A 94,566-nucleotide genomic window follows, 5' to 3' on the forward strand; every position below is an offset into this window, starting at 1 on the left:
CCAGCCGCGTCTCGGCGACCAGGCGGCGCAGCGCGGGTGTGCGCCGCAGCCGCCGCATCCGAACGTCCGGAAATCCCATGACGGGCCTCCAACAATCAGCGGAAACGCAGAGCCGTGGGCCCCTGGACCTTCGAGCCGCGCCGCTGCTTCGCCGGCATGGCGGCGAGCTTCTCACGCAGTTCGACCGCATAGGCCGCCAGCGCCTCGACCAGGTCGGGGACGGAGGCGTGCGGCGGCTGGACGTCCACGCGCAGGCCGAACTCGGCGGCGGTCTCGGCGGTCTTGGGACCGATCACCGCGACGACCGTGCGGGCGTGCGGCTTGCCGGCGATGCCGACGAGGTTACGCACCGTGGAGGACGACGTGAAGAGAACGGCGTCGAAGCCACCCGACTTGATGGAATCGCGGATCTCGGCCGGCGGCGGCGCGGCGCGCACCGTGCGGTACGCGGTGACGTCGTCGACCTCCCAGCCCATCTCGACCAGGCCGGCGGCCAGGGTCTCGGTGGCGATGTCCGCGCGCGGCAGGAGGATCCGCCCCACCGGGTCGAGGATCTCGTCGTGCGGGGAGAACTCGGCCAGCAGCCCGTCGCTGGACTGGTCGTTGGCGGGCACCAGCTCCGGCTGGATGCCGAACGCCCGCACCGCGTCGGCGGTCGCCTGACCCACGCACGCGATCTTCACGCCGCCGAAGTGCCGCGCGTCGAGCCCGTGCTCGGCGAACTTCTCCCACACGGCGCGCACCGCGTTGACGCTGGTGAAGATGGTCCACGCGTAGCGGCCGTCGACGAGGCCCTTGATGGCGCGTTCCATCTGGGCCGGGGTGCGCGGCGGCTCGACCGCGATGGTCGGCACCTCGCACGGGATGGCGCCGTAGGCGCGCAGGCGTTCGCTCATCGCGCCGGCCTGCTCCTTGGTGCGCGGCACCAGGACCTTCCAGCCGTACAGCGGGCGGTTCTCCCACCAGGAGAGCTTGTCCCGGCTGCTGACACCGGTACCGATCAGCACGACGATGCGGCCGGCGAACCCGAGGGCCGCGGCGACCATGCTGTCGACGGCCGAGGTGGCCGTGTACTGGGTGTCGCCGGTGCCGTCGCCGGTGACCGTGACCGGGGTGGACGGCTCGACGCCGGCCGCCATCAGCCCGTCGCGCAGCGCAGCCAGGTCGCCGGCGTCCACGGAGAGCGCCACCGAACCGCGCGCGATGGCCGGCGCGAGGGCCTCGTAGTCGAGGGTGTGCACGTCGTCGACGTCGGCCGTCACGCGCACGCCCGACAGCGGAACGCCGGCGTACGTGGAGACCCCGGCCGCCCGGCTCACGCCCGGCACCACCTCGAAGGGGACGTTGGTGCGGGCGACGGCCTGCACCTCCTTGACGACCGGCTCGACCGCGAACGGGTCCCCGCCGACCAGCCGCACCGCGGACAGTCCGGAGCGGGCCGCGGAGATCAGCACCTTGGCCACGTCGCCCGAGCCGCCCTCGGCGGGGCTGAACTGGGTGTCCTCTTCCGCTTCCGCCCGCACGAGATCGAGGAGCGCGTCAGGTACGTCCCGGTCGTAGACGATGTGGTCGGCCGACCGGAGCGCGTCGAAGGCGCGTCGGGTGAGCAGGCTCGGGTCCCCCGGCCCGGCGCCCACGAACGAGACGTGGCCCACGGTCTTACGAGTGCGGGTCATTGCGATTCTCCCATTACCTGATCGGCGCCTTCGTCGCGCAGGTCGCGGGCCAGCGCGCGGCCCACCTCCGCGGGGTCGGCGAGCGTACCGGTGCGCGACAGCCGGATCGTCTGTGATCCGTCGGGGCTGAACACCGCACCGCGCAGATAAATCTCGGGCCCGTCGTCGCCCTCGGCCACCTCGGCGAGCGCGCCCACGGGGGCGGAGCAGCCGGCTTCGAGCTCGGCGAGCAGGGTCCGCTCGGCCGTGACGGCCGCGCGGGTGAAGGGGTCGTCCAGGGCGGCGAGCAGCTCGAGCAGCTCGACGTCGTCGGCGCGACACTCCACGGCGAGGGCCCCCTGGGCGGGGGCCGGCAGCATGAGCAGCGGGTCGAGCGTTTCGGTGATCTCGTCCGCGCGGCCGAGCCGGGCGATGCCGGCCCGCGCCAGCACGACCGCGTCGAGTTCGCCGTCGGCGACCTTCCGCAGTCGCGTGTCCACATTTCCTCTGATGGGAACGGCGATGAGCCCGCGCCCGAGTGCGTTGAGCTGTGCGATCCGCCGCACCGCGCCGGTACCGATGCGGGCACCGGGGCCCAGCTCGGCGAGGCTGAGCGAGTCCCGCGACACGAGCGCGTCCCGGGGGTCGGCCCGACCGGGAACGGCCACCACGCTCAGCCCGTCGGCGGGTGCCGTCGGCAGGTCCTTGAACGAGTGCACCGCGAAGTCGATCTCCTTCGCGAGCAGCGCATCGCGCAGCGCGGAGACGAACACGCCCACGCCGAGCTGCGCCACCGGCGCCGACGAACGGTCGCCCGCGGTGGAGATCTCGACGAGTTCGACCTGGTGGCCGAGCTGTCGGACGGCGTCGGCGACGGTGCCGGACTGGGCGAGCGCGAGCGCGCTGCCCCGGGTCCCGAGTCGGATCACAGCGCCTCCCGCGCAAGTGTCGAAACGGCGCATGAGGCACCGTCTTCCCTCGTCGCTGCGCTCCTCAGTCCAGACGGCGCCGCACCGCCCCGCCACGCGCTCACAGCTCACCTCGGTGATCGAAGTCCAGGGCACCGGGCACGTCGACCGGCGTCGGTGCGGGAAGGTCGAACAATTCCCGCAGAACGCTCGCGTATGCCTCGCCGCCGGGCTCACTTGCGCGCTGGCGCACCCGCACGGTCGGCTCGTGCAGCAGCCGCTGCACCACCCGGTGCAGGGTGCGCGCGATCTCGGCCCGCTGGTCGTCGTCGAACTCGGGGCGCTTGCCGGCCAGCCGGCGCAGTTCCGTCGAGACGACGTCCTCGGCGCGGGCCCGCAGGGCGGCCACGGTCGGGGCCACGTCGGAGCCCCGGTGCCAGGCGGTAAACGCGTCCACCTCGGCGGCGACGATGTCCTCGGCCGCGGTGACGTCGTCGACGGAGACGTGGCTGCCGGCGGCGCGCAGCCGCTCGATGGTGACCAGGGTGACGGCCGGGTGGTCGGCCACGCCCGGGTGCACGTCGTGCGGCACGGCCAGGTCGAGCACGAGCAGCGGCGCCGTCCGCCCCGGAACGGCCTCCAGCACGGTGCCGGGCGACGCCGTCGCGCACACCACCACGTCGACGGTGCGCAGCAGGTCGGGGATGTCGGCCATCGGCGCGGCGATGGCGTTGTACGCGCCGGCCAGCGCAACGGCCTTGGCCGCGCTGCGGTTGGTGACCAGCAGCCCACCCGCGCCCGAACGGTGCAGCGTGGCCAGCGACAGCGCACCCATCGCGCCGGCGCCGATCACCAGCGCCTGGCGGCCGCTGACGGATTCCAGCCCCGATTCGGTCAGCCCGAGTTCGAGGGCGGCGCTGACGACGCTCTGCCCGGCCCGGTCGATCCCGGTCTCGGCGTGCACCCGCTTGCCGACCCGCAGCGCCTGCTGGGCCAGCTCGTGCAGCAGCCGTCCGGTGGCGCTGAGCTCGGCGGCCGTGCTGTACGAGTCACGGAACTGCCCGAGGATCTGGCTCTCGCCGACGACCATCGAGTCGAGGCCGGCCGCGACCCGGTAGGCGTGGCGCACGGCCTCGACGCCGTAGTGGGCGTAGAGGCGTCCGGCGAGGTCGGTGACGCTGACGCCGGCGCGTTCGGCCAGCACGGTGCCGACGTCCGAGAGCCCGCCGTGGAACGACCCCACGACGGCGTAGACCTCGACGCGGTTGCAGGTCGAGACGACCAGCGCCTCCCGCACGTACGGCTGGGCGAGCAGCTTGGCGAGCACGTCGGGCAGCTCGCCGGCCCGCAGTGCCAACTTCTCCAGGAGCGCGACGTCGGCCGTCCGGTGGGAGATGCCCACCACGAGGAGATTCACTGCCCCACCACCTTCGCCGGCAACGCGGTCAGCGTCGACTTACGGTGCTCGTGGAACGAGAGGATCTGCAACTCGATGGCGAGGTCGACCTTGCGCACGTCGACCCCGTCGGGCACCGCGAGGACGCAGGGTGCGAAGTTTAGGATGCTGGTGACCCCCGCGGCGACCAGATCGTCGGCCACCACCTGTGCGGCGTCGGCCGGGGTGGCGATCACACCGATCGAAATTCCCTCATCGGCGACCACCGCGGCGATGTCGGACATGTGACGGACGGCCATGCCGTTGACCAGTTCGCCCACGCGGTCGCGGTCGGCGTCGAAAAGCGCGGCGATGTGAAAACCGCGGGATGCGAACCCGGCGTAACGGGCCAGTGCGTGACCGAGATTACCGATGCCGACGAGCGCGACGGCGCGGGTCTCGTGGAGTCCGAGCACCTGCTCGATCTGCTCGATGAGGAGCGTCACGTCGTAACCGACGCCGCGGGTGCCGTACGAACCGAGGTGCGAGAGGTCCTTGCGCAGCTTCGCCGAGTTGACCCCGGCGGCCGTGGCGAGCCCTTCGCTGGAGACGGTGTCGTGGCCCGCGTCGGCGAGGTTGTGCAGGGCCCGCAGGTACTCAGGCAGCCGGGCGACGGTAGCCTCGGGCAGGTCCGGGAACCCCGGACCACCTCCGGACGCGACGCCGGACGATTGAGCACGCTGCTGACTCATATGACTCCGTGTGTACGGGCGGTAGTGAGCCCATATGCGATAGAGATTGACAACTATCGCTCGGCCGGTGCGGTCCGACAGGCCCTCAGGCTCGACGCACTGCAAGCCTAGGCATTTGTGAAGACTTGCACAAATCGCGATCTTGAAAGAGAAGCCGTCGCGACGAGTAGACGCCCACCCGCAACCCGGCGTGGTCGAGAGATGCCCCCGCGGCACTGAGTGCCCTTCATTCTCGACCCCGTCGGTGCGGATGGGCGCCGTTCATCATTATGGGCATACGAGGGTATTTTAGGCATGAAAACTCCCGAAACGGACGGCCCGGTAGTGCTGGCACTACCACCAAGACGCACGACATCCGGATAGGCCCTCGGCCCCGCGCTGCCTACGGTCAATGGCATGACCACGCTCGCACCGCCCGCCGCCGCAGCCGACTGGCGTCGCCGGGTACTCCCGGACTCCGTATACGCCCTCGCCGGCCTGCCGTACGGGCTGGTCAGCTTCGCCGTTCTGATCGCCGGCACCGCCATCGGGATCGCCTCGCTGGTGACCGTTGTCGGCGTGCCGATCCTGGCCGGCACACTGCTGCTGGCGCGCGCCTTCGCCGAGGGCGAACGCCGTGCGCTCGCCGCCGTCAGCGGCCTGCCGTACGAGCCGGTCGAGTACAAGCGGGTGCCACCGGGCGCCGGAGTGTGGCGGCGCATCATCACCCCGCTCACCGACGGCCAGTGCTGGCTCGACCTGGCGCACGGGCTGATCGCGTTCCCGGCCGGGCTGAGCGCGTTCTTCCTGGCGGTGCTGTGGTGGGTGTTGACGCTCGGCGGCTGCACCTATGCCCTGTGGTCGTGGAGCGTTCCCGACAGCGACGAGGACATCCGCCTCCCCGAACTGCTCGGCCTGCCCGACACGTGGTTCTCCGACGTGACCGTGCACACCGGGCTCGGGCTGGTCGCCGCCGCGTCGCTGCCCCTCGTGCTGCGCGCCGCCGTGATCCTGCGCGCCGCCTCGGCGTCGTGGCTGCTGTTCGCCGTCGGCGGGTTGCGCGGACGGATCAACGACCTGGAGGAGGAGAAGGCCACCGCGCAGGCACAGACCGTCGCGGCCGTGACCGCGGAGGCCAACGCGCTGCGCCGGCTCGAACGCGACATCCACGACGGCCCGCAGCAGCGCCTCGTGCGCCTCGCCATGGATCTCGGCCGGGTCCAGCACCAGCTGGAGAACGACCCCGAGGCGGCGCGGGCCACGGTGGCCGAGGCCCTCGCCCAGACCCGCGAGACCCTCGACGAACTGCGTGCGCTCTCCCGCGGTATCGCCCCGCCGATCCTCGCCGACCGGGGCCTGACCGCCGCCATCGCCGCGCTCGCCGGTCGCAGCCTGGTGCCGGTGGACGTCGACGCGCCGGACCTCGGCCGCCTCGACCCCGCCCTGGAGAACGCCGCCTACTTCGTGATCGCCGAGTCGCTGACGAACGTCGCCAAGCACAGCCTCGCCACCGAGTGCGGCGTGTCGCTGCGCAGTGAGTTCGCCTCGATGATCATCGAGATCACGGACAACGGCGTCGGCGGCGCGCACACCGCCAAGGGGCACGGCCTGTCGGGCCTGAGCGACCGCGTACACGCGATTGGTGGCATCCTGACCGTCGACAGTCCCGTCGGCGGGCCGACCACGGTTACCGCGGAGCTACCTCTCGGGGGTTTCCTTGCGAATCGTGATCGCGGATGACGCCGTACTTCTCCGGGAGGGTCTGATCCGGCTGGTCGCAGAGAACGGGCATGAGGTCGTCGCCGCTGTGGGCGACGGCCCTTCGCTCGTTTCCGCCGTGGTGGAGCACGAGCCGGACGTGTCCATTGTGGACGTTCGGATGCCGCCGAGCCATACGGACGAAGGGCTGCGGGCCGCCGTCGAGGCGCGTACGCGGGTGCCCGGGTCGCCGATTCTCGTGCTGTCGCAATACGTCGAGGTCTCCTACGCCGACGACCTGCTCGCCGACGGGCGGGGCGCGATCGGCTACCTGTTGAAGGACCGGGTCTCCGAGGTGTCGGCGTTCCTCGACGGGCTCCAGCGGGTGGCCGTCGGCGGCACCGTGCTCGACCCCGAGGTGGTGGCGCAGCTGTTCGCCCGGCGGCGCCGGCACGACCCGCTCGCCACGCTCACGCCGCGCGAACGCGAGGTGCTCGCGCTGATGGCGGAGGGGCGTTCCAACACGAACATCGCGCGGCACCTCGTGGTGACCGAGGGCGCGGTGGAGAAGCACGTGCGCAACATCTTCACGAAGCTCGACCTGCCGCCCGACGACGAGCAGCACCGGCGGGTGCTGGCGGTGCTGGCCTATCTGCGGCCCTCCGGCTAGCCCTACCACGCACCCGCACGCTCGCCGGATCGATCGAGGACGCTGCGAAAAATAGCGTTCTCCCCATGGGAATCAAGGGGATCGCGGCCCGGACGGCCGCCTGGAGCGCCCGGCACCGGGTGCTCGCCGTACTGGGGTGGCTCGTGTTCGTGGTGGCCACCGTTGTCCTCAGTGGACAGTTGGGCGTGATCGAGGACGAGACCGGCGGCGGTCACGGTGAATCCGCCCGCGCCGAGAAGCTCATCGACGACGCCGGCTTCCCGGAGCGCAGCGGCGAGATGGTGCTCGTGCGGGCCGCCGGCCGTTCCGTCGACGATCCCGAGATCACCGCGGCGCTGGGTGAGCTGGCCGCGGCCCTGGACAAGACGGGCGTCGTCCTCGAACGCTCGGAACCGATCCCCTCGCCCGACGGCACCGCCGCGCTGGTCACCTTCGCGATGGCCGATGAGGACGACCTCGACAAGACGCTCGACGCGGTCGCCGGCGTGCAGAAGGCGCACCCCACCCTCAGCGTCCGGCAGACCGGCGACGCCAGCGGCGACCGGTTCGTCGGCGAGGAACTCGACAAGAGCCTCAACACGCTCGCCCTGCTCTCCCTCCCGCTGACCCTGGGCATCCTGCTGATCGCCTTCGGCGCGCTCGTCGCCGCGCTGCTGCCGGTGGTGCTCGCGGTGACCGCCGTGATCGCCGCCGCCGGGCTGCTGGCGGTCGTCAGCCGGGCGGCGCCCACCGTCGACGCGACCATGCACGTCATGCTGCTGATCGGCCTCGCCGTCGGCGTCGACTACTGCCTCTTCTACATCCGCCGCGAACGCGAGGAGCGGGCCCGCGGGGTCGACCCCGAGCGTGCGCTCATGATCGCCGCGCAGACCTCCGGGCGTTCGGTGTGGATCTCCGGGCTGACCGTCATCGTGGCCATGGCCGGCATGCTGCTCACCGGTGACGTGACGTTCATGAGCTTCGGCGCCGCCACCATCCTCGTGGTCGCCACGGCCGTCATCGGCTCGCTGACCGTGCTGCCGGCGATGCTCTCCCTGCTCGGCGACAAGATCGACCTGGGACGGATCCGCCGCCGCCGCAAGCACACGGGCGACGGCCGCGCCTGGCGGGCCGTGCTGGGCGTCGTCACCCGGCACCCGCTCGTCTCCGGTGTCCTGGCGGCCGCGCTTCTCGGGGCGCTCGCGTTCCCGGCGCTGCGCCTCAACCCCCAGTCCGAGAGCCTGAACGACTTCACCGCCGGCGTGATCCCCACCGTCGACACCATGCAGGACATCCAGCGCACCTACCCGGGCGCCGGCGAACCCGCCGAGGTCGTCATCAAGGCCGACGACGTGACGGCCGAACCGATGACCGAGGCGCTGGAGAAGTTCCGGGAGACCGCACTGGCCACCGGGCAGCTGCACGAGCCGATCTCGGTGCAGGTCAACCCCGATCACACCCTCGCGATCGTCACCGTCGGCCTCTCCGGCTCCGGCACCGACGAGACCTCCGAGAAGGCGCTCCTGCTCCTGCGTGACGACGTGCTGCCGAAGATCTTCGACCCGGTCGCCGGCGTCAAGGACGTGGCCGTCGCCGGCAACACCGCCGGGTCGTACGACTTCAACCAGGCCCTGGAGAAGAGCCTGCCGCTGGTCTTCGCGTTCGTGCTCGGGCTGACGTTCCTGCTGGTGCTGCTCTCGTTCCGGTCGATCGTGGTGGCGTTCACGACGATCGTGCTGAACCTGCTGTCGGTCGCCGCCGCCTACGGGGTGCTGGTGCTGGTCTTCCAGGACGGGCACGGCGAGGACCTGCTGAAGTTCACGTCGTCGGGCGGCATCACCGACTGGCTGCCGCTGCTGCTGTTCGTCATCCTCTTCGGGCTGTCGATGGACTACCACGTGTTCGTGCTCTCGCGGATCCGGGAGGGCTACGACCGGGGGCTGCGCACCCGTTCGGCCGTCGCCGAGGGGATCGCCGGGACCGCCGGCACCATCACCAGCGCGGCCGTCGTGATGGTGATCGTGTTCGGGTTGTTCGCGACGATGCCGCTGGCGTCGATGAAGCAGGTCGGTGTGGGGCTGTCGGTGGCCGTTCTGCTGGACGCGACGATCGTGCGGGCGGTGCTGCTGCCGGCGGTCATGTCCCTGCTCGGCGAGGCGAACTGGTACCTGCCCCGCTGGCTGCGGTGGCTGCCGAAGATCGAGCACGGGGCGTCGGGCACCGCGCCGGTTCAGGTCCCGCCGGTCGAGCGGCCCGTCCCGGTGGGCGCCACCGCGAGCTGAACGGCTTCGAGCAGGCTGGAGGCGACGGGGAGACCGGTCGCCTCCAGCAGCGGTGGGTCGGTGAACCCGCCCGCGTAGAGCACGACCGCCGCCCCCACCTGGTGGGCGGCGTTCGCGTCGTCCACGGAGTCGCCGATCAGCACCGCGTCCGGCCCGTCGACGCCCAGCTCCGCCAGGTGCGTGGCGAGATGCTCGGCCTTGTGGCCGCCACCGACCGCGGCACGCAGGCCGTCCACCCGGGCCAGCCGGTGCACCAGCCCGCGCCGGGTCACCTCCGGCACCAGTTCGTCGTGGAACCACATGGACAGCAGCGACTGGGTGCCCTCCCAGGCGTGGATCGCGTCCAGCGCGTCGTCGGCGAGCGCGCAGTCGACCAGCTTCTCCCGGTAGGCCCGGTGGAACACGTCGTCGAGCCGCACGAACTCGTCCTCGGCGACCGGCCGGCCGAGCACGTAGGCGTAGTAGTCGACGATCGGGCGGCGGTAGTCACGCCGGTGCTCCTCAGCGGTCACGACCGGGCCGCCGACCGACGCGAACGCCGCGTTGGTGGCGGCGACGACGAGATCGAGGTCGTTGAGGAGCGTGCCGTTCCAGTCCCAGACGAGGTGCTTTGCCACGGCGAAAATCTAGCGCGGCGCGCCACCCAATTCCTTGATCAGGCGGGCCTCGTCCACCCGCCAGTACCCGTGCTCCTTGCCGTCGACCGTGATCACCGGGACGAGGTCCCCGTACTCGGCCGTCAGCTCCGGATCCGTGTCGACGTCCACTTCCGTGTACGCGACGCCCAGCCGCTCCAGCGACGCCTTCGCGTCGTCACAGAGGTGGCAGCCGGTGCGCCCGTAGACGACGACCCGTTCAGTCACGCAACGCCGCCTTCCTGACCTTGCCGGTGGCCGAGTGCGGCAGTTCGTCGACGAACTCCACCGCCGTCGGGCACTTGAAGCGCGCCAGGTTGCGCTCGGCGTAGGCGGTCAACTCGTCCGCGTCCACCGAGGTGCCCGGTTCGCGCACCACGAACGCCTTCACCGCCTGGCCGGTGTACGGGTGCGCCACGCCGAGCACCGCCGCCTCCCGGACGGCCGGGTGCCCGTCGAGCACCTGCTCCACCTCGTGCGGGTACACGTTGAAGCCGCTCACCAGGATCAGCTCGCCGAGCCGGTCGACCAGGAACAGGTCGCCGTCGGCGTCGGCGTACGCCACGTCACCGGTGGCCCACCAGCCGTCCTCCCCCGGGCCTTCCCGCCCGTCCGGCCAGTAGCCGGTGAAGAGGTTGGCGCCGCGCACGACGATCTCGCCGGGGTCGGTGCCGGGCGTGTTGGGCGCGTACTCGTCCTCGTCCGGCTCCTCCAGCGGGCCGTCGATCGTGATCGGTTCGCCATCGGACTGGATCAGGCGCAGCCCAACGCCGGGGATGGGCCGGCCGATCGAGCCGACCTTGGCCGTCTCGCTCGCGAGCGTGCTGGTCAGCACCGGCGCCGTCTCGGTCAGCCCGTATCCGACGTGGACCTGACGCCCGGCGCCCTCCGCGAAGCGGCGCGCGGTCGACGCGTCCAGGGGCGCCGCGCCGCAGACCGCGGTGCGGACCGCCGCGAAGGCGGGCGCGAGCCGTTCCCCCATGAGGGACCAGGCGACGTACATGGTCGGCACGCCCGCGACCACGGTGACCCGGTGCCGCTCGATCAGATCGAGGGACTCGCCCGGGTCGAAGCGCTCGACCAGCACCCCGGTCGCGGCGTGGTACGCCACGGCGATCAGTCCGGAGTTGAGGCCGTAGGCGTGGAAGAGCGGCACGGCGAGCAGGACCGTGTCGTCGCCGGTCACCGGCGGCGGGTCGATGCCGGCGAGCTGCGCGTGGTTGGCCAGCAGAGCGCGGTGGGTGAGCATCGCGCCCTTCGGGGCACCTGCCGATCCGGATGTATATAGAAGGACCGCGAGGTCTGCCGGACTCACCGACACGTCGGCGGTCCATTCACCGCGCGGCATGTCTTTCAGGGGGAACGTCCGAAGCTCGGCACCCGTTTCGGTGGCGGACGTGACCGTATGTCCGGTTCCGATCAGCGCGGCGGCACCGGAGTCTCGCAGTATGTGTCCGACCTCTCGCGTCGTGTATCCGGGATTGACCGGAACGGCGACCAGCCCCGCCCGCAGGACGGCGAAGAGGGCGACGGCGAACTCGGCGACGTTGGGCAGGGCAACGGCCACCCGCGCGGGATGCGCGTCGGCGGGCAGCTCGAGCGCGCGCAGGCCCGCCGCGACGGCGTCCACCTCACGGTCGAGTTCCGCCCAGGTCAGTTGCCGTTCGTGCCAGCGCAGTGCGGGGTGCTCCGGACGGGCGGCCGCCGCGCGCCGCACGAGGTCGGCGACGGTGCCGCCGGTGCTGTCGTGTGGTTCGTTCACCTGCTGCACGGTGACCGAGTCTGGCACAGAGTGCACCGTTCGGGGACCCATGCCGTTATGCCCGATTTGTAACTTCTGTGCCATTATGTGCACGCCCGGGGCGGGAGGACACGCCGGAGGGTCGGGCGGTTCACTCACACGAGGTACATCCGTGCCATTCTGCCGCAACCTGCACATTGGGAACGCTTCCACCGGCGTGTCCCGCGGGAATAGCGGCGTGTCGCGGCGTCATGACGCACTCACAGTGCGACACCTGCGTCCCCCGAACCGGAAATACTGTGCGTCCCTGCATCGGACTTCGCACACGGGGGTGATGTCGGTCCTACTATCAGCGGGGTCGGCTCGCCCCTTTTGCTGTGACTCGTACCCCCTCTACCTGAGGAGGCCCACAGTGCCCCGTTATGAATTAAAAACCTCCTCTTTAGCGGTATTGAGGGACCAGAACCCTTCCGCGAACGGCCCCCGCGATCGGAAGGTTTATCCGTGACGGCGTTCCCCATCCAGGCAGTCAGCCCCGAGGTGCTGGCCGCCCGCATGGCCCTGACGGCAGGACTCGACCTCCTGCGCCGCAGCATCAGCTTCAGCGACCCCCTCCGTAACTGGATGGAGATGTCGATCCAGGTGCGCGGCGACGGGCAGGTGCCCCGCACCCGCAACAAGCCCGCCGTCGACCCCGCGCCGACGTACGGCCCCGGCACCAACTCGAAGATCATCGAGGAGCAGCTCGGCAAGCCCGCCCCGGTGGCCGAACCCGACGCGGAGCCCGAGACCGCCACCGCCGACACGGTCGTCGAGGAGAAGCCCGCCACGACCGGCGGCCCCGCGCCGGCGCCCCGCCAGCGCCCCGATCCCAGCGACGCCGCCGCCGAGGTGTGGGGGCTGGTCGAACGGGCCCAGGCCGGCGACGCCGAGGCCTTCGGCAAGATCTACGACCGGTACCTGGACACGGTGTTCCGGTTCATCTACTTCCGGGTCGGCAACCGGCAGCTCGCCGAGGACCTCACCGCCGACACGTTCCTGCGGGCGCTCAAGCGCATCGGCAGCTTCACCTGGCAGGGGCGCGACCCCGGCGCCTGGCTCGTCACGATCGCGCGCAACCTCGTCGCCGACCACTTCAAGTCCGGCCGTTACCGGCTGGAGGTCACCACCGGCGACGTTCTGGACGCCGACCGGGAGGACCGCGGCCCCGAGGGCAGCCCCGAAGCGGCGGTCGTCGACCACATCACCAACGTCGCCCTGCTCACCGCCGTCAAGCAGCTGAACCCGGAGCAGCAGGAGTGCATCGTGCTGCGCTTCCTGCACGGGTTCTCGGTCGCGGAGACCGCGCAGGCCATGGGCAAGAACGAGGGCGCCATCAAGGCCCTGCAGTATCGTGCGGTGCGCGCCCTCGCCCGGCTGCTGCCGGAGGGCTTCAAGTCATGACCCGTCGGCGCCGGGCCGTTGTCACGCATCGGCACCGACGGGTGACTTGTAGCAATCACCGTTCCATGTGTCCGATTGGCACCGTAACCACCGGCTCCCGTGCTCCGTTGGACGGGATACGACCGGCGGCCTGGCGCCCTCCGGTCCCGGCAGCACGGCGACGGGTTGTCTTGACGCGCCGTACCGTCCAAACGAGCGAAGGGGGGTGCTCCCGGTGATCACGCCCGTCTTTTCCCGTCGGCGCGCCGAGCGCTTTGCCCAGTTGCTCGACGAAGCGGCCGGCGCCCGCCGGCACCACGTCCGGTCGGACGCCGACGGCGATCTGACCGACCTGGTTGCTGTGAGCCAGCGGGTTACGACGTTGCCGCTGGTCGTCGAGGTCGATCCCGAATTCCGAAGCGGCCTGCGCGCCAGCCTCATGGCCCGGATCGAACGTGAGGGCATCGGCTCCACGATGGTCGAGCCGGAGCCGGAGGCGAAGCCGCGGCGCAGCCTGGCGGCGTTCCTGCCGAGCAGTCGCACCCGCGGCGCCATCATCGGCACCGCCATCGCCGGCACCCTCGCGGTGTCCGGGGTGTCGTTCGCCAGCGGTGACGCCGTTCCGGGTGACGTGCTGTACGGGGTCAAGCGCTCCAACGAACGCGCGCAGCTGGCCTTCGCCGGTTCCGACGTGTCCAAGGGGCAGCTGCACCTGGAGTTCGCCAAGGTGCGCATGGCCGAGGCGGGGACGCTGACCAGCGAGTCGAAGCTGCGGCCGGTCCTCGGCGACCTCGACGGCGAGATGAAGCAGGGCAGCCGACTGCTCACCACCACCGCCGTGGAACGCGGCGAGGAGGCCGGGCTGACCGCCGTCGAGCAGTTCGTCGTCACGCAGCGGCCGGTGCTGGCGCACCTCGTCGACCGCCTGAACGGCCCCGCCAAGACGCGCGCCATGGAGTCCCTCGCGCTGATGGACGAGATCGGCAAGCGCGCCGAAGGGCTCAAGGGCATGTCCGACTGCTCGGACGCCGAATTCCAGGTCGACGAGCTCGGTGCCGTGCCCACGCTGTGCGGCCGTCCCGATGCCCGTTCGACCGGAGAACAGCACACCGGCCCCGCGCCGGAAGCGACCCACGCACCGGACGCGACGGCCACGCCGCCGGCGCCCACGGGCGAGGCACCGGCCGCCACGGAGGTCCGGTCGCCGTCGCCGACGCCGAGCACGACGGGCGCCACCACCAAGAAGAAGCAGAACAAGAAGCCCGAGGAGGGCGGCCTCGGCGAGAGCGTCGAGGACCTCTTCGAGAGCATCTTCGGCTGAGCCGTCACACCTCCCCATCGGGGCGCCGGACCTGGTCCGGCGCCCCGAGTCGTCGTGGCGGCGTCTACGCTCTCGGGGGAAGGGAGAGGTGATGGCCGAGCAGTCGCGCGCGCAGACCGAGCGTCGCCGCAAGCGCCCCGCCCGGGTGATCGCCTCGGCCGCGGGCTGGGCCGCCGCCGAGGTCGAAGCGGCGCTCACCGTCCCCACCGACCCCACATCGGCCGCGTTCTTCGACGTCGACAACACGATGATGCAGGGCGCGTCCATCTACTACTTCGCCCGCGGGCTGGCCCGACGCGACTACTTCACCTCCCGGGACCTGGCCGGCTTCGCGTGGAAGCAGCTGCGGTTCCGGCTCCTCGCCTCCGAGCACGGCGGCGACATGGCCACCGCCCGCACGGCCGCGCTGGCGTTCGTCGCCGGCTGGCCGGTCGGCGAGCTGGAGCAGCTCGCCGAGGAGATCTTCGACGAGCTGATGGCCGAACGGATCTGGTCCGGCACGCACGCGCTCGCCCGCCTGCACCTCGACGCCGGCCAGCGGGTCTGGCTCGTGACCGCCGCCCCGATCGAGCTCGGGCGGGTCATCGCGCAGCGGCTCGGCCTCACCGGCGCGCTCGGCACCGTCGCCGAGGTCGAGGACGGCAAGTACACCGGGCGGCTCGCCGGCGACATGCTGCACGGCCCCGCGAAAGCGACCGCGATCTCCAGCCTGGCGGCGGCCGAGGGCCTCGACCTCGAACGGTGCTCCGCCTACAGCGACTCGTTCAACGACACACCGATGCTCTCCCTCGTCGGGCACGCCGTCGCGGTCAACCCCGACCCGGCGCTGCGCCGCGAGGCCCGCAAGCGCGGGTGGGAGATCCGCGACTTCCGCACCGGCCGCAAGGCGGCGAAGATCGCCCTGCCCGCCGCGCTCGGCACCGGAGCGGCCGTCGGGGCCGCGTTCGTCGGGCTGGCCCTGCGCCGGCGCCGCCTCACCGCCAGGACCGCCACCAGGTGAAACCTCGTATCGCCGGCGTCGCCGGACTCGTCGTCGCCCTGCTCGCCGGTGGCTGGCTCGTCGCCCGGCCGCAGCCCGACGCCGCCGCCGACAAAGGAAAGGCCGTCGCCGAGGAGTCCGTCCGGGACCGCTGGCCGGACGCGCGGATCGTCGACACCCCCGGCCGCCTGCCCGACGGCCGCGCCTACACGCCCTGGTACCACCTCGACGCCGAGACCTCGGTCGGCACCGCCCTCACCGACGACGGCGCACAGCTGCGCCTCCTCGTGCGGCCGCCGACCGGCGACCCGCGCGAGCTGATGCGGGTGCCCGTCTCGACCAACCCGCAGTTCAACGGGTTCACCGCCGACGGCGACAACCTGTATTGGATGGTCTCCACCGGCGACGTCGCCACCGCGCCCACCCTGCACACCGCGAACTGGCGCACCGGCGCCCCGGCCACGCTGCTCACCGCCGACACCGGCGACGTGATCTTCTACAACTCGCAGTACGACCTGCTGGTCGCCGAGGGGCGGGTGCGCTGGGCCGCGTCGCGCCCCGAGGCCAGGGCGACGGAGCTGCGTTCGATCCCGGTCGCGGGTGGGGCCGTGCAGATCGAGCCGCTCGACGGCACCTACGCGCCGTCCGCGTGGCCCTGGGTCACCAGCGCCGGCAGCGGCCAGTCCGGCAACGTCGAGCTGCGCAACGTCCGCGACGGCCGACGGGTCGCCGTTCCCGGCAGTCCCAGCGAACTCGTCACCTGCGCACCGGCGTGGTGCCGGGTGCTGGTGCTCGGTTCGGCCGGACAGCCCGCGCGCACCGACCTCATGCGGCCGGACGGCACCGGCCGCCTGCGGATGGCCGGCGGTGGGACGGCCGCGGCGGTGCTCGACGTGGCGCTGCTGGACCGCTGGGAGATCCTCTCCATGACGGCGCCGCTGACCGGAAACGCCCCCGCAGCCGCCGGCAACCTCAAGGTGCTGCTCTTCGACGCCGGCGCCGACCGCTCCGTCGTCCTCGCGAGCGGCGCCGCCACGGTGCAGGCCCGCGGGCCGGTGGTGTGGTGGTCGACCGGCGACAACGAGGCGACCACGCTGCACGCCCTGGACCTGCGCACGCTCACCTGACGGGCGGTGAACATGACGGGCCGGTGGACCTGCCCCGCCTGCGAACGGGAGTTCGGCCGGGCCCGTCAGGCCCACGTCTGCGTGCCCGGGTGCACGGTCGACGACTCGTTCGCGGGGCGGCCGGCGGAGTATCGGAGAATCTACGACGCGATCATCGGCTTCGTCCGCACGCTCGGCCCGGTGCACGAGGACGCGGTCTCCGTCGGCGTGTTCCTCAAGGCGTCGCGCTCCTTCGCCGAGGTGCGGCCGGTGGCGCGTTCGGTGAATCTGTGGATCGTGCTGGGGCGGCCGCTGTCCGGGGCCCGGATCGGCCGGGCGGAACGTGCCTCGGCGGGCCGCCATGCGCACCTGGTGAAGCTGACGAGCGTGGACCAGGTCGACGACGAACTGCGCGGCTGGCTCGAAGAGGCGTACCTCGACGGCTGAGTTCAGCGTTCATGCAGTCGCGCTGCGAAGCTCCGTGGCCGGCGTGGCCATCATCGGCAGTAGCCGACCGAGTAGCGCGTGCAGTTCCCGAACCGTCCGCCGATCCAACAGATGTCCCTCGACAACGGCCGGCTGGCCGCCGAGGAAGTGCGAATGCACGAGCGTCAGTTCGACCACCACCTCGGCGGAATCCGTCGGATCGGTGGAGGTCGACGTCAGGCGAGCGATTACTGCCACTCCGCCAGGTGCACTCTTGTCGATTCGGAACGGTGCGCTTCGGTGCCGCGACCACGGATCGAACGCGACGCACTCACTCACGTCGCACCAAACGGGATGATCGATTACTTCGGACACTCGCTTTCCCTTTCTGCCGGTGTGCGAGCGGCGCCGAGGCGGGCGGATCAGCGAATCGGCGCTGCTCCGATGGGCGGCACCCGCCTCGGCGCCGTGTCGTCTACTCTCGACCGCACGGCGCCCGACGCCTATTCCGCTGCGCTATCCCGAGACGGGATGGACGGCGCTCCACGAATCATCGAGATACATGACAGGGGCACTCGTGGCTTCCAATGGGCTCGCACCGATTCAGGTTTCCGATGAGTTCTGGAAGCGCGTCGATGTAATTGCAGCACTCAACAACCGCGCGATGGGCTCGCTGCTCGCTCTTGTCCGCCGCCACACCGGAGCCAGTCAAAGTCGGATCGGTGCGGCGATCGGCATGAGCCAAAGCGCGGTCAGCGAGATCATCTGTGGCAAACGATCCATTACATCGCTGGACGTGTTGCACCGAATAGCCGACGGCCTGCACCTGCCGAGCGACGCTCGACGACGACTCGGCCTCGCTGCCGACGGCTCCGGCCAAGGAGCGGCGCCCCGGTCCGACTCCGGCGTCGATGCCGACGAGTTGGCCCGGGTGCTCAGTCAGTCATCGGTCGACGACCGCGACCTGGACTTCATCGAGCAGGCTGTGAACCTGCTCGCCAGGCGATACCCGGTCTCCGGGCCGACCTCGATCTGGCCGATGACGGCGGCGCATCTGGGCCGACTTCACCTAATCGCCGCCCGGCCGCAGCGGCTGTCGATTCACCGTCGGGCAATCTCGCTGATCGGCCTGACTTCAGGGATCGCCGGCAATGTCTGGATCGACCAGGGGCATGGCGATCGCGCCGCAGGCTATTTCGCCGTCGGTCGACTGGCAGGCCACGAGTCCGAAGACGGCAGTCTTACCGCCTGGGTCCTCGCGTTGGAGAGCATCGCGCCGTTCTACAGCGGGAACGCGCATCACGCCGCGAGCCTGCTCGACCAGGCGTCCCACCTGGCCTGTCGGCGTGCCGGTCGGCGCCGCCGCGCATGGATCAGCGCGCTACGTGCCCGCGCGTATGCCGGTATCGACAACGAAACGGCCAACGATGCCCTCAGCGAGGCGTACGCCGACCTCGATCGTGCCGAACCTCCTGACGGGACCGACTTCTTCGACAAGGCACGCCTAGACGGGCTCGCCGGCACGGTCCACCTGCTCGTCGGTGATACCGCTACCGCGAACACGCTCATGAACACCGCTCTGGCCGAACGCCCCTCCCATGACATCAAAGGGCGGGCACTTCTGACCCTCGATCTCGCCGCTGTAAGGGTCCGTGATGACGAACCGGAAGCAGCCTGCGACCTGATCACCGATGCGCTCGCCATGGCTGACACGCAGCTCGTGCATCCGATCGTCGGACGCGCGCGCGAGGTCCTGAGCGGCATGGGACGCTGGCGGTCGACCGATGCTGTCCGCACAATCCAGGAGCACCTCCGATCCCTGCACCGACAACCCGCGATTTAGGGGCGAGATGACACGCTGGAAGGTCCACGGCACCCGACCGGCGTATCAAAGCCCGTGGGTCGAAGTGTGGCGAGACGATGTCGAGCTACCCGACGGCGATCGCATCGATCACCACGTGATCAAATTTCCGCGAGCATCCGTCGGTGCCGTCGCAGTCGACGGAGACCGTACGCTGCTCATCTGGCGTCATCGGTACATCACCGACACCTGGGGTTGGGAAATACCAGCCGGCTGGGTGGACCCCGGCGAGGACCCAGCGGTCGCCGCCGGCCGTGAGATCGAAGAGGAAACCGGATACCGAGCCGGCTCCGTCGAGCACATGTTCACCTACCATCCGCTGGCCGGTATCAGCACCATGCGCTACACGGTCTTCCTCGCCACGGGGCTCATCCACATCGGAGAACCCACCGATCGGGCGGAAACCGTGGAGGTAGCCTGGCTCCCACTCGCCGAGCTGCCGCGCCTTGCCGCCGACCGGCAGATCACTGATGGGCCGTCCCTCTCCGCGCTTTCCTACTATCGCGGCATGCACCTCGCCTAGCCTCAGACGGCTGAGTTTCGGGCGGGTTCTGCCGGGCATGCGGGCGGCATGTTCCCAGCGGAGAACCTGCGTGACTGGCGCGGCGAGAAGGTCATCGACCCGGACGACTCCAAGATCGGCGAACTGGAGGCGGTGTACGTCGACACGGCCACCGACGAACCGTCGTTCATCACGGTCCGCGTCGGCTTCATCGGCCGGCACCGGCTCGTCTTCGTGCCGCTCCTCGGCGCGACCGTCAAGCCCGACGCGGTGCGGGTGCGCTACGACAAGAAGCTCGTCGACGCCGCGCCGTCGATCGACCTCGACGGCGAACTGACCGCCACCGAGGAGCCCGGCCTCTTCGCCCACTACAACCTCCAGTACACGACCGGGGCACCCGGCGTGCGGCGGCTCGCGCGTCGCTGACCAGGGCTGGAGCGCGGCGGGTACGCTCGGCGGCCGCTGGTCGAGCCGGGAGGTCGCACGTGAACATCTGGGTCCTCGCGAGCGTCGTCGGCGGGGCGCTCCTCGCCGGTGGCGTCGTCGTGGCGCTCGTTCTGCACGCCGTGCGCGAGAACTACATGGCCGACCTCGCAGCCGAATGGGAGACGGAACGCGCCGCCATGGCCGCCGTGCTGCGCGAGGACCTGCGGGTGTTGCACGCCCGGCTGGCCCAGCTGCCCGCCGGATCGGCCGCCGACGCCGCCTTGCAAGAGCACGACGCCGCCGGGCAAAAGCGTGACACGGCCGCCGCGCACCTTCGGGAGGCGGAGCGGGCCGCCGAGCTGTTCGCGGCCAACGAGCGCTGGGCCGACAACCTGCGCGCCGCCACCACGGCGGCCGGCCGCGCCGGTCGTGCGATGGCCGGCCGCGAAGAGCCGCCGTGCCTGTTCAGCCCGGTGCACGGGCCCGCCGCCGCGGAGGTCGAGTGGGCGCCGGGCGGCGGCGCGCGCAGGCGGGTGCCGGTGTGTGCCGAGGACGCGGCCCGGCTGCGCGCCGGCGAGGCCCCGCGGGTGCGCACCGTTCAGTCCGACGAGGGCGTCGTGCCGTACTTCGCCGCGCACGGGCGTTACGTCGACTGGCTGCTGGGCTGGTACGACGGGTTCGACCCGTACCTGACCGCGCGGCTGCTCGCCGGCACCCCGATCGGGGGTCACCTGCCGGGGCGGATCCGGGCGATCCACGGTGCCGGCAGCGACCCGATGGGTGAGTTCGGCCGGGTCCACGACTGAGCCAAACCCTGGAAAAGGCGGCCGGAGCTCGTCGCCGCCACCCCGGGCGGCCATCATGAGATCATGATCGACTGGGTCGGATTCCTGCCCGCCGCGCTGTTCGTCTCGCTGATCCCCGGGGCCAACCAGCTGCTCGGGCTCAGCAACGCCGTCCGGTACGGCTCCCTGCGGGCGCTGGCCGGCGTGGGTGGGCGGCTGGCGGCGTTCGTGGTGCTGATCGGGCTCGTCGTCGCCGGGCTCGGCGCGGTGCTGGCCGCCTCCGCCACCGCCCTGGAAGCGATCAAATGGGTGGGCGTCGTCTATCTCGTCTGGCTCGGCGTCACCAGCCTGCGCAGCGCCGCGCGCGAACCGCTCGCCGGCCGGGACCCCGCGGCGACCGAGGGCGCGGTGCGTTCGATCGTGACGCGCGAGTTCGTGGTGGCGATGAGCAACCCGAAGGCGCTGCTGCTCTTCGCGGCGCTGCTGCCGCAGTTCACCGGCGGGCAGGCGGCCGACGCGGGTGGGCAGCTCGCCCTCCTCGGGATCGCGTACCTCGGCGTGGAACTCCTCGTCGGGCTCGGCTACATCGCGATCGGCAGCCGGATCGGGGCGACCGGCGTGCGGGCGCGCACCCAGCGGAAGGTCGACTTCGGCGCGGGCGTCGTCTTTCTCGGCCTCGGCGCCGCCCTGGCCGTAGACGACCTCGCCTGAGGCTCAGCGCCGGTACTGATAGGTGCGCGACCTCGCGCTGATCGGAAGCGTCTCGATCGGCTTCAGATAGCCGACTCCGACGTACTGCTCCATGTATTCGTGCTCGGGTACCTGGACCGCCACGAGATCCCAGGGCCCGTGCTGCTGCAGGTTCCGGCCGAAGCGGACGCGGTCGCAGGTGAAGCGGTCCGGCGCGGCGTTCTTCGGGTAGCACCGGGTGGTGTACCAGTCGTCCGTGCCCGGGCGTTCCGGGTGTACTCCCACGAGGACCCAGAGCGTCTGGCCGGGGATCGGTCGCCAGAAGACCAGTACCGACACCTCCAGCGGAACGTCCACGGCCTCGGACGGTTCGAGCACGGTCAGCGTGGCCGGGGCGACGAATCGGACGGGCCGGCGGTCGGCGTCGCGACGGCCGAATGCGACGGGGCGGCGGTGGCCCGATCGCCGTCCCGCGTCATCACCTTGAGCGCCGCCGCCACCCCGACGGCGAGCAGGGCGGTCACCGCGACGGCGAGACCGATCCGCCCCGCCCTCCGTCGCGGCGGCGGTATCGACGGCTCGGCGTGACGCCAGGGCCGGAGCCGGTCGCCGAGGTCGGTCCGATCGATCCGGTCGAGCAGGCCGGGGAGTTCGGGCAGCCGGTCGCGCCGCTCCAACCAGTCCCAGACGGCGCGTGGCTCGTCGCCGGCCGGAAAGCGGGCCCGCTCGTATGCCGGAATGTCGATCAGATCCGCGAGATCCCGCCAGTCGCCGCCGAGCCGCCGGCAGAAGTCGAGCTTCCGGGCTCCGGGCGGCGGGGCGGGCAACGGCTCGCGCACGGCGACAGCATGCCAGAAACCGGACGCGGACGTGGCAACGGAGCGAAGCGGAGAGGTGCGACGGGAGGAACGGTCGCGCCCCCGGCGGACGCGCGAAATAGAAACCCTAGGAAAAGGGATCCGGGCGCCGCTCCAACAGCTCGTACAGCGTCTGCTGGATCGTCTCCCGCACCTGATCCGCGAGATTGAAGATCACCATCGGATCGTCGGCGTCGCCCTCGATCGACGCAGTCTCGATCGGCTTGCCGAACTCGATGAGCCACTTCGACGGCAGCGGCACCAATCCGAGCGGCCCCAACCACGGGAACGTCGGCGTGATCGGGAAGTACGGCAGCCCGAGCAGCCGCGCGAGCGACGGCACGTTGCCGATCATCGGGTAGGCCTCCTCGGCGCCCACGATCGACACCGGGATGATCGGCACACCGGTGCGCAGGGCGGCCGACACGAAGCCGCCGCGCCCGAAGCGCTGCAGGCGGTACCGCTCGCTGAACGGCTTCCCGACGCCCTTGAACCCCTCCGGGAAGACGCCGATGAGGTGGCCGGTGCGCATCAGCCGCTCGGCGTCGGGCGCGCAGGCCAGGGTGGCCCCGCTCTTGCGCGCCAACTCGGACAGGCCGGGCATGCGGAAGACCAGGTCGGCACCGAGCAGGCGCAGGTAACGTTCGGTCTCCTCACGAACGGCCACCGCGAGCATGACGGCGTCGATGGCGACCGTGCCGGAGTGGTTGGCGACGACGAGCGCCCCGCCCTCGGTGGGGAGGTTCTCCACGCCGGTGACCTCGGTGCGGAACCACGTCTTGTACAGCGGCTTCAGCGCCGGCAGGAACACGTTGTCGGTGAGGTGCTTGTCGAACCCGAACTCGTCGACCTCGTAGTCGCCGGTGAGCCGCTGGCGCACGGCGGAAAGGAAGCCCGCGACCCGCTCGTCCCACACGTCCGGCTTACGGGGCTCCGGAACCTCAGTCATCGTCGCCCCCGAGAGACGCCCGGGCCTGCCGGATCCGTTCGAGGATCAGCTTCTCGGCGAACCGCAGCCGCGAACCGCTCATCGGCCCGGCGTCGTGCGCGCGCACGAACTCGTCGAACGCCTCGGCGGTGCTGCGCGGCTCGAAGCCGAACTCCTTCACCAGCGCCTCCGTGTCGACGACCCGCCCGTGGACGAACAGGTCCAACTGGTCGAGCGAGAAGTCCAGCACCCGCCACTGCTTGGCGACGGCCGCGACACCGGAGAGCCCCGGCTCGAGAACCGGCACCGCCAGCCGGCCGGCACGCCGGATCGCCTGGTTGAGCGTGAGCACGCCGCGCCCGGCGACGTTGTAGGTCCCCGGGTGGTCCTCGACGACCGAGCGGTGCAGCACCTCGAGCGCGTCGTCGGCGTGCACGAACTGCAGCCGCGGATCGCGCCCGAGCACGGTCGGCACCAGGGGCATGGTGAAGTACCGCGACAGCCTGGTGTCGGTCTGCTGCCCGATGAACGGCGCGAACCGCAGCACCGTGGCCCGCACGTCCTTGCGCCGCCGGCCGAACCCGCGCACATAGTCCTCGACGTCGAGAACGTCGCGCGCGAAACCACCGCGCGGCAGGTCCCGCGGCTCGGTGCCCTCGGTGAAGACGGCCGGGTCGCGGAAGGACGCGCCGTACGCGGCCGTCGACGAGCGCACCACCAGCTTGCGCAGCCGGGGCACCTGCTGGCACGCGGCGAGCAGGCGCATGGTGCCGATGACGTTCGCTTCCTTCATCGCCGCGCGCCCGCCCCGGTTGGGGTCGGGGGCGGTGGAGATGGCCAGGTGAGCGACGACGTCGACCTCGTTGCGCGCGAACAGCCGGATCAGGTCGGCCGTGCGCAGCTCGGACTCGTACAGCTCCACGCCCGTGAGGTACGGCTCGACCTCGGCCGACGGCGCGGCGGGGTCGAGTCCGATGACACGCTCAACGGCCGGGTCGGCGACGAGTCGGGCCGCCAGACGGGCGGCGAGGTACCGGCTGACGCCGGTCACCAGCACCGTGATTCCGTCGGGGGTCGACTCGCTCACCTAGCCCTAGCTCACTTCGCTGAAGGTGCGAACTACTTGCCGAGACGACGACGCTGGACGCGGGTCTTGCGCAGCAGCTTCCGGTGCTTCTTCTTGGCCATACGCTTGCGGCGCTTCTTGACGACCGAGCCCATTAGTTCCCCTCAAAACACGTACGCACGCGGTGCCCGGCGGGAATGCGCCGGGGCACATCGGTGTATTGGCGGGCTCCAGGGTAGCCCCCCGCCCGCGTGATCGGAAAACCAGCGCCCGGCCTGTCAGCCGGAAAGCCCGGCGAAGCGGCCCTAAAGGCCTCTCCTGCCGATCATCAGCGGCCTGCGCCGGCTCCAGACGCCGCCTCGCGGCGCCGGCGAGCCACCCGGATACAACACCGGTATCCGGGCACCTCGCCGTCTGGCGACGCGACGTCTGGACCTCGCCGCAGACTCGCCATGATCGACAGGACAGGCCTGGGCGGCGGTCAGGCCGATTCGCGGAAGGCGCCGCGGAGGTAGGCGTGGACCGCGTGCTCCGGGACCCGGAACGAGCGACCGACGCGAACCGCCGTCAAGTCGTTGGAGTGCACCAGCCGATACACCGTCATCTTGGACACCCGCATCAGCGAAGCGACCTCGGCGACCGTCAGGAAGCGCACGTCACCGAGCCGTTCATCAGCGCGCCGGGCGTCGCCCTGAGGGATTGCCGTCATGATTCCTCCGATACCGACCGTGAGAATACTAGTACGGTAGCGGGACAGATGTTACGGCGCGTGCGACTTCGACTACTTTGGATCACTCCGAGCGCAACGCCACCACGGGATCCAGCCGCCCGGCGCGCTGCGCGGGCACCACTCCGAACACGATCCCGACCGCCGCGGAGACCCCGAACGCCAGCACGAGCGACCACCACGTGATGGCCGCCGGCACCGGCGAGACGGCGGCGACGAGCAGGGCCGAGCCGACTCCGATCGCCATCCCGAGGGTCCCGCCGAGCGACGTGAGCAGCACCGCCTCCAGCAGGAACTGCACCCCGATGTCGCGCGGCCGCGCCCCGACGGCCTTGCGCAGACCGATCTCGCGGGTCCGTTCGCGCACGGAGACGAGCATGATGTTGGAGACGCCCACCCCGCCGACGAGCAACGAGATGCCGGCGATCGCGGCCAGCACACCGGTGAGCACCCCCAGGATGTCGCCCAGCACGCCGAGGATCTGCTCCTGCGTCACGGCGCTGAACTCGGTCTCCGGATGCCGCTTGGACAGTTCCGCCACGATGCGGGTGGCGAGCGCGTCGATCGAGGTGCGGTCGGGCGCCTTGACGGCGATGGCGTCGATGCGGTTCGTGGCGAAGAGCCGGTGCGCCGTCGTGACGGGGATGTGCACCTCGTTGTCCCGGTCGACGCCGAGGCTCTGCCCCAGCGGCGCGAAGACGCCGACGACGCGGAACCGCACGCCGGCGATGTTCGCCTGCTGGCCCACGGGATCCCGGTCGCCGAAGAGGGCCCGCGCGACGGAGGCACCGAGCACGGCCACCCGCCGCTGAGTGTCCACATCGGACTTGTTGAAGTAGGTGCCGCGACCGACCTGACGGACGAAGACGTTCGGGGTGGTGTCGAGGACGCCCAACACACTCGTGAAGGTGCTCTTGGAAAACGCACGCACCGTCTCCCCCGACGTCACCGTCACCGCCACCCGGCTGCGATCGCCGACGATGCGCGTGACAGCGTCCACATCGGACAGTTGCAGCCGCGAAGCCGTTGGGGCGGCACCGAAATCCACCCGACCGGGCACCACGACGAGCAGGTTCGAGCCGAGCCCCTCGACCTGTTCCTCGACCTCGTTCTTGGTGCCGGTGCCGATGGCGACGAGCACCACGACCGCCGCCACGCCGATGATGACGCCGAGCATCGTGAGCCCGCTGCGCAACCTGTTGGCACGCAGGGCGGTCAGCGCGACGCGCCACGCTTCGACAAACCTCACACGATCACGCCGTCGCGCATCGTGATGCGGCGCCGCGCCCGGGCCGCCACCTCCAGGTCGTGGGTCACCATGATGAGCGCCACCCCGCGCTCCGCGTTGATCTCCTCCAGCAGCGTCAGGACGGACTGCCCGGTCGCCGTGTCGAGGTTGCCGGTCGGCTCGTCGGCCAGCAGCACCACCGGATCCGTGACGAGGGCGCGGGCGATCGCCACCCGCTGCTGTTCGCCGCCGGAGAGCTGATTGGGGCGGTGGTCGAGGCGGTGCCCCAACCCGACGCGGGCGAGCATCGCGGTGGCGCGGCGACGGCGTTCGGCGGCGCGGATCCCGCCGCGATAGACGAGCGGCAGCGCGACGTTGTCCACCGCCGTCGTGCGCGGCAGCAGATGGAACGCCTGAAAGACGAAACCGATGGTCTCGTTGCGCAGCGTCGCCATGGCCGCCGGGTCGAGGCGGTTGACGTCGCGGCCGCCGATGAGGAGTTCGCCGGCGGTGGGCCGGTCGAGGCCGCCGAGCAGGTGCATCAGCGTGGACTTGCCCGAACCGGACGGACCGACCAGCGCCACGTAGTCGCCGGCGGCCACCTCCAGGCTGACGCCGCGCAGCGCCGGGACGCTGACGCCGTCGAGTTCGTAGGTGCGGCTCAGGTCGCGGGCGACGACCGCCGGCATCATTTGAGCTCCTGGCCCGCGCTGACCTTGTCGGCGCCGCGCACCACCACCCGGTCCCCCTCGGCGACGCCGTCGACCACCTGCACCAGGTCGGTGCCGGCGACCCCGAGCGTGACCGGCACCCGCTGCGCCCTGCCGCCGCGCACCACCCACACCGCGTCGCGGCCGTCCGCGCTGAGCACCGCCGCCGCCGGCACCACCACCGCCCCGGCCGCCGAGCGGACCGACAGGTGCGCGACCGCGCTCATCCCCGGCCTCGGCGCCGGCGCGGCCCGCCCGTCGGCGAAGGTGCCGGCGCGCAGGGCCAGCCGCACCCGGTAGGAGACGCCGCCGCGCGCCGACGTGGTCGGCAGCACGTCGACCGCGCGGACCGTGGCGGCGTAGCGGGCGCCGGGGGCCGCGTCGAGTTCGACCTCGGCCGCCTGCCCGGCGGAGACCAGCAGCACGTCGGTCTCGTCCACCTCGGCGAGCAGGCCGGGCTCGCTGGTGTCGACGACGGTCAGGATGACGGTGCCCGCGCTGACCCGCGCGCCCTCGACCGGCGCCGGATCCACTCCCGGCCCGTTCGCGGGCGCGGCGTTCGGGACCGGTGCTCCCATGCCCAAAAGCTCTTCGATGGAACCGGCACCGCCGCCGGCTGCGCCGGGACCGCCCATCTGGAGCACCCCGCCGACGGGAGCCCTGAGCGTGAGCGCGTCGACGGTGGTGCGCGCCAGTTCGTAGGCGGACTTCGCCTGGGCCCGCTGCGCGGCGGTCAGCGCGTTCATGGCCTGGCTGACACTGGCGATGCCGTTCTGCACCGAGGCGATCAGGGCCCGCGAGGACGCGCTGGCCTCCCGGTAGGCCGCCTCGGCGGCGCCGACCTGGGCCAGCAGCGCGTCGCGCACCCCCGGGTCGGCGATCTTCGCGGCGGCCTCCCGCGCCACGGCGAACGCCTGCGCCGCCGCCTCGTCGGTCTTGCGCTGCGTGCCGGAGAGGTCCCGCACGCCGACCGCGCCGGTGCCCGAAAGCGCCCGCAGCGCCTCCTCCGCGTCGGCGAGCCGCTTCTGCGCACCCGGCGAGTCGATCACCGCGAGGACCTGCCCGGCGCTGACCGTGCTGCCCGGCGGTGCCTGCAACGACCGCAGCGTGCCGTCGGCCGGCGCGGTCAGGGTGGCGACGGCGCGTGCGGTCACGGCCGCCGGAGCGTCGACGAGTTCGGTGACGTCGGCGCGGGACGCGGTGCCCACGCCGATGCCGTCGTCGTCCGAGGAACAGGAGGCCGCGCCGAGCGCCAGCACACAGAGCACACCGACGGCCAGGATCAACGGCCGTGCTATCCGGCGAGGGGGTTGCCGCACCTCGCCCATGCTATGCCGGGTGTCGACGGCCCTCAGTTAACGAGCGAACGGATCGACGCATCGCAGTCGGCCGCCACGTCGGACCACTCCGCGCCCAGCACCCGGGGCGCCGCCCGCTCCGGCGACTCGGCCGAGCGCACGACCGCCTCGAAGAAGCTCCACATGCGGTCCTCGCCGAACCGGTCGGCGATCCGGCGCACCGCGAGGTAGGCCACGCCGTACCGGCCCGTGGCGTCGCCGACCGACGCGGACTCGGCCGGTGCCGACAGCGCCGCCGTGCCCGGCCACTGTCCACTTCGGACATACGTGCGGGTGCCGTCGAGCCAGCGGTACTTGCGCGGGTCCTCACCGGCGTGCGCGGCGAACTCGGCGACGCCCTCGACCAGCACCCACGTGTCGGAGTAGTTGCGCGACACCCCGGCCAACGTCGTCACGTGCGCGAACTCGTGGGTCAGCGTGTCCAGGCTCTCGGCGGCGTCGACGCGCGTCGCGTTGAGCACGATCTCGGTGTAGTCCGGCGCGAGCGGCATGGCGAACCCGGCCACCCACGCGGCCTGCTTGCCGCCGTACCACTTCGCCCAGTCCTCCGGGTCGGCCAGGTACACCATGTAGCGCGTCGGGGCCGGGCGCCAGCGGGCGTACCGGTCGGCGATCTTCGCCGCCTTCTCGGCCGTCTCCAGGACGGCCGGCAGCCGCGCCGACGTGTGGCTCGTGCCGGCCACGACGACCCGTTCGCCGACGGCGGCGCGCAGGTCGCTCGCCTCCCAGGGGCGCGGGCCCCGGTCGGTGGAGTCCGGGTAGGCGACGAGCTTGGCGACGGTGCCGGTGACGGTCCACTCCGACTGCACCTTCGTCGGTGCGCGCACGCAGCCGTCGGCCGCGGCGCAGAAGCTCAGCTCGACCGTGGCGCGCCAGCGGCCGTCCGGCGGTCCGTTGTCGCCGCCGCGCCGCCCGCCGAACGGCTGCCCGCCCGCGATCGGCGCCCCCTGGCCCTCGGTGACGCGCTGCGGCGAACCCGAGACGGTCATCGTGACGGCCACGGCCTTCATGGCGCGCAGCGAACCGTAGATGCGCAGCATCCGGTCGTGCAGGGCCGGATCGGCCGGCCGCAGGTAGGCCCGCACGTCGCCGGTGGTGATGGCGGTGGCCTGCTTCGCCAGTTCGACCTCGAAGAGATCCCGGACGGAGACGGGCGCGGAAGACGCCGACGGGGACGGACCGGCAACGGCGGCCCGCGCTCCCACCGGCGCCGAACGCACCGGCGTGGCACCGGCGGCCGAGACCGATCCACCGACGAGGGCGAGCAGAACGACGACCCCCACCCCGCGACGCATTGATCGGAGAGCGAGGGCCATGGCGCAAAGGTACCTAGTCGCGGGAGCGCAGCGCCCGTAGGAAAAAGCCCAGATTGGCGGGACGCTCGCCCAGCCGCCGCATCAGGTATCCGTACCACTGCGTGCCGTAGGGCAGGTAGACGCGCATGGTGTAGCCGAGGTCGACGAGGCGCAGCTGCTCGTCCGGCCGCACCCCGAAGAGCATCTGGAACTCGAACTCGTCGGCGCTGCGGTCGAACCAGCGCGCCCGGTCCTCCGCGATCGCGATGAGGCGCGGGTCGTGCGTGGCGACCATCGGGTAGCCCGGGCCGGACATCAGCGCGTTGAGGCAGCGAACGTAGGACTTGTCCACGTCCAGCCGGCTCTGGAACGCCACCGACTCCGGCTCCTTGTACGCCCCCTTGCACAGCCGCACCCGCAGCCCCTCGACGGCCAGCTCCCGGCAGTCCGCCTCGGAACGCCGCAGGTACGCCTGGATCGCGACGCCGACCGTGGGGAAGTCGACCCGCAGCCGGTGCAGGATCTCCAGGGTGGAGTCGGTGGTGGTGTGGTCCTCCATGTCGAGGGTGACCGTCGTGCCGGCCTCGCTCGCCTTGGCGCAGATGGCGCGGGCGTGCTCGTAGGCCTGCTTGTCGTCGAAGACCTGCCCGAGCGCGGAGAGCTTGAGGCTCACCTCGGCGGCGGGGGTCAGCTCGGCGGCGTGCAGCGCGTCGAGGACCCGCAGGTACTCGCCGGCCGTCGCCTCCGCCTGCTCGGGCGAGACGGTGTCCTCGCCGAGGAAGTCCAGGGTGACGGCGAGGCCCTGATCGGAGAGGCTCCGGGTGCAGCGCAACGCATCGTCACTGGAGTTGCCCGCGACGAACCGGCGCACCAGGTTGCGGCTGACGGGAGCACCTTCCACGAGCCGCTCCACCCGCTGGGAGCCGGCTGCGGCGAGAATTACCTTGCGCAGCATGCCGGGAGCGTACCGCGCGATCATTACGGCCGTCGGCACAAGGCGATGGGTAAGGCACACACAGTTGCCTATCGCTTACTCCAGGACTATTGGCTACGGTGGGCTCCGTGGATTTCGAGGCGTACGCCCGGACAGCCGTCGACGTGGTGAATTCCCCCCTTGCCGACATGTCCGATCTAGAAAACCTCTTCGGCTCGGAGAGCTGGCAGGTGTCCGAGATGACGGAGCGGGATCTGGTCATTCTCAAGCGGGCCCAGAAGAAGCTGCGCGAGGTGTTCGCGCACGGCTCCGCCGGACACGACAACGAGGCCGTCGAGGGACTCAACGCATTACTCGTGGCATACCCGGTGCAGCCGCGCATCTCCGGGCACGACCGCAACGACTGGCACATGCACGTCACCGGCCGGGGCGCGTCGGTCAGCGCCGAGTACATCGCCGGCGCCGTCTGGGGCCTCGCCGTGTGGCTCTGCCAGTACGGCAGCCCGCGCTTCGGGCTCTGCGCCGACGAGCGCTGCGGCAACGTCTACCTGGACACGTCGTCGAACTGCTGCCGCCGGTTCTGCTCGGAGCGGTGCGCCACGCGCTCGCACGTCGCCGCGCACCGCGCGCGGAAAAAAGCCGCGGTGATGGCCTGACTCAAACGTCCACTGTGGACTCGAGGTGATGGCGGGCGAACTTCAACGCCTCGGCCAGGTCGGCCTCCCGCTCGGCGCGGCTCGCCGCCCGGCGGGTGGCCACCTCCATCGCCACCGCACCGGTGAACCCGCGCGACGCGAGCGATGCCAGCAGCTGAGCGCACGGCTGCGTGCCCCGGCCCGGCACCAGGTGCTCGTCGCGCCCCTCGCCGGTGCCGTCGCCCAGGTGCACGTGCTTGAGCCCGGCGCCCATCGCGTCGGCCATCGCCATCGCGTCGTTGCGCGCCGCCGCGCAGTGCGACAGGTCGAGCGTGTAGGCGTCGAAACCGGCGACCGTCGGGTCCCAGCCCGGGGCGTAGGGCACGATCTGCCGGCGGCCGACCCGCACCGGGTACATGTTCTCGATGGCGAACGCGATGTCCGGGTGCGACTGCTGCACCTTGGCCAGCCCGCCGGCGAAGTCCTTCGCGTAGTCCCGCTGCCAGGCGAACGGCGGATGCACCACGACCGTCGGCGCTTCCAGCTCCTCGGCCAGCCGCGCGGCCCGGCGCAGCCGCTCCCACGGGTTGGGGCTCCAGACCCGCTGCGTCACCAGCAGGCACGGCGCGTGGACCGAACGCACCGGCACCCCGTAGTGCTCGGTGAGTCCCTTGAGCGCACCCGCGTCCTGGCTGACCGCGTCGGTCCACACCATCACCTCGACGCCGTCGTAGCCGAGCGTCGCGGCCACCTCGAACGCGGCGGCCGTCGGCTCGGGAAACACCGAGGACGTGGACAGGAGAACCGGGACGCGGGACTTCACCCTTCCGAGCCTACCGCTCAGGAGACTCCTAAAATTTCACGCCGTTGGCTGACACGAACAGATACGCCTCAGGCGGACTCGAGGACATCCAGCCGCCGCAGAATGACCCCTTCGCGCAGCGCCCACGGGCAGATGTCCAACTCGTCCACTCCGAGCTGGCGCATGGCGGCCTCCGCCACGACCGCCCCGGCGAGCACCTGGTGCGCCCGGCCCCCGCTGACCCCGTCCATCTGGGCCAGCTTCACCGGCGGGATGTGCCGGATGAACGCCAGCACCTGCCGCACGCCCGTCGCCGTCAGGGTGCGCCGCACCCGCGGACCCACCCCCGACGGCGCCGCACCGGCCACCCGCGCCAGCGTCCGGAACGTCTTCGATGTAGCCACCGGCCGGTCCCAACCCGCGTCGACGATCCGGCGCACGATCGGTTCGATCGCCCCGTCGACGTACTCCATCAGCTCCTTGACGGACTGCTCGCCGTAGCAGTCGGGGTACAGCGGTTCGCCGCCGAGCCACTGGCGGGTGAGCCGGCCGGCCCCGAGCGGCAGCGACAGCGCGAGGTCGGGTTCCTCGTCGATCCCGCCGGCGATCTCCAGCGAACCGCCGCCGATGTCGAGCACCAACAGGCGCCCCGCCGACCATCCGAACCACCGCCGCACGGCGAGGAACGTCATGATCGCCTCGGCCTCGCCGGAGAGCACCCGCAGCTCGACCCCGGTCTCCTTGCGCACCCGCTTGAGCACGTCGGCCGAGTTCTTCGCGTCGCGCACCGCCGACGTGGCGAACGCCAGCAGGTCCTCGGTCTCGCGCGTGGCGGCCGAGTCCCGCGCCTTCGCGACGGTCGCCACCAAGGCGTCCGCACCGGCCGGTGTCAGTTCGCCCGAGGCGTCGAGCTTCTCCGCGAGCCGCAGTTCGGTCTTCTCCGAGTACGCCGGCCACGGGTGGGCGCCTTGGTGCGCGTCGACCACCAACAGGTGCACGGTGTTGGAGCCGACGTCGAGAACGCCAAGTCTCATGGCGCCTAACCTAACCGCGTCACGTTCAGGCCGTACGCTGGCCGGATGGAAATCGCCGTGACGGTGGAGGATCCCGACGAGCCCCGTAGCCGTGAGGTGCCGTTGGACTTTCCCCGCGAGTGGCTGGAGTTCGTCGATCCGGCCGACGACACGCACGTGATCCGGGCCGACCTGACCTGGTTGCTGTCCCGCTGGACGTGCATCTTCGCGCGTGGCTGCCACGGCATCGTGCCCGGCCGCGCCGAGAACGGCTGCTGTTCACACGGCGCGTTCTTCACCGACTCCGACGACGAGAAGCGGGTGAAGGCCGCCGTCAAGAGGCTGACGCCGCTGACCTGGCAGCACCATCGCAAGGGGTTCAACAACTGGACCGAGATGGACACCATCGACGGCGACTCCCCGGCGCGGCGCACCGCCACGCGGGAGGACGGCCCGTGCGTCTTCCACAACGACATCGACTTCGTCGGCGGGGGCGGCTGCGCCCTGCACGCCCAGGCGTTGCGGGACGGCGTCCATCCCCTTGAGTACAAGCCGGACGTGTGCTGGCAGCTGCCGATCCGGCGGGACCAGGACTGGACCAACCGGGCGGACGGGTCGCGGATCCTGCTGACGACGCTGTCCGAGTTCGACCGCCGGGGGTGGGGCGAGGGCGGTCACGACCTGCACTGGTGGTGCACCTCGTCGCCCGAGGCGCACGTCGGCTCGAAACACCTCTACCTGGAGTACGAGCCGGAGCTGACCGCCCTCATCGGCAAAAAGGCGTTCACGCGACTGGCCGAGCTGTGCGCCGCGCGGGCGAAGCTGGGTCTGGTGGCCCCGCACCCGGCGAGCCCACCGCAGGAGGGTTAGCGGTCGGTCGCGGGCTTGAGGCGACGGTAGATCTTCTCCGCCGACATGACCGCCACCGCTGCTCCGGCTGAGATCAGCGCCGAAACGGTGTCGGCCATGGTCCAGTAGAAGTTGACGTCGAGGTCCAAGTCCATGCCCTTCCATCGTGCGATCGGGTGCCCCTCATTAGGACACGAGGGGTACCTTCACCCGGATCGCAACCTGCGGACAATCGGACTTTTGGTCACGGTTCGAACTTGTAGCCAAGACCACGCACCGTGATGATGTATCGCGGCGCCGACGGCTCCGGCTCGATCTTCGAACGCAGCCGCTTGACGTGCACGTCAAGCGTCTTGGTGTCCCCGACGTAGTCGGCGCCCCACACACGGTCAATAAGCTGACCGCGGGTGAGCACCCGGCCGGCGTTGCGCAGCAGCAGCTCCAACAGCTCGAACTCCTTGAGCGGAAGCTGCACCGCACCGCCACCCACCGTCACCACGTGGCGGTCGACGTCCATCCGGACGGGGCCGGCGGCGAGGGTCGGCGCGCCCGGGTCGATCGCGTCGGTGGTCTGCCGGCGCAGCACCGCGCGGATGCGCGCGACCAGCTCCCGGGGCGAGTACGGCTTGGTGACGTAGTCGTCGGCGCCGATCTCCAGACCGACGACCTTGTCGATCTCGCTGTCCCGCGCCGTCACCATGATGATCGGCACGTGCGACTTCTGCCGCAGCTGCCGGCACACCTCGGTACCGGACATCTCCGGCAACATCAGGTCGAGCAGCACGATGTCGGCACCCGAGCGGTCGAACTCGGTCAGCGCACCGGTGCCGGTCTCCGCGACCGAGACCTCGAAACCCTCTTTGCGCAGCATGTACGACAGCGCATCGGAGAACGACTCCTCGTCCTCCACCACAAGAACACGGGCCACGGGGGGTCCTTTCTACGCTCCGGTATCCCCCGGATCGGGGTCGATCCCAACCGACGCGGGTGGCCTGCCACCCATGTCGAGGGAACGCGCAGGCAACCGCAAGGTGAACGTCGAACCTTCTCCGACGGTACTGACCACCTCTACGCGGCCGCCATGGTTGGTCAGGATGTGCTTGACGATCGCCAGGCCGAGCCCGGTGCCGCCGGTGGCGCGCGAGCGCGCCCTGTCCGCCCGGTAGAACCGTTCGAAGATCCGGTCGAGGTCGCGCGGCTCGATGCCGATCCCCTCGTCCCGGACGGCGATCTGCACGGTGTCGGCGCCGTTGCCGGCCGTGATCTCCACCCGCGTCCCGTCGGAGGAGTACGCGACGGCGTTCTCCACGAGGCTCGCGACGGCCGTCACGAGCTGGCTCTCGTTGCCGTAGACGGTCAGCCCGCGGGTGCCGGTGACGGCCACCTCGATGTTCTTGGCCGCGGCGGGTGTGCGGGTGCGGTCGACCGCCTCCGCGATGATCCGGTCCACCGGGCACGGCTCCGGCTCGGGCAGCGGCTCGGCCCCCTGCAGGCGGGACAGCTCCAGCAGTTCGCTGATCAGGCGGGCCAACCGGCCGGACTCGTGCAGGATCCGGGCGGCGAACCGGCGTCCCGCGTCGACGTCCGTCGCGTCCTCGTCCAGCGCCTCGTGCAGCGCCTCGCCGAGCAGCTGTAAGGCGCCGACGGGCGTCTTGAGCTCGTGCGAGACGTTCGCCACGAAGTCGCGGCGGACCCGGTTGACGCGGTGCGCCTCGGTCACGTCGGCGGCCTCCACGGCCACGTATCCCCCGCCGATGTCCACCGCCCGCACGTGCACGCCCAGCGGTTCGCCCTCGCCGCCCGGCCGCGGCACGTCCAGTTCGACCTCGCGGCTCACCCCGCTGCGGCGGACCTGGCCGGCGAGCGTACGCACGATGGTGTGCGCGACCGCGCCGGACTGCCCGCCGGCGCGCGCCCGCAGCAGGCCCATGGCCCGCGCCGCGGGGTTGGCCAGCGCCGGCACGTCGTCGTTGTCGAGCACGAGCACGCCCACGTTCAGCGCGTTCAGGCTGGATTGGGCGAAGTTGAGCGGCATCGGCTCCCCTGCTGAGGGCTGGTCGACGGGCGGGTCGACGACGGTGCGTCGAGCGTCGTGCACCCGGTCCGGCCACCACCACCGCAGTGCCACCCCGGCTGCGACACCCACGGCGAGCGCGGCCACGTAACCCCAGTTCACGTCGATGATCGTAGGCCTGGTCCGGTCACCGAAATACTGACCGCAAATGAACGAAACGGGCGGCTCGTACCCGGTTGTTCATCCACCGGAGGCTCAATGTTCAAAAGGGGCGGTGAGCAGAGCACTTACGGTGACGTCATGCGTGAGGAGTTCCGGTCCGAACTGTCGATGATCAGCCGCACCCTGGTGACGATGTCGCAGGTGACGCGCGATCAGATGCGTCGTGCGACGTCCGCCCTGCTGGAGGCGGATCAGACCGATGCGGAGCAGGTGCTCGCCGCCGACGCGGAGGTCGACGCCTACTACCGCATCATCGAGGACCGGGTGTACGACACGATGGCCCGGCAGGCGCCCGTCGCCTCCGACCTGCGCCTGGTGATCACGACCCTGCACATGGCGGCCGACCTCGAACGCATGGGCAAGCTGGCCGCGCACATCGCCCGTTCCGCGCTGCGCCGGCACCCCGGTTCGGCGGTCGCCGAGCCGCTGCACGGCATCTTCAAGGAGATGGGGGTCGTCGCCGACACGCTCGCCACGAAGATCACGAAGGCGATGTCGGAGCGGGACATCGTCGCCGCGGGCCAGTTGGACCGCGACGACGACGCCATGGACGACCTGCACAGCCGGCTCTTCGGCGTGATGTTCCAGAAGGAGTGGCCGGCCGGCGTGGAGGCGGCGGTCGACGCCGCGCTCCTCGGCCGTTACTTCGAGCGCTACGCCGACCACGCCGTCAACGTCGGCAAGCACGTCGTCTTCCTGGTCACCGGCGAGAACCTCGACCGCGAGTAGGCGCTAGCGCCCCTGGTTGGCGACCGCGGCGGCGGCGTCCTTCGCGGCCTCCGGGTCCAGGTAGGCGCCGCCGGCCACGGTCGGACGCAGGTCGGCGCCCAGGTCGTAGCGCAGCGGGATCCCGGTCGGGATGTTGAGCTTGGCGATCGCCTCGTCGGAGATGCCGTCGAGGTGCTTCACCAGCGCGCGCAGCGAGTTGCCGTGCGCGGCCACCAGCACGGTGCGGCCGGTCAGCAGGTCCGGTACGACCGCGTCGTACCAGTACGGCAGCATCCGGTGCACCACGTCCTTGAGGCACTCCGTGCGCGGCTTCAGCTCCGGCGGCAGCGCCGCGTACCGGGCGTCGCCGAACTGCGAGTACTCGTCGTCGTCCGCGATCGGCGGCGGCGGGGTGTCGTACGAACGCCGCCAGAGCATGAACTGCTCCTCGCCGTACTGCTCCAGCGTCTGCTTCTTGTCCTTGCCCTGCAGCGCGCCGTAGTGCCGCTCGTTGAGCCGCCAGTGCCGGCGCACCGGGATCCAGTGGCGGTCGGCGGTGTGCAGGGACAGCTCGGCGGTGCGGATGGCGCGGCGCATCACGCTGGTGTGCACGACGTCGGGCAGGAGCCCGTGCTCGCGCAGGAGTTCCCCGCCGCGCCGGGCCTCGGCCTCGCCCTTGGCGGTCAGGTCGACGTCGACCCAGCCGGTGAACAGGTTCTTGGCATTCCATTCGCTCTCGCCGTGCCGCAGCAGGACGAGGGTGCCCACGGTACCTCCGGTCATGTGGCCATCCTGCCGCAGCGCGTTCGGCGCGGCGGCGGCGACCCGGATATCCGGAAGGTTGCCATTGCGCGAAGGATTGGTGTGTGTCGGCCACCACATTTAAGTAATGCGGAAACAGAGTGGAAACAATTAATGCAAAAAGAAACGGCGGCCCCGGATGGCGCACACCCCCAGCACGCACCACCCGTTGCCGCCGTACAACGGTGGGAGCGCCCCGCCCGGCCGCGCCCACCGCATCTGGGCCGGTCGACTCCCCACCCCCTGGTCGGTCTCGGGCCCGGAACAAACCCTATTAGCCCGACCGCACTAACCACAATCCACTGTCAGCTCATTCACACCTCATACTTATTACTAGTTATAGATCTATGGCGCATGTCCGTCGTGCGCACTACCGCAGTTCCCAGCCGCACCGCTCCGGGTCGATCCGCTTCGCAGGATCGACCACTCCGCTGCCGCGTCCGCGTTCCGCAGCGGTCGCGCTGATCACCGGCGGCGACGCATCGACTACTGCAAGATTTTCTCGCGTTCGACGCAGCACGCCTCGCGGCCCGGCGCATTCCAGAGGTGAGAGTCCCCCGACCTCTGGAGATCAACCGTGAAGGTTCGCAGTCCCCGGACAGTCGCCGTCGTGGCCGCGGTGGCCGTGGTGGCCACCGTGGCGCTCATCGGCGTCGGCACGGCCAACGCCAGCGACCGCCGCAAGCGCTGGCCCTGGCCGACCCGCCCCAAGCCGAGCGCCTCCGCCTCGGCCAAGCCGACCGGCACCGCCACGCAGCCCGCCCCGTCCCAGTCCGCGTCGGCCTCGCCCACCCGGTCGAACGGCACCGGCACCAGCCCGTCCCCGACGTCGACCACGCCCGCCGGCGCGATCAAGCCGCTGCCGGTGAACCAGCAGTTCGACTACCAGATCGGCGGGGCCTACACCCCGCCGTCCGGTACCAAGATCGTCAGTCGCGATCACACGGCCCAACCCGCCGCGGGCCTCTACAACATCTGCTACGTCAACGCCTACCAGACGCAGGACTTCGACGCCGCGGACTGGCTGAAGAACCGCAAGGACCTGGTCCTGCACAAGAACGGCAACCCGGTCGGCGACACGAAGTGGAAGGAGTACGTCCTCGACATCACCACCGACGCCAAGCGCCAGCAGCTCGCCGCGATCTTCAACGCGCAGATCGACGACTGCAAGACGAAGAAGTTCGACGCGATCGAGATCGACAACCTGGACACGTACAGCCGCTCCCAGGGCCTGATCACCGCCGACCACGCGATCGCCTACGCGAAGCTGCTGATCGACCACGCGCACGGCAAGGGTCTCGCCATCGGCCAGAAGAACAGCCTCGAACTGGGCACCCGCGGCAAGCAGGCCGGGTTCGACTTCGCCATCGCCGAGCAGTGCGGCGAGTTCAACGAGTGCGGCGAGTTCACCGCGATCTACGGCGACAGCGTCATCATGATCGAGTACGCGCGCGGGAACTTCGACAAGACGTGCAAGGGCTTCGGTGCGAAGGTGTCCGTCGTGCTGCGTGACGAGGACGTCACGCCGGGCGGCGTATACGCGGCCTGCTGATCCACGCTATGGTGCGCCCGGCAACTGGTACCGCTCCCAGACCCCTGGAGGCGTCCCCCGACATGCGCCGTCCCGGCCGGCATGCCGCACGGGCGGGCGACGGATTCGATGAGTTCGTCCTCGCGCGCGGGCAGGCGCTGCTGAGATTCGCACACGTTCTGTGCGGGGATGCTCACCTGGCGGAGGATCTGGTGCAGGAGGTACTGGCCCGGGCGCACCGCAAGTGGGAACGCATCGAGGTCATGGACGCGCCCGAGGCGTACGTCCGCAAGGCGATCGTGCGGGAGTTCCTGTCGTGGCGCCGGCGCCGGTCGAGCACGGAACGCGTCCTCGCGGACCTGCCCGACCGGGCCGGCGCACCCGACCCGGCCGGCGCCGTGGCCGCCCGCGACGAGATGTGGGCGCTGCTGGGCGTTCTGCCGCGATCGCAGCGGGCGGTGCTGGTGCTGCGTTACTACAACGACATGAGCGACGAGGAGATCGCGTCGACGCTCGGATGCGCGCACGCGACCGTTCGGGCGCATGCGTCACGTGCCCTGACCCGACTCCGGGCGGCGATGGGCCGGCCGTGGGTGGAGGTGGAGCATGGCTGACCTCGACCGGATCCTGCGCGGTTCGATGCACGAGAACGCCGAGCGCGCCCCGCAGGCGGTGGACCTGCTCGGCAAGGTGCACCAGCGGTCCGACCGGCTGGTCCGCCGGCGCCGCCGCCTCACCACCGTCGCCGCCGCCGTCGCGGTGCTCGTGAGCGGGGGGATCGCCGCTCCGGTGCTGATGAACACCGGCCGGCAGGACGGCCCCCCGCCGGCCGCCCGCCAGACCGAAACGACCGCCGCCGCCTCCCCTGAGCCGACGACCACCCGCGCCGTCACGATCATCCCGCCGCCGCCGTCGGCCGAAAGCGGCCCGCCGATCGGGACCGGCACGCAGGTCACCTTCGCCGACGGCGCGGTGACGCCGCCGCAGTTCCCGTACCGGCCCGGGTTCGCGCCGGTCGGCGGCGGCTTCCAGACCCCGCTCATCACGATGGAGAACGGCGACCTCGTCGGCTTCTTCGAGGCCGTCGACGGGGACCGGGGCGCCGACGTGACGATCCGGGTGGGTTCGCGCAAGCCGACGTTCGACGGCGGCGGGGCGGTCTCCGAGTCGAGCGAACGGGTCCGGGGCAAGACGGCCGTGCTGCGCACCGTCGACAAGGCGCAGACCGACCTGCACATCCTGTACTGGCAGGAGTCGGCGACCCAGTGGATCCGGATCGACACCGACGACACGTACACCACCACGCAGGTGCTGGAGATCGGCGAGTCGCTGCGCGCGGCCGGCCTGCCGGCGGTGCTGACGCTGCGGCCCGACCGGATCCCGAACGGCCTGCCGGTGCGCACGACGACGCCGTCGACGCTGGCGTTCGGGCCGGCCGAGAAGTCGGCGATCAGCGTGGTGCTGCGCAAGCCGCGCGCCCTCACCGGGCCCACCGTCGCCGTCGGCGAGCACCGGGGCGTCGTCAACGGCAGCACGCTCAGCGTGGCGATCGACGGGTTCACGCTGGAGGTGACCGTCGGCGACGGCTACCGGGTGGACAACGCGGAGTTGATCCGGTTCGCCGCCGGGATCAAGGTCAGCGACTCGGCCGAGCCCGCTCAGTCCTGACGCTGGGCGCGTTCCACGAACGACTTGAAGGCCGCGAGGTTGGCCAGCGACTCGCCCCGGGAGACCCGCCACTCCCACTCCCGGCGGATGGCGCTGCCGAAGCCGATCTCCAGCATCGGGTTGAAGCTCTCGTCGGCGTACGTCACGACCGATCCGAGCACGCGGTCCAGCTCGTCGGCGGTGACGGCGTGCAGCGGCAGCCGGCCGGTGAGGTACACGTCGCCGGAGGCGTCGATCGCGAACGCCACCCCGTACATGCGGGCGTTGCGCTGGAGCAGCCAGGCCCACAGCTCCTCGCGGTTCTCGTCCGGCTGGCGCATCACGAACGCCTCCACGCGCAGCGCGTGCTCGCCGACGATCAGGTTGCACACCGTCTTCAGCTTCGCCGCCCCGGGCAGCGTCACCGCGAACGAGTGCTCGCCGGTGCTCTCGCAGGGCAGTTCCTGCTCCGCGCAGACGCTCTCGATGAGCTTCGACACCTGATCTCTCATCGCTTCCCGCCCAGTGCCGTAGCGGCGCTCACGGCACCGCCTTCCCTCGTCGCTCCGCCACGACACGGGCTCATGACGCACCCGCCGTCAGGACGGCCGCGGCACGGCGGTCCCAGTGCTCCACCATCGCCCGGCGGTAGACGGCGAGGAGGCCGCTCGCGGTGGCGTTCCACGAGAATCGACGGGCATGCTCGGCCGCACCGCGCGCGAGGACTCCGCGGCGCGCGGGGGCCGCGAGAAGATCGCCGATGACGCCGGCCCACCGGGTCGGGTCGTGGTCGTCGACCAGCACCCCCGAGACGCCGTGCGCGACGGCCGTGACCAGCCCGCCCACGGCGGCGGCGACCACCGGCGTGCCGCACGCCTGCGCCTCCAGCGCCACCAGCCCGAACGACTCGTTGTGGCTCGGCACCGCCACCAGGTCGGCGGCCCGGTACACGGCGGCCAGCTCGGACGGCGGCCGCGGCGGCAGGAACCGCACCCGGTCGGTGATCCCGAGCGCGGCGGCCAGCTCGATCAGCGCGGTCGGCCGCTCCAGCCCGCTGCCGCTCGGCCCGCCGCAGATGGCGACCGTGGTCTGATCGGCCAGCGCGGGATCGGTGCGGCGCAGCTCGGCCAGCGCCGCCAGCAGCACGTCCGGCGCCTTCAACGGCTGGATCCGCCCCACGAACGCCACCACGTAGCCGTCCTCCGGCAACCCCACCCAGCGCCGCGCCGAACGCCGCACCAGGTCCCCGCTGCCCGCCGCCGGCGGGGTGAAGCGCTCCAGGTCGACGCCGGGCGGCACCACGGCCACCCGTTCGGGGTCGGCGTCGTACAGCTCGACGAGTTCGTGCCGCTCGGTCGGCGTGTTGGCGACCAGCCGGTCGGACTCGGTGACCACCTGCTCCTCGCCGATCACCCGGGACATCGGCTCCGGCTTGTCCCCGGCGGCAAGCGAACGGTTCTTGACCTTGGCGAGCGTGTGCGCACTGTGGATCAGCGGCACGCCCCAGCGGTCCTTGGCGAGCCAGCCGACCTGCCCGGAGAGCCAGTAGTGCGAGTGCACCAGGTCGTACCAGCCGGGCGGCCGGGCCGCCTCCGCGCGCAGCACCCCGGTGGTGAACGCGCACAGCTGCGCCGGCAGGTCCTCCTTGGCCAGCCCCTCGTAGGGACCGGCGGTGACGTGCCGAACGGTCACCCCGGGCAGCATCTCGACGACCCGCGGCAGGTCGGAGGAGGTGGCGCGGGTGAAGATGTCGACCGCGACGCCGGCCTCGGCCAGCCGCCGGGAGACCTCCGTGATGTACACGTTCATGCCGCCGGCGTCGCCGGTGCCGGGTTGGTCCAGCGGCGACGTGTGCACCGACAGGGTCGCCACCCGGTGTGGAAGTGTGGTGCGCCGGCTCGACCCTGACCCGTACAGCGAGTCGACCCGCGCCACGATGACTCCCCTCGAAAGACTGGCAAACGCCCTATTGTCCCCGACACCCCAACGCCTTTAGCCAGCGGTCGTGTTCCCGCTCACGTTCTTCGCACACATCGGCTGGCAGGATGTGATCCATGGGTCGTAGAGGGATCGCGGTCGTTACGGGAGCGTCGAGCGGGATCGGGGCGGCCTCGGTGCGCCGGCTCGCGGCCGAGGGGTTCACGGTGGTGGCGGCCGCCCGGCGGGTCGATCGGCTGCTGGAGCTCTCGCACGAGACCGGTGCCGTGCCGGTGCGTTGCGACATCACCTCCGACGCCGACGTCGCGGCCCTTGCCGAGGCCGTCACGCTCCTTCCCGGCGCGCTGACGCTGCTGGTCAACAACGCCGGCGGGGCGCTCGGCACCGACTTCGTGGAGTCCGCGGACCTGGCCGGCTGGCAGTGGATGTTCGACGTGAACGTCCTGGGCACCGTGCGGGTGACCAAGGCCCTGCTGCCGCAACTGGAGGCCTCCGGGGCGGGCACGATCGTGGTGCTGAGTTCGACGGCGGGGCTCGGCGTGTACGAGGGCGGCGGCGGCTACACGGCGGCGAAGCACGCGGAGACGGCCGTCGCAGAAACGCTCCGCCTCGAACTGTGCGGCCGCCCGGTCCGCGTCATCGAGATCGACCCGGGCATGGTGCGCACGGAGGAGTTCGCGCTGGTGCGCTTCGGCGGCGACGCCGAGCGGGCCGCCAAGGTCTACGAGGGCGTGGCCGAACCGCTCGTCGCCGACGACATCGCCGACATCGTCGCCTGGACAGCCACCCGGCCGCACCACGTCAACGTCGACCGGCTCGTCGTGCGGCCGCTCGCCCAGGCCGCCCAGCACAAGGTGCACCGGGTGACGTGATCGTCGGACGGCTGACCCGGGGCACCACCAACCCCAACCGGCTGCGCCGGGTGGACCGGTGGATCGCGTCCCGGTTCGGCCGCACGGTCGGCACCGGCACGGTCGTGGACCTCGGCTACGGCGCCACCCCGGTCACGACGGTGGAACTGCACCGCTGCCTGCCGCACGCCCGCGTGGTGGGCCTGGAGATCGACCCTGTGCGGGTGGCGGACGCGCAGCCGTTCGCGCGACCGCCGGGGCTGACCTTCGCCCGGGGCGGCTTCGAGCTGGCCGGCCTGCGCCCCGTCCTGGTGCGGACGATGAACGTCCTGCGCCAGTACGACGAGTCCGAAGTGGACAGTGCGTGGGCGTTGCTGCGCAAGGGATTGGCGCCCGGCGGCGTCCTCGTCGAGGGCACCTGCGACGAGTTGGGCCGGGTAGCCTCGTGGGTCACGCTCTCCTCCGGCGGGCCGCTGACGCTCACGCTCGCCGGCCGACTGTCCACATTGGACGATCCGGCGATCTTCGCCGAGCGGCTGCCGAAGGCGCTCATCCACCGCAACGTGCCGGGCGAGCGGGTGCACGACCTCTTCCTCGCCCTGGACCGGCACTGGGCGAGGGCCGCGCCGTATGCCGCGTTCGGCGCGCGGCAGCGCTGGGTGCACACCGTCGCGGGGCTGCGCGCCGACGGCTGGCCCGTACTGGACCGGCCGGCCCGCTGGCGCCACGGCGAACTGACCCTCGCGTGGGCGGCGGTGCAACCGCGCGACGACCACGGAACGTCCTGAGAGTGTGTCCCCCTCGCTAGAGCGCGCAGTTGATCAGCACCGGCTCCGGGTGCAGGTCGACGCCGAAGCGTTCGGCCACGCCGGCGCGGATCTCGCGGGCCAGGTCGAGCAGCTGCGTCGTGGTGCCCGCGCCGCGGTTGGTCAGCGCCAGCGTGTGCCGCGTCGAGATGCCCACGCCGGTCCCCTCCCGGGTGAACCCCTTCGGGAAACCGGCCCGTTCGATCAGCCACGCCGCGCTCAGCTTCACCGCGTCGTCGGGTGCCGGCCAGTGCGGCACGTCGCCGAGGCGTTCGCTCAGCCCCGCGAAGACGGCCGAGGAGACGATCGGGTTGGTGAAGAACGACCCCACCGAGTACGTGTCCGGGTCGGCCGGGTCCAGCACCATCGCCTTGCCGGTCCGCAATTTGAGGACGGTGTCGCGCACCGCCCCGAGGGGTACCCGATCTCCGGGGGAGACGCCGAGGGCGCGCGCCAGTTCGGCGTACCGGATCGGGGTGGACAGTGGAGACACCGTGAGTGAGAAGTCGACGGCGAGCACGACGAACCGGTCGTTGTGCTTGAAAACGCTCGTGCGGTACGAGAAGGCACACTCGTCCGGTGCCAACGTCACGACGGCGTCGGCCACCCGGTCGAACGCCCGCACCGACACGATGGTCTCCGCGACCTCCTGCCCGTACGCGCCGACATTTTGGATCGGCGTGGCGCCCGCCGAGCCCGGCACGCCCGAGAGGCACTCGATGCCGGCGAGCCCGTCGGCGACGGCACGCGCGACGACCTCGTCCCACGGCTCGCCCGCGGCGACCGTCAGGCGCACCCGGTCGGCGCCGTCCGCAACGGCCCGCACGCCACGCGTGCGCAGCAGCAGCACCGTGCCGGGGAAGCCCTCGTCGGCCACCACGACATTGCTGCCGCCGGCCAGCACGAACAGCCCTTCGGGGTGGGGTGCCCGCAGCACCTCGAGCAGGGTCGCCTCGTCGTCGGCCACCACAAGGTGTCCGGCCGGTCCCCCGAGGCGTAGCGTTGTGTACCCGCCGATGGGTCCGCCCGCCGGGCGATCCGGAGCGGCTGGGCGATCTCGGGTACTGTCGCGCACGGCCTCCACCCTAGGCTTGGAGGCTACGGGGCAGCCCGTCGGGATGGCGGAGGACGCACGATGAGCAAACCGCACGGCACCAAAGAGTTCTGGCTCGCGGCGTTGCGTGCCGACGGGGCGGCGTTCCGCGCCGCGGTCGCCGACGTCGACCCGGGCGCGCCGGTTCCGCCCTGCCCCGACTGGACAGTGCTCGACCTCGTGCACCACCTGGGCAACGTGTACGGGTTCGTGCTCAACCACGTCACGCGCGGGGTCACCGACCGGCCGGAGCGGCCCGCGCCGCAGACGCCGCCGGCCGGCGAGGCGGTCGCCTGGTGGGAGTCGCGGTTCGGCGAGCTGCTGACGACCCTCGACGGGCTCGACCCCGACTTCCCCGCGTGGAACTGGGCCCCCCAGCCGAAGAAGGCCATCTTCTGGCCCCGCCGGATGGCGCAGGAGACGGCCGTTCACCGGTGGGACGCGCAGACCTCGCACGGCCTGTCGGAGCCGATCGAGACGAAGCTCGCCGTCGACGGCATCACCGAGGTGCTCGACACGTGGCTCGCCGCGGGCCGGCGCAAGGGTTCGACGGAGGGCGTGCGCGGTGTCGTGGCGCTGCACGCGTCGGACATCGCCGAGGTCTGGTACGTGCGGCTGCGCGGCGAAGGGCTGGCGCTGCTCGACACCGACACGGTGCTCGACAACGACCCGACGCACGAGCGCGCGCAGGCCACCGGTTCGGCCAGTGACCTGCTGCTCGCGCTGTGGGGCCGGGTGCCGTACGACGTGCTGGAGACGGCCGGCGACATGCGGCTGCTCGAGGCGCTACGGACCGGCTGAGCGCACTTCCTCCGCGACCCGTCGGGTCTTCTCGTCGAAGAGGACCAGGCGGGTCGTCTGTACCCGGGTGTCGGCGCCGCGCAGGGCCGTGAGCGCCTGCCGCACGGCGTCGTCGACCGGCCAGCGGTACACGCCCGAGGAGATCAGCGGGAAGGCGACCGTCTCCGCGCCCAGTTCGTCGGCGACCGCGAGCGAGTTGACGTAGCAGTCGCGCAGGAGCGGCGAACGGTCCTCGGTGGCGCTGTACACCGGGCCGACGGTGTGGATCACCCAGCGGGCGGCGAGCCTGCCGGCCGTCGTCGCGACGGCCTTACCCGTGGGGAGGCCGCGGCCGTAATGGCCGGCGCGCAGGGCTCTGCACTCGGCCAGGATCTCGGGGCCGCCCCTGCGGTGGATCGCGCCGTCCACTCCCCCGCCGCCGAGCAGGGAGGAGTTGGCGGCGTTCACGATCGCGTCGGTCGTCTCGGCGGTGATGTCGCCCTGCGCGAGTTCAATCAGCAAGGCGGACCCGGACCCGGCGGTTGGCGCGGCCCTTGCTCTCCACCTTGACCACCTGGACCCGACCGATCTGCTTGGTCGACGCGACGTGGGTCCCGCCGTCGGCCTGCACGTCCAGCCCCACGATGTCGACGATGCGGATCTCCTGCTCGTCGGCGGGGATCAGGTTGGACTGGGTGCGGATGATGTCCGGGATGCCCAGCGCCTCCTCCCGCCCGAGAACCCGCACGTCGACCCGGCGGTCGGCGACCACCTCGGCGTTGACCAGCTCCTCCAGCCGGGCCTTGAAGTCGCTCGGCACCTCGGGGAGGTTGAAGTCCATGCGCGCCTCGCCGGGCTCCATGTTGCCGCCGGTGACCAGCGCGCCGAAGTCGCGGAACACCACGCCGCACAGCACGTGCAGCCCCGAGTGGGTGCGCATCAGGCGGGTGCGGCGCTCGTCCTCGACGGCACCGGTGACCGTGGTGCCGGGCGGCGGCAGCGGATCCCCCTCGGCCGGCAGCAGGTAGAGGTCGTCGCCCTTGCGGGTACCGACGATGCGCGTCTGCACGCCCTGCCACAGCAGCACCCCGTGGTCCGGCGGCTGGCCTCCGCCACCGGGGTAGAACGCCGACCGGTCCAGCACGATCCCCTGCTCGGCGGCGGCGGCGAGGACCGTGCACTCCCACTCGCGCAGCGACGGGTCGAGCAGGTCGAGGCGGCTGGTGCGCCCATGCGATGTGACACCCACGCGGGAAGCCTACGCGTTCAGGAAGGACGCGACGCGTTCGCGGAGGTCGGCGCGTTCGGTCCAGAGCACGCCGGGGCGGTCGTAGATGTGCAGCTCCGCCTGCGGAAGCGCGTCGGCCAGCGCGCGGGCGACCTCGTGCGGGTGCAGGTCGTCGCCGCGCGCACCGATCACCAGCGCCGGCACCGTCACCGCCGACAGCACCGCCGGGTCGGGTACCGGCACCTCGTCCGGCAACGACGCGAGCCCCGCGCCGAGGCCGAAGTGCATCAGGTGGTCGACCCGCTGGCGCAGGTAGGCCCAGCTCGCCGACGAACCCCGCATCGGCGCCGGGATCTCCGGCGTGACCGCCTCGGCGATGGCGCTCGGATCCTGCTCCTCGACGGCGGCGAGCAGCGCCTCCAGCCGCGCCCGCGAGGCGGCCGGCCGCGGCTTGTCCAGCACGGCCGGCAGGAAGAAGACGAGCCGTTCGAACCGGGTCGGGTTGTCGGCGACGAGCCGGGCCAGCGCGGCGGCGCCGAGGCTGATCCCGAGCGCCCGCGTCGCACCGGTCAGGTCGGCGACGGCGCGCAGGTCCCGGGCCAGGTCGGCGTAGGTCCACGTGCCGCCCGGCGCCCCGGAACGCCCGTGCCCCCGCAGATGCGGAAAGATCTTGCGGCCGATGACCCCGCTGCCGAGCGGCCGCGTCTCGGTGATCCCCTGCCCGAGCCCGTGGGCGAACACCGTGACCGGCGCCCCGGAGCCGCTGTCGAGCACCTCCAGCTCCACCCCGTGCGGGGTGGCGACCAGTTCGGTGGGCGGCGTGGGCATCGTGGGCCGGCCGCTGCGCGGGCCGCGGCTCACCGGCGGCTGCTCGGGGCGCCCGTCAGGCGGTGGTGGCCAGCGAAAATCCATTACAGATAGTTCGGGCCTTCACCCGCGTCACGCAGGGCGGGCCGCACATCGAGCAGGTAGATCGCCGCGATCGTGATGGCGATCATGCCGAGTATGCCGAGCGCTACCTGCACGAGCAGCGTGACCAGCAGGGCGCCGCCGGTCAGCGCGAGCCACACCCCCTTGGAGAGGGTGCCGATGACGCCGAACGCGTCGGCCCGCTGGGTCAGGCAGTTGACGAACGCGAACGCCTCGATCGCGAGGGCCACCACCAACAGCGCGAGTTCGATCGCGATCCGCACGTCGAGGTAGAACAGCATGCAACGATCCTAGGCCGCGAACCCGGCACCGTCCCACGGCACCGGATCCGCGCCCCACTTACTACTTGACCGCGGTCGGCGTGGTCTTCTTGGCGGCCTTGGCCGGGCTCTTGCCGGTGCCCGGGCCGCTCTTGGCGGCGGCGCTGGGCGTCTCGGCGCTCGGCGCGTCCTGCCGCTCGACGGTCGCCTGCACGACGTCGCCGGCCGGCTTCATCGGCTTGTAGTCCCCGCCGACGACCTTCTCACCGCGCGCCACCAGCTCGGCGTACACGGCGACGGCCTTCTCCTGGGCGGTCTTGGCCTGCTCCTTGAGCAGGTCGGCGTTGCGGATCGCGATCGCGCGCAGCTTGTCGACGTCGACCTTGCGGCCCTGCTCCTTGACCGTCTCGGTCACGACGGGGCGCAGCACGGCGCCCAGCTCGAGCGCGCGGGCCGGCAGCTTGCGCAGCTGTTCGTAGGCGAGGTCACCGGCACCCGCGGCCGCGTAGAGCGGGTTGGGGATGCGCTTGGCGTCAGCGGTCTTCGTCTTCAGGCTCGTGTCCGTGGACATCCTGGTCCTCCTTCGTCCGGGCGTTTTCCCGGCGGAATGTCTCGTAGATCTGGGTCAGCGACTGTTTCTGGGCCAGCGTCAGGTCGGCGTCTGCCGCGATGGCGGCCAGCACGCCCGGGTTGTCCTTCGCGTCGAGCAGTCCGGCCCGCAGGTACATGACCGGGGTCGACACGCGCAGGGCGCTCGCGAGTTGGGCTAGCACCTCCGCGCTGGGCTTACGCAGGCCCCGCTCGATCTGACTGAGGTACGGGTTGGAGACCCCGGCCTGCTCCGCGAGCTGCCGCAAGGAGATGCGGGCACCACGCCTCAGGTCTCGGATGAACCCACCGATGTCGCGTGGCGGATCCTTGGGCTCCTCGGTCACGTCAACGACGCTACCCGCGCCTGCTAACTCCTGCAAGCATAACGCTAGCTCCAGTTAGCACAGTCACACCACCGGACGCACGACCCCCACCTGCCGGCCGCCGCCGAGCACCGGCTCCGACGGCACCTCCAGCGTCGTCCCCACCCTTTTCAGGGCTTCCTGGAGAACGGGCATGAGCGCCCGCTTCTGCCCGTCATCGATCTTGATGGCCACGGCCCCCACCCCGGGAACGGCGACCGCCTGCACACCCTCGGCGCCGCCCTTCGCCAGCAGCCCCGGCAGGGCGCGCATCAGCCGCGTGTCGTGCGCCCCCTCGTCGATCCCGGACACCATCTCCGGATGCGCCCGCATGGCGTCGGCGACGGTGCGTTCGTGGCTCCCCTCGGCGGCGTGCACCAGCGCCAGGAACCCCCGCGCCAGCGCGTGCAGCGAGAACGCGAACACCGGCGCCCCGCACCCGTCCACCCCGGTGGCCGCGATCGGTTCGCGCACGACGTCGACGACGGCCTCGGCGACGGCGCGCTGGAGCGGATGTTCCGGGTCGGTGTAGCCCTCGATCGGCCAGCCGGCGTCGCGACAGGTCAGCAGCATCGCGGAGTGCTTGCCGGAGCAGTTGTGCCGGTCCCGCGAACGGGGCCCGCCCGGCTCCGCGATCGGGCTGTCCACCGGGCAGAGCAGGTCGTCGACGGTGCACCCGGCCTGGGCCAGCAGCCGGCCGACGCCCGCCAGATGGATCTCCTGCCCGCGATGGCTCGCACAGGCCAGCGCGAGGTCGGCGCCCCGCGCCGGGAGGCCCGCCCGCAGCATGCCCACGGCCTGGAACGGCTTGTTGGACGAGCGGGGGAAGACCGGCGCGGTCGTGTCGCCGGCCGCGTGCACCACCGCACCGGCGGCGTCCAGCACCACCACCGACCCGCGGTGCCAACTCTCGACGAAGCCCGAACGCACCACCTCGGCGAGCAGCACCCCACCCGAATAAAGATCGCTCACGCGGCGATCCCCAACAGGGTGCGGGCGTCGGCGACGGACATCGGCGGGCGTTGGGCCAGCCGCGCCAGCCCCGCCGCGCGGGCCACCAGCTGCGCGTTGCTCTCGACCGGCTGGCCCTTGGCGTAGGTGACCGTGTCCTCCATCCCCACCCGCACGTGCCCGCCGGCGGCCAGCGTCGACAGCAGCACCGGCAGCGTCGAGCGGCCGATCCCGGTCGCCGCGAACGTCGTGCCCGCCGGCAGGTCGCGCATCGCCTGGCGGGCCGCGACCAGCGTCTCCGTGGTGCCCGGCATGCCGCCCGGCACGCCCATGACGAAGTCGACGTGCACGTGCCCGCCGGCCGGCAGCCCGTGCTTGTCCAGCAGCCGGGCGAGGCTCGCCAGGTGGCCGACGTCGAAGATCTCGTACTCCGGCACGATGCCCCGGTCCCGCATGCGCGTGTGCAGCTCGACGATGAACTCCCAGCGGTTCAGGAAGACGTCGTCGCCGAAGTTGACCGTGCCCATCGTGCAGGAGGCCATGTCCGGCGCGGCGTCGAGCACGGCCAGCCGGGCGTCCTCCGGGTCGGTGACCGCGCCACCGGTCGAGAGCTGCACGATGAGGCCGGTCTCCTGCCGCAGCGCCTGAACGGTCGCGCGCAGCCGCCCCTGGTCCAGCGTCGGCTTCGCCGCGTCGTCCCGGATGTGCACGTGGATCACGGCCGCGCCGACGGACTCGCACTCCTTGGCGGTCGCGACCAGTTCGTCCAGGGTCACCGGCAGCGCGGGCACGGCGGCCTTGTCGACCTCCGCCCCGGTCGGCGCGACGGTGATCAGCGTGCTCACAGGTGCTCCCCGCTCAGCGTCCGGGCCGCGCCCGTGGTGCCGCCTTCCCTCGTCGCTCCGCTCCTCAGTCCAGGCGGCACCGCGCGCCCCTCCCGCTCGCTCACAGGTCCACCTGCGCGGTCGACGGGCCGACGTGCAGCACGGTGCCGGCGGCGACGTTCTGCTTGACCAGGGCGAGCGCGACCTGGCCCAGCTCGTGGTGGCGCACCGCCGTCCCGACGAACCCGACCGTGCGGCCGTCCGCGTTCAGCACCGGCGTCTGCGGGGCCGGTAGGTCGTCGGTCGTCACGCCGTCGAGGTGCAGCAGGACGAGCTTGCGCGGCGGGCGGCCCAGGTGGTGCACCCGCGCCACCGTCTCCTGCCCCCGGTAGCAGCCCTTCTCCAGGTGAACTCCGGGCGCCGTCCAACCGGCCTCGGCCGGCAGCGTCCGGTGGTCGGTCTCGAAGCCGAGCCGCGGCCGCCGAGCCTCCACGCGCATCGCCTCGAACGCCCAGATTCCCGCCCACGGCACGCCGAGCGCGGCGGCCACCTCGTCCACGGAGGCGCGCGGCACCAGCAGATCCGCGCCGCCCGGCACCCGCCGCACCCAGCCGCCGAAGGCGGGAGCCGCCGCGTACATCGCCGTCGGCCGGGCACCCACGGTCCCCGTCGCGAACTTCGCGTCCGGCACCGGCAGCACGTCCGGCGCGGCGAGCGGCGGCACCCCGGCGGCGGCCAGCACCGCGTCGGTGTCCGGACCGACCAGCGAGAGCAGCGCCCACTCGGCCGTCACGTCGGCGGGCTCGACCCGCATCATGAAGACCATCCGCTGCAGGTATCCCAGCAGGTCGGAACCCGGCTCGACGTCGAGCCACGTGGTCGTCCCGTCGTCCAGCACGCCGGCGTGGTGCTCGACGTGCCCGTGCGGGGAGAGCACGAGCAGCTCGGTGCCGGTCATCGGGGCGAGGCGTTCGAGGTGCTGCGTAGTAAGACTGTGCAGCCAGCTGAGCCGGTCCGCGCCCGGCACGGCGAGCACGCCCCGGTGCGAACGGTCGACCAGCCCGGCCGCGTCGGTCAGCAGCCGCTGCTCCCGGACGGGGTCGCCGTAGTGCGCCGTCGCACCCGCGTCGACGCTGGCGGGATCCAAAGCCGAGACGGCTACGGTCATGATGAGCACGCTCCACACGTTCCGAAAAATGAGACGTGGCCGACGTCGACCCGGAACCCCCGGTCGAGCCGCAACCGCTCCGCGACGCCGTCCATGATCGACGGAGTGATCTCGTCGACCCCGCCGCAGACCCGGCACACCAGGTGGACATGCGCCTCGCCGGTCGCCGCGTGATACGTCGGCGCGCCGTGCGACAGGTGCGTGTGCAACACCAGCCCCAGCTCCTCCAGCAGCTCCAGCGTCCGGTAGACGGTGGAGATGTTGACCCCGGCGGCGGTCTTGGAGACCGCGGCGTGGATCTGGTCCGGGGTGGCGTGCCCCAGGTCATAGACCGCTTCGAGCACCAACTGGCGCTGGGCGGTCAGCCGGAGGCCGCGTTCGCGCAGCACCTGCGCCAGGGATTCGGAGGCCACGGTCCGATCCTATGCCGCACAGGGAGAGCCGCTAGGCTGCGCGATTGTGATCGTCGCTCTGCTCGGGGCCGGGGTCGTTCCGGCCGAAACACCCATCCTCCGCGCCGACGATCTGGGGGCGGTGCGCGGCGACGGCGTCTTCGAGACCATGCACGTGCGCGGCGGCGAGCCCTGGCTCCTGGACGAACATCTGGCCCGGATGGGGCGTTCGGCCGCACGACTGGCGATTTCCCTACCCTCGACCGAGGAACTGACCGCCCTCGCCGCGCAGGCCTGCGCCGCGTGGGACCCGGCCGTCGAGGGCGCGCTGCGGCTGATCTGCACGCGCGGGCCGGACTCCGGCGGCGACCCCACGGTCTACGCCACGCTCGGGCCGGTCGGCGAGGCGATCCTGCGCGGCCGGCGCGACGGCATCGCGGTGCGCACGCTGCCGCTCGGTGTGGACGCCGAGGCGCGGGTCTCCTCGCCGTGGCTGCTGGCCGGCGCCAAGACCCTCTCGTACGCGGTCAACATGGCCTCCCTGCGCGCCGCCGGTGCGGCCGGCGCCGACGACGCGCTGTGGGTCTCCGCCGACGGCTACGCCCTGGAAGGGCCGACGGCCACGCTCGTGTGGCTGACCGACGGGACGCTGTGCACCGTGCCGGCCGAGCGCACCGGCATCCTGGCCGGGACGACCGCCCGCCACCTGCTCGACCGGGCCGGCGAGCTGGGCTACCGCACCGACGAACGGCTGATCCGCCCCGAGGAACTGGCGGCGACGGACGGCGTGTGGCTGACCTCGTCGGTGCGCGGCGCGGTCGAGATCCGTTCGCTGGACGAGAAGCCGCTCGGCCCGTCCGCGGAGACCGCACGGATCCAGAAGCTTTTGGGCTTTACGGCGTAACGAGCCGGTACCCGATCCCCCGCACGGTCTCGATACCGAGACCACCGTCCACGGCCTTCAACTTGCGGCGCAGCCGCTTCACGGCCGAATGCAGGATCGAGTTGTCACCGAGATAGGCACCGCCCCACACGGCGGCGAAGAGCTTCTCGTAGGTCCACAGGCGCACCGGCTCGCTCCCCAGCCGGGCGACGAGCTCGCACTCCAGCCGGGTCAACGGCAGCGGCTCGCCGCGCCAGCGCACCAGGTGATCGGTGACGTCGATGGTGAGCTCGGGTGCCCGCTCGGCCGAGGTGACGACCCCCGGGATCACCTCCGCCTTGGCGGGCGCGGCGGACAGGAGTGACGTGTTGCCGCCGCTCAGCAGCGCGCGCAGGGCCGGCAGGTCGGGACACATGACGACGACCCCACGGCCGTCGAGCTGGCGGGCCAGGCGCTCGCGGACCATCGGGTCGGGCGAGACGCAGACGACGATTGGCAGGCTCGTGTTGGTTGTGACCTCATCGACGCTGACGATCGTCAAACTTCACCACCCCACGTGACTCCGAGCTGTGAGTTTTGCGACAGCTACGGCGTTTTGACGATGACAAATGACAGCCAACCGCCCGCGAACAGGCCGGTCAACCCTTGACGTCCGTCTATGCCCGCGAGGGTGCCCGACGGCTGACAGAAATCGGCCCGCAACCGGACCGACAACTGCTCGCCGCACGCCATTGATCCAAATCAACACCACAAAGAGCATGGCTCACAGGACTCCGCGTGACGCGTCCGACCACGCGCACGCGTCGTCCCGGGGTTTCCCCGCGGTCGGAAATCCCGGCCGGGGGAGAACTAGGGGAGGAAGCTATGCAGCACTCACGGGGTGGGCCGTCCGGCTCACCTGGTGTCCGGGGGCCGTCGCCGCTGCGACGGGCGTTCACCGCGGGCGCCGCGCTCATGATGGGCGTACTGACGGCCGCCACCGTCGCCACGCCCGCCAACGCGGCACCCAGCGGCGCTGACAAGATCGAGAAGGACGTCACCGACGCGCTCGCCAAGTCCGGCAGCGCGAAGGTCTTCGTCTACCTCAACGCCAAGGCCGACCTCAGCGCTGCCGCCAAGCAGCCGGGCAAGGCCGCCCAGGGCCAGTACGTCATGGACCAGCTCGCGTCCACGGCCTCCGAGAGCCAGCGCGCTCTCGCCGAGTCCCTCAAGGCGAACGGCACCAGCTTCAAGCAGTTCTGGATCTCGAACGTCATGGTCGTCGAGGCGAACAAGGCGCTGGTCGACAGCATCGCCGCCCGTTCCGACGTGAAGAGCGTCGAACTGGTCGGCACCCAGTACATCGTCCAGCCCACCGCCAAGACCGACGGCGATGTCGCACCGCTCGCCACCGAGTGGGGCCTCCAGAACATCCAGGCCCCCCGGGTCTGGAACGAACTGGGTGTGCGCGGCGAGGGTGTCGTCGTCGGCTCGGTCGACTCCGGCGTCCAGTGGGACCACCCCGCCCTGGTCAACAAGTACCGGGGCAAGCTGGCCGACGGCACGGTCAACCACAACTACAACTGGGGCGACACGGTCAACCGCTGCGGCAACCCGTCGGTGGCCCCGTGCGACTTCAACGACCACGGCACCCACACCATGGGCACCATGGTCGGCGACGACGGCGCGGGCAACCAGATCGGCGTGGCGCCCGGCGCCAAGTGGATCGCGGCCATGGGCTGTGAGTCGTTCACCGCGCTCGGCGACTGCTCGGAGGAGGCCCTCCTGGGCGCCGGCGAGTGGCTGCTGGCGCCGAAGGACCTCAACGGCCAGAACCCCCGTCCCGACCTGCGCCCCGACCTGGTGAACAACTCGTGGGGCGGCGGCGGGAACAACCCCTGGTACAACGAGACCATCGCCGCCTGGAAGGCCGCGGGCATCGTCCCGATCTTCTCGGCCGGCAACGCCGGTCCGTCCTGTGGCACGGTGGGTTCCCCGGGTCAGCAGCCCGGCGTCTACGCGGTCGGTGCGTACGACGTCAACAACAACATCGCCAGCTTCTCCAGCCGCGGCCCGGCCGCGAACGGCGAGGTCAAGCCGAACATCTCGGCGCCGGGCGCGAACGTGCGCTCCAGCGTCGTCGGCAACACCTATGCCAACTTCAGCGGCACCTCGATGGCGGCACCGCACATCTCCGGCGTCATCGCGCTGCTGATCTCGGCGGCACCGGCACTGCGCGGCAACGAGTCGGCGATCCGCCAGTTGATCGACGACACCGCCACCGACACACCGAACAGCCAGTGCGGCGGCACCGACGACTTCAACAACGTCTTCGGTGAGGGCCGGGTCAACGCGTACGAGGCGGTTCTCGCTTCGCCACGCGGCCCGACCGGCAAGGTGCAGGGCACCGTGACGAACTCGGCCACCGGTGCGCCCGTCGCGGGTGCCACGGTCACGTCGGGTGCGGTCAGCGCCACCACCACGGCGGCGGGCACCTACTCGCTGACCCTGCCGTCCGGCGAGAACACCGTGACGGTGTCGGCGTTCGGCTACGCGACGAAGACGGCGACGGTGGACCTCCCGCAGGGCGGCACCGTGACCCTCAACTTCGCGCTCGAGCCGCAGGCCCAGGCCACGCTCAGCGGCACGGTGAAGGACGGTTCCGGCCACGGCTGGCCGCTCTACGCGAAGATCGAGATCTCCGGTCGGCCCGGTGGCCCGCTGTACACCAACCCGTTCACGGGCGCGTACTCGGTCAGCCTGCCGGCCAACACCACGTACACGCTGACGGTCACGCCGATCTACCCCGGTTACCAGACCAAGACGGAGACCGTGGTTCTCGGCGGCGCCAACGCCACCCGGGACATCTCGGTGCCGGTCTCCACGGACTGCACGGCCAAGGGCTACCAGCTCCAGCTGCCGTCGCTGGCCACGGAGACGTTCGACGCCACGACGGCTCCGGCCGGGTGGACCGTGGTCAACCGGGGTGTGCTCGGGTGGCAGTTCAACGACCCGAAGGCGACCGGCAACCTCACCGGCGGCAGCGGCAACTTCGCCGACGCCGACAGTGACGCGGCCGGCAGCGGCACCACGTTCGACTCGGACCTGATCTCGCCGGTGTACGACCTCAGCTCGGCGGCGGCGCCGCTCCTGCGGTTCAACAGCGACTTCCGGGACCTCGGTGAAGAGGACTTCGCGGACATCTCGCTGAGCACCGACAGCGGCGCGACGTGGACCCGGGTCTACCACGAGACGGCCTCCAAGCGCGGTCCCCGCGTCGAGGAGGTGCCGCTCACCGCGGCCGCCAACAAGAGCGGCGTGCAGCTGAAGTTCAGCTACGGCGGCACGTACGACTGGTGGTGGCAGGTCGACAACGTGTCGATCGTCCAGAAGTTCTGCACCCCGGTCGCCGGTGGCATCGTCGCCGGCTTCACGAAGGACTTCAACACCGGCGCGGCGCTCAACGGCGTGACGGTCACCAGCGTCGACAAGCCGGCCGACAAGACCGTTTCGATCGCGACGCCGGACGACCCGAACATCGGTGACGGCTTCTACTGGATGTTCTCGAGCCTGACCGGGGACCACCCGTTCACGGCGTCGAAGAGCCCGTACGCCAGCGAGACGAAGACGGTCGGCGTGGGCGCGGACACGACCACCCAGGCCGACTTCAGCCTCAAGTCGGCGAAGCTGACCGTGGCCCCGACGTCGATCGAGGCCTACGTGACGCTGGGCGGAAGCCGCAAGACCAACGTCACCGTGACCAACTCCGGTACCGCACCGGCCGAGGTCGAGGTCGTCGAGCGGGGCGGCACGTTCACCGCGCTCGGCAAGCCGGGTGTGGCGCGCCACGACGTGGCCATCTCCGGTGACGACGCCAAGAACGCCGCCAAGCAGGCGACCCCGGCCAACTCCAAGGCCCGGGCCGGTGTGACGGCGTTCGACCCGACGTCGGTCGACGCGACGTGGTCCAACATCGCCAATGTGCCGACGACCCTGTTCGACAACGCCGTGGTGAACCTCGACGGCAAGCTCTACTCGGTCGGCGGCAGCGGTGTCCCGAGCGGCAGCGAGAAGCAGCTGTTCATCTACGACATCGCCAGCAACACCTGGACCGCCGGCCCGGCGGCTCCGACGAGTCACGCCAAGGGCGCCGCGGTGGCGTTCGACGGCAAGATCTACGCCATCGGCGGCTGGACGACCAGCGGGGCACCCAACCCCGCCGTGGACGTCTACGACCCGGCGACCAACGCCTGGACGACGCTGGCGGCGCAGAACCCGGCTCCGCGTTCGGCGGCCGGTGTGGGCGTCGTGGACGGCAAGCTCTACCTGGTGGGTGGCTGCACCGACGGCAACTGCACCGCGTCGAGCAACGTCGTGGTCTTCGACCCGGCGGCCGGCACGTTCAGCCAGGTGGCGCCGTACCCGTCGGCGATCTCCTGGATCTCCTGCGGCGGCATCGGCAGCTCGGTCTACTGCGCCGGTGGCTTCGACGGCCAGAACTCGCCGAAGAAGGGCTACGCCTACAGCCCGGCGGCGAACGCCTGGACGCCGATCGCGGACCTGCCGACCGACCAGTGGGCGGCCGCTGACGCCGTCTCCGGCGGGAAGTTGATCCTCTCGGCGGGCATCGCCGACGACGCCACTGTCGTCACCAACCGGACCCAGGCCTACGACCCCGCGTCGGACAGCTGGGCCCAGCTCCCGAACGCCAACCAGACGCGCTACCGCGCCGGCGGTGCGTGTGCGTTCTACAAGGTCGGTGGCCGGGACGGCGGCAACCAGCCGACCGCCCAGGCCGAGTTCCTGAGCGAGGTCGGCGACTGCTCGGCGGCTGACGGCGACGTGCCGTGGCTGTCCGAGCGTCCGGCGACGTTCACGCTGGCCCCGGGCGCGAGCCAGGTGGTCCAGGTGACGCTGACGGCGACGCCGGAGGCGGGCATCGACCAGCCGGGTGACTACACCGCGCAGCTCGGTTTCCGCGCCCAGCAGACGGGTGCGGCGCCGACGGTGGACGTCAAGCTGCACGTCCTGCCCCCGGACAACTACGGGAAGGTCACCGGCAAGGTGACCGGCCTGCAGTGCTCGGGTTCGACGGTGCCGCTGCCGGCACAGCTGCAGTTCACCCTGGTCAACGACTCGGGTACCGGCTACTCCGTCAAGGCCAAGGCCGACGGCACGTACCAGTTGTGGCTGCCGCGTGGCCGCTACGACCTGATCGTGTCGAAGGACGGCTGGGTCGCCCAGGTCAAGCGCGTCAAGGTGGAGCCCGGCATCGTGCTCACCCAGGACTTCGCGCTGAAGCCGTTCGGTGGCTGCAACACCCGGGCCGGCGGGGTCTGATCAACCGGTAGGTGAGCGCCCGGCCCCGGAAACGGGGCCGGGCGTTTCGCTTTCCGCTCCCCGGTTAAACCCAGGGCCATGGATGACGCCCTCGTCGTGGGAGGCGGGCCGGCCGGCATGTCGGCGGCCCTCTACCTGGCCCGCTACAACCGCAGCGTGGTGCTGTTCGACACGGCGCGGGGGCGCTCGTCGCACCACCAGACCAACCACAACTACCTCGGCTTCCCGGAGGGCGTGCCGATCCAGCGCCTGCGCGAGTTGGGCCGCGCCCAGCTGTCGCACTATCCGCACGTGCGGCTCCTCCAGGTGCCGGTGGAGCGCCTGACGGGCGACGCGGAGCGGGGCTTCGCGGCCGTCACGCCGCAGGGCACGTACCGGGGCCGGACCGTCGTGCTGGCGACCGGGGTCGTCGACCACTACCCGCGCTTCGAGGGCTGGGAACCGTGCGTCGGCATCAGCCTGTTCTGGTGCATCACCTGCGACGGCTGGGAGAACCGCGGCCGCACCGTCCTGGTGGTGGGGCACACCGACGCGGCGGCGGGCGAGGCGCTGCAGCTGCAGTCGCTGACCGGCCGCATCACGCTGCTGACGAACCACGAGAAGCCGGAGATCGGCACCACGAGCCGGCGCCGCCTGGCGGGTGCGGGGATCCCGGTCGTGGAGGACCTGATCGCGAGCGTCTCCTGCGCCGACGGCGGCCTGATCCAGATCGTGCACACCACGGGCGGGGTGGACCTGCCGTGCGAGTCGGTCTTCAGCATCCAGGGCGCGACGCCGCAGTCCGACCTGGCCGCGCAGCTCGGGGTGGAGCTGGAGCCGACGGGCTGGATCGCGGTGGACACCGAGCAGAAGACCTCGCTGCCGGGTGTCTTCGCGGCGGGCGACGTGACGGCGCTGCACTCGCACCAGGTGACGACGGCGGTGCACGAGGGCGCGCAGGCGGCGTCGGCCGCCAACCACTTCCTCTACCCCGAGGAACTCAAAGGCTAGCGATCTCCAGGGCCTCGTCGACGATCTCGTCGAGGTCGGTGGAGCGGCCGGTGGCCAGGGCGAGCGACAGCCCGTCCCCGCCGAGCCCGACGGCGAGCCGGTCCAGAAGATCGTCGCGAGTCGTCCCGGCGACCTCGTCGGGCGCGGGCAGGTTGTAGCGGGCGCGCAGCGCCTCGGCCGCCCCGAGCAGGCGCCCGGCCGCCGCGGGATGGCTGGTCGCGAGCAGTGCGGCCAGCGTGTCCAGGGAGACGGCGAGGTCGTCCCGGTCGCCCGCGTCGCGCCGCATCCGCGCCCCGGTGGCCACGTGCGTCAGAGCCTCGGTGGAACGCCCGGAGCCCAGCGCCACCAGCCCGAGTTGGTGGTGTGCCATGGCCTCGCCCGGCACCTCACGCAGCGATCGGGCCAGGTCGAGGGCCTCGCGCAGCGCCTCGGCGGCCGCCCGGGTGTCCCCGCGCAGCAGCCGGATCTCGCCGAGGCACAGCAGCCCGAGCATGACCCCGCGGGTGTTGCCGGCGGCGCGGTCGAGTTCGAGCGACCGGTCGGCGTGCCCGCTGGCCGTGTCGACGTCGGCGCTGCGCAGCGCCAGTTTGGTGAGGTTGCCGTGCGCGGTCGCCATCCCGAACGGCTCCGCCAGCCCGGTCCACCGGTCGAGGCTGTCGGCGAAGTGGTTGTGCGCGCCGGTGAGGTCGCCGGTGCCGAGCGCGGCCGCCCCGAGCGCATCCGAGGCGTGGGCCACCGTGCGCGCGTCGCCCTCGGACATGGCCAGCTCCCGGCTGCGCCGGGCGTACCGTTCGGCGGTCTCGTGGTCGTTGACCGCACCGGCCAGAACGGCGGCCGCGTGCAGCACCTGCGCCCGCTGCGCCCCGCGCAGGTGGCTGACGGACAGGAGCCGTTCGAGCTTGCGGCGGCCGTCGTCGAGGTACGTGCCGCCCCGCCAGAACCGCCACAGCCCGAGCGCGAGGGCGGCGGCCCGTTCGGGATCACCGGTGTCGAGCAGGTACTCGAACGCCGCGCCGAGGTTGGCGTACTCCCGGTCGAGTCGGGCGATCCACTCGGACTGCGCGGGCCCGGCCAGTTCGCGCCCGGCCTCCTCGGCGAGGGCGGTGAAGTGCTCGGCGTGCCGGGAGCGCGCGTCGACGGGCAGCTTCTCGAGAGCGAACGCCTTCAGCGGCTCCAGCAGCACGTAACGCACCTCGTCGTGCGGGTCGGGTTCGGCGCGCACGAGGTTGCGGTCGACCACGGCGCCGAGCCGCTTCGGCAGGTCCTCGACGGCCGGGCAGACCGCCGCGACGGCCGCCCGGGTGGCGCCGCCACGGAAGACGCCGAGGCGCAGGAAGAGTTCGCGCTCCTCCGGCGCGAGCCGGTCGAACGCCCACTCGATCACGCGGCGCAGCGTGAGCTGACGGCCGGTGGCGCCGCGCCGCCCGCGCCCGCCCTCGGGGCCGGCGAGCCGTTCGGAGACCTTGTTGAGCAGCTCCGTCGGCGACAGGTCGTCCAGGTGGGCGGCGACCAGTTCGATGGCGAGCGGGAGCCCGTCGATGCGGCGGCACATCTCCATGACGGTGCCGAGGTTGGCGCCGGTGAGCATGAAGTCGGAGGCGACCACGCGGGCGCGCGCCGCGAAGAGTCCGAGCGCCGGCGAACCGGCGAGCGCCACGGAGACCCCGGCCGGTCCCGGGGGCAGGGTGCCCCGGTCGGGCAGGCCCAGCGGCGGCACCCGGTAGACCTGTTCCGCCTCGATGCCCAGCCGGTCGGGCGTGGTGCACAGCACGGAGACGCCGGGTGCCTGGGCGAGCAGGTCGGAGATGACCCGCGCGGCGCCGGGTGCCTGTTCGACGTTGTCGAGAACGAGCAGCAGCGCGTGGTCGGCCGGTTCGTCGACGGCGTGCGCGAGGGTGGCGAGGATGTCGTCGTCCGTTCGGGCGGCGGCCAGCGGCACGAAGGCCACCCCGTCGGCGAACGCGTCGGTGACGGCCGCCGCGACGGCGAGCGCGAGGCGGGTCTTGCCGACGCCGGCCGGCCCGACGAGGGTCACCAGCCGGTGCGCGCCGACGAGCCGGGTGACCTGCGCGGTCTCGTTCTGGCGGCCGACCAGCTCGGTCAGCGGGACGGGCAGCGGCCGGCGGGCGGGCGCGCTCTTGGCGAGGAACGCCGGCGCCACGGTCCAGCCGCCCTCGGGTTCGCGCACCAGGCCGCCGCCGGCCATGAGCCGGTCGACCTCCCGTTCGACCCGGGCGGGGAGGCCGCCGGTGCGCGCCGCGAGCCACTCGACCAGCACCCGGCTCGGTTCGCTCTGCAGCGTGGTGCGCAGCCAGATCCGGATGGCCGCGGCGGACCAGGGCAGCAGTTCGACGGTGTCCAGAACGGGCAGGTCGGGCACGCCGCGGCTGCCGTGGTGCACCGCGCCGAGCGCACCCGGGACGGCCCGGGCCAGCGCGTTGAGCCGGTCGTCGGGCGTTCCGTCGATGACGACCAGAACCGGTCGGCTGCCGGCCGGCACGGGATACTTGGCCGACTCGGGCGACTCGATGACGTCGTACCCGCGCAGCCGCCCGGCCCGGGCCACCTCGGCCATGAACCGGCTGTGGCCGGCGCCCCGTTCGCCGGTGACGGCGAGGGTGCCGCGTTGGCCGCCCGCGAGCCGGGTGAGGAAGTCGCGGGCGGCGGTCATGGGCACGTCCCGTTCGAGGAGACGTGCGGAGGCGGGGCGGGGAACGGCCTCGCTCCCGGCCGAGTCGTCCGTGACGGCCCCGCCGCGGTTGTGGTGCCGGGCGGCGGCGACCCGGCGCAGGGCCACCTCGACGAGGCCCGCCGGTTCCTCGGCGTCCTCGGGGAAGACGGCCGCGCCGAGCGACACCGATATCGACAGCGGCGGCTCGCCGGGGAACTCCACGAGCTTCACGGCCTCGGTGAGCCGGTGCGCGACCCGGGCCGCCTCCGCCTTGCCGGTCTCCGGCAGGAGCAGCGCGAACTCGTCGGGGCCGGTGCGGAAGACGACGTCGTAGCCGCGGCTGAGCCCGTTGATGCGTTCGGTGAGGTGGCGCAGCACCTGGTCGCCGCGTTCGGTGCCGTAGGCGTCGTTGACGCTGCGGAAGTAGTCCACGTCGAACATCAGCAGCGCACAGCCGGTGTGCGAGCGACCCGACCGGGCGAGTTCCTCGGCGAGGCGGGGCGTCAGCAGGCCGCGCGCGTACGCTCCGGTCAGCTCGTCGGTGAACGACTCCACTCGGTCATCATCTGACACCTGTCGGTCACACGTGCCGCTCTCTCCGCCTTTCGGCCGAAGTTCGCCCCGACTTCCTACAACGGTCGGGTTCGGTGCCGTTACAGCCGGTGGCGGAACGGTTCGACGAAGGGAGGCGGTCATGATCGCTTGGATCAGGCGCGGGTGCCACGCCGTCGCGGTCGGGCTACGCGTGTCCAGCCGCACCTGGAGCCTGCAGGCGCTCTAGCCAGCGGTCGAGCAGCGCGGTCTCGACGGGTTCGAGCGCCGCGGTCCCCGAGACGGCGAGCTGGGCGCGCAGGCGCAGCGCCGCGGTGCCCACCGGGTCGGCTTCGGCGTCGCCGGCCGGCTCGGTGAGCACCGCGGCGAACACGGCGTCCCGCATGCGATGCGAGAGGCCGGCGTCGGCGAAGAGTTCGGGCTGCGCGATGAGGCTCAACGCCAGGCCGACGTTGGCCGGCAGGATCAGCTGCGCGGCGACCTGCGGCGCGACGCGCAGCGCCCCGACGGCCGCGCAGCGCAGCAGGGTCGCCTCGAGCAGGTCCATGATCTTCCGCCGGGCCTGCGCGTGCGACCTCGGCCGCGGCGCGAACATCAGCTGGTACAGCGCCGGATTCTCCCGCGCGAACGCCATGTGGTCGTCCCAGCCGGCACGCAGATCCGCGACCGGGTCCGCGGTCCTCGGCTGGGCGGCCTTCTGCTCGGCATAGCGGCGCAGCCCGTCGTCGGCCAACGCGTCCAGCAGTCCGTTCTTGTCGCCGAACAGCCGGTAGAGCACGGGCTGGGTGACGCCGACCGCCTCGCACACGGCCCGGGTGGCGATGTCGCGGTCCGGCGACGCCGCGAGCTGGCGTTCGGCGGCGGCGATCATCGCGGCCCGCACGTCGGGGCTGATGGTGGTCATGGAATCAATGATACGCGACACCACTAGCGCCGCTACAGATCTGTGCTACGGTCGAACTATCGCCGCTACGAAATGGCGATAACAACGATTCGATCCGGAGGTAGAACCATGAGCGGGCAACGGGTAGCGATCGTCACGGGCGCCTCGCGGGGCATCGGCCGCGCGGTCGCCGTCAGACTTGCCGCGTCGGGCACCGCCGTCGTCGTCGGCTACGCCGGTAGGGCCGAGGCCGCCGCCCGGGTGGTCGACGAGATCACCGCGGCCGGCGGCACAGCGGTCGCGGCCCAGGCCGACGTCGGCGACGAGCACGCGGTCGCCGCGACGTTCGACCTCGCGGAGAAGACCTACGGCGGCGTGGACGTGGTGGTCAACGCGGCCGGCCTGATGGTCCTCTCCCCGATCGCCGAACTGGACCTCGACGACCTCGACCGGATGTACCGCACCAACATCCGCGGCACCTTCGTGGTGGCCCGCGAGGCCGCGCGCCGCCTGCGCGACGGCGGCTCCGTGGTCACCTTCTCCACCTCGGTCGTGGCCCTGCAGTTCCCCACGTACGCCGGCTACGTGGCCGGCAAGAGCGCGGTCGAGGGCATCACGATGATCCTCGCCCGGGAGCTGCGCGGCCGGCAGATCACCGTCAACGCCGTGGCGCCCGGCCCCACCGCCACCGACCTCTTCCTCGACGGCAAGGACGAGGCCACCATCGAACGCCTCGCCAAGCAGCCCCCGCTCGAACGCCTCGGCCAGCCGGACGACATCGCCGGCGTCGTCGACTTCCTGACCGGCCCCCAGGGCCACTGGGTCAACGGCCAGGTCATCCGCGCCAACGGCGGCATCGCCTGACGACGGCACCGATCTTGCAGTTGTGGCGCGGACATAGCAGCACCCAATGAGGCACACCGGGCACCACAACTGCAAGATCGGCGCAAGTGGGCTACACGCGGACCTGGCAGCGGAGTGGTCGATCACGCGGAGCGGATCGACCCGGAGCGGTGCGGCGGGAGCGACGGTCGTGCCCCCGACGGACCGTCGCAATAAAGCTCATCGCAGATATAAAACTAGCCGGCGACCCGTTCCAGGCGGGCGGACATGTGCGACTGGAGCGGGTGGCCCATGGCCGCCATGTCGTAGGCGTACAGCAGGGCGCGATCGACGATCCCGTACAGCCGCTGCCCCGCCGCGACCTCCTTGGCCGTCGGCGAACGCAGCACCGCGTCGGTCGCCACTTCGACCTTGGTGCCCTCGACCTTCCCGTAGTACAGCTCCTGGATCCCGGTCGGGTGCGACAGCAGCAGCTCCACCTCGTCGGTCTCCCCGACCGGCCGCCACCAACCGACCTCGCGGCCGGCGGGGCGCACCGGCTTGTCGTCGTCGCCGAGGATCCAGGCCCGCGCCTCGTAGAAGAGGAACGGCCGCCCGTCGTGGCTGAACCGGATCTCCTGCGCGTAGGTGAAGTCCTCGATGTCGGGATAGCCGCCGCGGCCCCGGCCCCGCCACACCCCCACGAACGGCAGCAGCCCGAGCAGCCGGGGGTGCAGGTCGGGGCCGCTGCGCAGGTCGTGCGTCTCCTCGTACGGGTACGGATCGACGGGGGCCAGCCCCTCCCACGGGGCACGATCGATGCTCACCAGTTCCCTCTCGACAGCCGGACGGCCAGGTAGACAAGGCCACCGGCCAGCGCCCCGAAGCCTGCGACGAGCAGGCCCACGAACCCGACCACGGTGACCATCACCGACGATCCTATGCTGCGCCGATGAGCCGTTCTCTGGTCGTCAAAGTTACCGCTGGTGCGGATGCGCCGGAACGCTGTGCGCAGGCGTTCACCGTCGCGGCGACGGCGGCCGCCTCGGGTGTGCCGGTGTCGCTCTGGCTGACCGGCGAATCGGCCTGGTTCGCGCTGCCGGGCCGGGCGGCGGAGTTCGACCTGCCGCACTCCGCGCCGCTGACGGACCTGCTCGCGAGCGTGTTGGCCGCCGGCACGGTGACGCTGTGCACACAGTGCGCGGCCCGGCGGGAGATCGGCCCCGCGGACGTGATCGACGGGGTGCGGATCGCCGGGGCGGCCGTGTTCGTCGAGGAGGCCATGGCCGAGGGCGCCCAGGCGCTCGTCTACTAGGCGCAGCCGGTGCCGGCGGTGGCGACCACCCGGTCGTCGCGCAGTCGCAGCGCGACGCCCGTGCCGCCGTCGCGGTAGGCGGCCACCTTCTCGCGCCCGATCACCTCGGTCGCCGCGTCGGGTCGAGCCCCGTCCAGCACCGTCGCCCCGCCGCCGGAGACCTCGACCGTCCAGGCCGTCCCCCCGTCCGGGCATTTCAGGTGGAACGCCTTACGCTCCGCCGGCACGGCACCGACCCGCCCCACGGCGGCTTCCGCGGCGGTGCGCAGGGCGGCCGGCGCGTCGTCGACCGCGGGATCGCCCGGCACGTCGCCGCCCGGCACCCGGCAGCCCGTGTCGGCGCTGAACCGCAGTTCGCCGGCGCCGACCGTGGTGCCCGCGAGCTTCACGTAGAACCCGGCGTCGCCGTGCAGCGAGTGCAGGTCGCCGGCGTGGCGCACCCCGACGTCGTACGACCCGGGCAGCGCCTTGGCGATCCGCTCCACCAGTGCGCCCTCGGTGCCGGGCCGGGTGTAGAGCATCGCGACGCGGCTGTACGACTCGCCGTCCCGATTGCCGGCCGCGCACCTGGCCCGAGTTCGACCGAAGCCGGTGACGCTCACGACGACCTCGTCGCCGGACGCGGCGGTGACCACGGCGGCGATCGCCCGGTCCACGACGGGCAGCGCCTGGACGATCGTGGTCTGCTCCCGGACGGTCGGCCGCCCGTGCTGCGCGGACCAGACGGCCAGCACGAGCAGCAGCACGGCCCACACCGCGACGGCGGAACCGAGCCACACGCGACGGGACGGGCGGCGGATCACCGCGCCATGATGCCAGAGGCGGCCCTGGATCCCTCCAGGGCCGCCTCCGTGGGAACGCTGTTACGCGACGGCGAGCGCCACCGTGTTGATGCCGCGGTCGGCCGCGACGGTGGTGCCGCCGTTGCCCTGCCGGGACAGCGCCCGCAGGGTCCAGGTGCCGGGTGCCGCGAAGAAGCGGAAGTGCCCGGCCGGCGAGGTGACGACCTCGGCCGTGAACTCGCCGGTGGCGTCGAGCAGCCGCACGTAGGCGCCGGCGACCGGAGCCTCGCCGGCCTGCACGACGCCGGTGATCACGGTCTCCTTCTCGACGTCCACACTCGCCGGCAGCGGTGCCGCCTGGTCGGGCGCGCCGCACCCGTCAACGTTGGTCGTGCTCATCTCTCAGGCCTCCCCGGGCTCGTCGCCGAGCGCCACCGGCACGCCGACCAGCGAGCCGTACTCGGTCCAGGAACCGTCGTAGTTGCGGACGTTACGGTGTCCCAGAAGCTCCTTCAGGACGAACCACGAGTGCGAGGAACGCTCGCCGATCCGGCAGTAGGCGATGGTGTCCTTGCTCTCGTCGAGCCCGGCGTCGGCGTAGATCTTGCGCAGCTCGTCGTCGCTCTTGAACGTGCCGTCCTCGTTGGCGGTCTTGCTCCACGGCACCGACAGGGCGGTCGGGATGTGACCGGCGCGCTGCGCCTGCTCCTGCGGGAGGTGCGCCGGGGCGAGCAGCCGGCCGGCGTACTCGTCGGGCGAGCGCACGTCGATCAGGTTCTGCACGCCGATGGCCTTGACGGCGTCGTCGCGGAACGCCCGGATGCTGAGGTCCTGCGGCTGCGCGGTGTAGGTGGTGGCCGCCCGCTCCGGAACGTCCGTGTTGTAGGGCCGGTTGTCCAGCTCCCACTTCTTGCGGCCACCGTCGAGCAGCTTCACGTTGCGGTGCCCGTACAGCTTGAAGTACCAGTACGCGTAGGCGGCGAACCAGTTGTTGTTGCCGCCGTACAGGATGACCGTGTCGTCGTTGCCGATGCCCTTCTGGCTCAGCAGCGCCTCGAACTGCTCCTTGTTGACGAAGTCCCGACGGACGGCGTCCTGCAGTTCGGTCTTCCAGTTGATCTTGACTGCTCCGGGGATGTGTCCACCGTCGTAGGCGGTCGTGTCCTCGTCCACCTCGACGAAGACGAGCCCGTCGGCGCCGATGTTCTTCTCGGCCCAATCGGCGGAGACCAAGACATCTTCGCGACTCATCGTGCGGGTCCTTTCCTGTGTGGCCACTGGCGGGTTCGGGTCTTGAGGGCTCCCGCGACGGCTCGTGTCGCCGGCCGCACGCGTGGGAGCGCGTAAGCGGTGGGATGAGCGGCGACGGCGTCGATGCCGAAAGAATGGGCACGCTGACACGCCACCGGACGGGAGGCGGCGGTACCCGATCTGCTCACAAGGAGCGCGGGCGGCCTACCGCACCGTCAGGCGGCGCAACACAGGCAGGTGGCCACGCGACACAGGTCGATCGCGCGCCGTTTGGTGAGCAGCATGCTCATGGTGAGCGAGCCTAGCACCGGCGGTGGTCGCTGACCCAGGGTCGCGAGACGCCGGTCACCCGTGAGTTTGGGACGGCGTTCCCACCAAATGGAACTTACTGAACAAGTGCGACGTCGGTGGCGGTGGCCGTCACCGTGACGCCCTGGGCCGAACTGGTCACGTTGTTGATCACCAGCTTGTACGGCATCTGCGGGGTCCGGATGGTCGCCTTGAGCTTGTCCTTGTTGGCGTCGAACACCGTCTTCGCCACCCCGGTCAGCTGCCCACCCTCGGTGGCCACGTCGGAGAGCGCCAGCAGCACCTTGCCGTCGGCGATGCTGATCGTGCCCTTGGCCGTCAGCACGGCCTTGTAGCCCTGGATGTCGATCGGCAGCTTCAGGTCGATCCGGTTGTCGACGACCGTGATCGTCAGCTTCGACAGGTCAATCGGCACCGGCAGCCCGGACAGCTGCACCAGCGACTTGACCGTCTCCCACGTCATGAACGCGTTGCCGGTGACCCGGTGGGCCGTGACCGGGCCGCGCCCGTTCATCAGGTCGCTGGTGGCCGCCTCGACGTCGTTGGCCACCACCGTCATGTTCTCCAGCTTGACGCCGTTGGTCTGCGGCTTGTTGGCCTTGATGGTGATCTCGTCGTAGTTGCCGCCGAGCACCTGGGTGAGGAAGGGGAAGCCGCCGATGGAGACGTCGGGCCGGCCCTCGACCGTGCCGCCCTCGTTCTTGATGGTCGTCTCCGCCTGCTCGGCGATGCGGTCCTCGGCGATGCCCACGGCGACGCGGTCCGCGATCGCGACCAGCCCGAGGAGAAGCACCAGCAGCACCAGCAGACCGATGCCCACCTTGCGGCCACGACTCATGACAGCCCCTCCCGAACGCCTCGTACGCCGCGTGTCTTATCCCCGAAGCTTCGGGTTTACAACCCTCGCGCCAGTACGGTGCTCGCCGCGTAGGCCACCGGCGCCGCGAGCGTGAACGCCGACAGCGGCCCGGCCATGTGCCTGACCAGCCACAACGCGGGTGCGATCCCGGCGAGCTGACGGCTCGATTCGGAGTAGTCGGCGGACAGGTCGACCATGAGCGCGATGACCGCCGCCGCCAGTCCGGCGATCGCGGTGGGCAGCGGCTCCAGCCCTTCGAGGAAGTAGCCGGCCGCACCGGCCGCGGCCGTGCCGAGCATCCCGCCGACCACGATCCCGAGGCCGCCGCGCGGCACCGTGGGCGCCACCCGGGGCACCGGCAGACCCGCGTCGAACAGGTGCGCGGCGACCAGCGCCACGCCGGCGCCGATCACGATCGCGTTGATCACCTGGGTGCCGAGCGGCTCGCGCTTCAGCACCACCAGCGACGCGATGGAGACCACGCCCAGCACCAGCACCAGGCTCGACCCGAGCGACTCGGTCACCCGGACCCGCCCGGCCGGCCGGATCATCTGCCCCAGCACCCCGGCCACGAACCCGCCCGCGGTGACGTACACCAGCGGCCCGAGCGACGCCGGGTTGGCCGACACGGCGACCAGGTCGGCACCGAGCGCCGCGAGGATCGCCACGACGGCCACGATGCGCGGGGCCGGCGGCTGGCTCGCGACGGTCCAGATCACCACGAACGCCAACTGCACCGCGAACACCACGAACGCGTACGGCGCCGGGGCGAGCTGCGAGCCGACCACCATCGCCACGGTCAGCACGAACGACAGGCCGGCCATGGCGAGCGCCAGCAGCCGGCGCACCGGCACGGTGGGCAGCTCCCGGGAACGCGCCGCCGCGACCTCGTCGGAAAGCTCCGGGTCGTACTCCTCCGGCGGCAGCTCGTCGCGCAGGTCGACCGGCGCGGAACGCCCCCGGCGAGGCGCGGGCTCGTGTGGCTCCGGCCCCCGTCGCGGACCGCCGCGCCGCTCGGCCGGATCACCTCCGAAGCGCGCCCAGTCGTCGTCGGCGTCGGTAGGGGTCGCGGGCACGCCACGATGGTGCCAGAACACCGCCGCGAGAGCCCAATCACGGTGAACGGTACTTTCGCGGGGAACGCCGTTCCGGCAGGATCAACGCTGGTGATCGCCTACGTGGCGGGATTGGTACGAACATCCGAACCGGAATGGTCAGATGTCGCACTATCCTCATCATGTGGATCCCGTGGCGGCCGCCAACGCTGGCGCCCCCACCCGTCAGTGAAGCCGGGTATCAGACCCGACCTCCGGTGCTCGCCCGGCGCCGGAGTGGGACCGGAGGTGACGTGTGGAAATCCTCATGCTGACGGCGCGGGCCGACGCCCCGTCCGTCCTCGCGGCGCTCGACCTGCTGCCCCACACCGTGCGCACCGCTCCCCGCGACGTGCGCACACTGCTGTCCGGCCCGACGCCGGACGCCGTGATGGTGGACGCGCGCAGTGAGCTCGCGGAGGCCCGTTCGACCTGCCGCATGTTGCGCGCGACCGGACTGGGTGTGCCGCTGGTCGCCGTGGTGACGGAGGCCGGTCTGGTGGCCCTGCACACCGACTGGGGGCTGGACGACGTTCTGCTGGCGACCGCCGGGCCCGCCGAGGTGGAGGCCCGCCTGCGGCTCGCCGTCGGTCGGCTCAACGCGGCCACCGCCTCCAGCAGCGGCATGATCAAGGCGGGCGAGCTGAGCATCGACCCCGACACGTACGCCGCGAAGCTGAAGGGTCGCCCGCTCGACCTGACCTACAAGGAGTTCGAGCTGCTGAAGTTCCTGGCGCAGCACCCGGGTCGGGTGTTCACGCGGGACCAGCTGCTGCGCGAGGTCTGGGGCTACGACTACTTCGGCGGCACCCGCACCGTGGACGTGCACGTGCGGCGGCTGCGCGCCAAGCTCGGTTCGGAGTACGAGTCGATGATCGGCACCGTGCGCCAGGTGGGCTACAAGTTCGTCACGCCGCCCTCGCGTCCGCTCCCCGAGCACGAGCCCGTCCGCGTCTGAGCCACTACGGTTTCCCCGTGGGGATTCCTGTAACGGCTGCCGAGCGGCTCACTCCTGACCAGGTTCGCGCCGTGCTGGCGCTGGTGGACGCCGCCGGCATCGCGGACGGGGCCGCCCCGCTGTCGGAGCACACCGTGCTGCACGTGCGGCACGGTGGCGAGGCTCCGGCCGTTCACCTGCTGATCGAAGAGGGCGCGGACCTGGTGGGATACGCGCACGTCGACACGACGGACGCGGTCGACGGGGCCGCCGCGGAGCTGGCGGTCCATCCGCTGCACCGGCGGCGCGGCCTCGGTCGGGCGCTGGTCCGCGCGGCGCTGGCGGTGGCCGACGAGCGCGCCGACGGGCGGCTGCGGCTGTGGTCCCACGGCGACCATCCCTCCGCGAGCGCGCTGTCGTTGTCGCTGGGTTTCGAGCGCTACCGGGTGCTCTTCCAGCTGCGCCGCTCGCTGCTCGACCCGCCCCTTCCGGAGCCCACGCTGCCCGCCGGTGTCGAGGTCCGCCCGTTCGTCCCGGGCGTCGACGAGGAGGCGTGGCTCCGGGTGAACGCCCGCGCCTTCGCCGACCACCCCGAGCAGGGCAAGTGGGTGCTGGCGGACCTGCGGACGCGGATGGCCGAGCCGTGGTTCGACCCGGCCGGCTTCCTGCTGGCGTGGCGGGACGGTCAGCTGGTCGGCTTTCACTGGACAAAGGTGCACGGCGCGGGGGAACACGGCCACGACCCCATCGGCGAGGTGTACGTTCTCGGCGTCGATCCGGACGCGCACGGCGGCGGGCTCGGCAAGGCGTTGACCCTCGTGGGCCTGCACCACCTGCGCGGGCGCGGGCTCGAACGGGCGATGCTCTACGTCGACGAGGACAACCCCGGCGCGGTGACGCTGTACCGAAAGCTCGGGTTTGCCCTGTGGTCGACCGACGTGGCCTACCGAAGGCGACTTGTCAACCGATCGGTTTGATCGACTGACGTGTTTACCGATTCGTAATCCCCCATTCGGCCCTGCGCACCCTGAAGCCTTTTACCTGTTCAACGCCCGTTCACCTAGGCCCGGGGGGCCGGCAACCTCTCGCCCCTAGCTTTCGAATCGAGCCGGCCACCCGCCGGCCGGTCAAAAGCTGAAGGGACCAGCAGGTGAAGCTCAAGCGGCACGGCCTTCTCGCCAGCGTTGCGCTCTGCGCCACGCTCGCGCTCGCCGCGTGTGGCTCCGACAATGAGGAGCCGGGTGGTTCGGGCGTGGACGCCTCCAAGGCTGACTGCGCCACGGGTTCGCTCAACGCGCGTGGCTCGTCGGCCCAGAAGAACGCGATGGACGAGTGGATCAAGGCGTACCAGCAGCAGTGCAGCGGCGCGACGATCAACTACCAGGGTGACGGATCGGGCGCCGGCATCACGGCGTTCACCGGGAACACCGCCGACTTCGCCGGTTCGGACGCGGCGCTGAAGGACGGCGACGAGACGACCAAGGCGACCACCCGCTGCGGCGGCAACGCGCCGCTGCACCTCCCCATGGTCGTCGGCCCGATCGCCATGGCGTACAACCTGGAGGGCGTCAAGGACCTTCAGCTGTCGCCGGCCACGATCGCGAAGATCTTCTCGGGCGCCGTCAAGACCTGGGACGCCCCGGAGATCAAGGCGGACAACCCGAGCGCGACGCTGCCGTCGACGCAGATTCTCGCGATCCACCGCCAGGACTCCTCCGGCACCACCGAGAACTTCACCGACTACCTGGGCAAGACCGCGCCCGACGTGTGGACCTTCGGCAAGGGCAAGGACTGGAAGGCCCCGGGCGGCCAGGCCGAGCAGAAGTCGGACGGCGTCGCCGGCGCCATCAAGAAGTCGGCCGGCGCCATCGGCTACGTCGAGCTCTCCTTCGCCCAGGTCAACGCCCTGAGCATCGCCAAGGTCAAGAACGGCGCCGGTGAGTACACCGCGCTGACCGGCGAGGCCGCCGGCAAGACCATCAGCGGCGCGAAGGTCACCGGCACCGGCAGCGACCTGAAGCTCACGATCGACTACACCACCAAGCAGGCCGGCGCCTACCCGCTGATCCTGGTGACGTACGAGATCGTCTGCAGCAAGGGCAACCCGGCCGACAAGCTGCCGCTGATCAAGAGCTTCCTCACCTTCACGGCCAGCTCCGCCGGCCAGAAGCAGCTGGAGAAGCTCGGCTACGCGCCGCTGCCCGAGGAGACCCGGGCAAAGGTCGAAGCGGCCGCGAAGACCCTGGCCTGACCAACGTGGCCACGACCACCGGAGTCCCCTCTCCCCCGGCCGCAGGGCCCGGGGAGGGGGGCTCCCTCCCCCGCAAGCGCCCGCTCGGCGCCGAAATGCTCTTCCGTGGCACCACGACGGCGGCCGGCACGATGGTTCTTGTCATCATCGTGGCGATCGCCGTCTTTCTCATCTGGCAGGCCGTCCCGGCGCTGACCGACAACGACGCCAACTTCCTCACCGAGGAAAACTGGTACGCCAACGACAACCCGCCGCGCTTCGGCATCGCGGCGACGGCGTTCGGCACGGTGCTCACCGCCGTGATCGCGCTGCTGCTGGCCGTCCCGGTCGCGCTGGGCATCGCGCTCTGCCTGTCCCACTACGCCCCCAAGCGGGTGGCCACCCCGCTCGGCTTCATCATCGACCTGCTCGCGGCCGTCCCCAGTGTCGTGTTCGGTCTGTGGGGCCGCGACTACTTCTTCGAGCCGGTGCAGGGCCTGTCGCGGTTCCTGCACGAGAACCTCGGCTGGCTCCCGATCTTCGGCAGCGAGGGCCCGTACGGGAAGTCCGTGCTGCTGGGCTCGATCGTGCTGGCCATCATGATCCTGCCGATCGTCACCTCGCTCTCCCGCGAGGTGTTCATGCAGACGCCGGCGCAGAACGAGGAGGCGGCGCTCGCCCTCGGCGCGACCAAGTGGGAGATGATCCGCACCGCCGTCCTCCCCTTCGGACGGCCGGGCATCATCGCCTCGGTCATGCTGGGCCTCGGCCGCGCACTCGGTGAGACGATCGCGCTCGCGCTCACCCTCGGCGGCGTGTACAAGGTGTCGTTCGACCTGATCGGCCCCGGTGGCACCAGCATCGCCGCCAACATCGCGACCCGCTTCGGCGAGGCCAACGAGGTCGGCCGCAGCGCGCTGATCGCCTCGGGTCTCGTGCTGTTCGCCATCACGCTCGTGGTCAACATGATCGCCCGCGCGATCGTGTACCGGCGGCGGGAGTTCGTGGGAGGTTCCGCCTGATGACGGCTCAAGTGGATACGGAGCGGCCGGTCGTCATCGCCAGCGGCGACCAGCTCAAGGCGAAGCGGCTGCCGACGTGGGCACCGGTCGCCGTGGCCGCCGCCGCGATCGTGCTCGCCGCGGGCCTCGTGATGGGCACCGGCTGGGGTGGGCCGGTGCTCACCGGCGTCGTCGCGGCGGTGCTGTTCATCGTCGGGCTCGGGGTGGCCGGCGGCGTGGTCGAGGGGCGGCGCGCCGGTTCCAACCGGGTGGCGACGACGCTGATCTACAGCGCGTTCCTGCTGGCGCTGGCGCCGCTGCTGTCGGTGGCGTTCGTGCTGGTCACCAAGGGCTTCGAACGCCTGGACGGCAACTTCCTCGGCACCTCGATGAAGAACATCAGCGCGTTCGACGCCAACGGCGGCGCGTACCACGCGATCATCGGCACGCTGGAGCAGGCCGGCATCGCCACGCTGATCACGGTGCCGCTGGGCATCGCCGGCGCGATCTACATCGTCGAGTACGGCCGGGGCTTCCTGGCCAACGCGATCCGGTTCTTCGTGGACGTCATGACCGGCATCCCGTCGATCGTGGCCGGCCTGTTCATCCTGTCGTTCTGGGTGTTCGTGGTGACGCCGATCTTCAACGACGGCCGCCCCGGCTACTCCGGCTTCGCGGCGGCGTTGGCGCTGTCGGTGCTGATGCTGCCGACGGTGGTGCGTTCCACCGAGGAGATGCTCCGGCTGGTGCCGGGCGCGCTGCGCGAGGGTGCGTACGCCCTCGGTATCCCCAAGTGGAAGACAATCATGAAGATCGTGCTGCCGACGGCCGGCCCGGGCATCGTGACCGGGTGCATGCTGGCCGTCGCGCGGGCCGCCGGGGAGACCGCGCCGGTGCTGCTCGTGGCGGGCGGCAACCCGGCGATCAACTTCAGCCCGTTCAGCGACAACCAGTCCTCGCTGTCGCTGTACGTGTTCGAGCAGGCGGGCGTGGCGTCGCAGTACGCCCCGGCGCGCGCCTGGGCCGCCGCGCTCACGCTCGTCGTCATCGTCCTCACCCTCACCGTGCTGGCGAAGCTGCTGGCCCGCCGCAACAAGCTCGCTCGATAGACCCCCGGGAGATTCCAATGGCCAAGCGGATCGAAGCGCACGGCGTCACCGCGTTCTACAGCTCGTTCAAGGCGATCGACAGCATCAACATGACGATCGAGCCGAAGTCCGTGACGGCCCTGATCGGACCTTCCGGGTGCGGCAAGTCCACGTTCCTGCGTTCGATCAACCGGATGCACGAGGTGCTGCCGGGCGCCCGCAACGAGGGCAAGCTCCTCATCGACGGCCAGAACGTCTACGACAACGACGTCGACGTGACGGCCGTCCGGCGCATGATCGGGATGGTGTTCCAGCGGCCCAACCCGTTCCCCACGATGTCGATCTACGACAACGTGATCTCGGGCCTGCGCCTGAACGGCGTGCGCAAGAAGTCCACGCTCGACGACGCCGTCGAGAAGGCACTGCGCGGCGCGAACCTCTGGAACGAGGTCAAGGACCGGCTGCCCCGCCCGGGTGCCGGTCTCTCCGGCGGTCAGCAGCAGCGGCTGTGCATCGCCCGCGCGATCGCGGTCGAACCGCAGGTCCTGCTGATGGACGAGCCCTGTTCCGCGCTCGACCCGATCTCCACGCTGAAGATCGAGGACCTGATCTCCGAGCTGAAGAACCGGTTCACGATCGTCATCGTCACGCACAACATGCAGCAGGCGGCCCGCGTCTCGGACCGCACCGGCTTCTTCTCGATCGACCAGACCGGTGACCCGGGCCGGCTGATCGAGTACGACGACACGTCCAAGATCTTCACGAACCCGTCCGAGAAGAAGACCGAGGACTACATCACCGGCCGCTTCGGCTGAGGTGAACGCCCGGGCTACGACGCCCGGCGGGTGCGATGCGTGGGGGCCGGCACCGGCTCCCACGCTTCTTCGTCCTCGCAGTCGTCGTACCCGGCGGCGTCGTACCCGGTGGGTTCGGCGCGGTGGATCAGGCGCACGGGGGCGCTGCGCGCATGCACGCGGCGCACCGGCGCGGGCCGCGGCGCGTGGGCGTGCGGGATCAGGTGGCGCTTGCGGACGGCCAGCTCGCGGTGGTCGAGGATCGCGACGGCGAGGTAGAGGGCGCCGCTGACGACGAGCCACAGCAGCACCCGCGGCCGCCCGTCGGCCAGCACGCCGAACGCCGGCAGCGCCGCCACGGCCAGCAGGACGAGCAGGACCCCGGCGTGGTGCGGCCGGCCGCCGCCGGTGCCGACGCTGTAGCCGAGCAGCGCGAGCACGCCGACCAGCGCGGTCACGAGCACCGGCGGGGTCCAGTGGACGTCCGCCGCCAGCGCGCAGACCAGTAGGGCGCTCGCGACATAGCCGCCGGCGGTCCGGGCGCCGGGGCGCAGGGCCGGGAAGCGGCGTGCGTAGTAGGCGGCGGCGACGCCGTGCATGCGGGCGGCGCCGACCAGGATCAGCGTCCAGACGACCCAGCGCACGGGCGCGGGCAACGGCACGGTGAGGGCCCCGGCCGTGGCCAGGAGCAGGAGGCCGCCGGGCGCCCACCGAAGGCCCTGCCAGTACCACAAATGCCGCACACCACTAAAAGTAGCTTAAAAGGGACGATTAGTCACCGTTAGCCGGAAATGTCCGGGGCGATGAAGCGCGGGTCGTCCGGGTCACTGAGATCCACCCAGGGACGCACCGTCGGCGGTCGGCGGCCTCCCGCCGCGTCGAGGGCATCGTCTATCCGGTCGAACTGGGCCAGCTGCCGCAGCGTGATCTCGGTCGGCGGCAGCATCGGGCGTTCCTCGGCGAGCTCGGCCGGGGTGGCCCAGCGCACGAGTGCCGCCTCCCCGCCGACGTCCCGGGTGCGTTGCCGTTCGGGCAGGCGCGCGAGGAAGAAGTACGTGTCGAAGCGGCGCGGCTCGAACTCCGGCGTCACCCAACGGGCCCACGGGGCGAGCAGGTCGCCGCGCAGCGCCAGCCCCCGCGCGGCGAGGAACTCGGCCAGGCTCAGTTCGCGGCCGACGAGCGCGACGCGGGCGGCCTCCCACTCGGCCCCGCTCACGTCGCCGACGACCGTCGCGGCATCCGGGCCGGCCAGCAGCACGCCGGACTCCTCGAACACCTCCCGCACGGCCGCGCACACCACGGCCCGCGCCTGCGCCTCCGGCAGGTCCAGCCGTTCGGCCCACTCGGCGGGCGTCGGGCCGGCCCAGCCGATCTCCGCAGTCGCGTCCCGCGGGTCGACGCCGCCGCCCGGGAAGACGTACATCCCCGCGGCGAACGCCATCGTCGCGACGCGGCGCAACGCATACACCTCGAAGTCGTTCCGCGCGTCCCTATTAATCGGACGCATCAGTACGACCGTGCTCGCGAGGCGCGGTTCGACGGGTTCGCGACCCGCCTCCGCGAACGCGCGCGCGGCGCTCAGTAACGCGGAAGGAACACGAAAAGCGTTCGTGCGGGCGCTGTCCATCAGGCGAGGGTACGCCCGTGATCGCAGGCATCGATAACTCAGACTTCAGGTTCCCCTAAGCCGCAGCTCAGGCGCTTCAGCGTGTTCCCAGGAAGTAACAGAAGCAGCCCTGTAACGGCGTGCCGCGGTTTACTACTATCGATTTCAGTCATCACAGAAGCCAGCGCCGGGTCTGCTCCGAATACCTCGGGACAGGACCGGCCACCCCACCTTCGTGGTTTCGAGGACATCATGAATATCGACGGCATGATCGTGGCGGGGCGCCCTCCGTCACGGACCGCTACTACGGTGCCCACTCAACGATTGGGCCTCATCCGACCCCGACTCCTCGCGCGCCTGGATCGTTCCCGGGGCGCGGGCCTCGCGGTGATCGCCGCTCCGGCCGGCTTCGGCAAGACCACGCTGCTCGCGCAGGCGGCGCACCGGCACACCGGTCCGGTCGCCTGGCTCAGCATCGCCCCGGCCGACGCGGCCGAGGGACGGCTCACCGAGCTGATCGCCGCCGCGGTGTCCAAGGCGCTCGCCGCCGACTCCGGAGACCTGCTCCTGGTGATCGACAACGCGCACCACGCGCTCGGCACCCCGGACGAGACGATTCTCGCGGAGCTGGCGTCGTTCACGCCGGACAACACGTACGTCCTGCTGGCCGGCCGTCAGCTGCCGGCGCACAGCCTGCTGCGCCACGAGGTCGCCGGCTACTTCGAGGTGCTGGGCCCGGAGCAGCTGCGCTTCCGCCCCTGGGAGGTCGAACGCCTCCTCGCCGACGTGTACGGAGAAGCGCTTCCGCCGGACGACGCGGCCCTGCTGACCCGGCGCACCGGCGGCTGGGCGGCCGGGCTGGCGATGTTCCACGTGTCGACGCGTGGGCGGCCGTTGCAGGCCCGGCAGCGCGCCGTGGCGGCCCTGTCCGAGCGGTGGGACCTGACCCGCGGCTATCTCGCCCGGACCGTTCTCGCCGAGCTGCGGCCGGAACTGCGCGAGTTCCTGGTGCGCACGAGCGTGTTCGACGTGGTGACCGCGAGCCGCTGCGACCGGCTGCTCGCCACCACCGGCAGCGCCCGCGTGCTCGACGAACTGAGCAGCCACCACGCGCTGCCGGTCACCTCCGACGCCGGCGAGTACCAGTACCACCAGGTGCTGCGTTCGCACCTGCTCGCCGCGCTCGTCGACGACCTGGGTGAGCAGCAGGCGCGCGCCTGGCACCACCGCGCCGCGCAGCTGCTCGTGGCCGAGCCGGCCCACGCCGAGGCGGCGCGCAGCTTCGCCCGGGCCGGCGACTGGCGCGGCGTCGGCACGCTCCTGTCCACGCTCGGCGCGGAGGTCGCCGAGACGCCCGAGGAGCCGCTCGCCGACCTGCTGCCGGCCTGGCTGCTCGCCGAGGACCCGTGGCTCGCCTACGCGGAGGCCAAGCGGCGGCTGTACGACGGCCAGCTGGAGGCGGCCCGGGACGGGCTGCTGCGCGCGGCGGAGCTGTTCGGCGACGACGCCGGCCGCGCCTCCCAGCACGAACGCCAGCTCGCCGCGATCTTCATGCCCGAGCCGCCGCCCGGGCGCACCCACTGGGCCTCGTGGGTGCGCGCGCTCACCCTCGCGCACCCGCACGAGGTCGGCGTCGAGGCGGCGGTGCTCACCGGCCCCGAGGGCGAGCTGGTGCGCATCCTCGCCGACTTCCTGGCCGGCGACACGTCCAGCGCGATGCGCCGCGCGAGCCGGCCGATGACGGCGACCTGGCCGGACGACTCGTTCGCCGGGCTGGCGCTGCGGGTCACCCGCGCCGCCATCCAGGTGATGCACGGCCCCGACCCGCAGCTGCGCGCCCAGTGCACGCTCGACCTGGTGCAGCTGGCCGACGAGGCGGACGCGGCGGGCTGGCCGTGGCTGAGCCGGGTGGCCCGGGCCGCCACCGGCCTCTCCGGCGATCCGGTGCTCGGCGCCGAGGCGAGCACGGTGGCCGACGAGTGCGACCGGCGCGGCGACAGGTGGGGCGCGGCCGTCGCCCAGTCACTGGGGCTGCTGCACGACCGACGGGTCGGCCGGCTCACCACCGCCGCCGCGCTGCAGCTCCTCCAACGCTGCGAGGAGCTCAACGCCCCGGTGATGCAGGCGTGGGCGCGGGTGAGCCTCTCGCTGGCGAGCGTCGCCGAGCAGGCCCCCGACTCCGTGGAACGGGTGCGCGAGCTGTTCGAGGCGGCCGACGCGGCGGGCGTTCCGGCGGCGAAGGCCGTGATGAGCTGCGTGCTGGAACGCTACGAGGTGGCGACGGCGCAGGCGCTGATCCCCCGCCGGCCGAGCGCGCAGGTCCCGCACACGCCCGCCGCGCGCTGGCTCGACATCACCTGCTTCGGCAGCTTCCGGCTGGAGATCGACGGGCGGCCGGTGGACCTGTCCGGGGTGCGGGCCCGGGCCCGCAGCGCGCTGCGGCTCCTCGCGACGCACGCCGGCCAGCAGGTGCACCGGGAGGTGCTGATCGAGGCGCTCTGGCCGGACCTGACACCGGCGGCCGCCACGCGCAACCTCCAGGTGACCATCTCCGCGCTGCGCGGGCTGCTCGACCGGGCCACCGGGCCGGGACGCCCGTCGCTGCTGGTGCGCTCCGGCGGCTCCTACGGGCTGGCGCTGCCACCGGGCGGGTACTGCGACGTGGTGGCGTTCCACGACGCGGTTGGCCGCTGGCGGCGGCTGCGGGGCGGCCCGGACCGGGCGGCGGAGATCGCGACGTTGCGCGAGGCCCTGGCGGCGTACGGGGCGGAACTGCTACCAGAGGAGGGGCCGGCCGAGTGGGCGGTCGCGGCGCGGGAGCAGGTCGACCGGCAGGCCACCGAGGCCAGCCGCGCACTGGCGGAGGCCGAACTGGCCCGCGGCCACGTCGGCGAGGCGATCACCGCGGCCGAGCACTCCCTGTCGCTGGACCGGACCGACGACAAGGCCTGGCAGGTGCTGCTCGAGGGCTACGAACGCGCGGGCGCGCCGGCGAAGGCTGCGCAGGTCCGCAAGCGATATGCCGCGATGCTCACGGACCTGGGGCTCGACGCCGCGACGGTGGGACACGTCAGCGGCGTCAACGGCGGAGAGAACCGGACCTAGATCAGGCCCTGCCGGAGGGCGTAGGCGACGGCGTGCGAGCGGTTGCGCAGGTGCAGCCGGCTCGTCACGTCGTGCAGGATGTTCTTGATCGTGCGCTGGGAGTAGGACAGTTTGGCAGCGATCTCCGCGGTGTCGAGCCCGTCGGCGACGAGCCGCAGCACCTCGATCTCGCGGTCGGCGAGCCCGCCGAACGTGAGGCCGCGCGGCCACAGCACCTGCCGCTGCAGCTTGCCGACCTGGTTGAGCAGCCGGCCGAGCAGGTCCGGCGGCAGCGCGCCCTCGCCGGCGGCGGCCGAACGCACGACGCCGATGAGGCGTTCCGGGGAGGCCTCGGTGCGCCGGACGACGCCGGCCACACCCGCCTCCACGGCGGCCACCAGGTCGGCGTCGTCGAGTTCGGCGACCACGAGCACGAGGCGGGTGCCGTTGCGCTGGAGCGTGCGGATGAGGCGCAGCGCGGGTTCGCTCACCCGGTCGCTGACCACCAGGGCAACCTGTGCCCGTTCGGCCTCGGCCGCCTCGACCACGCGCACCTCGGGGCGGGGCCGCAGCTGGCTGGCGAGTCCGGCTTGCAGGATCGCGTCGTCCGCATGGACGTACACCGTTATCTGGTCCATGTGAGCAGCCTGCCGGGCAGCCCTCACCGCCCGCTCAACGCGTACTCAACGGGAAGTCGCCGGTGCCCCAACGCGCAGGCATCGACCAGGGGTTGATCGGTTAAGGTGCCGGCATGTCGAGCACCGTGAAGTGGGGAATCCTGGCCACCGGCGGGATCGCCGTCCAGTTCGTCAACGACCTGCGGCTGCTGCCCGACGCCGAGGTGGTGGCGGTGGGTTCGCGCACCGCGGAGTCGGCGCGCCGGTTCGCCGACACGCACGGGATCCCGCGGGCGCACGGCAGCTGGCAGGAGCTGGCCGAGGACCCCGAGGTCGATGTGATCTACGTCGCGACCCCGCACTCGGCCCACCACGAGGCGACCCTCGCCTGCCTGCGCGCCGGCAAGCCCGCCCTGACGGAGAAGCCGGTGACGATCGACCGGGCCGGCGCGAGCGCGCTGATCGCCGAGGCGGGCCGGGCCGGCGTCTTCTTCATGGAGGCCATGTGGACCCGGTGCTTCCCGGCCGTGGCCAAGGCGCTGGAACTGGTCGCCGACGGCGCGATCGGCCGCGTGACCGGTGTGCACGCCGACTTCGGCTTCGTCGGCCCGGATGATCCGACCCACCGGCTCAACGCCAAGGAACTGGCCGGCGGCGCGCTGCTGGACCTGGGGGTCTACCCGATCACGATGGCGCACCTGTTCCTCGGGGCACCCGATCACGTGCGCGCGTGGGCGGATCTCGGCCCGACCGGGGTGGATCGCAACACGGCGATCATCCTGGGCTACGAGTCGGGCGCGCTCGCGTCGCTGACCTGCTCGTTCGTGGGTGACACGCCGCGCACGGCCGCGGTGACCGGGACGGCCGGCCGGATCGAGTTCGCCCGGGACTTCTTCATGCCGCGCGGCCTGGTGCTGCGCCGCGGCGACGGCGAGCCGGAGACGTTCGACCTGCCGCACGAGGGCAACGGCTACCACTTCGAGGCCGCCGAGGTGCAGCGCTGCCTGCGCGCGGGGCTGCTGGAGAGCCCGCTCGTGCCGCACGCCGAGACGCTCGCCGTGATGACGACGCTGGATCGGGTGCGCGCCGAGATTGGACTAACGTACGACGCATGACCCCGCCCCTCCCCGACGTGGGCGATCTCCTGCGGGCGATGGCCGCGCTCGGCGTGGCCGGTGACCCGCTCGCGCTGCTGCGGGACAGTCCCGACGAGGTGCGCCGCGCCGAGTTGCTGGCGCACCTGGCCGCCGGCACGGTCGCGCACCTGCAGCGGGCCGAGCGCGCCGCCGACCTGTCCGCGGAGGACCGGGTGGCGCTGCACCGGACGGCCGACGCGGCGCTCGCCGACGGCTCGGCGCTGGTGGACCTCCAGGTCGCCCGGCTCGAGTGGGCCCGCGACGTGACCCTGCACGAGCGCCGGCACCCCGTCGCCGACACGACCACCACGGCGCTGACCGCGCTGGTGCAGCTGCTGGCGGCGTGGCGGGACCGGCCGGACGGGGTGGCCGAGTCCGATCCCATGCTCGCCGACGCGCTGGACCAGCTGCGCGCCGCGTCGACGCAGCTCACCACGATCCTGCGCAACAGCCGCTACGGCGCGTACGCGGGTGGCGTTCCCCCGAATGCCTATCCGAAGAGCGGTCGGACCGCGATGTAGATCACGACCGAGATCGCGGCGGCGGCCGGGAACGTCATGATCCACGCGCCCACGATGCTCTGGGCGACCGCCCAGCGCACGGCCTTGAGCCGCTTCGTGGCCCCGACGCCCATGATCGCCGAGGTGATCGTGTGCGTGGTCGAGATCGGCGCGTGCAGCACCAGCGAGTTGAAGTACAGCACCGAACTGGCGACGGTCTCCGCCGCGAACCCCTCGGCCGGCCCGAGGTCGATCACCTTGCGCCCGAGCGTGCGGATGATCCGCCAGCCGCCCGCGTAGGTGCCCGCGGCCAGGACCGCCGCCGAGGTGAGGAAGACCCACACCGGAATGTGCGTGCGACTCTCCTGGAACCCGCCGGTGTACAGGGCAAGCACCACGATGCCCATGGTCTTGGCGGCGTCCTGCATGCCGTGCCCGAGCGCCATCATGAACGCCGAGATGCTCTGCGCCGTCCGGAAGCCGCGGTGCAGCTTGGACGGGTTGCCCCGCCGGAAGATCCACATGATGGCCAGCATCACGACGTAGCCGAGGATCAGGCCGACCATGGGCGAGAGCACCATGGGGATCAGCACCTTGCTGACGATGACGTCCCAGTGCACCGAACCGCCGCTGGCGAAGAGCACCGCACCGACGAGCCCGCCGAAAAGCGCGTGCGACGACGAGGACGGCAGCCCGAAGTACCAGGTGGTGAGGTTCCAGGCGATGGCGCCCACGACGCCGGCGAAGATCACGCCGAGCCCGGAGACGCCGCCGGGCGGGGTGATCAGCCCCTCGCCGACGGTCTTCGCGACGTCCTGGCCGAGGTAGGCGCCGATGAGGTTGCCGACGGCGGCGAGCGCCAGGGCGGCGCGCGGCGTCAGGGCCCGGGTGGAGACGGAGGTGGCGATCGCGTTGGCGGCGTCGTGGAAGCCGTTGGTGTAGTCGAACGCCATCGCCACCAGGACCACCGCGAGAACGGCGATCAGCTCGGTGCTCACGATTCCTTGACCGCGATCGTCTCAACCGTGTTGGAGACGTGCTCGAAGGCGTCGCAGGCGGCCTCCAGCTCGTCGGCCACCTCCTTCATCTTCATGACCGTGAGCGCGTCGTACTCGCCGGAGAAGAGCCGCACCAGCAGCATGCGGTAGGCGCGGTCGCCCTCGTTCTCCAGGCGGTTGCACTCGACCCAGTACTCCTTGAGGTCCTTCATCGCCTTGAGCCGGGGCAGCGACTCGGCGGTCAGCCGCGCCTGCTGGTCGAGGATCGCCACGAGGTCGTGCATCTCGCGCGGCAGCGACGGGAGGCTGGTGAGGCCGTAGAGGTAGAGAAGACTGCCCACGGCTTCGAGGTGGTCCATCACGTCGTCGAGTTGCGACCCGAGCCGGTAGATGTCCTCCCGGTCGAACGGCGTGATGAACGTGGAGTTGATCCGGTTGTACAACTCGTGCGTGATGGCGTCGCTGTCGTGTTCGACCTCGACCAGCCGCTCACTGACCGACTGCACGTCGGCGTTGGGCACCGACAGCTCGATCAGCAGCTCGGTGCCGCGCACCAAATTCTCCGCTGCTTTGGTGAAGTACTCGTAGAACACACTGTCCTGAGGACGGAGTGAGAAGCGCACGGCGGGCTACCTTAGCGGCGAGCGGGACGATCATTCGCCCTCACTTTACGTTCTGGTAACCAGAGCTGCCCGGGGGCCGGTCCGTATGTGGTCCGGTGGGCATGCCGTCCCCGCAGGAAGCGGCGCAAAGCGCCCAGATTTTCGGCGCTGATGAGGTCGGCGCCGGCTGAATGAAGTTCAGTCCAGAAGGCGCGGCGGATGCGGTGGCCGGTGGGCACGCCGTAGAAGCGCACCCGCTTGCCCTCCAGGTGTGCGGCCCGCATCAGGCTGCGCAACAGGTAGCGTTCCTCGGCGGCGATCTCGCCCCGGCCGTCCCAGCCGATCCGCCACGCCACGTGCTCGGCGACCACCGGCACGACGTCGGTGGGCACGTCGCGGCCGACGTCGTTGAGCGTTCCCTCGGCGAAGAAGAGCCGGTCGGCGCGGGCCTCCAGGGCCCGGCGGTGCGCGCCCGCGAGCATGATCTGGACGTGGCCGTGCCGCAGCGCCCCGCCGGTGACGGCGCTGAGCAGGTCCGCGTACGGGACGAGGGCGTCCTCCAGCCGGTCGAGCAGGTCGGCGCCGGCGTTCGGGTCGGCCTCCAGCACCACGCCGAACGCCTCGTGCTGGGCGGCGTGCACCCGGCCGCGCCGGCGGACCCGTTCGGCCAGCGGTTCCAGAACGTGCTGGCGCAGGAACCGCCCGGAGGGGCCGGCGAGCACCACCCGCCGCTGCGCGTCGACGGCGATGCCGACGGTCAGCCCCGCGCAGCCGTACCGCAGCGCCACGTCGACCGGATCGCGCCGGGTGTCGACCCGTGCGGCGTGCCCCCTGGGCAGGAACGTACGCTCGCGCCGTACGACGGTGGTCGCGGCGGCCGTGGTGGCACCGATGCTGGCGAGTCCGGCGAGGGCGCCCGCGACCATAAGCCCTGACATATGTTAATTGTGCCGTAAAGTCCGAATTATCGAGGGCATTGTCACAAAGTCGGGGCTCGCGTCGTCCTGGCAGCGGGGGGATGCATGACCGAGGACTTCGAACAGCACCGGGACCACCTGACGGCCGTCGCGTACCGGATGCTCGGTACCCGCGGCGATGCCGAGGACGCGGTCCAGGAGGCCTACCTGCGCTACGCCACGGCCGACCGCTCGACCATCCGCGACGTGCGCGCCTGGCTCACCACCACGACCGGCCGGATCTGCATCGACGTGCTGCGCTCGGCGCGCGTTCGGCGGGAGGCGTACGTGGGGCAGTGGCTGCCGGAGCCGGTCGTCGAACGCCTCCCCGACCCGACCGACCCGGCGCGCGGCGGCGATCCGGCGATCCACGTGAGCCGTGCGGCGGAGGTGAGCCTCGCGCTGCTGACCGTTCTCGAACGCCTCACGCCGGAGCAGCGCGCCGCGTTCGTGCTGCACGACGTCTTCGCGGTGCCGTTCGACGAGGTCGCCGAGGCGCTCGGCACCACCGCGGCGGCGGCACGGCAGCTGGCGTCCCGGGCCCGGCGGGCGGTCGCCGAGGGGCCCATGCGCCACTCCGCCACCCGCGCCGAGCAGGAACGCGTCCTGCACGCGTTCCTCAAGGCGGCGCAGGGCGGCGACGTGCAGCGCCTGATGGACCTGCTGGCGCCCGACGTCGTGGCGATCGGTGACGGCGGCGGCGTGGTACCCGCGGGCGGCAAGCCGGTCACGGGTGCGCTGCAGGTGGCCCGCTTCATGTGCGGGATCTTCCGGCAGATCGCCAAGCGGGACGCGGTCGCCGAGGTGGTGCTCGTCAACGGTTCGCTCGGGCTGTCGGTGCGCGTCGAGGATCAGCTCGTCGTCATGGCGCTGGGCATCGAGGACGGCCGCGTGACAGCGGTCCTGGACCAGGTGAACCCGGCGAAGCTGACCGCCGTTCCGGAGCCGGACCCGGCCCGCAACGTGTTCGTCAGCTGACCATCGCGAGCCAGGGCAGGTACCCCTCCCCGAACGGCTCCACCCGCTCCCGCACCCGGGTGAGCAGCCACCGGGCGGCCTCCTGCGCCGCCGCGACGACCTCGTCGGGATAGTCGTAGCGCACCCGGTGCTCCGCGAACTCGTCCTCGTCGAGCAGCTCCGTCTCACCGGCCCGCCGGCGGCGCACGTCCAGGTCGAGGTCGATCATCGTGACCTCCCGCGGGGTGGGCCAGCCGGGCACGGTGCTGATGTCGCAGTAGATCTCCGTCTTGTGCGGCGCGGCGTTGAACGTCGCCGTCCACCAGGCGTCCCGGGGCAGCAGGATCACGTACGCGGCCTCGGCCGTCTCCCGCTCGACCTCGCCCTTCCAGAGCGGGGTGTCGGCCCGGCAGCCCACCCACACGCCGTGCTCGTCCTCGCCGAGCAGAAGCCCGTACTGGTTCCAGTGCAACGACCCGTCGTACTTGCGGAACACCACCCTGACCCGATCCATCGACACATCCTGTCGGACGGACGCGTGTCGCGCCTGTGGATAACTCATGTCGCCTGTGGACGAACGGGTTTTCGTCGGCCCCTCCCGGTACCGTGCATCTCCGTGACCGCCGCCCCCACCGACACCCGCAACTCCGCTCCCGCCGCCCGCGACGGCAAGGGCCGGCCATCCGTGGAGGAGCTGCTGGCCGCCGCGGTCGGCGCGGTGCCCGGTGGTGCCGAGCGCCCGGGCCAGCGCGCCATGGCCGAGGCCGTGCACGCCGCCGCCGAGTCGGGCGACCATCTGCTGGTGCAGGCCGGCACCGGCACCGGCAAGTCGCTCGCCTACCTGGTGCCGGCGCTGCTGGTGGACGGGCCGGTGGTGGTCTCCACCGCCACGCTCGCTCTGCAGAACCAGCTGGTCGAGCACGACCTGCCGCGGCTCGCCGAGGCGACGCACAAGCTGCTGGGGCGGCGGCCGACGTTCGCGGTGCTGAAGGGGCGCCACCACTACGCGTGCCTGGCCAAGCTGGAGTCCAGCTCCGAGGAGGAGCCCGACGACGCGCTCTTCGAGACGGGTTCCTCGGGCGGCACCAAGTGGCTGGGCGAGGCGGGCCGGCTGGGCAAGCAGATCCAGCGGCTGCAGGACTGGGCGTTGGAGTCCGACACCGGCGACCGCGACGAGTTGGACCCGGGGGTCGACGAGACCGCGTGGCGGCAGGTGTCGATGCCGGCCCGGGAGTGCGTCGGCGCGTCGCGCTGCCCCTACGGCACCGAGTGCTTCGCCGAGGCGTCGCGGGTGCGCGCCCGGGCGGCCGACATCGTGGTGACCAACCATTCGCTGCTGGCGTTCGACATGCTGGGCGAGCGCAACATCATCCCGCCGCACAGCCTGCTGATCATCGACGAGGCGCACGAGCTGGCCGACCGGGTCTCCGGTGCGGCACAGGCCGAGCTGGCGCCGGACGTGGTGGACCGGGTCGCCCGCCGGGCCCGCACGCTGGTCGACACCGAGGACGCCGACTCGTTGAGCCAGACCGGCGAGGCGCTGGGCACGGCCCTGGTCGAGGCGCCGGAGGGGCGGCTGACCAACGGGTTGCCGGCCGTTCTGCGGGAGCCGTTGACGCTGCTGGACGCCGCCGCCCGCCGCGCGTTGGAGCGGATCGGCGAGGTGCGGGCCGACGACTCCGACCCGGTGCGCAAGCAGCAGGTCAAGGTCAGCCTGACGGAGTTGAGCGCGACGGCGCAGCGGCTGCTGACCGAGTCGCCGCACGACGTGGCGTGGATCTCCGGCAGCCCGTCGGCCGTGGGGCGGGGCGGGCGGCGTTCGCTGGTGGTGGCGCCGCTGTCGGTGGCGGGCACGCTGGCCAACCGGCTCTACGACGAGCGGACCGTGGTGGCGACCTCCGCCACCCTGACCCTGGGCGGCCGGTTCGACGTGGTCGCGAAGGGGCTCGGGCTGGAGACCAAGAACGACGGCGGCGAGAAGCAGCCCTGGACGTCGCTGGACGTCGGTTCGCCGTTCGCCTATCGCAAGCAGGGCATCCTCTACGTCGCCGCGCACCTGCCCCGGCCGGCCGCCTCCGGGTTGCCCGACGGGGCGGCCGACGAGCTGGTCGACCTGGTGAAGGCGCTCGGCGGGGCCACGCTCGGGCTGTTCTCCTCGCGCCGGGCGGCCGAACGCGCGGCGGAGGTGGTGCGGGCGCGCACCGACCTGACCGTGCTGCTCCAGGGGGAGGAGGCGCTGCCCATCCTGGTGCGCCGGTTCCGCGAGGAGCGGGCCACCTGCCTGTTCGGCGTCATGTCGCTGTGGCAGGGCGTGGACGTTCCCGGCGAGGCCTGTCAGCTCGTCGTGATCGACCGGCTGCCGTTCCCCCGACCGGACGAGCCGCTCGCGGCGGCCCGGGCGGCGGCGGTGGACGCGTCGGGCGGCTCGGGCTTCGCGTCGGTCAGCGTGCCGATCGCCGCGGTGCGGCTGGCGCAGGGCGTGGGCCGGCTGATCCGTTCCCACGGGGACAAGGGGGCGGTCGCGGTCCTGGACTCCCGGCTCGCCACCCCACGCGGCTATGCGTCTTTCTTAAGGGACTCCCTGCCGCCGCTCTGGTACACGACCAAACCCGAGGTGGTCCGGGCGGCATTGACCCGGCTCAGCAAGTCTTGACAACACCCGTGAACCACTTTCGCTGATCCTGCGTACTTCCCTGTGACCGGACGTCCGGACAAGATCTCGCCAGACATACCGTGAGCAGCCCAAACAGGCTGCTACTTGGCATGGGCGGAATCGGAGCCGGAGACCCGAGCCCAAGGAGAAGGCAATGATTGGAAGCGGCGTAGCCCTTCGCAGAAGCTACGCGGTCGTGGTACTGCTGGCGGCCATCGCGCTCGCCGCGTGGCTCATTCACACGCGGCTGGACGACGGGTCCGGCAACGCCTCGCCGGCGAGCAACAACGCACCGGCCGCCCAGGCGCCCGCGCAGAATGCCACCACCGCCCCGGCGACGAACCCGGCGACCGAGCCCGCCGCGCCGCCCGCCGCTCCCGGGGGGACCGGCACTACCGCTCCGGCCGCCCCGGCCGCGGAGCCGGTGGGCTACAAGACCACCAAGCTGGTGGCCAAGGAGATCCCCAAGATGGGCACGGTCGTCCAGGACGACAAGGGCTGGACGATGTACCGGTTCGACCAGGACGTGGCCAACCCGCCGACCACCAACTGCGACGGCGACTGCGCCACGAAGTGGCCGCCGGTTCTCAAGGGTGAGGGCTTCACCGCCACGGGCATCGATGCTTCGAAGCTCGGCACCGTGAAGCGAAAGGACGGTGGCGAGCAGCTCACCATCGGCGGCTGGCCGCTGTACCGCTTCGCGGCCGACGAGACGGCCGGGAAGTGGAAGGGGCAGGCCGTCGGCAACGTCTGGTACGTGATCGCACCGACCGGAGCGCGCAACCTCAGCTGCCTCCCCGCCGGGGCCGTTCCGCCCTCACAGTGAGTTAGCAAGCAAGATACGCAGCGGCTCGACTCCTCCGGGAGTCGGGCCGCTTTCGTTCGGAGCGCTTTTATTCGCCTTAAGTCCGGTACAGCAGTCCCCACTCACGTCCCGAGAGCGCGTACTTGTGTCTGGAACGAAATATTCACGTCCAGGATGGGAGGACGAACATGCCGGTCTCATCCAGCGCCGCGTGCGAAGTCGAAACCCCGGTTGTCGCGCGTCGGAACATCACGGAAGGGACCCCGCTCCAGAGCAAGTCCACGAACTCGCGTCCCCGTACCGCCTCCGAGTCCCACACCTCTTCTGACGCGCGGACCCCCCAGTCGCGTGACACCGAAGAGCTGATCCGGAGCCTGTACGAGGAGCACAGCGGCCCGTTGCTGGCGTTCACGCTCGGCCTGACCGGTGGAGACCGGCAGCGCGCGGAGGACGTCGTGCAGGAGACGCTCGTGCGTGCGTGGAAGCACGCGGACAAGCTCAACACCGACGCCGGGACGTCGCTGCGTCCCTGGCTCGTCGCCGTCGCCCGGCGCATCGTCATCGACAACCACCGCCGGCGGAAGGCCCGGCCGACCGAGGTCGACGAGGCGGTCCTGGCGACCGTTCCGGCCCCGGACGAGCTGGAGCGGGTCGCCTCGGTGGTGGCGGTGCAGAACGCGCTCAAGTCGATCGGCCACCCGCACCGCGAGGTGCTGTTCGAGATGTACTTCCGGGGCGGCAACGGCGAGGAGACCGCCGCCGCGCTGAACGTGCCGGTCGGGACGATCAAGTCCCGGGTCTACCGCGCGCTGCGGGTGCTGAAGACCGCGCTCGAACAGCAGGGTGTGGAAGTGGCCCGATGAGCGTGGAGTTGGCGCCGCACGTGGACGTGGCGGCGTACGCCATCGGTTCACTGGCCGTCGAGGAAGCCGAACACTTCGAGTGTCACCTGCGCACCTGCGGGGCGTGCCTGGACGATCTGGCCTGGCTGTCCCAGATGATCTATCTGCTGACCATGGGAACTCCCGAGGGGGTGTCGTGACCCGCCGTCTGTTCGCTCTCGCCGGGCTCGGCATCATGTTCGCTCTGCTGATCGGTGGGACGCCGGCGCAGGCTGCTCCCGGGGACGATCCCGCTCCGGCGCCGTTCCTGCTGCCGAACGACACCAGCGGCCCGCTGATGGACTCCGACAAGGTCTTCCTGGAGAAGGTTCGCCAGGCCGGCCTGTGGGAGATCCCGGCGGGGCAGCTCGCCGCGCAGAAGGGCACCAACCCGCGCACCAAGGAGGTCGGCCGCCTGATCGCCGCCGACCACGCCACGCTGGACGACGATGTCCGCAGGGTCGCGGCGAAGCTGGGTGTTCCGCTGCCCAACGAGATGACCGCTCAGCAGCAGCTCTGGGTCGACGAGCTGACCCGCAAGACGGGTCCGGCGTTCGACGACGCGTTCGCGCAGAACCTGCGGTACGCGCACGGCGCCGTCTACTCGGCCATCGCGCAGACCCGGGCCAGCACCCGCAACGCGCTGATGCGGGCGTTCGCGAAGCAGTGCGAGATCTTCGTGCACCGGCACATGTCTCTTCTCGAGAGCACCGGCGACGTGCGTTACGACGCGCTTCCGCCGCCGGTGGTGGCCATCGGAAACCTCCGTGCCGCCGAGAAGAAGCAACCCTTGTTCCTGGCCGCGCTGCTCGCTGTCGCGGGCGCGATCGGCGTCGCGAGTGTCACCCGGGCACTCCGCGCCGTCTGACCGGAGGACTGGCTCAACCATGGTTATTGATCCGATTCACACCATCGCGGCCGCTGTCGGTTTCGCGTCGATGTTTTTCCTGTGGCTGGCGATCATCCTCGGTCTCTCGCTGGCCCGCGGCTGGACCATGACCTCCATGAAGCACAGCAGCCTGCTGGCGCTGCACGGGAGCATGGCGCTCATCGGGCTGACGCTGGGCATCGTGCACGGCTTCGCGCAGCTCGCCCCGGCGGACAAGACGGTGCACCTGATCGACGTCGTCGTGCCGTTCACCAACGCGGTCGACCCGTTCGGCATCGGTGTCGGCGTGATCGCACTGGAGATCATGACGGCGCTGGCGATCTCCATGACGATGCAGAAGCTCATGGGGTTCCACCGCTGGCGGGCGCTGCACTCGCTGGCGTACGCGGCCTACACGCTGGCGACCGGCCACATCCTGATCTCCGGTTCGGAGACCGGCGGCCCGGTCATCACGGTGATCGTGCTCATCCCGTGGCTGATCATGGTCGGCCTCTGGATGACGGGCACGGCCAGCAAGGAGGACAAGGAGGGGATGGCCGACAAGTTCACCACCCGCCTGCGCGGCAAGCTGACCACCGTCCAGGTGGACCCGATCGTCTGCGCCCGCTTCGGGTTCTGTGAACAGGAGGCTCCCGAGGTCTTCCAGCTGCGCGGCGACGGGCAGCTGGCGTACCAGACCGTCGTGGCCGACAACCAGGTCGACGCCGCCGTGGCGGCCGTGCGGGCCTGCCCGGCCCGCGCCATCTCCATCGAGATGGGCACGTCCGCCAGCGTCGGCATGTCCGGCCTGCGGGCGGCCATGCAGGAGCAGGCGGCCGCCCCGGCGCCGCAGACCAACGGCAACTACCCGACCAACGAGTTCAGTCGCATTCGCACCAACGGGAGGCGCTAACTGATGGCCCGCAACCTCTTTCGCGAGTACCGGGACTTCGGCGTGCGTGACCGGATCCTCATCGTCGGCAGCGGCGCCTCCGGTATGGCGGCGGCCCGCGAACTGCGCCGCAACGGCTTCTACGGCGAACTCGTCGTCATGGGCGACGAGCCCGAGGGCCACTACGACCGGCCGGCGCTGTCGAAGGGGATCCTGACCGGGCACAAGCGGCCCAGCGACGTCATCTCCGCGCTCGACGAGGACCTGGACATCATCTGGCGGATCGGCCGCCGGGCGGTCTCCTGCGACCTCAAGCAGCGCTTCGTCGAGGCGCACACCGGCGAGCGGGTCTACTTCGACGGGCTGATCATCGCCAGCGGCTGCCGGGCGATGCTGCCCGCGGACTGGCCGGACGAGGAGGGCCTGCACTGCCTCTCCAGCCTGCCGGCCGCGTGGGCGCTGCGTAAGGCGTTGCGCGGCGCCCGCAAGGTGGCGGTCGTCGGCGGCGGTGTGACGGGCTGCGAGGTGGCCTGCGCGGTCAAGGACCTGGCCCGCAAGTCGGTCATCATCGAGCCGCGGCCGTTCGTCATGGGGCGTGCGGTCGGCAGCGTCGTCGGGCACATGGTGGCGGCGTCGCACCAGCGCAACGGCATCCAGCTGGCGACCGGCGGCCGCGTTCTCGGCCTGGAGAAGTACCGGGACAAGTGGCACCTGACGCTCAAGGACAACTCGATCGTCACGGCCGACCTGGTGGTCGGTTCGATGGGTGAACGGCCGGACCTCGACTGGCTGGCGGACACCGGCATCGACATCAGCGACGGTGTGCTCTGCGACGAGGCGCTGCGCGTCCTCGACCAGAACGGCAACGTCGTCGAGGGCGTCGTCGCCTGCGGTTCGCTGGCCCGCTGGCCCAACGCCCGCCAGCCCGGCAAGCCGATGCGGTTCGGCCAGTGGATCGCCGCGGTGGAGCAGGGCATGCACGCCGCGCGGACGCTGCTCGCCAACGGCCGCCCGGCCGAGGCCTGCTCGATCCTGCCCCGCTACTGGACGCACCAGTTGGGGCTGCGCATCGAGGTGGTCGGCGAGCTGGACAACAACGCGGAGGTGCAGATCAACGAGCTGCGTCCGGGCCGCAAGGACCCGGCCATGTCGGGCGTGCTCGCCGAGTACACGCGCAACGGTCGGCTGATCGGGGCGGTGGCGGTCAACGCGCCGCGGCCGTTCACGGCCATCGCGCGCATGATGCTGATGGACAAGCCCGCTGTCCTTCCGGCCCCGGTGCCTGCCGCGGTGCCGCGGGAGCGGCTCCGACGCGACAACTATCTTGCCGCTGTCGGTTAGCCGGCGTCCCCTCCCGCAGCACAGGTAAAAGCCCCGCCCCTCTTACGGATTCGGCCGGTCACTCCGGATCCGCTGAGGGGCGGGGCACTTCCTTTTCTTACGGACTTCTATTTACGCGGGCCGTCGGGGGCGCGACCGTTGCCTCCCGGGCCGGACCGCTCCGCTTCGCTGCGCTGCCACGTCCGCGTGCGGGCGCGGT

At 71.5% G+C, this 94,566-nt stretch carries 100 protein-coding genes and 1 pseudogene (1 of these 101 running past the window's edge); 44 read left to right on the forward strand and 57 right to left on the reverse strand.

Annotation, left to right across the window (positions count from 1 at the left end; translation table 11 throughout):
- The 5 genes from hemB to Val02_RS27125 form a co-directional block, all read right to left on the reverse strand.
- A protein-coding gene (gene hemB, locus Val02_RS27105) for a porphobilinogen synthase (RefSeq protein ID WP_203902042.1) crosses the window boundary here: on the reverse strand, window positions 1-79 show its beginning. It extends 902 nt beyond the left edge of the window; 79 of the gene's 981 nt are visible here — the first part of the coding sequence; it begins with the start codon at window positions 77-79; the stop codon falls past the left edge of the window.
- Window positions 80-95: 16 nt separating this feature from the next.
- On the reverse strand, window positions 96-1,676 hold the full coding sequence (locus Val02_RS27110; protein ID WP_203902043.1) for a bifunctional uroporphyrinogen-III C-methyltransferase/uroporphyrinogen-III synthase: 1,581 nt from the start codon (window positions 1,674-1,676) through the stop codon (window positions 96-98).
- Entirely contained in the window at window positions 1,673-2,617 is a 945-nt protein-coding gene (hemC, locus tag Val02_RS27115) for a hydroxymethylbilane synthase (protein ID WP_203902044.1), read from the reverse strand. The genes Val02_RS27110 and hemC overlap by 4 nt, the downstream gene beginning before the upstream one ends.
- A gap of 67 nt (window positions 2,618-2,684) precedes the next feature.
- Entirely contained in the window at window positions 2,685-3,980 is a 1,296-nt protein-coding gene (locus Val02_RS27120) for a glutamyl-tRNA reductase (RefSeq protein ID WP_203902045.1), read from the reverse strand.
- Window positions 3,977-4,690 carry a redox-sensing transcriptional repressor Rex gene (locus Val02_RS27125; RefSeq protein WP_203902046.1) on the reverse strand — a complete coding sequence of 238 codons (714 nt, stop codon included), beginning with the start codon at window positions 4,688-4,690 and terminating at the stop codon, window positions 3,977-3,979. Before Val02_RS27125 ends, Val02_RS27120 begins: the two co-directional genes overlap by 4 nt.
- A gap of 396 nt (window positions 4,691-5,086) precedes the next feature.
- On the opposite strand from Val02_RS27125, the gene Val02_RS27130 reads away from it, so the two are divergent.
- The 3 genes from Val02_RS27130 (at window position 5,087) to Val02_RS27140 (ending at window position 9,298) form a co-directional block, all read left to right on the forward strand.
- Window positions 5,087-6,409 carry a sensor histidine kinase gene (locus tag Val02_RS27130; RefSeq protein ID WP_203902047.1) on the forward strand — a complete coding sequence of 441 codons (1,323 nt, stop codon included), beginning with the start codon at window positions 5,087-5,089 and terminating at the stop codon, window positions 6,407-6,409.
- Window positions 6,387-7,037, forward strand: coding sequence for a LuxR C-terminal-related transcriptional regulator (locus Val02_RS27135; protein WP_203902048.1), 651 nt, complete (start codon window positions 6,387-6,389; stop codon window positions 7,035-7,037). The genes Val02_RS27130 and Val02_RS27135 overlap by 23 nt, the downstream gene beginning before the upstream one ends.
- Window positions 7,038-7,102: 65 nt before the next feature.
- Entirely contained in the window at window positions 7,103-9,298 is a 2,196-nt protein-coding gene (locus Val02_RS27140) for an MMPL family transporter (protein WP_203902049.1), read from the forward strand.
- On the opposite strand, the gene Val02_RS27145 is transcribed toward Val02_RS27140, so the two are convergent.
- From Val02_RS27145 to Val02_RS27155, 3 genes are read right to left on the reverse strand one after another with little or no spacing between them, the layout of a single operon-like run.
- Window positions 9,247-9,924 (reverse strand): HAD family hydrolase, encoded by a 678-nt coding sequence (locus Val02_RS27145; protein WP_203902133.1) that lies wholly within the window; start codon window positions 9,922-9,924, stop codon window positions 9,247-9,249. The two genes, Val02_RS27140 and Val02_RS27145, sit on opposite strands and share 52 nt — an antisense overlap.
- Window positions 9,925-10,161 (reverse strand): glutaredoxin family protein, encoded by a 237-nt coding sequence (locus Val02_RS27150; RefSeq protein WP_203902050.1) that lies wholly within the window; start codon window positions 10,159-10,161, stop codon window positions 9,925-9,927.
- Complete coding sequence (locus Val02_RS27155; protein WP_239153359.1) at window positions 10,154-11,695, reverse strand: AMP-binding protein; 1,542 nt, start codon at window positions 11,693-11,695, stop codon at window positions 10,154-10,156. Before Val02_RS27155 ends, Val02_RS27150 begins: the two co-directional genes overlap by 8 nt.
- Window positions 11,696-12,298: 603 nt before the next feature.
- Between Val02_RS27155 and Val02_RS27160 the strand changes: the two genes are divergently transcribed.
- The 5 genes from Val02_RS27160 to Val02_RS27180 all read left to right on the forward strand — a co-directional run bounded on the left by Val02_RS27160 (window position 12,299) and on the right by Val02_RS27180 (window position 16,949).
- Window positions 12,299-13,117 (forward strand): sigma-70 family RNA polymerase sigma factor, encoded by an 819-nt coding sequence (locus Val02_RS27160; RefSeq protein WP_373317957.1) that lies wholly within the window; start codon window positions 12,299-12,301, stop codon window positions 13,115-13,117.
- Between the two features lie 214 nt (window positions 13,118-13,331).
- Complete coding sequence (locus Val02_RS27165) at window positions 13,332-14,417, forward strand: DUF5667 domain-containing protein (protein ID WP_203902052.1); 1,086 nt, start codon at window positions 13,332-13,334, stop codon at window positions 14,415-14,417.
- Window positions 14,418-14,508: 91 nt separating this feature from the next.
- The gene (locus Val02_RS27170) at window positions 14,509-15,417 is read left to right on the forward strand and encodes an HAD family hydrolase (RefSeq protein ID WP_203902053.1); all 909 of its coding nucleotides are present in this window, start codon (window positions 14,509-14,511) and stop codon (window positions 15,415-15,417) included.
- Window positions 15,414-16,523, forward strand: a complete 1,110-nt coding sequence (locus Val02_RS27175) for a hypothetical protein (RefSeq protein ID WP_203902054.1) — start codon at window positions 15,414-15,416, stop codon at window positions 16,521-16,523. The genes Val02_RS27170 and Val02_RS27175 overlap by 4 nt, the downstream gene beginning before the upstream one ends.
- Window positions 16,524-16,535: 12 nt before the next feature.
- The gene (locus Val02_RS27180) at window positions 16,536-16,949 is read left to right on the forward strand and encodes a DUF5655 domain-containing protein (RefSeq protein WP_203902055.1); all 414 of its coding nucleotides are present in this window, start codon (window positions 16,536-16,538) and stop codon (window positions 16,947-16,949) included.
- Window positions 16,950-16,958: 9 nt separating this feature from the next.
- Here Val02_RS27180 and Val02_RS27185 read toward each other — a convergent pair whose 3' ends face one another.
- Entirely contained in the window at window positions 16,959-17,303 is a 345-nt protein-coding gene (locus Val02_RS27185; protein WP_203902056.1) for a hypothetical protein, read from the reverse strand.
- Between the two features lie 187 nt (window positions 17,304-17,490).
- Between Val02_RS27185 and Val02_RS27190 the strand changes: the two genes are divergently transcribed.
- The 5 genes from Val02_RS27190 to Val02_RS27210 all read left to right on the forward strand — a co-directional run bounded on the left by Val02_RS27190 (window position 17,491) and on the right by Val02_RS27210 (window position 21,213).
- Window positions 17,491-18,771, forward strand: a complete 1,281-nt coding sequence (locus tag Val02_RS27190) for an NsdA family TPR-like regulatory protein (RefSeq protein ID WP_203902057.1) — start codon at window positions 17,491-17,493, stop codon at window positions 18,769-18,771.
- A gap of 7 nt (window positions 18,772-18,778) precedes the next feature.
- Entirely contained in the window at window positions 18,779-19,312 is a 534-nt protein-coding gene (locus Val02_RS27195) for an NUDIX hydrolase (RefSeq protein WP_203902058.1), read from the forward strand.
- Between the two features lie 48 nt (window positions 19,313-19,360).
- Window positions 19,361-19,717, forward strand: a complete 357-nt coding sequence (locus Val02_RS27200; protein ID WP_203902059.1) for a PRC-barrel domain-containing protein — start codon at window positions 19,361-19,363, stop codon at window positions 19,715-19,717.
- 59 nt (window positions 19,718-19,776) lie between these two features.
- On the forward strand, window positions 19,777-20,523 hold the full coding sequence (locus tag Val02_RS27205) for a hypothetical protein (protein ID WP_203902060.1): 747 nt from the start codon (window positions 19,777-19,779) through the stop codon (window positions 20,521-20,523).
- Window positions 20,524-20,586: 63 nt separating this feature from the next.
- The gene (locus tag Val02_RS27210; protein WP_203902061.1) at window positions 20,587-21,213 is read left to right on the forward strand and encodes a LysE family translocator; all 627 of its coding nucleotides are present in this window, start codon (window positions 20,587-20,589) and stop codon (window positions 21,211-21,213) included.
- Window positions 21,214-21,216: 3 nt separating this feature from the next.
- Here Val02_RS27210 and Val02_RS27215 read toward each other — a convergent pair whose 3' ends face one another.
- The 11 genes from Val02_RS27215 to Val02_RS27265 all read right to left on the reverse strand — a co-directional run bounded on the left by Val02_RS27215 (window position 21,217) and on the right by Val02_RS27265 (window position 30,316).
- Window positions 21,217-21,570 (reverse strand): hypothetical protein, encoded by a 354-nt coding sequence (locus Val02_RS27215; protein ID WP_203902062.1) that lies wholly within the window; start codon window positions 21,568-21,570, stop codon window positions 21,217-21,219.
- 2 nt (window positions 21,571-21,572) lie between these two features.
- Entirely contained in the window at window positions 21,573-22,031 is a 459-nt protein-coding gene (locus Val02_RS27220; RefSeq protein WP_203902063.1) for a hypothetical protein, read from the reverse strand.
- Window positions 22,032-22,137: 106 nt separating this feature from the next.
- Window positions 22,138-22,998 (reverse strand): lysophospholipid acyltransferase family protein, encoded by an 861-nt coding sequence (locus tag Val02_RS27225; RefSeq protein ID WP_203902064.1) that lies wholly within the window; start codon window positions 22,996-22,998, stop codon window positions 22,138-22,140.
- On the reverse strand, window positions 22,991-24,064 hold the full coding sequence (locus tag Val02_RS27230) for an NAD-dependent epimerase/dehydratase family protein (protein ID WP_239153360.1): 1,074 nt from the start codon (window positions 24,062-24,064) through the stop codon (window positions 22,991-22,993). The genes Val02_RS27225 and Val02_RS27230 overlap by 8 nt, the downstream gene beginning before the upstream one ends.
- 32 nt (window positions 24,065-24,096) lie before the next feature.
- Window positions 24,097-24,198: a 30S ribosomal protein bS22 gene (locus Val02_RS27235; protein WP_007465623.1), complete on the reverse strand. Its 102-nt coding sequence runs from the start codon at window positions 24,196-24,198 to the stop codon at window positions 24,097-24,099.
- Window positions 24,199-24,524: 326 nt separating this feature from the next.
- On the reverse strand, window positions 24,525-24,752 hold the full coding sequence (locus Val02_RS27240; protein ID WP_203902065.1) for a helix-turn-helix domain-containing protein: 228 nt from the start codon (window positions 24,750-24,752) through the stop codon (window positions 24,525-24,527).
- An 82-nt stretch (window positions 24,753-24,834) separates the two neighbouring features.
- Window positions 24,835-26,019 (reverse strand): ABC transporter permease, encoded by a 1,185-nt coding sequence (locus tag Val02_RS27245; protein ID WP_203902066.1) that lies wholly within the window; start codon window positions 26,017-26,019, stop codon window positions 24,835-24,837.
- Complete coding sequence (locus Val02_RS27250) at window positions 26,016-26,690, reverse strand: ABC transporter ATP-binding protein (protein WP_203902067.1); 675 nt, start codon at window positions 26,688-26,690, stop codon at window positions 26,016-26,018. Before Val02_RS27250 ends, Val02_RS27245 begins: the two co-directional genes overlap by 4 nt.
- Entirely contained in the window at window positions 26,687-28,036 is a 1,350-nt protein-coding gene (locus tag Val02_RS27255) for an efflux RND transporter periplasmic adaptor subunit (protein WP_203902068.1), read from the reverse strand. The genes Val02_RS27250 and Val02_RS27255 overlap by 4 nt, the downstream gene beginning before the upstream one ends.
- A gap of 23 nt (window positions 28,037-28,059) precedes the next feature.
- Window positions 28,060-29,382, reverse strand: coding sequence for a hypothetical protein (locus tag Val02_RS27260; protein ID WP_203902069.1), 1,323 nt, complete (start codon window positions 29,380-29,382; stop codon window positions 28,060-28,062).
- Between the two features lie 13 nt (window positions 29,383-29,395).
- The gene (locus Val02_RS27265; RefSeq protein ID WP_203902070.1) at window positions 29,396-30,316 is read right to left on the reverse strand and encodes a proline dehydrogenase family protein; all 921 of its coding nucleotides are present in this window, start codon (window positions 30,314-30,316) and stop codon (window positions 29,396-29,398) included.
- Window positions 30,317-30,423: 107 nt separating this feature from the next.
- On the opposite strand from Val02_RS27265, the gene Val02_RS27270 reads away from it, so the two are divergent.
- A complete protein-coding gene (locus Val02_RS27270) occupies window positions 30,424-30,951 on the forward strand; it encodes a CGNR zinc finger domain-containing protein (RefSeq protein ID WP_203902071.1) in 528 nt (175 codons plus the stop codon).
- Between the two features lies 1 nt (window position 30,952).
- Here Val02_RS27270 and Val02_RS27275 read toward each other — a convergent pair whose 3' ends face one another.
- Together Val02_RS27275 and Val02_RS27280 are read right to left on the reverse strand one after the other, a co-directional pair.
- Window positions 30,953-31,753 carry a sugar phosphate isomerase/epimerase family protein gene (locus Val02_RS27275; RefSeq protein ID WP_203902072.1) on the reverse strand — a complete coding sequence of 267 codons (801 nt, stop codon included), beginning with the start codon at window positions 31,751-31,753 and terminating at the stop codon, window positions 30,953-30,955.
- A 68-nt stretch (window positions 31,754-31,821) separates the two neighbouring features.
- Window positions 31,822-32,766, reverse strand: coding sequence for a Ppx/GppA phosphatase family protein (locus Val02_RS27280; protein WP_203902073.1), 945 nt, complete (start codon window positions 32,764-32,766; stop codon window positions 31,822-31,824).
- Window positions 32,767-32,811: 45 nt separating this feature from the next.
- Here Val02_RS27280 and Val02_RS27285 point away from each other — a divergent pair, with 45 nt between their 5' ends.
- Complete coding sequence (locus tag Val02_RS27285) at window positions 32,812-33,615, forward strand: DUF3109 family protein (RefSeq protein WP_203902074.1); 804 nt, start codon at window positions 32,812-32,814, stop codon at window positions 33,613-33,615.
- Here Val02_RS27285 and Val02_RS27290 read toward each other — a convergent pair.
- The 3 genes from Val02_RS27290 to Val02_RS27300 form a co-directional block, all read right to left on the reverse strand.
- Window positions 33,612-33,749, reverse strand: a complete 138-nt coding sequence (locus tag Val02_RS27290) for a hypothetical protein (RefSeq protein ID WP_203902075.1) — start codon at window positions 33,747-33,749, stop codon at window positions 33,612-33,614. The genes Val02_RS27285 and Val02_RS27290 overlap by 4 nt on opposite strands.
- Window positions 33,750-33,838: 89 nt before the next feature.
- Window positions 33,839-34,522: a response regulator gene (locus Val02_RS27295; RefSeq protein WP_203902076.1), complete on the reverse strand. Its 684-nt coding sequence runs from the start codon at window positions 34,520-34,522 to the stop codon at window positions 33,839-33,841.
- Between the two features lie 12 nt (window positions 34,523-34,534).
- Complete coding sequence (locus Val02_RS27300) at window positions 34,535-35,770, reverse strand: sensor histidine kinase (protein ID WP_203902077.1); 1,236 nt, start codon at window positions 35,768-35,770, stop codon at window positions 34,535-34,537.
- Between the two features lie 138 nt (window positions 35,771-35,908).
- Here Val02_RS27300 and phoU point away from each other — a divergent pair, with 138 nt between their 5' ends.
- Window positions 35,909-36,559: a phosphate signaling complex protein PhoU gene (gene phoU / locus Val02_RS27305; RefSeq protein ID WP_203902078.1), complete on the forward strand. Its 651-nt coding sequence runs from the start codon at window positions 35,909-35,911 to the stop codon at window positions 36,557-36,559.
- Window positions 36,560-36,562: 3 nt separating this feature from the next.
- Here the strand turns inward: phoU and Val02_RS27310 are convergent, their stop codons facing one another.
- Complete coding sequence (locus tag Val02_RS27310) at window positions 36,563-37,321, reverse strand: phosphoglyceromutase (RefSeq protein WP_203902079.1); 759 nt, start codon at window positions 37,319-37,321, stop codon at window positions 36,563-36,565.
- Between the two features lie 628 nt (window positions 37,322-37,949).
- Between Val02_RS27310 and Val02_RS27315 the strand changes: the two genes are divergently transcribed.
- The 3 genes from Val02_RS27315 to Val02_RS27325 all read left to right on the forward strand — a co-directional run bounded on the left by Val02_RS27315 (window position 37,950) and on the right by Val02_RS27325 (window position 40,538).
- Window positions 37,950-38,891, forward strand: a complete 942-nt coding sequence (locus Val02_RS27315; RefSeq protein ID WP_239153361.1) for an endo alpha-1,4 polygalactosaminidase — start codon at window positions 37,950-37,952, stop codon at window positions 38,889-38,891.
- Between the two features lie 62 nt (window positions 38,892-38,953).
- The gene (locus Val02_RS27320) at window positions 38,954-39,484 is read left to right on the forward strand and encodes a SigE family RNA polymerase sigma factor (RefSeq protein WP_203902080.1); all 531 of its coding nucleotides are present in this window, start codon (window positions 38,954-38,956) and stop codon (window positions 39,482-39,484) included.
- A complete protein-coding gene (locus tag Val02_RS27325) occupies window positions 39,477-40,538 on the forward strand; it encodes a hypothetical protein (protein WP_203902081.1) in 1,062 nt (353 codons plus the stop codon). Before Val02_RS27320 ends, Val02_RS27325 begins: the two co-directional genes overlap by 8 nt.
- Here Val02_RS27325 and Val02_RS27330 read toward each other — a convergent pair.
- Both Val02_RS27330 and mshA read right to left on the reverse strand, forming a co-directional pair.
- The gene (locus tag Val02_RS27330) at window positions 40,529-41,029 is read right to left on the reverse strand and encodes a type III secretion system chaperone family protein (protein WP_203902082.1); all 501 of its coding nucleotides are present in this window, start codon (window positions 41,027-41,029) and stop codon (window positions 40,529-40,531) included. The two genes, Val02_RS27325 and Val02_RS27330, sit on opposite strands and share 10 nt — an antisense overlap.
- Before the next feature lie 70 nt (window positions 41,030-41,099).
- Window positions 41,100-42,452, reverse strand: a complete 1,353-nt coding sequence (gene mshA / locus Val02_RS27335) for a D-inositol-3-phosphate glycosyltransferase (RefSeq protein WP_239153362.1) — start codon at window positions 42,450-42,452, stop codon at window positions 41,100-41,102.
- A gap of 119 nt (window positions 42,453-42,571) precedes the next feature.
- Between mshA and Val02_RS27340 the strand changes: the two genes are divergently transcribed.
- The gene (locus tag Val02_RS27340; RefSeq protein WP_203902083.1) at window positions 42,572-43,327 is read left to right on the forward strand and encodes an SDR family NAD(P)-dependent oxidoreductase; all 756 of its coding nucleotides are present in this window, start codon (window positions 42,572-42,574) and stop codon (window positions 43,325-43,327) included.
- Window positions 43,324-44,094: a class I SAM-dependent methyltransferase gene (locus Val02_RS27345; RefSeq protein WP_203902084.1), complete on the forward strand. Its 771-nt coding sequence runs from the start codon at window positions 43,324-43,326 to the stop codon at window positions 44,092-44,094. Before Val02_RS27340 ends, Val02_RS27345 begins: the two co-directional genes overlap by 4 nt.
- A 16-nt stretch (window positions 44,095-44,110) precedes the next feature.
- Here the strand turns inward: Val02_RS27345 and Val02_RS27350 are convergent, their stop codons facing one another.
- Window positions 44,111-45,187, reverse strand: coding sequence for a UDP-N-acetylmuramate dehydrogenase (locus Val02_RS27350; RefSeq protein WP_373317952.1), 1,077 nt, complete (start codon window positions 45,185-45,187; stop codon window positions 44,111-44,113).
- A 60-nt stretch (window positions 45,188-45,247) separates the two neighbouring features.
- Here Val02_RS27350 and Val02_RS27355 point away from each other — a divergent pair, with 60 nt between their 5' ends.
- Entirely contained in the window at window positions 45,248-46,006 is a 759-nt protein-coding gene (locus tag Val02_RS27355) for a maleylpyruvate isomerase family mycothiol-dependent enzyme (RefSeq protein WP_203902085.1), read from the forward strand.
- On the opposite strand, the gene Val02_RS27360 is transcribed toward Val02_RS27355, so the two are convergent.
- The 10 genes and pseudogenes from Val02_RS27360 to Val02_RS27405 form a co-directional block, all read right to left on the reverse strand.
- A complete protein-coding gene (locus Val02_RS27360; protein ID WP_203902086.1) occupies window positions 45,992-46,507 on the reverse strand; it encodes an O-acetyl-ADP-ribose deacetylase in 516 nt (171 codons plus the stop codon). The two genes, Val02_RS27355 and Val02_RS27360, sit on opposite strands and share 15 nt — an antisense overlap.
- Window positions 46,497-47,234: an alanyl-tRNA editing protein gene (locus Val02_RS27365; protein ID WP_203902087.1), complete on the reverse strand. Its 738-nt coding sequence runs from the start codon at window positions 47,232-47,234 to the stop codon at window positions 46,497-46,499. Before Val02_RS27365 ends, Val02_RS27360 begins: the two co-directional genes overlap by 11 nt.
- A gap of 9 nt (window positions 47,235-47,243) precedes the next feature.
- Window positions 47,244-48,125, reverse strand: a complete 882-nt coding sequence (locus Val02_RS27370; RefSeq protein ID WP_239153363.1) for an alpha/beta fold hydrolase — start codon at window positions 48,123-48,125, stop codon at window positions 47,244-47,246.
- Window positions 48,125-48,424 (reverse strand): DUF2516 family protein, encoded by a 300-nt coding sequence (locus Val02_RS27375; protein ID WP_203902088.1) that lies wholly within the window; start codon window positions 48,422-48,424, stop codon window positions 48,125-48,127. The genes Val02_RS27370 and Val02_RS27375 overlap by 1 nt, the downstream gene beginning before the upstream one ends.
- A gap of 61 nt (window positions 48,425-48,485) precedes the next feature.
- Window positions 48,486-48,974 (reverse strand): hypothetical protein, encoded by a 489-nt coding sequence (locus tag Val02_RS27380; protein WP_203902089.1) that lies wholly within the window; start codon window positions 48,972-48,974, stop codon window positions 48,486-48,488.
- A gap of 7 nt (window positions 48,975-48,981) precedes the next feature.
- Window positions 48,982-49,338 (reverse strand): annotated as a pseudogene (locus tag Val02_RS27385) (helix-turn-helix domain-containing protein); the annotation flags it as partial.
- Window positions 49,339-49,401: 63 nt separating this feature from the next.
- A complete protein-coding gene (locus Val02_RS27390; RefSeq protein WP_203902091.1) occupies window positions 49,402-50,328 on the reverse strand; it encodes an asparaginase in 927 nt (308 codons plus the stop codon).
- Entirely contained in the window at window positions 50,325-51,152 is an 828-nt protein-coding gene (locus Val02_RS27395) for a beta-keto acid cleavage family enzyme (RefSeq protein ID WP_239153364.1), read from the reverse strand. The genes Val02_RS27390 and Val02_RS27395 overlap by 4 nt, the downstream gene beginning before the upstream one ends.
- A 100-nt stretch (window positions 51,153-51,252) precedes the next feature.
- The gene (gene ygfZ, locus Val02_RS27400; protein WP_203902092.1) at window positions 51,253-52,299 is read right to left on the reverse strand and encodes a CAF17-like 4Fe-4S cluster assembly/insertion protein YgfZ; all 1,047 of its coding nucleotides are present in this window, start codon (window positions 52,297-52,299) and stop codon (window positions 51,253-51,255) included.
- Window positions 52,296-52,712: a Fur family transcriptional regulator gene (locus Val02_RS27405; protein WP_203902093.1), complete on the reverse strand. Its 417-nt coding sequence runs from the start codon at window positions 52,710-52,712 to the stop codon at window positions 52,296-52,298. Before Val02_RS27405 ends, ygfZ begins: the two co-directional genes overlap by 4 nt.
- A 46-nt stretch (window positions 52,713-52,758) precedes the next feature.
- On the opposite strand from Val02_RS27405, the gene Val02_RS27410 reads away from it, so the two are divergent.
- Window positions 52,759-53,595: an aminotransferase class IV gene (locus Val02_RS27410; protein WP_239153365.1), complete on the forward strand. Its 837-nt coding sequence runs from the start codon at window positions 52,759-52,761 to the stop codon at window positions 53,593-53,595.
- On the opposite strand, the gene Val02_RS27415 is transcribed toward Val02_RS27410, so the two are convergent.
- The gene (locus Val02_RS27415; RefSeq protein WP_203902142.1) at window positions 53,585-54,040 is read right to left on the reverse strand and encodes a winged helix-turn-helix domain-containing protein; all 456 of its coding nucleotides are present in this window, start codon (window positions 54,038-54,040) and stop codon (window positions 53,585-53,587) included. The two genes, Val02_RS27410 and Val02_RS27415, sit on opposite strands and share 11 nt — an antisense overlap.
- Window positions 54,041-54,528: 488 nt before the next feature.
- Between Val02_RS27415 and Val02_RS27420 the strand changes: the two genes are divergently transcribed.
- Window positions 54,529-58,893 carry a S8 family serine peptidase gene (locus Val02_RS27420; protein ID WP_444546003.1) on the forward strand — a complete coding sequence of 1,455 codons (4,365 nt, stop codon included), beginning with the start codon at window positions 54,529-54,531 and terminating at the stop codon, window positions 58,891-58,893.
- Window positions 58,894-58,971: 78 nt separating this feature from the next.
- Window positions 58,972-59,883: an NAD(P)/FAD-dependent oxidoreductase gene (locus Val02_RS27425; protein WP_203902094.1), complete on the forward strand. Its 912-nt coding sequence runs from the start codon at window positions 58,972-58,974 to the stop codon at window positions 59,881-59,883.
- On the opposite strand, the gene Val02_RS27430 is transcribed toward Val02_RS27425, so the two are convergent.
- Both Val02_RS27430 and Val02_RS27435 read right to left on the reverse strand, forming a co-directional pair.
- Entirely contained in the window at window positions 59,873-63,109 is a 3,237-nt protein-coding gene (locus Val02_RS27430) for a diguanylate cyclase (protein ID WP_203902095.1), read from the reverse strand. The genes Val02_RS27425 and Val02_RS27430 overlap by 11 nt on opposite strands.
- A gap of 184 nt (window positions 63,110-63,293) precedes the next feature.
- Window positions 63,294-64,010, reverse strand: a complete 717-nt coding sequence (locus Val02_RS27435) for a TetR/AcrR family transcriptional regulator (RefSeq protein WP_203902096.1) — start codon at window positions 64,008-64,010, stop codon at window positions 63,294-63,296.
- Between the two features lie 108 nt (window positions 64,011-64,118).
- On the opposite strand from Val02_RS27435, the gene Val02_RS27440 reads away from it, so the two are divergent.
- Entirely contained in the window at window positions 64,119-64,853 is a 735-nt protein-coding gene (locus Val02_RS27440) for an SDR family oxidoreductase (protein ID WP_373317953.1), read from the forward strand.
- 215 nt (window positions 64,854-65,068) lie between these two features.
- Here the strand turns inward: Val02_RS27440 and Val02_RS27445 are convergent, their stop codons facing one another.
- Window positions 65,069-65,638 carry a heme-binding beta-barrel domain-containing protein gene (locus Val02_RS27445; RefSeq protein WP_239153367.1) on the reverse strand — a complete coding sequence of 190 codons (570 nt, stop codon included), beginning with the start codon at window positions 65,636-65,638 and terminating at the stop codon, window positions 65,069-65,071.
- On the reverse strand, window positions 65,635-65,739 hold the full coding sequence (gene mtfM, locus Val02_RS48285) for a small membrane protein MtfM (protein ID WP_275415617.1): 105 nt from the start codon (window positions 65,737-65,739) through the stop codon (window positions 65,635-65,637). Before mtfM ends, Val02_RS27445 begins: the two co-directional genes overlap by 4 nt.
- Window positions 65,740-65,763: 24 nt before the next feature.
- On the opposite strand from mtfM, the gene Val02_RS27450 reads away from it, so the two are divergent.
- Window positions 65,764-66,126 carry a DsrE family protein gene (locus tag Val02_RS27450; protein ID WP_203902098.1) on the forward strand — a complete coding sequence of 121 codons (363 nt, stop codon included), beginning with the start codon at window positions 65,764-65,766 and terminating at the stop codon, window positions 66,124-66,126.
- On the opposite strand, the gene Val02_RS27455 is transcribed toward Val02_RS27450, so the two are convergent.
- From Val02_RS27455 to Val02_RS27475, 6 genes are all read right to left on the reverse strand, one after another.
- Window positions 66,123-66,929, reverse strand: a complete 807-nt coding sequence (locus tag Val02_RS27455; RefSeq protein WP_203902099.1) for a hypothetical protein — start codon at window positions 66,927-66,929, stop codon at window positions 66,123-66,125. The two genes, Val02_RS27450 and Val02_RS27455, sit on opposite strands and share 4 nt — an antisense overlap.
- A gap of 60 nt (window positions 66,930-66,989) precedes the next feature.
- On the reverse strand, window positions 66,990-67,307 hold the full coding sequence (locus tag Val02_RS27460) for a DUF1416 domain-containing protein (protein ID WP_203902100.1): 318 nt from the start codon (window positions 67,305-67,307) through the stop codon (window positions 66,990-66,992).
- A gap of 3 nt (window positions 67,308-67,310) precedes the next feature.
- Entirely contained in the window at window positions 67,311-68,159 is an 849-nt protein-coding gene (locus tag Val02_RS27465; RefSeq protein ID WP_203902101.1) for a sulfurtransferase, read from the reverse strand.
- 215 nt (window positions 68,160-68,374) lie between these two features.
- Window positions 68,375-68,449 (reverse strand): Ms5788A family Cys-rich leader peptide, encoded by a 75-nt coding sequence (locus Val02_RS48715; protein ID WP_373317958.1) that lies wholly within the window; start codon window positions 68,447-68,449, stop codon window positions 68,375-68,377.
- 95 nt (window positions 68,450-68,544) lie between these two features.
- A complete protein-coding gene (locus tag Val02_RS27470; protein ID WP_203902102.1) occupies window positions 68,545-69,306 on the reverse strand; it encodes an LmeA family phospholipid-binding protein in 762 nt (253 codons plus the stop codon).
- 56 nt (window positions 69,307-69,362) lie between these two features.
- The gene (locus Val02_RS27475; protein WP_203902103.1) at window positions 69,363-70,403 is read right to left on the reverse strand and encodes a hypothetical protein; all 1,041 of its coding nucleotides are present in this window, start codon (window positions 70,401-70,403) and stop codon (window positions 69,363-69,365) included.
- A 274-nt stretch (window positions 70,404-70,677) separates the two neighbouring features.
- Here Val02_RS27475 and Val02_RS27480 point away from each other — a divergent pair, with 274 nt between their 5' ends.
- From Val02_RS27480 to pstB, 6 genes are all read left to right on the forward strand, one after another.
- The gene (locus tag Val02_RS27480; protein WP_275415618.1) at window positions 70,678-71,379 is read left to right on the forward strand and encodes a winged helix-turn-helix transcriptional regulator; all 702 of its coding nucleotides are present in this window, start codon (window positions 70,678-70,680) and stop codon (window positions 71,377-71,379) included.
- A 17-nt stretch (window positions 71,380-71,396) separates the two neighbouring features.
- Complete coding sequence (gene mshD, locus Val02_RS27485; RefSeq protein ID WP_373317954.1) at window positions 71,397-72,335, forward strand: mycothiol synthase; 939 nt, start codon at window positions 71,397-71,399, stop codon at window positions 72,333-72,335.
- A gap of 173 nt (window positions 72,336-72,508) precedes the next feature.
- Window positions 72,509-73,609 carry a phosphate ABC transporter substrate-binding protein PstS gene (pstS, locus tag Val02_RS27490; RefSeq protein ID WP_203902104.1) on the forward strand — a complete coding sequence of 367 codons (1,101 nt, stop codon included), beginning with the start codon at window positions 72,509-72,511 and terminating at the stop codon, window positions 73,607-73,609.
- A 95-nt stretch (window positions 73,610-73,704) separates the two neighbouring features.
- Window positions 73,705-74,610: a phosphate ABC transporter permease subunit PstC gene (pstC, locus tag Val02_RS27495; protein WP_203902105.1), complete on the forward strand. Its 906-nt coding sequence runs from the start codon at window positions 73,705-73,707 to the stop codon at window positions 74,608-74,610.
- The gene (gene pstA, locus Val02_RS27500; RefSeq protein ID WP_203902106.1) at window positions 74,610-75,698 is read left to right on the forward strand and encodes a phosphate ABC transporter permease PstA; all 1,089 of its coding nucleotides are present in this window, start codon (window positions 74,610-74,612) and stop codon (window positions 75,696-75,698) included. The genes pstC and pstA overlap by 1 nt, the downstream gene beginning before the upstream one ends.
- 17 nt (window positions 75,699-75,715) lie before the next feature.
- On the forward strand, window positions 75,716-76,492 hold the full coding sequence (gene pstB / locus Val02_RS27505; RefSeq protein WP_203902107.1) for a phosphate ABC transporter ATP-binding protein PstB: 777 nt from the start codon (window positions 75,716-75,718) through the stop codon (window positions 76,490-76,492).
- A gap of 14 nt (window positions 76,493-76,506) precedes the next feature.
- Here pstB and Val02_RS27510 read toward each other — a convergent pair whose 3' ends face one another.
- Together Val02_RS27510 and Val02_RS27515 are read right to left on the reverse strand one after the other, a co-directional pair.
- Window positions 76,507-77,214 (reverse strand): hypothetical protein, encoded by a 708-nt coding sequence (locus Val02_RS27510; protein WP_203902108.1) that lies wholly within the window; start codon window positions 77,212-77,214, stop codon window positions 76,507-76,509.
- A 38-nt stretch (window positions 77,215-77,252) separates the two neighbouring features.
- On the reverse strand, window positions 77,253-78,098 hold the full coding sequence (locus Val02_RS27515; RefSeq protein ID WP_203902109.1) for an NUDIX hydrolase: 846 nt from the start codon (window positions 78,096-78,098) through the stop codon (window positions 77,253-77,255).
- 303 nt (window positions 78,099-78,401) lie between these two features.
- On the opposite strand from Val02_RS27515, the gene Val02_RS27520 reads away from it, so the two are divergent.
- Window positions 78,402-81,182 carry an AfsR/SARP family transcriptional regulator gene (locus Val02_RS27520; RefSeq protein ID WP_203902110.1) on the forward strand — a complete coding sequence of 927 codons (2,781 nt, stop codon included), beginning with the start codon at window positions 78,402-78,404 and terminating at the stop codon, window positions 81,180-81,182.
- On the opposite strand, the gene Val02_RS27525 is transcribed toward Val02_RS27520, so the two are convergent.
- Window positions 81,179-81,799, reverse strand: coding sequence for a helix-turn-helix transcriptional regulator (locus Val02_RS27525; protein WP_239153368.1), 621 nt, complete (start codon window positions 81,797-81,799; stop codon window positions 81,179-81,181). The genes Val02_RS27520 and Val02_RS27525 overlap by 4 nt on opposite strands.
- Window positions 81,800-81,912: 113 nt before the next feature.
- Between Val02_RS27525 and Val02_RS27530 the strand changes: the two genes are divergently transcribed.
- Together Val02_RS27530 and Val02_RS27535 are read left to right on the forward strand one after the other, a co-directional pair.
- The gene (locus Val02_RS27530; protein ID WP_203902111.1) at window positions 81,913-82,893 is read left to right on the forward strand and encodes a Gfo/Idh/MocA family protein; all 981 of its coding nucleotides are present in this window, start codon (window positions 81,913-81,915) and stop codon (window positions 82,891-82,893) included.
- On the forward strand, window positions 82,890-83,435 hold the full coding sequence (locus Val02_RS27535; RefSeq protein WP_203902112.1) for a hypothetical protein: 546 nt from the start codon (window positions 82,890-82,892) through the stop codon (window positions 83,433-83,435). Before Val02_RS27530 ends, Val02_RS27535 begins: the two co-directional genes overlap by 4 nt.
- Here Val02_RS27535 and Val02_RS27540 read toward each other — a convergent pair.
- Genes Val02_RS27540 through Val02_RS27550 form a run of 3 tightly spaced genes read right to left on the reverse strand, consistent with a single transcriptional unit; the run spans window position 83,405 to window position 85,952 of the window.
- Window positions 83,405-84,412 carry an inorganic phosphate transporter gene (locus Val02_RS27540; RefSeq protein WP_203902113.1) on the reverse strand — a complete coding sequence of 336 codons (1,008 nt, stop codon included), beginning with the start codon at window positions 84,410-84,412 and terminating at the stop codon, window positions 83,405-83,407. The genes Val02_RS27535 and Val02_RS27540 overlap by 31 nt on opposite strands.
- The gene (locus tag Val02_RS27545; RefSeq protein ID WP_203902114.1) at window positions 84,409-85,035 is read right to left on the reverse strand and encodes a DUF47 domain-containing protein; all 627 of its coding nucleotides are present in this window, start codon (window positions 85,033-85,035) and stop codon (window positions 84,409-84,411) included. Before Val02_RS27545 ends, Val02_RS27540 begins: the two co-directional genes overlap by 4 nt.
- Before the next feature lie 11 nt (window positions 85,036-85,046).
- Entirely contained in the window at window positions 85,047-85,952 is a 906-nt protein-coding gene (locus Val02_RS27550) for a PI-PLC domain-containing protein (protein WP_203902115.1), read from the reverse strand.
- A gap of 84 nt (window positions 85,953-86,036) precedes the next feature.
- Between Val02_RS27550 and sigJ the strand changes: the two genes are divergently transcribed.
- On the forward strand, window positions 86,037-86,948 hold the full coding sequence (sigJ, locus tag Val02_RS27555) for an RNA polymerase sigma factor SigJ (RefSeq protein WP_203902116.1): 912 nt from the start codon (window positions 86,037-86,039) through the stop codon (window positions 86,946-86,948).
- On the opposite strand, the gene Val02_RS27560 is transcribed toward sigJ, so the two are convergent.
- Entirely contained in the window at window positions 86,941-87,441 is a 501-nt protein-coding gene (locus Val02_RS27560) for a DUF402 domain-containing protein (RefSeq protein ID WP_203902117.1), read from the reverse strand. The genes sigJ and Val02_RS27560 overlap by 8 nt on opposite strands.
- A gap of 102 nt (window positions 87,442-87,543) precedes the next feature.
- Between Val02_RS27560 and Val02_RS27565 the strand changes: the two genes are divergently transcribed.
- From Val02_RS27565 to Val02_RS27595, 7 genes are all read left to right on the forward strand, one after another.
- Window positions 87,544-89,580 (forward strand): ATP-dependent DNA helicase, encoded by a 2,037-nt coding sequence (locus tag Val02_RS27565; RefSeq protein ID WP_373317955.1) that lies wholly within the window; start codon window positions 87,544-87,546, stop codon window positions 89,578-89,580.
- 154 nt (window positions 89,581-89,734) lie between these two features.
- A complete protein-coding gene (locus Val02_RS27570) occupies window positions 89,735-90,406 on the forward strand; it encodes a hypothetical protein (protein WP_203902118.1) in 672 nt (223 codons plus the stop codon).
- A gap of 353 nt (window positions 90,407-90,759) precedes the next feature.
- Entirely contained in the window at window positions 90,760-91,248 is a 489-nt protein-coding gene (locus tag Val02_RS27575; RefSeq protein ID WP_275415620.1) for a sigma-70 family RNA polymerase sigma factor, read from the forward strand.
- Window positions 91,245-91,427 carry a hypothetical protein gene (locus Val02_RS27580; RefSeq protein ID WP_203902119.1) on the forward strand — a complete coding sequence of 61 codons (183 nt, stop codon included), beginning with the start codon at window positions 91,245-91,247 and terminating at the stop codon, window positions 91,425-91,427. The genes Val02_RS27575 and Val02_RS27580 overlap by 4 nt, the downstream gene beginning before the upstream one ends.
- Window positions 91,424-92,134, forward strand: coding sequence for a DUF4142 domain-containing protein (locus Val02_RS27585; protein ID WP_203902120.1), 711 nt, complete (start codon window positions 91,424-91,426; stop codon window positions 92,132-92,134). Before Val02_RS27580 ends, Val02_RS27585 begins: the two co-directional genes overlap by 4 nt.
- Before the next feature lie 70 nt (window positions 92,135-92,204).
- Window positions 92,205-93,047 (forward strand): ferredoxin, encoded by an 843-nt coding sequence (locus Val02_RS27590; protein WP_203902121.1) that lies wholly within the window; start codon window positions 92,205-92,207, stop codon window positions 93,045-93,047.
- 3 nt (window positions 93,048-93,050) lie between these two features.
- Window positions 93,051-94,367: an NAD(P)/FAD-dependent oxidoreductase gene (locus Val02_RS27595; protein ID WP_203902122.1), complete on the forward strand. Its 1,317-nt coding sequence runs from the start codon at window positions 93,051-93,053 to the stop codon at window positions 94,365-94,367.
- Window positions 94,368-94,566 lie beyond the last annotated feature (199 nt).

Origin of the sequence: Virgisporangium aliadipatigenens, assembly GCF_016863615.1 — a bacterium.
Lineage (GTDB): Bacteria > Actinomycetota > Actinomycetes > Mycobacteriales > Micromonosporaceae > Virgisporangium > Virgisporangium aliadipatigenens.

What these genes read in the sequence shown, in the direction of transcription:
- Val02_RS27140 (WP_203902049.1), top strand. Translation starts at nt 7,103, where the DNA reads ATGGGAATCAAGGGGATCGCGGCCCGGACGGCCGCCTGGAGCGCCCGG.
- Val02_RS27415 (WP_203902142.1), bottom strand. Translation starts at nt 54,040, where the DNA reads ATGGTCCGCGAGCGCCTGGCCCGCCAGCTCGACGGCCGTGGGGTCGTC.
- Val02_RS27180 (WP_203902055.1), top strand. Translation starts at nt 16,536, where the DNA reads ATGACGGGCCGGTGGACCTGCCCCGCCTGCGAACGGGAGTTCGGCCGG.
- Val02_RS27435 (WP_203902096.1), bottom strand. Translation starts at nt 64,010, where the DNA reads ATGACCACCATCAGCCCCGACGTGCGGGCCGCGATGATCGCCGCCGCC.
- Val02_RS27260 (WP_203902069.1), bottom strand. Translation starts at nt 29,382, where the DNA reads ATGGCCCTCGCTCTCCGATCAATGCGTCGCGGGGTGGGGGTCGTCGTT.
- Val02_RS27285 (WP_203902074.1), top strand. Translation starts at nt 32,812, where the DNA reads ATGGAAATCGCCGTGACGGTGGAGGATCCCGACGAGCCCCGTAGCCGT.
- Val02_RS27190 (WP_203902057.1), top strand. Translation starts at nt 17,491, where the DNA reads ATGACAGGGGCACTCGTGGCTTCCAATGGGCTCGCACCGATTCAGGTT.
- Val02_RS27170 (WP_203902053.1), top strand. Translation starts at nt 14,509, where the DNA reads ATGGCCGAGCAGTCGCGCGCGCAGACCGAGCGTCGCCGCAAGCGCCCC.
- Val02_RS27355 (WP_203902085.1), top strand. Translation starts at nt 45,248, where the DNA reads ATGAGCAAACCGCACGGCACCAAAGAGTTCTGGCTCGCGGCGTTGCGT.
- Val02_RS27125 (WP_203902046.1), bottom strand. Translation starts at nt 4,690, where the DNA reads ATGAGTCAGCAGCGTGCTCAATCGTCCGGCGTCGCGTCCGGAGGTGGT.
- Val02_RS27525 (WP_239153368.1), bottom strand. Translation starts at nt 81,799, where the DNA reads ATGGACCAGATAACGGTGTACGTCCATGCGGACGACGCGATCCTGCAA.
- Val02_RS27240 (WP_203902065.1), bottom strand. Translation starts at nt 24,752, where the DNA reads ATGACGGCAATCCCTCAGGGCGACGCCCGGCGCGCTGATGAACGGCTC.
- Val02_RS27560 (WP_203902117.1), bottom strand. Translation starts at nt 87,441, where the DNA reads ATGGATCGGGTCAGGGTGGTGTTCCGCAAGTACGACGGGTCGTTGCAC.
- ygfZ (WP_203902092.1), bottom strand. Translation starts at nt 52,299, where the DNA reads ATGACCGTAGCCGTCTCGGCTTTGGATCCCGCCAGCGTCGACGCGGGT.
- Val02_RS27325 (WP_203902081.1), top strand. Translation starts at nt 39,477, where the DNA reads ATGGCTGACCTCGACCGGATCCTGCGCGGTTCGATGCACGAGAACGCC.
- Val02_RS27380 (WP_203902089.1), bottom strand. Translation starts at nt 48,974, where the DNA reads ATGTCCACGGACACGAGCCTGAAGACGAAGACCGCTGACGCCAAGCGC.
- sigJ (WP_203902116.1), top strand. Translation starts at nt 86,037, where the DNA reads ATGACCGAGGACTTCGAACAGCACCGGGACCACCTGACGGCCGTCGCG.
- Val02_RS27290 (WP_203902075.1), bottom strand. Translation starts at nt 33,749, where the DNA reads ATGGACTTGGACCTCGACGTCAACTTCTACTGGACCATGGCCGACACC.
- Val02_RS27595 (WP_203902122.1), top strand. Translation starts at nt 93,051, where the DNA reads ATGGCCCGCAACCTCTTTCGCGAGTACCGGGACTTCGGCGTGCGTGAC.
- Val02_RS27210 (WP_203902061.1), top strand. Translation starts at nt 20,587, where the DNA reads ATGATCGACTGGGTCGGATTCCTGCCCGCCGCGCTGTTCGTCTCGCTG.
- Val02_RS27330 (WP_203902082.1), bottom strand. Translation starts at nt 41,029, where the DNA reads ATGAGAGATCAGGTGTCGAAGCTCATCGAGAGCGTCTGCGCGGAGCAG.
- Val02_RS27160 (WP_373317957.1), top strand. Translation starts at nt 12,299, where the DNA reads ATGGAGATGTCGATCCAGGTGCGCGGCGACGGGCAGGTGCCCCGCACC.
- Val02_RS27195 (WP_203902058.1), top strand. Translation starts at nt 18,779, where the DNA reads ATGACACGCTGGAAGGTCCACGGCACCCGACCGGCGTATCAAAGCCCG.
- Val02_RS27515 (WP_203902109.1), bottom strand. Translation starts at nt 78,098, where the DNA reads ATGGACAGCGCCCGCACGAACGCTTTTCGTGTTCCTTCCGCGTTACTG.
- Val02_RS27250 (WP_203902067.1), bottom strand. Translation starts at nt 26,690, where the DNA reads ATGATGCCGGCGGTCGTCGCCCGCGACCTGAGCCGCACCTACGAACTC.
- Val02_RS27550 (WP_203902115.1), bottom strand. Translation starts at nt 85,952, where the DNA reads ATGTCAGGGCTTATGGTCGCGGGCGCCCTCGCCGGACTCGCCAGCATC.
- hemC (WP_203902044.1), bottom strand. Translation starts at nt 2,617, where the DNA reads ATGCGCCGTTTCGACACTTGCGCGGGAGGCGCTGTGATCCGACTCGGG.
- Val02_RS27255 (WP_203902068.1), bottom strand. Translation starts at nt 28,036, where the DNA reads ATGGGCGAGGTGCGGCAACCCCCTCGCCGGATAGCACGGCCGTTGATC.
- Val02_RS27590 (WP_203902121.1), top strand. Translation starts at nt 92,205, where the DNA reads ATGTTTTTCCTGTGGCTGGCGATCATCCTCGGTCTCTCGCTGGCCCGC.
- Val02_RS27225 (WP_203902064.1), bottom strand. Translation starts at nt 22,998, where the DNA reads ATGACTGAGGTTCCGGAGCCCCGTAAGCCGGACGTGTGGGACGAGCGG.
- Val02_RS27280 (WP_203902073.1), bottom strand. Translation starts at nt 32,766, where the DNA reads ATGAGACTTGGCGTTCTCGACGTCGGCTCCAACACCGTGCACCTGTTG.
- phoU (WP_203902078.1), top strand. Translation starts at nt 35,909, where the DNA reads ATGCGTGAGGAGTTCCGGTCCGAACTGTCGATGATCAGCCGCACCCTG.
- Val02_RS27440 (WP_373317953.1), top strand. Translation starts at nt 64,119, where the DNA reads ATGAGCGGGCAACGGGTAGCGATCGTCACGGGCGCCTCGCGGGGCATC.
- Val02_RS27265 (WP_203902070.1), bottom strand. Translation starts at nt 30,316, where the DNA reads ATGCTGCGCAAGGTAATTCTCGCCGCAGCCGGCTCCCAGCGGGTGGAG.
- Val02_RS27370 (WP_239153363.1), bottom strand. Translation starts at nt 48,125, where the DNA reads ATGGATTTTCGCTGGCCACCACCGCCTGACGGGCGCCCCGAGCAGCCG.
- Val02_RS27460 (WP_203902100.1), bottom strand. Translation starts at nt 67,307, where the DNA reads ATGAGCACGACCAACGTTGACGGGTGCGGCGCGCCCGACCAGGCGGCA.
- Val02_RS27200 (WP_203902059.1), top strand. Translation starts at nt 19,361, where the DNA reads ATGTTCCCAGCGGAGAACCTGCGTGACTGGCGCGGCGAGAAGGTCATC.
- Val02_RS27530 (WP_203902111.1), top strand. Translation starts at nt 81,913, where the DNA reads ATGTCGAGCACCGTGAAGTGGGGAATCCTGGCCACCGGCGGGATCGCC.
- Val02_RS27320 (WP_203902080.1), top strand. Translation starts at nt 38,954, where the DNA reads ATGCGCCGTCCCGGCCGGCATGCCGCACGGGCGGGCGACGGATTCGAT.
- Val02_RS27235 (WP_007465623.1), bottom strand. Translation starts at nt 24,198, where the DNA reads ATGGGCTCGGTCGTCAAGAAGCGCCGCAAGCGTATGGCCAAGAAGAAG.
- Val02_RS27130 (WP_203902047.1), top strand. Translation starts at nt 5,087, where the DNA reads ATGACCACGCTCGCACCGCCCGCCGCCGCAGCCGACTGGCGTCGCCGG.
- Val02_RS27535 (WP_203902112.1), top strand. Translation starts at nt 82,890, where the DNA reads ATGACCCCGCCCCTCCCCGACGTGGGCGATCTCCTGCGGGCGATGGCC.
- Val02_RS27110 (WP_203902043.1), bottom strand. Translation starts at nt 1,676, where the DNA reads ATGACCCGCACTCGTAAGACCGTGGGCCACGTCTCGTTCGTGGGCGCC.
- Val02_RS27420 (WP_444546003.1), top strand. Translation starts at nt 54,529, where the DNA reads ATGATGGGCGTACTGACGGCCGCCACCGTCGCCACGCCCGCCAACGCG.
- Val02_RS27375 (WP_203902088.1), bottom strand. Translation starts at nt 48,424, where the DNA reads ATGCTGTTCTACCTCGACGTGCGGATCGCGATCGAACTCGCGCTGTTG.
- Val02_RS27580 (WP_203902119.1), top strand. Translation starts at nt 91,245, where the DNA reads ATGAGCGTGGAGTTGGCGCCGCACGTGGACGTGGCGGCGTACGCCATC.
- Val02_RS27465 (WP_203902101.1), bottom strand. Translation starts at nt 68,159, where the DNA reads ATGAGTCGCGAAGATGTCTTGGTCTCCGCCGATTGGGCCGAGAAGAAC.
- mtfM (WP_275415617.1), bottom strand. Translation starts at nt 65,739, where the DNA reads ATGGTCACCGTGGTCGGGTTCGTGGGCCTGCTCGTCGCAGGCTTCGGG.
- Val02_RS27310 (WP_203902079.1), bottom strand. Translation starts at nt 37,321, where the DNA reads ATGACCGGAGGTACCGTGGGCACCCTCGTCCTGCTGCGGCACGGCGAG.
- pstB (WP_203902107.1), top strand. Translation starts at nt 75,716, where the DNA reads ATGGCCAAGCGGATCGAAGCGCACGGCGTCACCGCGTTCTACAGCTCG.
- Val02_RS27425 (WP_203902094.1), top strand. Translation starts at nt 58,972, where the DNA reads ATGGATGACGCCCTCGTCGTGGGAGGCGGGCCGGCCGGCATGTCGGCG.
- Val02_RS27450 (WP_203902098.1), top strand. Translation starts at nt 65,764, where the DNA reads ATGAGCCGTTCTCTGGTCGTCAAAGTTACCGCTGGTGCGGATGCGCCG.
- pstA (WP_203902106.1), top strand. Translation starts at nt 74,610, where the DNA reads ATGACGGCTCAAGTGGATACGGAGCGGCCGGTCGTCATCGCCAGCGGC.
- pstC (WP_203902105.1), top strand. Translation starts at nt 73,705, where the DNA reads ATGCTCTTCCGTGGCACCACGACGGCGGCCGGCACGATGGTTCTTGTC.
- Val02_RS27340 (WP_203902083.1), top strand. Translation starts at nt 42,572, where the DNA reads ATGGGTCGTAGAGGGATCGCGGTCGTTACGGGAGCGTCGAGCGGGATC.
- Val02_RS27470 (WP_203902102.1), bottom strand. Translation starts at nt 69,306, where the DNA reads ATGAGTCGTGGCCGCAAGGTGGGCATCGGTCTGCTGGTGCTGCTGGTG.
- Val02_RS27570 (WP_203902118.1), top strand. Translation starts at nt 89,735, where the DNA reads ATGATTGGAAGCGGCGTAGCCCTTCGCAGAAGCTACGCGGTCGTGGTA.